This window comes from Streptomyces sp. NPDC088354, from assembly GCF_044753585.1.
GTDB lineage: Bacteria > Actinomycetota > Actinomycetes > Streptomycetales > Streptomycetaceae > Actinacidiphila.
The window spans coordinates 250,484-364,138 of the sequence record NZ_JBIVNJ010000003.1 but is presented as its reverse complement, the minus strand read 5'-3'; the positions used below and the strand labels follow the sequence as shown (position 1 = coordinate 364,138).

Below are 113,655 nucleotides of genomic sequence, written 5' to 3'. Positions count from 1 at the left end.
GCCCTCCTCGCGCAACGCCCGCGCGTACGGGCCGATCAGGTCGCGTCCCGCCGGGGTGCGGTGTGCCACCGAAAGGTCGCCCTCGGCCGTGTCCCACAGCGCGACGCCGTCGTGGTGGCGGGCGGTGAGGACGGCGTACCGGGCGCCCGCGCGGGCGAACAGCCGGGCCCAGGACCCCGGGTCGTAGCGGGCGGCGGTGAAGCCGTCGAGCTGGCGCATGTACTGCTCGTGACCGACCCGGCCGTCGTAGAAGGACCATGACTCGGCGACGCCGTCGACCGCGTAGATCCCGTAGTGGACGAAGATGCCGAGCTTGGCGTCGGGGAACCAGGGCTGCATGGGCATGGCGGCGGGTCCTTGCCGGTCGGGGACGCACGGGCGGGCCGGGACGGCGCGGACATCGGAGGGATCCGGCCTGCGGGGCCGACTCTAAGGTGGTATGGACCACCTGGCAAGCAAGTCCTCCGACGTCTGCGCCGCCCCGGCCCGACGGTCCGCCCCGGCGGTCGGCAGTCAGGGCGTCACTTCACCGAACCGGCCATGACCCCCTCCACGAAGTGCCGTTGGAAGGCGAAGAAGACCGCCAGCGGCACGATCAGCGACAGGAAGGCACCCGGCGCCAGCACGTCGATGTTGGCGCCGAACTGCCGCATCTGCGACTGCAGGGCGACGGTGAGCGGCTGCGACCCGGGGTCCGCGAAGATCAGCGCGACGAGCATGTCGTTCCAGACCCAGAGGAACTGGAAGATGGCCAGGCTCGCGATCGCCGGACGGCCCACCGGCAGCACGAGCTTACGGAAGATCGTCCACTCGGTGCCGCCGTCCATCCGCGCCGCCTCCAGCATCTCGCGCGGGATCTCGGCGAAGTAGTTGCGCAGCAGGAAGATCGCGAAGGGCAGTCCGTACGCGACGTGGAAGAGGACCACGCCGGCCGTCGTCCCGAACAGGCCGACCGCCCCGAAGAGCCGGGCGACCGGCAGCAGCCCGATCTGCACCGGCACCACCAGCATGCCGACCACGACCAGGAACACCCAGTCCCGGCCCGGGAACTCCAGCCAGGCGAAGGCGTATCCGGCGAGCGCGGCGAGCACCACGACCGCCGCGGTCGCGGGGACCGAGATCAGCACGGTGTTCCAGAAGGCCTGGGTGATGCTGCTGTCGGCCAGGATGGCCGAGTAGTTGCCGAAGCCGAGCGACCCGGGGTGCAGCAGCCCGTTCCACCAGCCGGACGTGGAGGTGTCGTCGGAGTTGCGCAGCGACGAGACGAACAGCCCGGCGGTCGGTGTGAGCCAGATCAGCGCGACGACGGTCAGCAGCGCCTGGACCAGCCCGCTGCGCAGCCAGGAGGCGATCCGCCGGGCGGCGGAGGGCCGGCCGGGGCCGCCGCCGGTCCGGGTGGCGGGTGTGCGGGGCGGTGCGGGCCGCGGCGCGGCGCTCTGCACGGTCATCGCGAACTCCTGCGGAAGCGTCGGATGTTGAGGGCCATCGCGGGGAGCACGAGCAGCAGCAGGACGACACCGATCGCGCTGCCCAGGCCCTGGTTGTTGCCGCCGCCGAAGGAGACCAGCCACATCTGCAGGGCCAGCACGTTGGCGTCCTCCTGCACCGGGCCCGGCGCGATGATGTAGACGAGGTCGAAGACCTTCATCACGTTGATCACGAGCGTCACGAAGACCACGCCGAGCACGGGCGCGAGCAGCGGCACCGTGATGCGGCGGAAGATCTGCCACTCGGTCGCGCCGTCCACCCGGGCGGCCTCCAGGGTCTCGCGGGGCAGCGAGGACAGCCCGGCGCCGATCAGCACCATCGCGAAACCGGTCCAGATCCACACGTAGGCACCGATGATCGCCGGGGTGATCAGTGTCGGGCCGAGCCAGGAGACGCCCCCGTACGGAGGCGCGAAGTTCTTCGCCGGGAGCCGGACCTCGCCGCCGCCCGCGGCGTCGGTGAAGCGGAACGAGCCGTCGTCCGCGGTGGTCGTCGTCGCGACGACCCCGCCGTCCTTCATCAGCTCGACCCTCATGTGCGGCAGGCCCTTCTCCTGCGGGTCGACCTGCCCCGGAGTGCCGCCGCCGCCCGGCACGAAGTCCAGGTAGACCACGCCGCTGACGGTGTCCTCACCGGTCGCGGGGGGTGCCGCTGGGCGGGCCGTCGCGGGGATCGAGGCGGGCGGAAGACCCACCAGGCCGAGCGTGACGGTCTGGCCGGGTTCCGCCGGCGTCACGGTCCGGAAGCCGCCGTCGGACGCGGTGAGCACGTCGTCGCCGCGCGGCCGGGCACCCGGGTAGGCCGAGGCGTCGGTGAAGGAGTCGTGGATCGCGACCGCGGCCGCGTTCAGCACGCCGCGCTGCGGGTCCTGGTCGTACACCAGGCGGAAGGTGATGCCCGCGGCGAGGAAGGAGACCGCCATCGGCATGAAGATGAGCAGCTTGAACGCGGTGGCCCAGCGGATCCGTTCGGTGAGCACGGCCAGGACCAGGCCGACGCCGGTGAGCAGCGCCGGGGTGACCACGACCCAGATCGCGGTGTTCCGGACGGCCTTCAAGGTGGCCGGATCGGCGAACATCTCCTGGTAGTTGTCCAGCCCCACGAAGCGGTCGCCGCTCGCGTCGAAGAGGCTGCGGCCGACCGAGAAGAGGATGGGGTAGCCGACGAGGGCGCCGAGCAGTGCCAGCGCCGGCAGCGCGAAGGCGACCGCGGTGACCTTGGCCCGGCGCGAGCGGCGCCGTACGGCCGGCGGGGCGGTGCCGCCCGCCGGGGCGGACGGCACCTTGCGGGTGAGAGCGGAGGACATGGCGGGGCCTCAGCCCTGGTAGGCCTTGGCGGCCGCGGCCTCGAGCTTCGCCGCGGTGGCCTTCGGGTCCTTCGGGTCGGCCAGGAAGTCCTGGAGGATCTTCCACTCGCCCTTGCCGGGCGTGCCGCCGAAGGCGGGCGGGGTCTGGTCGGACATGTCGAAGCGCACCGTGTCCCCGGCGCCGACCAGGGACTTGGCCGTCTCGCGCGTCGTGTCGTCCGCGTAGGCGGCCGGGTCGAGCTTCTGGTTCGGGGAGAGGTAGCCGCCCGCCTTGGCCCAGATCGCCGCGGCCTCGGGGGTCGCCAGGTACTCCAGCAGCTTCATTCCGGCCTTGGTGTTCTTGCCGGACTTCAGCGCCACCGCGGCGTCGCCGCCGCCGACCACCGGCGCGGGACCGCCGTCGACGGACGGGAACGGGAAGAACTTGGCGTCCTCGCCGACCGTGCGGCCCAGGTCGCCGGAGACGACGCCGCCGACGAAGTCGCCCTCGTAGACCATGCCGGCCTTCTGGGTCTTGCCGAAGACCTGCGCGACGGAGTCGGGGAAGCTGGTGGCCAGGGCGCCCTTGTGGCCGCCCGCGAGGAGGTCGTCCTTGCCGAACACCTTGGCCAGGGTGCCGAGCGCCTTCACGACGGTCGGGTCGGTCCAAGGGATCTGGTGCTGCGTCAGCTTGTCGTAGTTCTCCGGGCCGGCCTGCGAGAGGTAGACGTTCTCGAACCAGTCGGTGAGCGTCCAGCCGTCCGAGCCGCCGACGGCGAAGGCGGGCAGGCCCGAGTCGGAGATCGCGCCGGCGGCGTCCAGCAGTTCCTGGAAGGTCTTCGGCGGCTGCACGCCGGCGGTGTCCAGCGCCTGGGGGCTGTACCAGACCGTCGACTTGTCGGAGGCCTTGAAGTACAGGCCGTAGTAGGTGCCGTCGACGGTGCCGAACGTCTGCCAGACCTTGGCGAAGTTCTGCTCCGCGGCGCTCTTCACGGCGGGGGACAGCGGCAGGAGCCAGCCCTTGCCCGCGAACTGCTGGACCACGCCGGGCTGCGGGGCCATGGCCACGTCGGGCGAGTCGCCGCCCGCGATCTTGCTGCCGAGGACGGTGGCGAAGTTGTCGCCGGTGGACACGTAGCTCACCTTCGCCCCGGTCTTCGCGGTGAAGCCGTCCAGGACCTTCTGGAAGTTCTTCTGCTCCGTGCCGGTCCACACGGCGGCGACCGTCACCGTCTGGCCCTTGAGCTGCTGACCGCCGGAGCCGGTACCGGAGTCGGAGGCGGCCTTGGTGTCGCCGCCGCAGGCGGTGGTCGTGAGGGCCAGGCCGCACAGGGCGGTGGCCGCGACGAGCGTGCGCTTCATCGGGGAGGGTCCTTTCCTCGGTGGAGTGGTGCGGGAACGACACGGCACGCCGCGTCAACGGGCTCGTTATACATGCATGTTAGGTATGCATCTCGGCGCGATGTCAATGGAGTTGCCGACAGGAGGCGTCAGCTGGGGGTATTTGCGGCGATAGATGCCGGACGAGCGACAGGGCTCGCCCCAGCCGCATACCTAACATGTAACTATCGGAGGGGAGAGGGGGTCAGCCGCCCCGCACGATCTCCCGCAGCTCGCGGTCCAGCCGCGCCACCGCCTGCGCCGGCGTCGCGTGCTGCGCCAGCGCGTCCCGGCTCACCGCCGCGACCGCCAGGCTCACCTGCTCGTACCGTGCGCTCTTGGGGCGCGGCTTGGCCGCTCGCACGCTCTGCTCCAGCACCGGCAGGTACGGGTAGCGGCGCACCAGCACGGGGTCCCGGTACAGGTCCGCCCACACCGGCGGCAGCGAGCCCTCGGTGAGCACCTGCCGCTGCACGGACTCGCCCGTCATGTAGGCCATCAGATCCGCCGCCGTGCGCGGATGCCGGGTCTGCGCGTTGACCGCCAGGTTGGACCCGCCGAGCACACTGGAGCCCGGACCGTCCGGGCCGGGCAGCGGCACCACGCCGAACCGGCCCGCCACCTTCGAGTCCGGCCCGGAGGCCAGGTCGTACACATAGGGCCAGTTCCGCAGGAAGAGCAACTCGCCGTCCTGGAAGGCGCGCCGGGACTCCTCCTCCTTGAACCGCAGCGCCGCGCGCGGGATCCAGCCCTCGCGTACCCCGCGCACCAGGAAGCCCAGCCCCTCGCGCGCCGCAGCCGAGTCGACGGTGACCCGGCTGCCCTCGCCGCCGAGGATGCCGCCGCCGGCCGACTGCACGGCCTCGGTGACGTTCACCGTCAGTCCCTCGTACGGCAGGAACTGCCCGGCGTAGCCGCCGATCCGGTACGCCGGGGCGAGCGTCTTCGCCTGCTCCTCCAGCTGCGCCCAGGTGCGCGGCGGCGCCAGGTGCTCCCGGTCGAGGATGTCCTTGCGGTAGTACAGCAGCCCGGCGTTGGTCACGTACGGCACCGCGTACAGCCGCCCGTGGAAGGTCGCGGTGTCCACGACCGAGGGCAGCAGCCGGTCCAGCGGCAGCCCGCGCGGGTCGACCGGCGCGATCCAGCCCGCGCCCGCGAACTCCGAGGTCCACGCGACGTCGATATTGAGGACGTCGAACCGGTCGCTGCCGGACCGCAGGCTGTCCACCATCTGCGCGTGCACCTCGTCGGCCGCCTCCGGCAGCTCCACGAGCGTGGCCCGCTCCAGCGGGTGGGCGCGGTTCCAGCCGTCGAGGACGTGCTGCAGGTAGCCGGTCAGATCCCGGCCGGTGGCCAGCGTCACCGGCCCCCGGCCGCCCTCGCCGGGCGGCCCGTCGGCGGCGCGGGCGCCCGCGCCCCCGTACCCGGTCAGCAGCAGCGCAGCGACGAGCAGCGTCCTTCTCGCGGCCCGCCCCCAGCGCATGTCGTCCTCCAGGTCCCGCACCGGCTCGACGTCGTCGTCGTCCGAAGGGCCATGTATACCTGTTGGACATGCGCGATACTAGCCATTGCGGCAATATGACCTGCTCGACGACGGGCCGGGGCGACAGGAGCCCCTAACACGCAGGTAGCCGGGAGGAGGCGGGACGAGCGTGCGCCTTCCCCTGATGGCACTGCTCGCCAAGGGGGCCGCCCACGGCTACGAGCTCAAGACGGAGCTCGAGAAGCTCTTCGGCGCCGCCTATCCCCAGCCGAACATCGGCCAGATCTACGTGACACTGGCGCGCCTGGAGAAGTCGGGACTGATCCGGGGCGAGGACGTCACCCAGTCCGGCCGGCCCAACAAGCGGATCTACGAACTCACCGACGCCGGGCGGGAGGCCGTCTCCGCCTGGTTCGAGGAGCCCTCCAGCGAACCCCGGGTGCGCGACGAGTTCTTCATGAAGCTCGCCCTCGCCCCGGCCACGGGAATGGCCGACCAGGTCTCCCTGATCAACAAGCAGCGCCGCCACTACCTCAACCTGATGCGGGCCATGTCGCGGCTCGCCTCGGGGGAGGACCGGGACAACCGCATCGCGCAACTGCTCATCGAGGGCGCCACCCTGCATCTGCAGGCCGACCTCGACTGGCTGGAGCGCTGCCAGGAGGAGCTGGAATGAGACGGGCCGAACCGCCCCTCCCGCGGGCACCCCACATGCTCCGGGTCGAGGGACTGGTCAAGACGCACCGCGTGGACGGCGGCGAGGTCAGGGCGGTGCGCGGGGTCGACCTGGAGGTGCGGCCCGGCGAGTTCGTCGCCGTCACCGGGCCGTCGGGCGCCGGCAAGTCCACCCTCCTGCATCTGCTCGGCGGGCTGGAACGCCCCGACCGCGGCCGCATATGGCTGGACGGGCAGCGGGTCGACCAACTCAGCGAGGCCCGCTGGGCGGTGCTGCGGCGGCGCGGCGTCGGCATCGTCTTCCAGTTCTTCAACCTCGTCTCCACCCTCACCGTCGCCGACAACATCGAACTGCCCGCCCTGCTGGCCGGCCGCTCGCCGCGCCAGGTGCGCGCCGCCCGCCAGGAACTGCTGGCCGAACTGGGCCTGGAGGGCAAGGAGGACAGCACCCCCGCCGACCTCTCCGGCGGTGAGCAGCAGCGTGTGGCCCTGGCCAGGGCGCTGGTCAACCGCCCGGCCCTGCTGCTGGCCGACGAGCCCACCGGCAGCCTGGACAGCAGGGGCAGCCGGGAGGTGCTGCGGCTGCTCGCCCGCTGCCACGAACGCGGCCAGACCATCCTGCTGGTCACGCACGACGCCAAGGTGGCCAGCGCCGCGGACCGGGTGATCAGCCTCTTCGACGGCGAGATCGTCGACGACGTCGTCCTCGACGGTCCTTCGGCCGGCGCCCGGCCCTCCCGTGCCGCCGCCGACGTCGTGAAACTGCGGGGCTGACCGCCGTGCGCGCCACCGTCCGCTGGGCCCTCGCCGATCTGCGCACGCACCGCGGGCAGGCCCTGTCCATCGTCCTGGCCACCGCGGGGATCACCGTGGCGCTGCTGCTGTCGGTGGCGCTGCTGGTCTACGCCGCCAACCCCTGGCAGCGGATGTTCACCGCCACGGAGGGCGCGCACGTGTGGCTGCGCACCACCGGCTCCGGCACCGCCGAGGGCACCGCGGCGCTGTCCCGGCTGGACGGCGTCACCGCCGTCTCCGGCCCCTTCCGCACGGTCACCGTCACCGCCCAGCACGGCCGTGAGAAGGCCGCCCTCGACCTGCGCGCCTCCGGCGCCACCCCGCCGGAGGTGGGCCGGCCGCTGATGGACCGCGGCCGCTGGCTCGACGGCGGCGCCGGCGACGGTGTGGTGCTGGAACGGTCGGTGGCCACCGCGCTGTGGGCCGAGCCCGGCGACGAGATCACCGTCACCGGCGCCGGACGGCGCACCACCGTACGGGTGGTGGGCGTCGCCGCGACCGCCGAGCCGGGCTACGCCCCGGGCGACACACCCGGCGTCGGCTGGGCCTCCGCCACGCTGATCGGCGCTCTGGGCCCGGCAGCCGGACGCACGGGGGAGACGGTCGGGCTGCGGCTCGCGGACCCGGCCGACACCGCCTTCGCCGTGCAGCGGGCCGTCACCGCCGTGGGCTCGGACCGCGTGCTGACGGTCTCCACCTGGCGCGAGGCGCGGGCCGACGCCGAGGGCGACAACCACCTTCTCGGGCTGCTGCTCGGGCTGTTCGGGCTGGCCGCGCTGCTCGCCGCGGCGATCGCGGTGACCGGCGGCATCGGCACGCGGGTGCTGGCGTACGTGCGCGACATCGCGGTGCTCAAGGCCGTCGGCTTCACCCCGGCGCAGGTCGTGCGGATGTTCCTGGTGCAGCACGCCGTGCTGGCCACGGCCGGGGTGCTGCTCGGCGCGGTGGCCGCGGAGACCCTGGCGCCGGGGATCCCCGGCCCGATGGGCGAGGCCGTCGCGCTGTGGCAGGGGCTCCCGCAGCACACCTGGGCGCTGCCCGGCACGGCGGCCGCGACCGTGCTGGTCATCGCCCTGGCCACGGTGCTCGCCGCGTGGCGCGCCGGCCGGGTGCCGCCGATTCCCGCCGCGCGCGGGGCCGTTCCGGGGCGGCGGCGGATGTCGGGTGCGGCGCGGGCCGCCCTGCGGCTGCGCACCCCGCCCGCCCTCGTCCTGGGCTGCCGGGGAGTGCTGCACCGCCCGCTGCGGTCGGCGGTCGCGGTCGCCCGGCTGGCGCTCCCGGTACTGATGATCACCGTCGCGCTGGGGACCTGGGCCACCCTGGACCGCTTCGAGCACCATCCCGAACAGGTCGGCCAAGCCGGGGCGTTGACCGCGCGGCCCAACGGACTGACGGACGCGGCCGTGCACCGGCTGCTGGCCGCGGAGCCCGCCGTCACCGCCGTCCACCCGGGCGCCGAACTCACCGCGCTGGCACCCGGCCAGTCGCAGTCCGTCACGCTGCGCGGCATCGGCACCGTCGCCGACCCCTACCCGTTCGCCGTCGCCGAGGGCCGCCGTCCCACCGGTCCGGACGAGGCGGTGGCCGGGCAGGGCCTGCTCGACGCACTGCACGCCGGCGTCGGCCAGTGGGTCCGGGTGACGGTGGGCGGGACCCCGCACATCCTCCACATCGTCGGGCGCAGCATCGAGACCGGGCACGGCGGACGGGTGATCTCGGCGCCGCTGGACGTGCTCCGCGCCCAGGACGACTCGATCCGCCCCGCGTACTACAGCCTGGTGCTACGGCCGGACGCGGACCGGACGGCCGTGCGCACGCGGCTGTCGGAGGTCTCGGACGGCGGGCTGGAGGTGCGCGAGGTCGCCGGGCCCGGCGCCGAACTCTCCCCGGTGCGCGGGGTCGTCATCGGCCTGGTGACCGTGCTGGCGCTGATCGCGCTGGCCGAGCTCTCCACGGCCGTCGGCACCGGCATCCGCGACCACGCCCGCGACATGCGGGCCTACCGCGCGGTGGGCCTGACGCCGCAGCAGACGGTGGCGACGGTGGTGACGGGCATCGGCCTGACCGCGCTGACGGCCGCGGTCACCGGTGTCACGGCCGGGGTGTACGCCTCGGACTGGCTGATCGACCTGCAGGGGCGGTCCAGCGGTGTCGGCGCGGGCATCGCCCAGTCGCCGCCGTGGACGGCGCTCCTGCTGGTCGGCTTCGTGTGCGTGACGGTCGCCGTGACGGCCGCTCTGCTGCCGGCCGCGCGCGCGGCCGGCGACCGCGGCGCGCGCGTGCTGATGCACACCGCCTGACCGGCGGTCCTTGCCCTGCGGGGCCCGCCGCGGTGGAGCCGAGGCGGGCTCCCGGCAAAGGCGGGACGTGGCCGCGCGCCCCGGCGGACTCGTCCGGCGCGCCGATGCCCCCAGGTCTCTCCGCGTGCCGGCAGGACGGCGGCGGCGGGCTGTGCGGCGGCTGCGAGGGCGGCCGCGTACATCGCACCCGCACGCGCCGGAGGAGAACCTCGCGGCGCCGGAGGGCGGCCGGCGGGGCCCGGTCCGCGGCGCGGGGCCCGCCGGCAAGATCCCTGGTAAGAATGGACCGGGCCGGCCGGGCCGGGCCGCGCGGTCCTTGACCGCTCTGTCCGGAGTCGCCGATGCTTGCGTCGCGATATGCGCGTTGTGTGCCGCGACGGGAAACGTCCGTCCCAGGATTCGTACCAGCCGAGGAGTACCCCATGGCCCACCAGGTCCGTGCCGTCGTCGCCCGGGAGAAGGGTTCCCCCGTCAGCCTGGAAACGATCGTCGTGCCCGACCCGGGGCCGGGGGAGGCGCTGGTCAGGATCCAGGCGTGCGGGGTCTGCCACACCGACCTGCACTACCGCGAGGGCGGCATCAACGACGAGTTCCCCTTCCTCCTCGGTCATGAGGCGGCCGGCATCGTGGAGTCCGTCGGCGAGGGCGTGACCGACGTGGCCCCCGGGGACTTCGTCGTCCTCAACTGGCGCGCGGTGTGCGGCCAGTGCCGCGCCTGCCTGCGCGGCCGCCCCTGGTACTGCTTCAACACCCACAACGCGAAGCAGAAGATGACGCTGCTGGACGGGACCGAGCTGTCCCCGGCCCTGGGCATCGGCGCCTTCGCGGAGAAGACCCTCGTCCACGCGGGCCAGTGCACCAAGGTCGACCCCGCCGCCAGCCCGGCCGTCGCCGGGCTGCTCGGCTGCGGGATCATGGCCGGCCTCGGAGCCGCGCTCAACACCGGCAACGTCGGCCGCGGCGACAGCGTCGCCGTCATCGGCTGCGGCGGTGTCGGCGGTTCGGCCGTGATGGGTGCGCGGCTGGCCGGCGCCTCGAAGATCATCGCCATCGACGTCGATCCCCGGAAGCTGGAGACGGCCAGGAAGCTGGGCGCCACCCACACCGTCAACTCCAAGGAGACCGACCCGGTCGAGGCGGTGCGCGAGCTGACCGGCGGCTTCGGCGCCGACGTCGTGATCGAGGCGGTGGGCCGCCCCGAGACGTACAAGCAGGCCTTCTACGCGCGCGACCTGGCCGGTACCGTCGTCCTGGTCGGCGTGCCCACCCCGGAGATGAAGCTGGAGCTCCCGCTGCTGGACGTCTTCGGCCGCGGCGGCGCCCTGAAGTCCTCCTGGTACGGCGACTGCCTGCCCTCCCGCGACTTCCCCGTGCTCATCGACCTGTACCAGCAGGGCCGGCTCGACCTGGGCGCCTTCGTCACCGAGACCATCGCCCTGGACGAGGTGGAGAAGGCCTTCGAGCGGATGCACGGCGGCGACGTCCTGCGTTCGGTGGTGGTCTTCTGATGGCCGCCCGCGTGGACCACCTGGTCACCTCCGGCACCTTCTCCCTCGACGGCGGCACCTGGGACGTCGACAACAACGTCTGGCTCGTCGGCGACGACAGCGAGGCGATCGTCATCGACGCCGCCCACGACGCCGAGGCCATCGCCCGCGCGCTCGGCGGGCGGCGCCTGCTCGCCATCGTCAGCACCCACGCCCACAACGACCACATCGACGCGGCCCCGGCGCTCGCGTCGCTGACCGGCGCGCCGATCCTGCTGCACGGGGACGACCTGCCGCTGTGGAAGCACACGCACCCCGACCGCGCCCCCGACGGCGAATTGACGGACGGTCAGGAGATCGCGGTGGCCGGCACCGGCCTCACCGTCCTGCACACCCCGGGCCACGCCCCGGGCGCCGTCTGCCTGTACGCGCCCGGGCTCGGCACGGTCTTCACCGGTGACACCCTCTTCCAGGGCGGCCCGGGCGCCACGGGGCGGTCCTTCTCGGACTTCCCCACCATCGTCGACTCGATCCGCGAGCGCCTGCTGACCCTGCCGCCGGAGACGGTCGTCCGGACCGGCCACGGCGACAGCACCACCATCGGCGCCGAGGCACCGCACCTCGACGAGTGGATCGCCCGCGGCCATTGAGCCGGGAGACCGTCTGCCGGGGGAGGGCCGGCGGGTCCTCCCCCCGCCGGGGTCACGGCGACCGGACGGAGGTGTGGCCGGTCGCGGTGACCGTGGCCGGCACGATCAGGCCGGCCGCGCCGAACAGCCCCGGTACCGCCCGCCCTTGGCGCGTCTGTGCCGGGGCCGCGGCCACGGTCATAGCTCCCCGCGGTGCGCCAGACGCCCGCGGATCCCGTAGAGGGCCAGCCAGACGCCGATGGCGGCGGCCGCGACGAGGGTGATGTGCAGGGGCAGTTGTGCGACGGGTCCGAGCACCAGCCCGAACAGGGCCAGTGCGGCCACCAGGAACAGCATGCCGGTCCTTCCCGGTTGCTCCGCGATTTCAGTGAACAGTTGTACACCTGCCCTTCCGGGCCACCGCGAAACCCGCCCGCAGGGCTCAGGACGTCAGCACCCGCAGCGGCGTTCCGTCGCGGAACGCCGCGATGTCCTCGGCGGCCTGCCGGTAGAAGACGTCGTACGTGGCCTCCGTGACGTAGCCGAGGTGCGGGGTCAGCAGGGTGTTGGGCAGGGTGCGCAGCTCGTCCCGCGGGGGCAGCGGCTCGATGTCGTAGACGTCCAGCGCCGCGCCCGCGATCCGGCCCTCGCGCAGGGCGGCGACCAGGGCGGGCCTGTCGACAAGAGGGCCGCGGGAGGTGTTCACCAGCAGCGCGGTCGGCTTCATCCAGGCCAGTTCCCCGGCACCGACGAGGCCCGTGCTGCGCTCGCTGAGCTTGTAGTGCACGGAGACGACGTCGGACGTGGAGAACAGCTCCTCCTTGTCCACCGCCAGCGCCCCGTGCCCGGCCGCCCTGGCCGGGTCCAGGTGGGTGCTCCACGCCAGCACCCGCATCCCGAAGGCGGTGCCGATCGCTGCGACGCGCGCCCCGAGCCGTCCGAGGCCCACGATCCCGAGCGTCCGGCCCTCGAGGTCCCCGCCGATGCTGTGCTGCCACTCGCCGCGGCGCATCCCGGCCGCCTCCTGGTGGATGTGCCGGGTGAGCGACAGGATCAGCCCCCACGTCAGCTCCGCCGTGGCGTGCGCGGGGCTGTCGGTGCCGCAGACCGTCACCCCGTGACGCCGGGCCGCCTCCAGGTCGATGGACGCGTTGACCATGCCCGTCGTCACCAGCAGCCGCAGCGCGGGCAGCGCCGCGAAGCGCTCGGCGGTGAACGGGGTGCGCTCCCGCATGGCCACCACCACGTCGAACCCGTCCAGCGCCGCGACCAGCGCATCGGTGGTGTCGAGGTGGTCCTGGCGGAAGACGACCTCCGCCCCCAGGGCGTTCCAGTCGGCGAAGCGGTGGGCCGCCCTCTGGTAGTCGTCCAGCACTGCGATGCGCATCGCTCGGCTCCTTGGCTCGGGACCGGTGCTCCGCCGGTCGGTTCTTGATCGCTGCCGCCGAGGGTAATCCGCGGGCGCGCGCCGCCCGTGGACACCCCCGGCCGAGTGGGCGGCGGATCAGGGCCCCGGCCGTGCGTCCGGCTCCGGGATCGTCTGCTCGGTCCAGATGCTCTTCCCGTACGGCGTGTAGCGGGTGCCCCACCGCTGGCACAGCGCGGCGACCAACTGCAGTCCGCGGCCGCCCTCGTCGCTGGGGGCGGCGTGCCGGATGCGGGGAGTGGTGAGGCTGCCGTCCGACACCTCGCACACCAGACTGCGGCTGCGGATCAGCCGCAGGCCCACGGGGCCGCGTGCGTGCCGGACGACGTTGCCGACCAGCTCACTGGCGATCAGCTCCGTGGTCGTGACCAGGTCGTCCAGGCCCCACCGCTCCAGCTGCCGACGTACGTGGTCGCGGGCCTGGCCGGCGGCGACCGGCTCCTCGGGCAGCGACCACGAGGCCATGTCCTCGGGTGCCAGCGCGTGGGCGCAGGCGATCAGCAGCGCCGCGTCGTCGCCGGCGTGCCCCTTGCCGAGGCCGAGCGCGGTGCACACCTGCTCGCACAGCCGCTTCAGACGGCGCACTTCGAGCCGCCGGTCGTCGTGCCGCCCCCCGCTGCCGGGCGCGGCGGGCGTGAGCGTGAGGGCCCGGGTCAGCACCTCGGCGAGCTCGGCCATGCCGGTGTCGATGTCCCGCCGCGAGGACTCGACCAGGCCGTCGGAGTACAGGGCCAGCAGACTGCGGTCCGGCACCTCCAGTTCCACCAGCGCGAACGGCGGCGTGGCCGCTCCCAGCGGGGGGTCGGGCGGGCCGCCGACGAAGTGGACGGTCCCGTCGGGACGGACCAGCGCGGGCGGTGGATGGCCCGCCCGCGCCAGGGCGCAGCGCCCCGCCGCGGGGTCGTACACGGCGTACAGGCAGGTCGCGTAGAAGTCGTCGCCGAGATCGCTCACCAGGTCGTTGAGGTGCGCCATCAGCTCGTCGGGCGGCAGTTCCAGACCTGCCAGGGTGTGTACGGCGGTACGCAGCCTGCCCATCGTGACGGCCTCGGAGATGCCGTGGCCCATCACGTCGCCGATGACCAGCGCGGTGCGGTCGGCGGAGAGCGGGATGACGTCGTACCAGTCGCCGCCGGCCGTCGTGCCCTCGGTGGCCGGCAGGTAGCGCGCGGCGGCGGTGACCGCGGGCAGCACCGGCAGCGTGCGGGGGAGCAGCCCGCGCTGCAGCTCCTGGGCCCTGCCGTGCTCGGCGTCGTACAACCGGGCACGCTCCAGCGCCTGGGCGATCAGCCCGGCGAGCGCGGTGAGCAGGGTGCGCTCCTCCTCGGTGAACGGGCGCGGCTCGGAGAAGGAGACGACGCAGCAGCCGACCGGTTTGCCCGAGACGATCAGCGGCAGGAACGCCCAGGCATGCTTCTGCGCCCATTCGCGCAGCTCGGCGCGGTTCGGGTAGAGGGAGACGTACTCCCGGGCCGAGGTGATGTAGAGCGGCATCCGGTCGCGGAGCGCGTCGGCGCCCGGGGTGCCCGGGGTCAGCTGCTCCCGCCCGGTGCGCCGCATGAGGTCCGGGGGGTAGCCGACGAAGCCGACGGCGCGCAGGAAGTCGCCCTCCAGGGTCTGGATGATCAGACCGGTCGCGTCGAACAACGGCAGGACGCGCTCGGCCACGGCGTGCACGACGTCGTTCACCGTCACCGCCTCGGCCAGCGCCGTGGTCAGCCGCCCGATGTGCGCGGCGCGGTCCGCCGCGCCCTGAGCGGCCTTGGCCTGCGCCTCCTCCGCCCTGCGCCGCTCGGACACGTCGGTGAGGTAGACCGTCAGGCCGTCGGGCACGGGCATCACCCGGGCCCGGTACGTGCGCTGCCCGCCGTCCCAGGCGATGTCACCGCTGACCGGGGTCCCGGACCGGGCGGCCTCCCGGCAGCGGGCCTCCAGCGCCGAGGGGCCGACCCCGGGCAGGTCCCACAGGATCCGGCCGCCGGTCCTGCCGGGGGTGCCGAGCAGCCGATCGGCCTGGGCGTTGGCGAAGATGATCCGCCCGTCCGGGGCGAGCGCGAGGAAGCCGTCGCTCATGTGCCGCAGCGCGCGCCCCACCGTGTCCATGGCGACCCGGGTCTCGGTGCTGTCCCACAGCACCCCGCGCAGCAGCAAAGGCCTGCCGTCGTCGCCGTGGACGCTGCGCCCGCGCGCCTGGACCCAGCGGAAGCCGCCGTCGGGGCGCCGCACCCGGTACTCGGCGGCGTAGCCGCCGACCGCCCGGGCGGCGTCCTCCGCGTCGGCGATCACCCAGGGCAGGTCCTCGGGGTGCACGAGTTCCACCCAGGTCTCGATGCGCCCGTCGTACATGTCGGGGGGCATGCCGAAGACGTGCTGGGCGGCGTCGTCGAGGAAGGCCTCGCCGGTGCGGACGTTCCACTCCCAGGTGCCCACGCCGACGTCGGTGGCGGTGGTGGGGAGCCGGGTACCGGGCCTGCGCTCGGCCAGGCGCCAGCGCTGGCGCGGCTCGGCGGGCGCGGGCCGGCCGAGCCGGTCGGCCACCCAGGCCGCGATCCGTTCGAGCAGGTCCCACTGGCCGTCGGTGGGCGGCAGGTCGCCGGCCGTCACCACCGACAGCGCGCCGAGCGGGCCCTCGGAGCCGGGCAGCGGGACCGCCGCGACACCGGAGCCCGGCGGGAGGGGGCCCGGGGTGTCCGCGGTCGTGGGCAGCCACAGCCGGATGTTCTCCGCGGTGGCCCTGCCCGGGGCGGTGCGGTCGTGGTCGGCGAGGTAGACCCAGCCGCGGGTGAGGTTCCGGGGCAGCCCGATGCTGGTCGAGAGCCGCAGCGGAACCCCGCCGCGGGCCTGCCGTCCGCGCAGGTGCGCCAGCCCGCCCAGCCCTGCCAGGGCGCCCACCGCCTGCTGCAGCCCCAGCCGCAGCGCATCGCGTTCGCCCTGGTCGTCGCCCGTGGACAGGAGCAGCCGCAGCCTGTCCTCTCCGGGCTGCTCCGATGGCGCTCGCGGTTCCTGGGCGGAGGCTTCGTTCGGGATCATGCCCTCATTCCGTCGGATACTCCTCCCGAGGCCAACATAGCGCCGAGCGCGCGCGCCGTCAGTGCGAGCGGGTCGCGCTGCGCGGGTGGCGGTAGGCGGCGGGTCGTGGCGGTGACCGGCCCCCGCCACCGCGGGAGCCTGCGGCTCCGTGTCGGTCTGCGCGTCCGCTGCCGATGCGCCGGGGCGGGCCTGTCGTGCCCGGCGGACCCCGGGGGGTGGACGGCCGGCCGGTGCTGCTGTCCGTGGGGTGTTGCCCCTGGGTCGCGCGGCCCCAGTCGGGCCGGGCGTCCACCTTTCCTCCCACGCCGGGGCCCCGGGCGGCGCTGCCGTGCCCGGGGGCGAGCCTTCGTGCCTGGCAGAACGAGGGTCGTGGCGGTCCCGGTCCTGCAGTCGCGGGAGCCTGCGGCCCCGCACAGGGCCGGGCGTCCGCGACCGATGCCGGGGGCGCGACGACGCGCGCGAGGGGGCGGGGTGCGGGCGCCGCTGCCCTGCTGGGTGGGCCGTCGGCGGGGACCGTGAGGCCTCCGGTCAGGTGGGCCGCTGGGCGGCGCTGTTACCCAGGCGGCATTGCTCCTGGCCCGAGGGAGCCGCGCTTCTGTATCGGGCCGGGCGCCTGCTGCCCGTGTGAGGGGTGCGGGCGCCGCTGCCGTGCCGGGTGGTGGGTGTTGGCGGGGGGCTCGCGAGCCTTCGGGTGGGGGCGGAGCAGGCTCCGGCGGCAGGCGCATGGCTCCTGGCCGCGGGAGCGAGCGCCGTCGGTGTGAGCGGGTCCCGCTGCGCGGGGTTGTGGGGTACGGCGCGGGGCGTGGCGGTCTCAGTCCCGTAGTCGCAGGTGCCGAGGCTCTGCACAGGGCCGGGCGTCTGCGACCGATGCCCTGGATGCGCATTCGATGACGACCTGCGCGGGGAGGAGGGGTGCGGGCGCCGCTGCCGTGCCGGGTGGTGGGTGTTGGCGGGGGGCTCGCGAGCCTTCGGGTGGGGGCGGAGCAGGCTCCGGCGGCGGGCGGGCATGGCTCCTGGCCGCGGGAGCGAGCGCCGTCGGTGCGAGCGGGTTCCGCTGCGCGGGTTGTGGGGGCACGGCGCGGGGCGTCGATGCCCGCCCCGCCGCCGCGGGAGCCGCGCCTCCGTATCGGGCCGGGGGCCGCTGCCCCGCGTCGTGGCGGACGTCGGCGGGGGGACCGGGCGGCGCGGTGCGGGACCGGCCGGACGGTCCCGCACCGGGTGACCGGCCGTCAGGCGTCCTCGTGGCCCACGTCGACCGTGACGCCCATGACGTGGCTGTACAGTTCCGCCTCGGCGAGCAGCGACCGCGCGACGCTGGACGCCTTGCGGAAGCCGTGTCCCTCGCCCTCGAAGAGCAGATAGCGGTGCCACAGTCCGCGCGCCGCGACCGCCGCGACGATGACCTCCGCCTGGTCCGGGCGGCAGATGAAGTCGTCGGCGCCCTGCAGCATCACCAGCGGGCTGCTGATGCGTGCCGCGTTCGCCAGCGGTGAGACCCGCTCGTACCGCGCGCGGTCGCGGGGGAGTTCACCGATGAGGCCGTGGACGTAGCGGGACTCGAAGTCGTGCGTGTGGCCGCCGGACCAGGCCAGCGGATCGCTGATCGGGTAGTACACCGCACCGCAGGCGAACACGTCGGTCGAGCTGAGGCAGGCCAGCGACGTCCACCCCCCGGCCGAGCCGCCGCGGATCGCGGTGCGGGCGGGGTCCGCGAGCCCGAGAGCGGCCAGTTCGCGTGCCACGGTGACGCTGTCCTCGACGTCCACCACGCCCCAGGAGTGCCGGAGGCGGTCGCGGTACTCACGGCCGTATCCGGTGGAGCCGCCGTAGTCGACGCTCGCGACCGCGAAGCCCCGACTGCAGAAGAGCGAGAACTCCAGGTCGGGGGTGGCGCCGGTGCCGCTGGTCGGGCCGCCGTGGACGTGGATCAGCAGCGGCGGCGCCTCGCCGTCCGGTCCCTTGGCGTCCGGGTTGACCGGCGGGTAGTAGACGTAGTGCACCTCACGGCCGTCCGCCGCGTGGGCGGTGCGGCGCTCCGGAACCGAGTGCCAGGCGGCGTACGGGGTGCGGCCCGCCGGAGTGCAGTCGACGGGCGGGGCGGGGGGCGTCCCGGAGCCGGGCAGGGGTACCCGCAGCACGGTGCGGCCGCGATCGGCGGCGCCCGCGAGGAGCACGGCGTGCGTGTCGTCGGCCCACAGGTCGGAGCCGAACTCGGTCCATCCCGGGGCGAGATCGGTGAGTGTCCCGGTGTCCGGACGCCAGAGCGCGAGCTGCTGGTCGCCGAGGCCGTGGCGCAGGACGACGCCGGCGGTGGTGACCGCGAACCAGCTCTGGCCCACCCGCCACAGCGCGCCGGCGCACTCCCGTCGCATCGGCAGGACGCACTCGACGGCGGCGGCGCCGGCGGGGCCGGCGTCGCGCGGCCCCAGCGAGACGCGGTGCAGATTCCACCAGCCGTCCGGGTCCGCCATCGCGTACAGCGTGTCCGGGCCGGCCCACTCCGCCTGCGGCACCGACACCCCGTCACCGCCCAGTACGCGTACGGCGCCGACCGCGACGCCGTCCACCAGGTCGGCGACCATCAGGTCGGTGGCGTCCCACGGCATCAGCGGATGGTCCCAGCCGATCCAGGCCAGCCGGCGGCCGTCGGGGCAGACGCGGGCACCGGACAGGAAGTGGTGGGAGCGGGCGACCACTCTGATCGCTCCGGGGTCGTCGGCGGCCGCCCCGGACAGCGGCACGGCCACGATGTCGCGGCGGGTTCGGGGGGCCGGATCGTCGTCCCCGGGACCGGACGGCGCGACCGTCACCTCGCGGACGCACCAGACCTCCGTGCCGTCCTGACTGATCGTCATGTCGACGTAACAGGTGTCCGCTCCAGGTCCGTCCGGCGGGGTCAGCGGACGCGGCTCCGGCTCGGCCGGCGCGCCGGGCGCCGCGGCGTCGTCCTGGAGGGACGGGACGTCGGCGCGGTAGAGGCGCTGGTCGCGGTGGTCGGTGAAGACCAGCAGGTGGTGTGCGGCTCCCGGTCGCAGGACGTAGGGACGGCCGCCGTAGCCGAGCGCGCGGTTGCGCACGGACCAGCCCTCGCCCAGCACCGGTCGTGGATCCGGCGCGGCCGCGTGGGTGCGCAGCAGCCGCACGGTGGCGGTCCGCGGGTCCAGGGCGCACCACCAGGTCTCCGCCCCGGCGCCGGAGGGCCAGCTCCTGGATCCCGAACCGGCCGCGACCATGTCCGCGGTGATCGGCGAGGGCCACTCCCCGTGCGGCAGCGCCCGCTTGGGGCCGGGGTCCTGCCGCACCTGACTCCCCTGAAGTGCCTGACGCTCCGTCACGGCGCGCTCCCCTCGAGGTCGACGGCCTGTCCGGCCGCGTCGCGGGCCAGCAGATCGGCCGCGGTCTCCCGGCGCACCATCAGCCGGGCGCGGCCGTCGGCGACCGCGACCACGGCCGGGCGCGGCTGGAAGTTGTAGTTGCTGGCCATCACGTGGTGGTAGGCGCCGGTGGCGGGGACGGCGAGCAGATCGCCGACGGCGACGTCTCCGGGCAGGGCGATGTCGGGCACCACGACGTCACCGCTCTCGCAGTGCTTGCCGACGACGACCGAGTGCCTGGGCGGGCCGGTCACCGTGCGGTTGGCGGTCCAGGCCGTGTACTGGGCGGCGTACAGCGAGGGGCGCAGGGCGTCGCTCATGCCGCCGTCGACGGAGACGAAGCGCCGCCGCAGGCCGTCCTTGACCACGCCGATCCGGTACAGCGTCACCCCGGCCGTGCCGATCATCGACCGGCCGGGCTCCACGGCCAGACGGACCTCGCGGGGATCGAGCACCTCGGCGATCCCCGCCCGCAGCGCGGCGACCGCGTCGGCCGGACGCAGCCGCGGCCGGCCCGGCAGGTAGGGGATGCCGGCGCCGCCGCCGAGGTCGATCTCCGTGACGGTGATGCCGTGGCGCTCGGCGAGCGTCCGGACGAAGCCGGCGATCCGGGCCGCCGCGGTGCGCAGCCCCGCGGTGTCCACGATCTGCGAGCCGATGTGCGAGTGGACGCCCGCGAACCGCAGGCCCGGGGCGCGGTGGGCGGCCAGGGCGGCCCGCTCGGCGTGGCCGCCGGAGATCGGGAAGCCGAACTTGACGTCGTCGCTGCCGGTCGCCATGTAGTCGTGGGTGTCGGCCGCGACCCCGGGCGCGATCCGCAGATAGACGTCCTGGACCCGGCCGGCGGCGCGCGAGAGGGCGGCCAGCCGCTCGATCTCCTCCAGGCAGTCGACGACCACGACGCCGACCCCGTGCCGGACGGCGGCGGCCAGCTCGGCCGGGAGCTTGTTGTTGCCGTGCAGGACGATCCGGGCCGGGTCGAAGCCGGTGCCGACGGCGAGTTCGAGTTCGCCCTCGCTGCACACGTCCAGGTGCAGCCGCTCGGCGTCCACCCAGCGGACCATCTCGGCGCACAGGAAGGCCTTGGAGGCGTAGTGCACCCGGTCGGCCCCGGAGACCCGCCACTGGCGGGCCCGTTCCCTGAAGTCGGCCTCGTCGACGACGTACAGGGGTGTGCCGCACACCTCGGCCAGAGCGGGCAACGAGACCCCGCCGATGTGCAGTTCACCGCCGACGGTGCGGGCGGTCAGCGGCCAGACCTCGGGTGCCTCCTCCGGTCCGGCGGCCGGGGCCAGACCGTCGGCCGCCGCCTCGTGCGCGGCGGGCACGCTGCCGGCGGCGGACGCCTGGCGCGGGGCGGGCGGGGCCGCGTGGGCCGATGACATGGGCGCTACTCCTCGGTGAGGACGACCAGCAGCAGCAGGTCGTCGCTGGACTCGGTGATCTGGTGTTCGTCCGACGCCGCCAGGTGGCAGACGTCGGCGGGGCGCAGGGGGTGCACGAAGTCGCCGACCCGCACGGTGCATTCGCCGGCCAGCACGACGAGGACCTCCTCGCCCGGGTGGCGGACCGGCTCCGCGTGGTCGCCGGGGTCGCCGTGGACCAGCCGGACCTGCAGCCGGGACGCGCCGCTCGCGGTGCGGTCCCAGATGCCGGAGTGGCCGGGCACCTGGGCGAGCAGCGGGGCGGCCGCGAAGCGGGCCGGGAACGCGGGGGCGCTCCCGGCCTCGCCTCCCGCCGCGCCGAACAGTTCGGCCACGCCGCACCCGAGGCCCGCGGCCACCTGTGCCAGCGTGCGCGCGGTCGGGTTGGCCGAGCCCGATTCGATCTGGGAGATGTAGGCCGGGGAGAAGCCCGCCCGGCCGGCAACGGTCGACAGGGTCAGGCCGGATGCCCGTCTGACCTGGGCCACCGACCCGGCGAGTGTGGCGATCGCCCGGTTCGCGGCCTCGTCCAGTGCGGCACGGGGCGACCCGTCCGGTGGTGGTGATGCCTCGGGTGATTCAACCCTTGACGATGTCATCGGGCGACAGTAATACTCGCCGAGCACTTAGGGCAATCGATCCGTCAGATGTATTAACTCCCAGTAAATCGACCTCGCTTAACGGACCAGCTCACCGCGAAACGGACATGAGGGAGGGTCGCGGATGGCCACGGCATTCGCCCCGACGCCGGTGCTCACTCTGCTGAGGACGGCGGCCGCGCAGTGCGGCCCGGCCGGTGAGCGCCTGGTCGCGGTCATCGCGGCGGACTACCCCGCGGCGCTGGAACGCAGACCGGCGCAACTGCTCCGTGCGTCCGGGGCCAGGTCCGAGGACCTCGACCGGCTGCTGGCCATGGCCGGGTTCGCCGACACCGACGATCTGCGGCGTCAGGCCGGCCGGGAGGCGAACCGCCGGCTCACCCCGCCCGATCTGCGGTTCACCCGCCGGGACGGCGAGGCGCAGGATCGTTCCCCGCTGCGCCGCACGCTCGACCGGGAGCAGCAGAACCTCGCCGGCACGCTCAACTCGCTGCAGGCCAACGGTGCCCTGGAGCTGGCGGCCGAGGCGATCCTCGCGGGCCGCCGCCGGTGGATCTTCGGCGACCTCAAGTCGATCGGCTATGCGGCGCTGCTCGCCTCGGACCTGACCTCGTCGCTGCGCGACGTCACGCTGATCCAGCCGGGCAGCGGGGCGGCCGTCAACGCGATCAGTGACGCTCACCCCAGCGATGTACTTGTGGCATACAGCTTTCGCAGTTACAGTCAGCTCACCCTGGGCGTGGCCCGGCAGTTCCAGGCGCTCGGCGCGACGGTGATCGCCCTCACCGACAGCTACGACAGCCCGGTCTGCGCGACGGCGCACCACGTGCTCGCCATCAACACGAGAAGCGAGTCGCCTCGTCACTCGCCCACAGCGGTCACCGCGGTGGGCCACATCCTGGCCTCGCTGGCCGCCGCGGGCGCGAAGGGCGCCGGCCGCCGTGACCGGCGCCGGGCCGAACTCGCCCGGGCACTGCAGTGCTACGCCGACGACGCCGCGGCAGAAGCCCCGGCCGTCACCCGCCCGGTCACCGCCGCGCCGACCGACGTTGCCCTCCTCCCGCAGGCAGACCCCGAGAGAAGCACTTCGTGACCGCACAGCCCGCACCCGCGACGCCCGAGCACCACGCCATGGCGGCCGACACCGTCGACCTGTGCTCCCGTCTCATCACCTTCGACACCAGCAACTTCGGCGGCGGCGACTCCCGGGGCGAGCGTGCCGCGGCGGAGTGGGTCGCCGAGACCCTCACCGACGCGGGCTTCGCGCCGACCGTGCTGGAGTCCGCCCCCGGCCGGGCCAGCACCGTCGTGCGCATCCCGGGCACCGACCCCTCCGCCCCCGCCCTGCTGGTCCACGGGCACCTGGACGTGGTGCCGGCCGAGCCCGCCGACTGGAGCTTCGACCCCTTTTGCGGAGAGGTGCGGGACGGGGCCGTCTGGGGCCGGGGCGCCCTGGACATGAAGGACATGGACGCGATGATGCTGGCCGTGGCCCGGTCGTTCGGCCGCACCGGCTACCGGCCGCCGCGGGACATCGTCATGGCCTTCGTCGCGGACGAGGAGGACACCGGCGCGTACGGCGCGGGCTTCCTGACGGAGAAGCACCCCGACCTCTTCGAAGGCGTCACCACCGCGATCAGTGAATCCGGCGGCCACGCGGTGCACCTTCCGAACGGGACGCGGTTGTACCCGATCGCCGCGGGGGAGCGGGGCAGCGCCTGGATGACCCTCACCGCCCGCGGCACGGCGGGCCACGGCTCCCGCCGCAATCCGGACAACGCTGTCAGCACCCTCGCCCGCGTGCTCGCGGAACTGTCCGCCCACTCCTGGCCCGTACACATCACGCCCACCGTGGGCGCCCTCCTCGACGGGCTGGGCGCGCACCTCGGGATCGAGATCGACCCGGCGGACCCGGCCTCCCTGGCGCGGCTCGGCGAGGCCGCGCGGCTGGTCGAGGCGACCGTGTCCAACACCCTCAACCCGACCATGCTGCAGGCCGGCTACAAGCACAACGTCATCCCCAGCGAGGCCACCGCCGGTGTGGACGGCCGGATCCTGCCCGGCGCGGAGGACGCCTTCTTCGAGGTCGTCGACGCCATCCTGGGCTCCGCGGTGACCCGGGAGTTCGCCAGCTTCGCCGCCCCGGTCTCCGCCGACCACACCACCGCGGAGTTCGCCGCGATGGCGGCGGCGCTGCGGGCCCACGACCCCGAGGCGCTGGTACTGCCGTACTGCATGTCCGGGGGCACCGACGCCAAGGCGTTCGCACGGCTCGGCATCGCCGGCTACGGCTTCGCCCCCGGCACCACTCCACCGGGTTTCTCCCACTGGGACTTCGTGCACGGCGTCGACGAGCGGGTGCTCGTGGACAGCCTCGCCTTCGGAGTCCGGGTCCTCGACAGCTACCTGCGAACGGACCCTCGTACCGGCTCTGCCCGCTGAGCCGACGTCCCCCCCTGCCCTGGCACGACCACGGCACTGAAAAGGAGAAGGATTCCGTGACGATAGGCACTGCCACGCCCCCGAGAGCCCGCGGCCGCGGATTCGCACGCGCCGCGTCCGCTCTGGGCGCCACCCTGCTGCTCGGCGCCGCGACGATCGGCACCGCGCCGACGGCGTCCGCCGCGCAGGGCACCACCCTGCGGTCGGCGATGGCCGGCCAGGTGGACTCCCTGAATCCCTTCCTCGGGTACCTCAAGGGTTCGCTCGACGTCTACGCAGCTGTCTATCCGACCCTCAACACCCTGAAGGCCGACGGCACCCCGGGTCCGTACCTCGCGACCTCGTGGAGCACCTCGCCGGACAAGCTCACCTGGACGTTCAAGATCCGGGACGGCCTGAAGTGGAGCGACGGCAAGCCGCTCACCGCCGAGGACGCCGCCTGGACGCTCAACCTCATCATGACCGACGACATCGCCGGCACGGCCAACGGGTCGCTGGTCGAGAACTTCGCGTCGGTCACCGCCCCCGACCCCACCACCCTGGTCATCAAGACCAAGGCGCCGCAGGCGAACATGCTGTACGTCAGCATCCCCGTCAGCGGCATCCCGATCGTGCCGAAGCACATCTGGGAGTCGCACGTCGCCGGTCTCAAGGACTACACGAACGACAGCTTCCCGCTCGTCGGCTACGGCCCGTGGACGCTGACGCAGTACAAGACCGAGCAGTACGCCAAGTTCGACGCCAACAAGAAGTTCGTCCTGGGCGCCCCCAAGTTCGACCACCTGATCCAGCAGTCCTTCAAGACCTCCGACGCCGCGGTCGCCGCGCTGCGCAGTGGTCAGCTCGACTTCGTCAACAACGCCAGCCTCAACTCGACGCTGTACGAGTCGCTGAAGGGCCAGAAGTCGGTCCAGACCTTCCAGGAGGTCGGCAACCGCTGGACCGCCGTCGAGATCAACGCGGGCGCCAGGACCCGGACCGGCAAGAAGATCGGCACCGGCAACCCGGCGCTGGCCGACGCGACCCTGCGTACCGCGATCGCGCTGGCCACCGACAAGCAGACCCTGGTCGACAAGGTGCTCGGCGGTCTCGGCACGGTGAGCCACAGCTACCTCCCGCCGGCCTGGCCCCAGTGGTCCTGGAGCCCCGCCGCCGGGGAGAAGCTCGACCACGACCCGGCCAAGGCGAACCAGATGCTGGACGACGCCGGCTACACCAAGGGCGAGGACGGCATCCGGACCGACCCCAAGACCAAGAAGCCGCTGGTCCTGCGGCTGGGGATCCACTCCGACACCTCGCGTGACACCCAGGTATCGACCTACATGTCGGGCTGGCTGAAGCAGATCGGCATCAAGGTCGACATCCAGGCGCTGAGCTCCACCAAGCTCAACGACGACCTGGCCAAGGGCGACTGGGACATGCTCATGGACTCCTGGAGCACCGGCGCGGACCCGACCTACCTGCTCGGCATCCAGACCTGCGACGCCCGGCCCAACGACGACGGCTCGGCCGGCAGCACCGACGCCTTCTTCTGCGACCCGGAGTACGACCGGCTCTTCAAGCAGCAGGTCATCACCTTCGACCCGGCCGAGCGGGCGAAGATCATCGGCCGGATGCAGTCCATCCTCTACAAGGCCAACAGCGACCTGACCCTGTACTACGCCAACGGCCTGAACGCGGTGCGCACCGACACGGTGACCGGCCTCGCGGAGGGCAAGCCCGACGCGGCCGGCCTCTACCAGCCGCAGACCACCTTCTGGAACTACCTGAACGCCACCCCGGCGGCGGGAGGGAAGGCGGCCTCCTCCTCCGGCAACGGCACGCTCATCGGCGTGGGCGTCGCCCTCGTGGTCGTGATCCTCGGCGGCGCCGTGTTCGTGATCAGGCGCCGGGCCGGCGCGGACGAGCGTGAATAGCCGATGACCAGCACTACGGACACCGCCGGGCCGGCCGGCCCGGGCACCGTGGGGGAGGCGCCTTCGGGCGCCCCCCGCCCGGGGCCGGGCACGCCGCGCGACCCGCGACGACTCGGCCTGCTGCGCTACCTCGGCGGCAAACTCGCCGCCGCCGCGGTGAGCTTCGCCGTCACCCTCGTCATCTGCTTCGTGATGTTCAGCCTGATGCCGGCCGACCCGGTGCAGGCGCTCACCCGGGGCCGTCCGGTCAGCGACGCCCAGATGATCCAGTTGCGCCACCAGCTCGGGGTCGACCAGCCGCTGTGGCGGCAGTTCGTCTCGTTCGTGACCGACACCCTGCAGGGAAAGCTCGGTTACTCGTGGGGGCTCAAGGACTCGGTGGCCCACCTGATCGGTGAGCGCATCGGCCCCACACTGCTGCTGATGGGGACCGCCACCGTGATCTCCGTCGTGCTCGGCCTCTGGCTGGGCGTCCGCAGCGGCTGGCGGCACGGCAGCCTCCTGGACCGGATCACCTCGGGTGCCTCGCTGACGCTGTGGTCGGTGCCGACCTTCTGGCTCGGCATGATCCTCCTGATCGTCTTCAGCGTCGGCATCGGACCGATCCCCGGCCTGTTCCCGGCGGGCCAGATGAGCGACCCCTCCCTGGACGGCGGCGGGATCGAGCACGTCCTCGACGTGGCCCGGCACCTGGTGCTTCCCGCGACGACCCTGGTCCTGGTGGTCTTCGCGCAGTACGTGACCATCATGCGGTCCTCCATCATCGACGAGCTGGGCAGCCCGTACCTGCTGACCGCGCGCGCCAAGGGCCTGCGGGACGACGTCGTCCGGCGCCACCACGCGGTGCCCAACGCCCTGCTGCCCTCGGTGACCGTGATCTTCCTCCACCTCGGCACCATCGTCGGCGGGGCGATCACGGTGGAGACCGTCTACTCCTGGCCGGGCCTGGGCTATCTGACCTACCAGGCCCTCCAGGTCCCCGATCTCCCGCTGCTGCGGGGGACCTTCATCATCTTCAGCGCCTCGGTGATCATCATGAACCTCCTCGCCGACGTGGTGTACCGCTTCCTCGACCCGCGGGTGCGTGCCCAGTGACCCACCTCGACACCGCACTCGCGCCGCCGCGGTTCCACGCGCTGCGCCGCTTCGCCCGCGCCTACGCGCAGCGTCCGTCCGGCCTGGCGGGCCTCGGCATCCTGCTGGCCTTCGGCCTGCTGGCGCTGTGCGCCCCGCTGTTCATCGGCGACGACCAGCTCGACGTGGTCAAGGTGGACGGCCCGCTGCTCGCGGCGCCGAGCGGCGGTTATCTGCTGGGCACCGACCAGGCGGGCCGGTCGATCCTGCTGATGACGATCTGGGGCGCCCGCTCGTCGCTGGCCATCGGCATCATCGCCACCTTGCTGACCGTGCTGCTCGGCAGCGCGATCGGACTGCTGGCCGGCCACTACCAGGGCCGCGTCGGCAAGGCCCTGATGCACGTCACCGACTGGTTCATCGCGCTGCCCAGCCTGCCGCTGGCCATCTCGCTGTCCGCGGTGATCGGTCAGGGCTCGGCGTCCATCACCATCGCCATCGCGGTGACGAGCTGGACCGGCACGGCGCGCCTGATCCGGGCCCAGACGCTCGCCGTCGAGGCGCGGCCGTTCATCGAGCGGGCCAAGGCACTCGGCGCCAGCGACGTCCAGGTGATGCTGCGGCACGTACTGCCCAACGTGGCACCGCTGATCCTGGTCTCCAGCACGCTGACCGTGGCCTCGGCCATCCTGTCCCAGGCGACCCTGACCTTCCTCGGGCTCGGCGACCCGATCAGTGTGTCCTGGGGCTCGATGCTCAACGCGGCGCTCGCCCAGGGAGCGGTGAGCGCCGGCGACTGGTGGTGGCTGCTGCCGCCCGGCGTCGCGATCCTTGTCGTCGTCCTGGGCTTCACCCTCACCGGACGGGCCGTCGAGCACGTCCTCAACCCCCGGATGGTGAGCGGCTCATGAGCATGCTCGAGGTACGCGACCTCAAGGTCACCTACCGGAACGGCAAGAACGGCAGCGACGTACCCGCCGTACGCGGAGTGAGCTTCGACCTCGACGGCGGCCAGACCCTCGGCCTGGCCGGCGAGTCCGGCTCCGGCAAGTCGACCATGGCGCTGAGCCTGCTGCGGCTGCTGCCCGCGTCCGCCCGGATCAGTGGCGAGGTGCGCTTCCAGGGCGAGGACACCCTGACCGCGTCCTGGAGCAGACTCCGCGCGGTGCGCTGGGCACAGGCGTCGGTGGTGTTCCAGGGCGCGATGAGCGCGCTGAACCCGGTGCAGACCATCGGCGACCAGATCTGCGAGCCGATCGTGCTGCACGAGAAGGTGGGCCGGCGGGCGGCACGTGCCCGCGCGGCCGAACTCCTCGACAGCGTGGGCGTCCCCGCGCGCCGGCTGGGCAGCTACCCGCACGAGTTCTCCGGTGGCCAGCGGCAGCGCATCATGATCGCCATGGCGCTGGCCTGCCGCCCCGACCTGATCATCGCGGACGAGCCGACCACCGCCCTGGACGTGATGGTGCAGGCGCAGATCCTGCAGCTGCTCACGGACCTGGTCCAGGAGCGGAACATCGGCGTCATCATGATCAGCCACGACCTGTCCGTGCTCTCGCATATGTGCGACCGCCTCGCGGTGATGTACGCGGGGGAGATGGTGGAGACCGGGCCGTCCACCGAGCTGTTCGGGGATCCGCGCCACCCCTACACCCGGGCACTGGGCCGGGCCTTCCCGACCATCGGCGACCCGGCCTCGCGCCGCGCGCCCGCCGGGCTGCCGGGCGACCCGCCGAACCTGGCGCAGCTCGGCGAGGGCTGTGCGTTCGCCCCCCGCTGCCCCGAGGTGTCGGACGCGTGCCGGACCCGTGCGGTCGAGCTGTGGCCGAGCGGACCAGAGCGGCACGCGGCCTGCCTGCGCGTACTGCCCGAATTCCCCGGCGGGTCGGCAGACCGCACCGTCAGCAGAGGGAGTGAGAAGTGAGCACCACCGCAGAGCGAGCCGCCGCCGACGCCCGTACGGACGCGGAGGCGCCGGCGCTCGAGGTCCGCGACCTCCGCGTCACCTATCCGCCCCGGGGCGGCCGCGGCCCGGCCCACGCCGTGGACGGCGCGGACCTGCGGATCGGACAGGGCGAGATCGTGGCGCTGATCGGCGAGTCCGGCTGCGGCAAGAGCACCCTCGCCAGGGCGCTGGTGGGGCTCGTCAGGCCCACCGGCGGTGAGGTCCGGTACCGGGGCGACCGGCTGGGCCACTCCAACGCGGCGCTCAAGGAGCACCGGCGCCATGTGCAGCTCGTGCTGCAGGACCCCGGTGGCGCGCTGAACCCCCGGCAGACCGTCTACGACGCGGTCGCGGAGGGGCCGCGTCTGCACGGGATGACCGGCGATCTCAACGCCCGCGTCCACCACGCCCTGTCCCAGGCGGGGCTGCGGCCTCCCGAGGACTTCATGCGGCGCTATCCGCACGAGATGTCGGGCGGCCAGCAGCAGCGCGTGGTGATCGCCGGCGCGCTGGCGCTCGGCCCGTCGGTCGTCGTCGCCGACGAGCCGGTCGCCTCCCTGGACGCCTCGGTGCGCGGCGAGATCCTGAAGCTGCTCCTGGACCTCCGTGACGAACTGGGCCTGTCCGCCCTCGTGGTGAGCCACGATCTGGGCCTTGCCTGGAACATCGCGGACCGGGTGGCGGTGATGTACCTCGGGCGGATCGTCGAGGTCGGCACCGTGGAGGAGGTGCTGCTGCATCCGCGGCACCCCTACACCAAGGCGCTGTTGTCGGTGCTGCCGGACTCCGGCCGCGACCGGCGTCCCACCCTGCTGACCGGCGAGCCGCCGGACCCCACGGCGATCCCGGAAGGCTGCCGGTTCCACCCGCGCTGCCCGCTGTTCGCCGGGCTGGACGAGGAAGGGCGGCGCACGGCCCGGTGCACCACGGACGACCTTCCGGTGCTCTCCGCGGACCCGTCGCTCGGCGCCCAGGTCGCCTGCCACCTGGCCGGGGAGAACGGGGCCGCGGAGAGCCGGGACGAGGACAGCGGAGCCGCCCGATGACGGGCGGCGGCACCATCGTCCGGGGCTGCGCCCGGCCCGGCGCGTCCGGCGACGACATCGTGGTCGACGATGTCGACGGCCCCGAGGAGATGGCCTCCTGCATGGAGCTGTACGCCGACGTCATGGGCCTGCGCCCGGGTGACGGCGGTGTCAACCCCCGGCTGCTGACCGCCCTCCAGGCCAACAGCGGCCTGGTGGTGGACGCGCACCGGGGCCGGGAACTGGTCGGCTTCGCCTACAGCTTCCTGGCCCGCGAACCCCTCGAGGACGGGCCCGGCACGGCCGGTGGGCCCGCCTGGCGCTTCTACCAGTACTCCCAGCTCGCCGTGGTCGCCCGCGCCCACCAGGGCAAGGGGATCGGCCGGCGGCTCAAGCACGCCCAGCGGGACCGGTGTCTGGCCGAGGGGATCACGCTGATGCGGTGGACCTTCGACCCGGTCAAGACCCGCAACGCGCACTTCAACCTCGATGTCCTCGGCGGCCGGCTGACCGCCGTCAAACCCGCCATGTACGGCCCGGACGGCTTCGGTGACGACACCGGCGAGGTGACCGACCGGTTCCTCGTGGACTGGCACCTCACCGAGCCGCCCCGCGCCGCCCGGCCGCTGGTCCCCCGGGCCGGCTGGCGGCCCGGCACGGTCCACCGCGACGGGGAGGACGTCATCGTCGTCGTTCCCGCCCAGTGGCAGAAGCACCGGGCCGAGCACGGCGCCGGCGCCGCGGCCGACCTGCGCCGGCGGCTGTGCGAGACCTTCGGAACGGTCCTCACCGAGCACGAAGGGGTGTCCTGCCGGCGGCTGGACGAAGATCTCGCGGCCTACCGGTTCGTGCCCCGCCGGGCAGACTAGGAATGCACCACATGCCCATCACCATCACCGAGGTCGAGCTCTCGCTGACGCGGCTCGACCTCGTCCACGCGTTCGAGACCAGCTCGCACCGCAAGTCCCACCTGGACCACATCCTCATCCGGGCCACCGCGTCGGACGGCACCGTGGGGTGGGGCGAGTGTGCCTCGCCCAGCGATCCGTACTACTGCGGCGAGTCGACCTGGAGCTGCTGGCACATCCTCAGCGAGTACCTCGTCCCCCTCCTGCTGGGCAGGCCCTGGGAGACACCGCAGGACGCGGCACGCCACACCGCCGCCGTGAGCGGGAACAACTTCGCCCGCGCGGGCCTGGAGATGGCCTGCTGGGACCTGTACGGCAAGACCCGCGGCGCGCCGCTGGCCGACCTGCTCGGCGGGACGGCCGACCGGGTCGCCGCCGGAGTCAGCCTCGGTATCGAACCGACCGTCGACGAGCTGCTGGAGCAGGTGTCCCGCCACGTCGGCGACGGATACCGGCGGGTCAAGCTCAAGATCCGGCCGGGCTGGGACATCGAGCCGGTCAAGGCCGTTCGCGCCGCCTTCCCCGGCATCGCCCTCCAGGTGGACGCCAACACCGCCTACACCCCCGGCCAGTCCGAGCTGCTGACCGCGCTCGACGGCCTCGGCCTGCTGATGATCGAGCAGCCGTACGCGGAGGACGACCTGCTCTCGCACGCGGAACTGGCCGCCCGCCTCGACACCCCGGTCTGCCTCGACGAGAGCATCACCTCGGTGCCGGTGCTCAGGACCGCGCTGCGACTGGGGGCGGCGGACGTCGTGAACATCAAGGTCTCCCGGCTGGGCGGGCTGCACCCGGCCAGGGCCGTGCACGACGTGTGCGCCGGCGCCGGGGTCCCGGTCTGGTGCGGCGGCATGCACGAGTTCGGGATCGGCCGCGCCGCGAACCTCGCGCTGGCCGCCCTTCCGGGATTCACCCTGCCGTCCGACGTGTCGGGGTCCGACAAGTACTACCGCGAGGACATCGTGTCCCCGCCGATCCGGGCCGTCGACGGCCTGGTGGAGGTGCCGCGCGCCACGCCCGGGATCGGGGTCACCGTCGAGGAGCATGTCGTGGCCGAGCACACGCTGCGCACCTGGACCGGCGCGGTGGACCGTACGACCGAGGGGAGCCGGGCGTGAAGGTCCTGATCTCCGCCGACATGGAGGGCGCCACCGGCGTCACCTTCCCCGACGACGTCCGGCCGGGCCACGCCCGCTGGGAGTACCACCGGCAACTCCTCACCGCCGACGTCAACGCCGCGGTCGCCGGCTTCGCCGCGGCCGGGGCCACCGAGATCCTGGTCAACGAGGCGCACTCCGACCAGCGCAACCTGCTGCTCGACCGGCTCGACGAGCGGGCGCGGCTGCTCATCGGCACCCACAAGCCGCTGGGCATGATGGAGGGCATCGACCGTTCGCCGGACGCGGTGGCCCTCGTCGGCTACCACACCGGTGCCGGGCAGCCCGGCGTTCTCGCCCACACCTATCTGCCGAACACCATCACCGAGGTGCGCATCGACGGCCGCCCCGCCTCCGAGGGACGGATGAACGCCCTGCTCGCCGACGAGTACGGGGTCCCCGTCGTCCTGGTGACCGGCGACGACCTGTGCTGCCTGGACTCCGAGGACTGGGCCCCGCACGCCGCCCGCGCCGTGGTGAAGACCTGCGTCGACCGCTACGCGGCGGTCTGCCTGCCGCCCGTCCACAGCGCCGCCCGGATCGCCGAGGCCGCGCGCGAGGGGCTGCGGGCGCTGCCCGGGCCCGCGGGTCCCAAGACACCGCCGCCGGGCGGCTACACCTACGAGGTGGCCTTCGACGCCGCCCACCTCGCACCGGCCGCCACCTACATCCCGGGCGTCGAGCAGACCGACCCGCTGACGGTCCGCTTCACCCTGCCCACCATGTACGAGGCGATCCGCTGCTTCCGGGCCGTGACCCGGGTGGCCACATCCGCCATGGAGAGCTGCTATGGCTGAGTCGATGGACGAACTACTGGCCCGGGCCGCCCTGTTGAGGGACCAGGCGTTGCGCCGGCTGGAGACCCTGGTGAACACCGAGAGCCCGTCCGGCGACGCCGGACGCATCGACGTCGTCACCAGGGAACTGGAGGCCGCCTACACGGCCGTCGGCGCGCGCACCGAGCGCGTTCCCGGCGCGGACGGCGACCACCTGGTGTGCCACTGGGCCGGCGGCGGCCCCGACGACGGCCACATTCTGATGATCGGTCACTCCGACACCGTGTTCCCCGCGGGAACCACCGCGGAGCGGCCGTTCCGGCTGGAGCCCGACGGCGACACCGTCACCGGCCCCGGGGTCTTCGACATGAAGGGCTCCCTGGTCGAGGTCGAACTGGCCATGCGGCTGCTGGCCGGCACCGGGTCCCGGCCCTTCCGGCCGGTCCGGCTGGTCGTCGTCAACGACGAGGAGATCGGCAGCCCCGACGGCCGTCGTCTGGTGGCCCGGCACGCCGAGGGGGCCGTCGCCGTGCTCGGCCTCGAAGCGCCGCTGCCCGGCGGCGCGTTGAAGACCGGACGGCGTGGCGTGGCCCGGATCAGGATCGACGTGGAGGGCGTGAGCGCCCACGCGGGCCTCGACCCCGGCCTCGGCGTCCCGGCGATCGACGAGCTGGTCGACCAGCTGAGGGCCCTGCGTACCGCGGTCCCGGCCCCGCCGGCCGCCGAGCTCAACGTGGGCACGATCCAGGGCGGCACCCGGGCCAACGTGGTGTCCGGGCACGCCCGGGCGGAACTGGGCCTGCGCTTCGCCGACCAGGAGGCCGAGGACGCCGCCCTCGCCGCGGTGGAGTCGCTCGTGCCGTTCCGCGACGGCGCGCGGATCAGCACCACGCGGGTGTCCTACCGGCCCGCCTGGGCCGCCGACCCCGCCAACCCGCTCGCCGCGGATCTGATCCGGCTGGCCGGCGCCCTGGGACTGGAGCTGACCACCGGGACCTCCGGCGGCGCCGGGGACACCAATCACACCGGAGCGGCGGGGATCCCCACGGCGGACGGGCTCGGCCCCGAGGGCGGCGGCGCGCACAGTGCCGCCGAACACGCCTCGGTGCGCTCGCTGCTGCACCGGGCCGCGCTGCTGGCCGCCTATCTGGGCGGCCCCGCCGCCGTGGCGGAGGACAAGGAGAACACGTGAGCACCCAAACCGGATACGTCCGCCCCCGGGCACTGCGCGCGGGCGACCGCGTCGCGGTCATCGCCGCCAGCGGCCCACCGAACCAGGAACGGCTCGACCGCGGCGTGCGGGCGCTGCTCGACCTGGGGCTGCGGCCCGACGTCCTCGACTCGGCCCGTGCCCCGGGTGAGTACCTGGCGGGGGACGACGACCTGCGCGCGGCCGACCTCACCACCGCGCTCACCGACCCGGCCTACGCCGCCGTGCTGTGCGCCTGCGGCGGATACGGCGCCCAGCGCACCCTGGAACGGGTCGACTGGGAGAAGATCGGCACGCCCTCGCCCCGGGTCCTGGTGGGCTATTCCGACGTGACGTCCCTGCTGGAGGCGGTCGCCGTCAAGCTGGGCTGGGTCTCGCTGTTCGGGCCCATGGTCGCGGGCCGGGACTTCCACCAGGGCGAGTACGGCTTCGACACCCTCGCCCGTCTGCTGACCGACCCGGAGCCGGTCCGCGAGCTCGTCTTCCCCGGTGCCAGGACGCTGGTGCCGGGCGTCGCGGAGGGCACCACCCTGGGCGGTACCGCGAGCATGCTCGCCAGCTCGCTGGGCAGTGACACCTCGCTGCCCGCCCGGGGCGGCATCCTCTTCCTCGAGGACGTGGACGAGGAGCCGTACCGGCTGGACCGGATCCTCACCCAGCTGCGCCGCTCCGGGTACCTGGACGGCGTGGCGGGCATCCTCTGCGGCACCTGGACCGGCTGCGGCGAGCCGGAGCAGGTCGAGCGGCTGCTCCGCGACCGGCTCGGCGGCCTCGGCGTCCCGGTGCTCACGGGGGCCGACATCGGCCACGGCGTGCCGATGCAGACCTTCCCGGTCGGCGTACCGGCCCGACTCGACGCCACAGCGGGGGTCCTGCGGTTCCTGGAGCCCGTCCTGTCGGCGTCCTGAGCCGGGCGGTCCGCGACGGGGCCGCGGGGCGTCCGCGGCACACCTGTGACGTGCGCCGCAGACGCCCCGCCCTAACTTGAATCTCAGATGCGCATTATCTAGCCTCGGGGTATGCGCCTCACCAAGTCCACCGACCTCGCGCTCCGCGCGGTGATGGCCCTCGCCGTCAAGGGCGAGCCGTCCACCGCCAGGGACGTCGCCGACGCGGTACGGGTTCCGTACTCGCACCTGGCCAAGGTCGTGGCCCGGCTGCAGCACCTCGGGGTCGTCGAGACCCGGCGCGGCCGCGGCGGGGGCCTCACCCTCACCGAGGCCGGGCGCGCGGCCTCGATCGGTGCCCTGGTGCGGGAGCTGGAGGGGGTCGGGGACGTGGTGGACTGCGAGGGGGAGGTGCCCTGCCCGCTGGCCGGTGCCTGCAGGCTGCGCGGGGCGCTGCGCCGCGCGCAGGAGGCCTTCTACGTCTCCCTCGACCCGCTCACGGTCCAGGACCTGACGGCCGCGCCGACCGGGCCGGTCCTGGTGGGGCTGGTCGGGCGGGGCCCGTCCGGTCCCGGCGCCTGAGGGTCCGGCCCGCATCCCGTTTCCCGCCGTCCGGGGCGCCTTCCGTGCGCCTTTTAATGCGAATCTTGTATACCTATTAAGGAGCCGTCCATGCTCAGCGAGAAGTCCGCGGCGACCGTCCGCGCCACCCTGCCCGCCGTCGGCGCGGCGATCTCCGAGATCTCCGAGCGCTTGTACGACCGGCTCTTCGCCGCCCACCCCGAGCTGCTGCGCGATCTGTTCAACCGCGGCAACCAGGCGGACGGCACCCAGCGGCAGGCGCTCGCGGCAGCCATCGCCCACTTCGCGACCGCCCTCGTCGAGCACCCCGACCGGCGCCCGGACGCCATGCTGGCCCGCATCGCGCACAAGCACGCCTCCCTCGGCATCAGCCCCGGCCAGTACGAGGTCGTCCACACGCACCTGTTCGCCGGGATCGCCGAGGTCCTGGGCGACGCCGTCACCGAGGAGGTCGGCGCGGCCTGGAACGAGGTCTACTGGCTCATGGCGAACGCCCTCATCGCCATCGAGCAGCGCCTGTACGCCGAGAAGGGCGTCCTGCTCGGCGACACCTGGCGCCCGTGGGAGGTGGCCGAGCGCGTCCGTGAGACCGAGGACGTCGTCACCTTCCGGCTGCGCCCCGCCGACGGCGGCCCCCTGCCCGCCTTCGGCCCCGGTCAGTACGTCTCCGTACGCGTCGAACTCCCCGACGGCGCCCGCCAGATCCGCCAGTACAGCATGTCCGGCGCCCCGGGCGACGCCACCCGGCAGTTCAGCGTCAAGCGGGTGCACGGCGGCGCCGGGGACCCGGCGGGCGAGGTCTCCTGCCACCTCCACGACCACGTCGCCGAGGGCGCGCGGCTCGAACTGTCCGCCCCCTACGGCGATGTCGTCCTGCGCGACGAGGGCGCGCCGCTGCTGCTGGCGTCCGCCGGGATTGGCTGCACTCCGATGCTCGCGATGCTCCACCAGCTGGCCGGCTCCGGCTACGAGGCCCCCGTCGCCGTCGTCCACGGCGACCGCTCGCCGGCCGACCACGCCCACGCCGCGGACCACCGGGCCCTGACCGCGAAGCTTCCCCGGGGCAGCGCCCACTTCTGGTACGAGGACCCCCAGGGCGCCCTGTCCGGCGACCGGAGGGGCCGGGTGGACCTCGGCGACGTCCCGCTGCCCGAAGGGCTCCAGGCGTACCTCTGCGGCCCGCTGCCGTTCCTGCGCGCCGTCCGCACCCAGCTGCTGGAGCGCGGGGTGCCCGCCTCCGCCGTGCACTACGAGGTCTTCGGCCCCGATCTGTGGCTGGGCCGGGACTGACCGGCCACACTGGTCGGATGGCGGCAGTGGAGAAGGCCGGCGGCAAGGCGGTCAAGCGCAGCGCGGGAATCCTGCTCTTCCGCGGTACCCCGGGCGCGGCGCCCGAGGTGCTGCTGGGCCACATGGGCGGCCCCTTCTGGGCGTCGAAGGACGCCGGTGGATGGACCATCCCCAAGGGCGAGTACGAGCCGGACGAGACCGCGGAGGCCGCCGCCCGGCGCGAGTTCCTGGAGGAACTGGGCCTGCCGGTGCCGGACGGCGAGCTGCTGCCGCTGGGGGAGAACACCCAGTCCAACGGCAAGATCGTCACCATCTGGGCCCTGGAGGGCGATCTCGACACCGCTCTCGTCGTCCCCGGCACCTTCACCTTGGAGTGGCCGAGGGGATCGGGGAACATCCGTGAGTTCCCCGAGGTCGACCGCGCCGAGTGGTTCCCCCTCGACGCGGCCGGCGACAAGATCCTCACGGCCCAGCGCACCTTTCTCGACCGCCTCCGCCGCCTGCTCACCGCCGCGGGCTCGGTTGACGGATCTTGAGAAGGGTGAGGGTCTTCCGGCCTGGTGCGGAGTGCGACAGCTGCACCGGTGACCGGAAAGGCCCTCGTGCCGCACCGCAATGTGCACCCCTGACCGAGACCGGACGGCTGCCCGGCGCGAAGCCCCGGCCGCGGCCGTGATCGCCTACCAGCGACCGGCCCTGCCGTCCGCCGGCAACGGCACAGCCGAAGGCCTCGACCGCACCCTGCTCGAGGAGCCGGAGCTTGACGCGCTCCCCGGCCGGCCGCGCAGCCGCAACCACCACCGCTGACACACCCCCTGAAGCGGCGGAGGCCGACTGCTCCGGTGCCGCCGCGTACGCGTCCTGCGGATTCCCGGCCGGCCCGAGCTCCCGCTCCGGCACCGGTACCCGACGGCTCGCCGCCCGGCTCCCGTGTCTCCTCGGGCCGGAGCGGCGCGTGCGGGACGAGCATCGCGTGCCGCGGCGGGATCACCACCACGACCGTGCCGTTCCTCCCCGGCGCCACGGCGAACAGCCGTACTGCCGCTGCGCGGTTTCCCCGCGGGCCCGACCCGGTACGGCTTCGCGTGCGGCACGCGTCAACCGCGTGCCGTGTGAGCGGGGGAGCGCGCGTGACCTCCGGCTGCGGCACCTCGACGTCCTCGCGCCCGCGGACCCTCCGGTGCCGGTGGTGCGCCCCTTTGTCGGCATCGACCTGCTGGAAGCCGACGCCGTGCTCCTGACCCGCACGCCGCTCGGCCCGGACGCGTGTTCCGCCCGGGCAGCGTGCGGTACTCCGCGGCACGGTGTGCGATCCGGGCCCCTGGGTGCCGGGAATGTGCGTTACGTCATAGTTTTTGACCATCCGGTCCAGCATCGGGTTTCTTACCGTACAGTCCAGAACGGGACCCGCCACATGGGACGCGGGTCCGACGTGGAACAGCGACCGCGGAGGAAGACCTCCGCCGAACAGGAGCCTTGATCATGGGACAGCTCGACGGTAAGACAGCGATCGTCACCGGGGGCAACAGCGGTATCGGGCTGGCCACCGCCAAGCGATTCGCGGCCGAGGGCGCACACGTGTTCATCACGGGCCGCCGCCAGGAGGCGCTCGACGCCGCGCTGGCCGAGATCGGCCCGAACGCCACTGCCGTCCGGGGCGACGTCTCCGATCTTGCCGACATCGACCGCCTCTACGCGGCCGTCGCCGAGCAGGGCCGCCGCATCGATGTGCTGTTCGCCAACGCGGGCGGCGGCGAGTTCGCCACCTTGGAAGACGTCACCGAGAAGCACTTCGACTCGACCTTCGGCATCAACGTGCGGGGTACGCTCTTCACGGTCCAGAAGGCGCTTCCCTTGCTGAACGACGCCGCTTCGGTCATCCTCACCGGATCCACTGCGGCGACCTCCGGTGGCGAGGCCTTCGGCGTCTACGCCGCTTCCAAGGCCGCCATCCGGTCCTTCTCCCGCACCTGGGCAAACGAACTCAAGGTCCGGAACATCCGGGTGAACACGCTCGTTCCGGGTCCGATCGAGACGCCCGGCAACTCCGGACTGGCTCCCAACGCGGCAGAGGCCGCCAAGCTCTGGGACTTCTTCGCCGGCCAGATCCCCCTGGGGCGGATGGGCCGCCCCGAGGAGGCCGCCGCCGCGGCACTCTTCCTCGCCGGCGACCAGAGCAGCTTCATCACCGGCATCGAGCTCTTCGTCGACGGCGGCCTCAAGCAGGTCTGACCGCCGATTCGGCTCCGGAGGTATCCGCCCCCGCGGGCGCGGCGGCTTCGGCCCGCGGGCGGCACCCCCTCATTCCGGGAGCCACGGCAACTCGCCGTACCGGAGGCGTCATGGGCCCGCGCCCGCTCCACAGTGTCCGGCGAGTGCCTGCCTGATCTCGGTGGCTCGGCGGTGTGCCGACCGCTCGGACGAGGCCCATGCGATGTAGGCGTCCGGTCTGACCAGTACGGACGTGCTGGTCGGACCGGCTGGGCTGACGCACTCCACCGCGTCGGCCCACCCTTCGCCCACCGCGGCGAAAAGTGCCGCGTCTGCCGGAGTCACCAGTACGAACCGGCGGCCGCGCAGGACCTCGTACAGGCGTCGTCCATCGGTGAGGAGGGCATCCGGTGCCCTCTTGCCCGTGAGGGGGTGCGCGCCGGCCGGGGCTCTGTAGGCGATGTCGATTCCCGACATCGCCCGCCCCAGCCGCAGGGCCACCGGCGGGAAACGCAGGACGGTCCGGGCGGCGAAGTCCCGGACGCCGCGAAGGGCCCGCGGGGTGGTCAGCACACCACGCAGCAGCGTTCCACTCATGCGCAGCACTCTGCGTCCCACCGGGAGCCTTTCGGCCTCATAGGTGTCGAGCAGGGCTTCGGGGGCACGGTCGCGCAGAACGGCGGCGAGTTTCCAGCCCAAGTTCGCCGAGTCCTGGATGCTGGTGTTCATGCCCATGCCGCCGGCAGGGGAGTGCACGTGCGCCGCGTCACCGACGAGGAAGACCCTGCCTACGCGGTAGCGGGGCGACTGCCGCTCGTCGCTGTGGAACCGTGAGATCCAGCGCGGGTCGTGCATGCCGAAATCGCGGCCGAGCGCCCGGCGGGCGATGGCTCGAATCTCCTCCAGGTCGACCGGTGCGTTGTCGGGCATCTCATGGTGGCGATTCCACGCCATGATGCGGAACCATCCATCGCCGAACGGAACGAGGATCGCGAAGGCATCGCCCACCGCCCCCACGGTAGGGGGCTTCTTCGGGGGGTCGGCCAACCGGACATCGGCAAGCATCATCGACCGCACCGCGGAGCGGCCGGGGAAGGGCAGGCCGAGAGATCGGCGCACCGTGCTGCCTCTTCCGTCGGCGCCCACAACCCAGGCGGCGCGCAGGGTCCGAGTGGAGCCGTCCGGCGCCCGAACCCGAACGTCGACTCCGGTCGCATCCTGCGCGAGCCCGACGGCTTCCCAGCCTTCCCGGAAATCGGCGCCATGGGAAAGGGCCCGCGTCCGGAGTACGTGCTCGGTGTGGTACTGCGGAGTCACCAGCACATGCGGGAAACGGGTCGGCAACCGCGACAGATCGATCCCCAGGAACTGGAGAACCGGGTTACGGATGCCGGTCGCGAGCAGCTGGTCGGCAACACCGCGGGCGTCCAGCTGTTCCAACGTCCGCGCGTGGACCGCGAACGCCCGAGTGAGCGGTGATTCCTGCACTCGGCGCTCGACAACGGTACAGCTGACACCGGCCTCCGCCAGATCACCCGCCAGCAATAGCCCCGATGGACCTGCTCCCACGATCACTACCTGATGGTCGGAGCTCATTCTGATGCCCTCCAGGGGTCGACGGGGCCACCGTGGTGGGTCCGCCCCAGGACTGACTCCGGTACTCCTCGCCCGGCCGCCCGGCCGCCGAAAAACGAAGCCCCCGGGGCGCCGGTGCCGGCCGCGCGAGGGCTCTACAAACCGTACCGCCGGCTCGAGACCTTCGCGCGGCGTCCCGGCACGCCCGCTCGGCCTCGAAACACGGCAAGGCGGGGACGGGCCACCGCTGTCGCCGCTTTCTGCGAGGGCTCGGGCATCCGTTGTGCATCACACGAGAAGGAGTAACGCATCTGGTGAGCTGGGGCGGACTCCCGGGCCGACGTGCAGACTCGAAAGAACTGCGTGTGGGAGCCCGAAGCCACTGAGCCGACGCGACGTTGTCCATTCGGCCCCGTGAGCCCGGACTTCGGAGGGGTGCACGCCGCCGGCCTTTGCAGAAGTGGGTGCCGTCATGACCGTAGCGCGCATACCTGTCACCTTTTTCGGCATTTCCCTGGGAATCTCAGGTCTGGCGGGCGCCTGGCTGACAGCGGCCCAGCAAGGCCATGTGCCTCCTGAGGTCGGCCGGGCCCTGGTGGCGGTCGCCGCCGTCGTCTGGTGCGGGACGTTGTCGCTGTACCTGCGGTACGTCCTGTCCGTGCGGGGCGCGTTCAAGGCCGACATGCTCGACAGTGCGGCAAGCCCCTTCGCCTCACTGGCCGTCATCACCCCGATGCTGCTCGCCGCGCAGGGAATAGTGCCTTACGCCCCTGACGCCGGCCGGTTCGTCGTGGACGTCTTCCTCGTCCTCACCGTGCTGCTGGGCGGCTGGTACACCGGGCAATGGATATACGGCCCGCTCGGACTGGACCAACTCCACCCCGGCTACTTCCTGCCCACCGTCGGCGGTGGTCTCGTTGCCGCCTTCAGCGCCGCCCAGGTCGGACAGCGGCGGTTGGCGGAGGTCATGTTCGGCCTGGGCATCGTCTCGTGGCTCGTCCTGGGCTCGATGATCCTGGCCCGACTGTTCTTTCGGCCTCCCCTGCCCCCTGGCCTCTCGCCGACGCTTGCCATCGAGATCGTGCCCGCCTCGATGGCAAGCGTCGCCTGCTTCGCTCTCAACGACAACCGCGTCGACCGGCTCTCGGCGGTACTGGCGGGCTACTGCCTATTGATGATCCTGGCCCAGATCCGCCTCCTTCCCCTGTTCCTGAGCCTGAGGTTCACGCCGGGCTTCTGGGCCTTCACCTTTTCCTGGACGACAGTGGCCATCACCGCACTGCACTGGATCGACCGCGGTCGCCCTCCCGGCGGCCTCATCGCCTCCTACCTCGTCCTGGCCGCTGCCACCGTGCTCGTAGGAGCCATAGCGGTGCGGACCCTCATCGCCATGAAGGAGCATCAATTGCTGCCCCCGCCGAACGCACCACCGCCGTCAGCGGAGGGATACAGACGCTCCGGCACGGCCTGACAGGGGCGGCGCCGAACAAGCCGTCATCTGCCGGCGCACCCCGGAGGCAAGCGCTGCTCCGCCCCATCGTGGCTCGTCGGACCTCTCGTCCTTTCCGGCTCACTCGGCAAGCCCGATCACCAGCCACATCAGCAGAGCCCCCGTCACCGTGAACAACAAAGTGGCCTTGGAAGGGTGCGGACTGTGCGCCTCCGGCAATATGTCCGATGTCGCGAGGTACAGCAGGAAGCCGGCGAAGAATCCGAGGTACAGGCCCAGCAACCCCGTCGGGATCGTGAATCCCAAAGTAATCGCCGCCCCGACCACCGGGGCCACCGCGTCGGCCACCAGCAGCGTCTGAGCCCGGCGCCGGGCACTGCCGTAGAGCCTGGTGATCGTGTAGGTGTTGAACCCGTCGGCGAAGTCATGGGAGATCACGGCGATGGCGACGACGATGCCCAGCGTATTGCCGGCCTGATACGCGGCACCGATGGCGAATCCGTCGATCACACTGTGTCCCACCAGTGCTGAGGCCGCGGCCAGGCCGACTCCCTCCGCCGGCTGCTGCGCATGCCCCAAAGCGTGGGTGTGCGGTGCGTACTCGCTCTCGTGACCGCGATGAATGGCGACCCCTCGCTCCACCACGTGCAGAGTGAGGAATCCCGCAACGAACATGAGCAATGCCGCGGGAACACCGAAAACGTGCCGTGGCTGAGCGATCAGCGCATCGGGAAGCAGATCGAAGCCGATGACGCCGAGCATGAGGCCGGCGGCAAGACCGAGCACCAGATGACGGCGGTCACCGACCCGCTGCGCCACGACTCCACCGACAAGGGTCATGGCCATGGCGCACGCGGCTATCAGAACCGGCATAGGGCAATCTTGCGCGACGTCGTGAAGGGTTGCTACTCCGCCTGCCGCCGGGCCGTCACAGTGAGCCGCGCGCCTTCATGCCGTCATCAGGCCCGACCGCGCCCGTCCCCGGGGAGACGGCTTTCACCCGGGGCCTCGGCCGCGCAGGTCGGGAAATGGACGGAACGCCGAGGTGCGGCCTGCCCGGCCGAGACCGGCAGGGTCCAGTGCCCTGTCGAGTACCGGGTACGTAACCCGCGCGGGGGCGGCCACGCGGCGGGGCCGTGTCGCACGAGTGGCTCCGCGGCCACCGCGCGGCGAGCGCGTGGCTAGGAGGCCCCGGCGGGGCCGCTGTTGGCGCGTTCGGAGGAGGAGTAGATCGACTCGATCTGCGCCGCGTACTCGCGCAGGATCGCGTCCCGGCGCAGCTTGAGGGACGGCGTCAGCAGCCCGTTGGCCACGGAGAACTCGTGCGGCAGCACGCGGAACGCGCGGATGGACTCGGCGCGCGAGACAGCGGCGTTGGCGACCGACACCGCCCGCTGGAGTTCGGCCCGCAGGTCGCGCTCCGCCATGCCCGCCCCCATCTGCACGGCTTCCGGGTCGAGCGTGATCAGGGCGGCGATGAACGGGCGGTTGTCGCCGATGACGACGCACTGCGAGACGAACGGGTGCGCCCGCAGCCGCTCCTCCAGCACCAGCGGGGCGACGCTCTTGCCGCTGCTGGTGATGATGATGTCCTTCTTCCGCCCGGTGATCGTGAGATATCCGTCCGGGTCGAGCCGCCCCACGTCGCCGGTGGCCATCCAGCCGCCGAGCCGCCAGACGGCCTGGTTGGCCGCGGGGTTGGCGTGGTAGCCGGCGAAGACGGTGCTTCCGCGCACCAGCACCTCGCCGTCCGGGGCGATGCGCACCGCGCAGCCCGGCAGCGCGCGGCCCACCGTGCCGAAGCGCACTTTGCCTCGCGGCTGGGCGGTGATGGCCGCCGTCGTCTCGGTCAGCCCGTAGCCGTCGTAGATCGTCAGCCCCGCGCCGGCGAACAGCAGGGACAGGTCGCGGCTGAGCGGGGAGCCGCCGGAGACGGTGTAGTGCACCCTGCCGCCCAGGATGTCGCGGATGCGGCCGTACACCATGCGCTCGAAGGCCGAATGCGCCGCCCTCAGCAGCGGACCGGGGCCCGGCCCGCCCTCCACCGTGTGCCGTTCCGCGGCCTCGGCCCAGCGCACGGCGACGTCGGCGGCCCGGTCGAACAGCTGGCGCTTGCCGGCCCGCTCGGCGGCCCGGCGGGCGCCTTCGATGATCTTCTCGTAGATGTACGGGACGGCCAGGACGATCGTCGGCCGGAAGGTCGCGAACGCCGGCAGCAGCGCGGCGGGGGACAGGTCCGGCTGATGCCCCAGCAGCACACCGCCGCGCAGTGCGCAGACCGAGATCATCAATCCGTATATGTGGGACATCGGCAGGAACGCCAGGACCGACGCCCGCTGCCCGGGCGGCGCGAACAGGGGGCCGTAGCCGGCCAGCAGGGTGTCGCACTCGGCGGCCAGGTTGGCGTGCGTGATCAGGCAGCCCTTGGGCGGCCCCGTGGTGCCCGAGGTGTACGCCACGACCGCGACCGACTGCGGCTCCACCTCCCAGCGCCGCTGCTCCACCAGCACCGCGGGAACCGCCCGGCCGAGCGCGCCGAGCCACCGCACGCAGTCCGCGTCGAGCTGCCAGATGCGGCGCAGCGCGGGCAGGGTGTCGCAGACGGCGCCCACCGTCATGGCGTGGTCCTCGTGCTCCACCACGATCGCCACGGCCCCGGAGTCGCCGAGGATCCAGCGGACCTGCTCGGCCGAGGACGTCGGGTAGACCGGCACGACCCGTGCGCCCACCGACCAGAGGGCGTAGGCGAACAACGTCCACTCGTAGCGGGTCCTGGCCATCACCGCGACCGGGTCGCCGAAGCCGATCCCCTCGGCGACGAGCCCCTTCGCGAGTTCGACCACCTCGTCGCGGAACCCGGCCGCCGACACCTCCTGCCAGACCTCGCCGTCCGGTTCGACCCTGCGGGCGAGGGCGGGCGTGCCCGGCCGCTTCCAGGCCGCCTCGTACACCGATTCCGCGAGTCCCCCCGACCGCAGCGGCTCGGCCAGGGGCGGAAGGCCGAATTCGCGCAAGGTGCCCCCTTCCCCGAGCCAGTGCCACGCCGCACCCGGATCCGGCGTGGACGGAAGATATCCGGCCAATGGGCCACCTGCCTAGAGGTGGGGCGGAAGCGGCGGTCCCGGTGCGAACGGGAAGCTCCGGCCCTGCGGGGCGTCCGGCCGGGGCCGGGATGCCCCGGCAGTGCGCCCCGACGCCGTCTCAGGCGGGCAGCCCGGCCAGCCAGTCGGCCAGGATCCGGTTGACCTCGTCCGGCCGTTCCTGCTGGACCCAGTGGCCGCAGTCGTCGAGGAGGCGGGAGGAGACCAGCCCGGGAAGGGTGTCGGGGAAGGCGCCGATGGCGTCGGCCATCCACGCGACGGAGGCGTCCAGGGCGCCGGCGACGAACAGCGACGGCTGGCGGACCGGAGCGCCGTCGAACGCGGCGAGGTCCTCCCAGTCGCGGTCCATGTTCCGGTAGCGGTTGAGCGCCCCGGTCGTCCCGGTCCGCTCGAACTCCCCGGCGCAGGCGTCCAGTCCGTCCTCACCGAGCCACGCGGGCGGCGGTCCGACGGGGAAGCGGTCGCGTAGCCTGCCGCCCGCGCCGACGAAGTACGGGCTCGCGGCGCCCGGCGGCGGCATGGTGCCGGCCGACAGGGCCGCGTAGAAGCCCGCCAGCCAGCCCCGCACATCGGGCTCGATCTCGGCCTCCGCGCGGCCCGGCTCCTGGAAGTAGGACACGTAGAACTCGTCCTCCCCGGCGCCCCCGCCCATCCGTGCGAAGACCTCACCGGGCCGCGGGCCGCCGCGTGGGGCGTAGGGGACGCCGAGCATCCCCACCGCGCGGAAGACGTCCGGTTCGGTCAGGGCGGAGGTGGCGGCGATGGCCGAGCCCCAGTCGTGGCCGACCACCACGGCCGTCTCCTCACCCAGGGCGCGTACCACCGCGACGTTGTCCGCCACCAGGTCGAGCATCCGGTACGCCTCCACGGCGCCCGGCCGGGAGGACCGGCCGTAGCCGCGGACGTCGACGGCGACCGCGCGGTACCCGGCCGCCGCGAGCGCCGGCACCTGGTGGCGCCAGGAGTACCAGCCCTCCGGGAAGCCGTGCACGAGAAGCACCAGCGGCCCCTCGCCCTGTTCCACCAGGTGGATCCGGCCCGCCGGTGACGGGACCAGGCGATGCCTTGCCCGACCGCCCTGTTGCGTCATGCATCCCTCCACAACCACTGATTCGTCATGTCGTGGCACGGCGCCCTGCGCCCGTTCCGTGCCCACGGCCCGATCATGCGGGGGACCCGTGCGGCGGGCGAGTTTCCTTGCCGTTCCGGCAAACGACGCCAGGCGGGGGCGCCCGTAGCCCGCCTCACCCACCGGCGTATGATGGGAGATCGCCCTTGACCTGCAATAACGCGGGCAGGGAGCCGAGTCCGGGAGTTTCGCGATGCTGCGCACCATGTTCAAGTCCAAGATCCACCGTGCCACGGTGACCGAGGCCGATCTCCACTATGTCGGATCCGTGACCATCGACGCCGAGTTGATGGAGGCGGCCGACCTCCTCCCCGGCGAACTGGTCCACATCGTCGATGTCACCAACGGTGCACGGCTGGAGACCTACGTCATCGAGGGCCGGCGCGGTTCCGGGGTCATCGGCATCAACGGTGCCGCGGCCCATCTGGTGCATCCCGGGGACCTCGTGATCCTCATCAGCTATGCCCAGGTGGACGACTCCGAGGCCCGTGACCTGCGGCCGAAGGTCGTTCATGTCGACGCGGCCAACGGCATCGTGGCCCTGGGCGACGACCTCGCGGAGCCCGTGCCGGGAAGCGGCACCACGGCGAGCCCACAGGCGGCGTATGGGGCCTGAGGGGGTCCTGTGAAGGCTGTGCTATTGTCCGCTCAACTTCGAGGTATCCGCCCTGGTACACACCGTGACCACGGACGGAACACCGGTGGGGGAGCGGCCGGCGGCCGTACCCGCACAGCACGCCTCGGGCCTGACGTACCAGCAGCTCTCCGTGCCCCGGTGGATCGGCTGGGCGGCCACGGGAACCCTCGTGCCCGGGCCCGGACACCGGCGTCCGCGTGAGCGGACGGCGGAGCACCGTTTTGTTCGGCCCGAAAGGAACTGAGTCCATGCACGCTGGCAGAGCTGCCAGACTGCGCACCGCGATATTCGTGGTCCTCACTCTCACCGCGTCGACCGCCGCCGCAGGCTGCGGCGGCCAGTCGGGGAGCGACGGGGGCGCTGTCAGGGTGGGCATCGCGCTCCCTACCAGGGCCCAGACGCGGTGGATCGCCGACGGCCAGAATATGGTCAAGCAGTTCAAGGCGAAGGGGTACGAGACCGACCTCCAATTCGCCGGAGACAACGTTGACACGCAGGTCGACCAGGTTCAGAAGATGATCGACGAGGGCGACAAGGTCCTGGTCATCGGCGCGGTCGACGGCTTCGAGCTGGGTGAGGTGCTCCAGCAGGCGCACCGGGCCGGCATCAAGGTCATCGCGTACGACCGCCTGCTGCTCGGCACCAGCAACGTCGACTACTACGCCAGCTTCAACAACGACAAGGTCGGCCAGCTGCAGGCCGACTACATCGTCGACAAGCTCGGCCTCAAGCAGCACCCGGACAGCACGTTCACCCTGGAAATCTTCGCCGGCGACACCGACGACAACAACGCGCAGTTCTTCTTCAACGGCGCGATGAACGTCCTCCAGCCGTACATCAAGAGCGGCCGGCTGGTCATCAAGAGTGGCCAGTCCCGGCTCAGCCAGGTGGCCACGCTCAAGTGGGACGCCGCGATCGCCACCGAGACGATGACGACCCGGCTGAAGAACTACTACCGTTCGGCCACCGTCGACGCCGTCCTCGCCCCCAACGACGGCATCGCGCGCGGTGTCATCGACGCCCTGAAGAAGGACGGGTACGGGAAGGACGGCAAGCCGATGCCGGTCATCACCGGCCAGGACGCCGAAGTGGACTCCGTCAAGGAGATCATCAAGGGCGATCAGTCGATGACCGTGTACAAGGACACCCGCAAGCTCGCGGCCCGTGCCGTCGAGATGGCCGGCGCGGTCCTCTCCGGCGCGAAGCCGGAGATCAACAACGACACGGACTACGACAACGGCAACAAGGTCGTGCCCGCGTACCTGCTCACCCCGGTCAGCGTCGACAAGGGCAACTACAAGAAGCTGCTCGTCGACAGCGGTTACATCAAGACCTCCGACTTGAAGTGACCCACGACGAGGGGCCGGGCGGAACACAATGTTCCGCCCGGCCCTCGTTGTTTTCCGTTGTGGGCGAGTGTCAGAAGATCACGTTGAGCAGACCGAAGTTCGAGAAGCCGCGGCCGTAGCCGAAGCCACCGCCGAAGCCACCGCCGTAGCCGCCACCGTGGCCGCCGAACTTGTGGCCCTTGCCGCCGCCGTGGCCGCCGTGGCCACCGCGACCGCCCTCGCCGAAGCCGCCGCCGCCGAAGCCGCGGCCACCCTCGCCGAAGCCGCCGAAGCCGAAGCCACGACCGAGGCCCAGACCGCCGAAGCCGAAGCCGCGGCCGAGGCCGAGGCCGCCGAAGCCGAAGCCACGGTTCAGGCCGAGACCGCCGAAGCCGAAGCCGCCGCGACCGCCGAAGCCACCGAAGCCGAACCCGCGGCCGAAGCCGTTGCCAAAGCCATAGTCGTCAATGCGGATCACGCTGTACCCGAAGCCGTTGTTCCTGCCGTGACCACCACCCTTGCCGCCGAAGCCGCCACGGCCGCCTTCGCCGAAGCCGCCGCCGAAGCCGCCGAAGCCGCCGAAGTTGCCGCTGCCGATGTTCCCGCGGCCGAAGTTGCCGCTGCCGATGTTCCCGCGGCCGAAGTTGCCGGCACCCAGGTTGCCGCCGCCGAAGTTGCCGGCGCCGATGTTCCCGCCGCCGAAGCCGCCACGGCCGCCCTCGCCGAAGCCGCCGCCGAAGCCGCCGCCGAAGCCGCCGCCGAAGCCGCCGCCGAAGCCGCCGCCGCCGAAGCCGCCGCCGCCGTTACCGCCGCCGAAGCCCTCGCCGCCGCCGCCGAAGCCGCCGCCGTTGCCGCCGCCGAAGCCGCCGCCGTTGCCGCCGCCGAAGCCGCCGCTGAAGCCCTCGCCGCCGCCGTTGCCGCCGCCGAAGCCCTCGCCGCCGAGGTCGCCGCCGTCACGGGCGCCGAGGTCGTCGCCGCCGTTGTCGACCCCGTTGTCGGCGGGGTCGTCGCCGGCGAGGGTGTTGTCGGCCGGGTCCAGGTTGCCGCCGTTGTCGGCGGGGTCGAGGTTGCTGCCGTTGTCGGCCGGGTCCGCGGCCGGGTCGGCGGCCGGGTCCGCGGCGTCGAGGTTGCCGCCGTTGTCGACCGAGTTGTCGGCGGGGTCGACGTTCCCGCCGTTGTCCACCGCGTTGTCGGCCGGGCCGTCGCCGGCGAGGGTGCCGCTGTTGTCGGCCGGGTCGACATTGCCGCCGTTGTCCACCGAGTTGTCGGCGGCGTCGTCGTTCCCGCCGTTGTCGTCATCCTCGTCGAGCAGCCGCGTCTGGCTGCTGCTGTCGCGGAGCACCGTGTGGCCGGCGGCGGCGGCCGAGCCGGCGCTCGCGGCGATCAGGCCGGTGGCCAGGAGTCCGGTGGCGACACCGAGAGCGGTGCGGCGCGTCAGACTGGTTCGCATGAGGGTCCTCTCCTCGGACGCGTGGTCGGCGGCGGTCGCCGCCTCTGCGATCAGTCGTACGTCCCCCCGCCGGAGCCCGCCCGTCGAGCGGAGCGTCCGGGCGACAACGTGGCCAAGGAAGTGACGCACTGCCACGAGACGGAAGGAGCCTTCCTGACTCGGTGACAGCCTGGCACCGGCGCGGCTTGCCGCCCCGGCTCTCGGGGTCAACTGCCCTTCGTGCGAGGCGTACTGGACCTGCGGAACCGGCGTCAGGTCCGACGGCCGCCTCCCCCGTCCGGCGGCATGAGGGACCGTCTGTGCGATCAGCGGCCGCGCGCCGCGCCCCGCCGCAGCCGGCCGGTGATGGCACGGGCCCGTCGGTGGACCCGGGCGGACATCCCCTTCGAGGAGGGGGCGGCGGCGACCAACTGCTCCGACAGCCACCGGGAGCGCTGCTCTAGGTCCAGCTCGTTCAGCAGCCGGTCGATGTTGGCCAGCAGCGCCCCGTGCAGATCCCAGTTCTCCCAGCGCCGTTCGGTCTCCGCCCACAGCAGTGCCGCGATCCGGTCGCGCTCCTCCCGGCCGCGTCGCAAGGCGTCCTCCAGCCGTGCTTCCGCCTGCTCGGCGCCCGCGGTCACCTGGGCCGCGATCAGCCGGCCGTAGCTGTCGACGGCATCGGCCATGTCGGCGAAGAGTTCGTCCATCCCGTCGGCGAGTTCCTGGGAGAACAGCGGCTCCCGCGGCCCGCGCTCCCGCTCCATCTCGGTCAGGGAGCGGCACAGCGTCCGCATCAGGACCGTCGAGACCTCCAGGGTGTCCAGGCCGCTGCGCAGGATCAGCCGGGCCATCGCGCCCTCCGCCGGCCTGACCCGGGGGTTGAGCCGGGTGCCTTCCTCCGCCCGGCGCAGCGACGCGTCGAAGCGGGCGATCTCGTTGTCCAGCCGCCGGGCCTCCATCAGCCATGTACGGGCCCGTTCGGCGGTCGCGCCGGCGCGCAGCTCGCCACCCATACGGACCATCAGCAGCCGCATGTGCTCGGCCAGCTCGCGCACCGCCTCACCGGCCGGCTCGACGAACGCCGGCGGGGGCACGACCACGTTCAGCAGCACGCCCACGGCCGCCCCGACCAGCGTCTCCATGACACGGTCCACGGCTTCCCCGGACGGGGCCGGCACCGCCAGGATCAGCATCGCGCTGATCGCCACCTCGGCCACGAACTCGTCCACCCGGATGAAGTGCCCGGTCACCAGCGAGGCCAGGATGATCAGCCCGAGGCTCCACCACGTGAGCCCGATGAGCTCGCTGAAGCCCACCGCGATCAGCACGCCCGCCACCACGCTGAGCACCCGGCGGATGCCCGTCGTCACAGTCGTGTAGAGAGTGACCTGGACGACCAGCAACGCCGTCAGCGGGGCCGTCAGCGGCGCCGGGTTGGGCAGCACCCAGACGGCCACGGCGTACGACAGGACCGCGGCCACCGTGGAGCGCACCGTCTGCACGGCGATCGGGTCGCTGTTGAGCCGCACGAGGTCGGCGGCGCGTGGGGGGAGGCCGGCGGGCACACAGCCACTATCCCCGGCCGCACGGCCCGGGCAGCGGAGCGCGGACGGTGCGCCAGCGCGTGTTTCGAAAGTGCCGCCGCGAAGGGCGGCGGCGGCCGGGGCGGTCCGGCGTGGGCGCGTCCTCGGCCTTGTCGTCACCTTCCCTCCCCTGGCTGCCGCTGGGAGGTGCCCCCACCCCGCTGCGCCTGGCACGGCACTGCCCCGGCCGCCGGCCCGGGGGAGTTGCCGCACCGTCCGAGCGGCCCACGACGAGGGCGACTCTCCGCCGTGCGATGCACCGCACCCGGGGGCACCTCCCGGGGGTGGCCGGGAGACCCGCGGGGCCCGCCCTCCGGGCAGCCGGCGCCCATGTGACGACCGGGCCTAGCCCGCCGGTGTGAATCCCGTCCCCGACACGCCTTGGGAGCCGGGTCCCCGCCCCGGCACGGAGCTTCATGGTGCGGCGCGGAAGTTGTCCGATCCCGGCGAGCGAGGTGCAGGTGCCCATGGCGCGAGCGGTACGGCCGGTGCGCGGGAGCGGAGTTCTCGCCGCGGCGCGGGAGTTGTGCGCCGCGGGGGCCGGGTGCGGGGCCAAGACGGCCGTCCGTGCCGCCGTGCGGTGAAGGCGGGCGTCCCGCCTCCGCTGCCCGGGCCGCTGGCCGATCTGGCGCCGCTGCTGGACGACTACGGCTACCTGGCGGTCGGCGTGCTCGTGCTCCTCGACAACTGCGGCGTCCCCGTGCCGGGCCAGACGATCCTGGTGGTCGCCGCCGCCTACGCGGGCACCGGGCGGATGGACCTCGCGGGCGTCGTCGCGGTCGCCGCGGCCGCCGCCGTGCTGGGCGACTGCCTGGGCTACCTGATCGGACGCAGCGGCGGGCGGGCCTTCGTGCACCGTTGGGGCCGCTACGTGCTGCTGACGCCGGCACGCTTCGCGCGCGGGGAGGCGTTCTTCGCCCGCCGCGCCGACCTTGTGATCGTCTTCGCGCGCTTCTTGGACGTCCTGCGGCAGACGAAGGGCATCATCGCCGGCACCGCGGGCATGCCCTGGTGGCGGTTCCTCGGCTGCACGACGCTGGGGGCCCTGCTGTGGGTCGGCGCCTGGGCGGGCATCGGCTTCGCGGCGGGCACCCGGCTCGGGTCGGTCTACTCCTGGGTCACCCGTTCGCAGGTGTACCTGCTGATCGCCCTGGGCGTGCTGCTCGCCGCCCTCGTGGCCCGCCGGCTCTGGCGCCGCCGTCGCGACGGCGGCCGGTGAACTCACCCCACGGCCGGGGGGAATTGCCCGGGGGCGGCTCAGACGACGCAGAACTCGTTGCCCTCGGGGTCCCGCAGCACCACCCCGTAGTGGTCCATCCCCGGCGTGGACAGCAGCCGCAGCCGGGAGGCACCCGCCGCGAGCAGCCGCTCCACCTCGGCGTCGACGCGCTCCTTGCGGGTCGCCAAGGGGACGTCCTCCCGGCGCCCGCCCACCTTCACGTCCAGATGCAGCCGGTTCTTCCCGGACTTGCCCTCGGGCACCTGCTGGAACCAGATCCGCGGGCCGGCCCCCTCCGGATCCACGATCGAGTCGCAGCAGTCGGAGTCGCCCAGCTCCTCCTCGGGGACGCCGATGCTCAGCCAGTACTCCCGCCAGGTGGGGAAGCCGGCGGGAGCGTCCTCCGGCTTGTACCGCAGCGCCGCGGCCCAGAAGCGCACCTGTGCCGCGGGGTCGGCGCAGTCGATCGTGAGCTGGAACGCGACCATGAACGGTCCCTCCCTGGAAGGCGACCGGCCCGAGCTGGTACCGGCACCCGCCATGTTGCCCCAGGGGACTGACAACGGCCGCCGGCGCCGGCGGGTCAGCCGGCGGACTCCAGGCGGAAACCGACCTTCAGCCCGACCTGGAAGTGGCCGACCTGCCCGTTCTCGAAGTGGCCGCGGATCTGGGTGACCTCGAACCAGTCCAGATTGCGCAGCGTCTCCGATGCCCGGGCGAGCCCGTTGCGAATGGCCGCGTCGACGCTCACGTCCGACGAGCCGACGATCTCGGTCACCCGGTAGGTGTGGTCGGTCATGACGGTCTCCCTGGGCCGTGGGCGGATGGTTCCGGCTTCCTCCACCGTGCCTCACGGCCCGTCCCGCCGCGAGGGGAAGGACAGTGCCCGCGGGTTAGCCCGCGGCGGCGGCCGGGAAGGCGCCCTGCATGGCCAGGGCCAACGACGAGGTCCAAGCCCTGCTCCAGGAGTACGCCGACCTCGTCAGGATCACCGGTGGCGACGCCTTCAAGGCACGCGCCTACGAGAAGGCCGCCCGCGCCATCGGCGGCCACCACGAGGACGTCTCCCGGCTCGACGGCAAGGCGCTGCGCGAGATCCCCGGTGTCGGCAGGTCCGTCGCCGACAAGGTCGCCGAGTACCTGGGCACCGGCAAGGTCGCGGCCGTGGAGGAACTGCGCGCCAGGATCCCGGCGGGCGTCCGGGAGATGACCGCGATCCCGATGCTCGGCCCCAAGCGCGCGATGACCCTCTACAAGGAGCTGCACATCGCCTCCGTACCCGAACTGGCCGAGGCCATCGAGCAGGAGCGGCTGCGCGGCCTGCCCGGCTTCGGCCCCCGGACCGAGGAGAACATCCTGCACGGCATCGGCCTGATGCGGTCCTCCGGCGGCCGGGTGTCCCTGAACGTCGCCACCGGGCTCGCCGAGGAGGTCGTCGCGGCCCTGTCGGAGGTCCCCGGGTGCCGGCGCTGTGCCTACGCGGGCTCCTTGCGCCGTATGCGCGAGACGATCGGCGACGTGGACGTCCTCGTCGCCGCCGAGCGGTCCGCCCCCTTCATGGAGGCGTTCACCCGTCTGCCGTACGCCGCCGGGACCATCGCGCGCGGGGAGAAGAAGACCTCGATCCGTACGACCCGAGGCCTGCAGGTGGACCTGCGGGTGGTGCCGCCGGACTCCTGGGGCGCCGCGATGCAGTACTTCACCGGCTCCAAGGCGCACAACATCCGCACCCGTGCGCTCGCCGTGCACCACCGGCTCAAGCTCTCCGAGTACGGGCTCTTCGACGCGGGGACCGGCGAGCTGATCGTCTCCCGCACCGAGGAGGAGGTCTACGCGCGGCTCGGCCTGCCCTGGATACCGCCCACCCTGCGCGAGGACCGCGGGGAGATCGAGGAGGGGCTGGCGGGCGGGCTCCCCGAGCCGGTCGCCGAGCGGGACATCCGCGGCGACCTGCACACCCACACCGACCTCACCGACGGAGTGTCCGGCCTGGAGGAGATGGTCGAGGCCGCCGCGCGCCGCGGCTACGCGTACTACGCCGTCACCGACCACGCGCCCGACCTGTACATGCAGCGGATGACGGACGAGAAGATCCTCGCCCAGCGCGAACGCGTCCGGGCCCTGGACCGCGCCCACCGCGGCATGCGCGTCCTGCACGGCACCGAGCTCAACATCGGCCCGGACGGCGGCCTGGACTGGCCCGACGCCTTCCTTTCGGGCTTCGACCTGTGCGTCGCCTCGATCCACTCGCACTTCCACCAGGACCGCGCCGCGCTCACCCGGCGGCTGGTGCGGGCCGCGGAGAACCCCCACGTCCACATCATCGGCCACCCCACCACCCGGATGCTGGGCAGGCGCCCGGCCGTCGACGCGGACTTCGACGAGGTCTTCGCCGCCTGCGCGCGAACCGGCACCGCGCTGGAGGTCAACGCCCAGCCCGACCGGCTGGACCTCGGTGACGAGCTCATCCTGCGTGCCCGCCGGCACGGTGTGCGGTTCGCCGTGGACAGCGACGCCCACTCCACCCTCCACCTGGACTTCATGCGCTACGGCGTCGGCACCGCCCAGCGCGGCCGCCTCACCAAGGACGACGTGATCAACACCTGGCCCCTCACCCGGCTGCGCCGTTTCCTGCGCAAGAACGGCGATAGGCATCCGTGACCCCGCTCGGGGTAGGCGACGGACAACGGACCAGAACCACGGCCAGGACATCGAGGAGAGCACGATGCTGCTGCTGGGACTTCTGCTGATGGGCGCGACAGCCGCCTTCACCGGGCTCCTGATCTCGGACAACCTTTCCGGAGGGCCCGACTACACCGTGACGATGTTCGGAACCGACATCGCCACCCTGAACACCCTCGGCGTCTTCCTCGCCGGTATCGCCCTCGGCCTGGTGTTCTGCGTGGCCGCGGGCATGGCGATGGCGGGCGCCGGACGCTCGCGCAGCCGCCGTGCCGAGCTGCGCGCCCTGCGCCGGCGCGCGCGGGCGCACGAGGCCGCCGCGGCGACCCCGGCCGGCACCACGGACGCCGGGACCGCCGACACCACCACGACCACCACCGGGAAGACCACCACCGCTGTGCCCTCGCGCCGCAGTCGAATGCACCTGTTCGGGCACTGAGCCCGGCGCGCCGTCCGCGCGGCAGCCTCCGTGCGGCGGGCCCGTCGAAGATGCCCACCTGACCCGCTGCCCCCATCCTTGGAACGGGCGACGATCAAGGAGGCCAGGACGTGTCCACCACGAAGATCTGCTGCGTGGCCGGCGCACCCTGCTGGGTCAGTCTGATGGCGCGCGACCTGGACGTGGCGAAGGCGTTCTACGGGCCGCTGCTCGGGTGGACCTTCGAACCGGGCCCGTCGCGCTGGGGACCGTACGAACGGGCGATGATCGACGGCACCGAGGTCGCGGGCATCGGGGCCATCGCCCGCGACTGGGAGACCTCGGTCGCGTGGACGACCTACTTCGGCGTGGAGAGCGCGGACGCCACCGCCTCCGACATCCGCGATCGCGGCGGCACGGTCGCCGTCGGCCCGCTGGACTTCGACGCCGGGCGCCTGGCGCTCGTCGCCGACTCCATGGGCGCGGCGTTCGGCATCTGGGAGGGCGAGCAGGGCCCGCCGCGCAAGCTGCGCATGCACGGGGCGCCCACCTGGATCGAGCTGCGCACCCGCGACGCCTTTGCGGCCGCCCTCTTCTACGGCGAGGTCTTCCACTGGGACCGGCGCGGCCCTCGCTACATGGTGGAGTGGGAGAACGACCGCGTCGTGCTGTACGTGGACGGCCACAGCGTGGCGGGCATCCGCGGCGGCGGGGTCGAGGCGGCGGCCGACCCGAAGGTGCGGCCGCGCTGGCACGTCTTCTTCGCCGTCGACGACGTCGACGCGGCCGTCACCCGCGCCAAGGAACTGGGCGCCGAGATCACCGGCGAGCCCATCGACAGCGCCTACGGGCGCGTCGCCGGCATCCGCGATCCCGAGGGCGGGCTGCTGTCGCTGATCAGCGATCACCCCTGACCGGCCGGGAGCGCCATGGAGTGGTTCACGGCTCCCGAGTACTGGCTGAGCCGCGTCGTCATCCAGCGCGGCCTGGCCGTGCTGTACTTCGTCGCCTTCGCGGGCGCCGCGCACCAGTTCCGCGCCCTCATCGGTGAGCACGGCCTGCTGCCCGTGCCCCGGTTCACCGCCCGGGTCCCCTTCTCCCACGCGCCGAGCCTGTTCCACTGGCGGTACTCCGACCGCCTCTTCGCGACCGTCGCCTGGGGCGGTGCCGCGCTGTCCGCCGCCGTCGCCGCCGGGGCGGCCGACCTCGTGCCGCTCTGGGCGGCCATGCTGATGTGGACCGCGCTGTGGCTGCTCTACCTGTCCATCGTCAACGTCGGACAGACCTGGTACGCGTTCGGCTGGGAGTCCCTGCTGCTGGAGGCCGGCTTCCTCGCCGTCTTCCTCGGCAACGACGACACCGGCCCCCCGGTGCTCGTCCTGTGGCTGATGCGCTGGCTGCTCTTCCGCGTCGAGTTCGGCGCGGGCCTGATCAAGATGCGCGGCGACGCCTGCTGGCGCGACCTGACCTGCCTGGACTACCACCACGAGACGCAGCCGATGCCCGGCCCGCTCAGCTGGTTCTTCCACCGGCTGCCCCGGCCGGTGCACCGCGTGGAGACGGCGGCCAACCACTTCGCGCAACTCGTCGTCCCGGTCGCGCTGTTCACACCGCAACCGGTGGCGAGCATCGCCGCCGCGATCGTGATCGGCACCCAGCTCTGGCTGGTCGTGTCCGGCAACTTCGCCTGGCTGAACTGGCTCACCATCGTGCTCGCCGTCTCCGCCGTCGACGGCTCCCTGCTCGCCGCGCCCCCCGCGCGCGCCGCCGCCCCCGCGCCCGGCTGGTACGAGGGCCTGGTGCTGGCCGCCACGGCGCTGGTCGTCCTGCTCAGCTGGTGGCCCGCACGCAACCTGGTCTCGCGCGGCCAGATGATGAACGTGTCCTTCAACCGGCTGCACCTGGTGAACTCCTACGGCGCCTTCGGCAGCGTCAACCGCGTCCGCATGGAGGTCGTCGTCGAGGGCACCGACGCCGCGGAGCTCGGACCCGGCACCGTCTGGAAGGAGTACGGCTTCAAGGGCAAGCCCACCGATCCCCGCCGGATGCCCCGCCAGTTCGCCCCGTTCCACCTGCGCCTGGACTGGCTCATGTGGTTCGCCGGGATCTCCTCGGCCTACGCCTGGCCCTGGTTCCTGCCGTTCGTCGGCAAGCTGCTCGACAACGACCCCGGCACCCTGCGGCTGCTGCGCAGCAACCCGTTCCCGCACGCCCCGCCCACCCACGTGCGGGCCCGGCTCTACCACTACCGCTTCACCGACTGGCACACCCTGCGCACCACGGGCGCCTGGTGGGACCGCACCCTGGTGCGCGACTACCTCCCGCCGGTCGACCGCGACAGCCTCGGCCGCCACGGGTAGCGGCGCAGCCGTCAGCGGATCCGGACGCCCGCGCGGAAGACGGCGCGCACGTCGCGGAGCGCGGCGAGTCCGGCGAGGGGGTCGCCGCCGACGGCGAGGAAGTCGGCGTCGCTACCGGCCCGGATGCGGCCCTTGCGGCCGCCGACCCCGCACAGGGCCGCCGCCCGGCTGGTGACGGCCTTGAGGGCTTCCAGCGGGGACGCGCCGAGCGCGGTCAGTTCCAGCGGCGCGTACGGCAGGCTGTCGTGCGGCCGGTTGCACGCCGTGCCCGCGTCCGAGCCCACGGCGATCCGGGCGCCGAGCCGGATCAGGGCACGGTAGGCCGCGTGGACGGTGTCGGCGTACGCCCCCGGCTCCCTGACCGGCGTCATGCTGACGAAGGTCCCGCTCCCCGCGACGAGGGCCTGCAGCCGCAGTTCCTCGACCGCCCCGTGGCCGCCGAGGAACGACGCGTGCTCCAGGCTGTCCACTCCCGCGGCCAGCGCGTCCTCGATCGCCACCACGCCGTGGGCGTGCGCCGCCACCGGGAGGCCGAGGCGATGGGCCTCGTCGGCCACGGTCCGCAGTTCGTCGCGCGTGTACTGTGCACGACGCGGGTCCGAGCCCGGCGTGCGGACGTCCCCGCTCGCGACGATCGTCACCAGGGAGCACCCCCGGGCATGGCGCTCCCGCACGGCCTCGACCAGCGCGCGCGTGCCCACCGCCGCGCCGCCCAGGGCATGACCGTGGCCCCCGGGTGTGGTGATCGGCGGCCCCGCGGCGAGGATCTCGGGCCCCAGGCCGGGATCGGCGGCGGTCCGCTCCGCCAGGGCCGAGGCGAGGAAGCCGCGGTCCCCGACGTCCCTGACCGTGGTGACCCCCGCGTGCAGCGCCGTGCGGGCCGCGACGCGCATGCGCGCCAGCAGCCGCTCGTCGTCCGCCGCGACGAGCGAGCCCACCGGGTCCGGCCCCGCGTCCAACGCCAGGTGGGCGCGCACGTCGACCAGTCCGGGCAGGAGGCACACGTCGTCGCCCAGGTCGACCAGCGGCACGCCGGGCGGGATCGAACCCGTCCGGTCCACGGCGAGGACCCGGTCGCGCCGGACCCGCACGGTCACCGGGCCGGACAGCGTGAAGCCGTCGAACATCCTTCCCGCGCGGAGGGCGTACGTGGCGGCCGGGGCGTCGGCACCGGTCCGGGGCCGTGCCGGGGAGGCCGGGGACAGGGGCAGGGTCATGTCGCCCCCTGCGTGCGGTGGTTCATGGAGTGGGGGGCCTCGCTTGCCTCGCGCACGAGGGCTGCCCCGCGCGGATTCGGATCCTGTTCGCCTGCCCTGTCGATGCTGACAGGAGCCGGGGCCCGCGGGCATCGGGAGGATGACCCATATTTTCCCGGCCCAGGAAGCCCGGGGCCGGGCCGCGGCTGAGGAGAAGTACCGACGTCCCACGGGCCGCGCGCCCGCCCCGCGATCCACCGCGCGGAAATCCCCTGGAACGCGCCGCCCCGATCACCGAGGATGACAGCGACGGCCGGACGACCAGGGAGGGCGCGGTGACGACGGTTCCCGTCCTGGAGATCGCCTGCGACGAATCCGGGTCGGACGGCGAGAACCTCATCGGCGGCAACACCGACGTGTTCGCCCACGCGGGCGTACGGCTGGACCCCGCGGAGGCACACGCCTGCCTGCGCGTGATGCGCGACCGGATCCGCTCCCCGGCTGTGGAGTACAAGGCCAACCACCTGCTGCGCGAGAAGCACCGGCCCGTCCTGGAGTGGTTCCTCGGCCCGTCCGGACCGCTCCCGCCCGACGCCCGGGTCCACCTCACCGACAAGGCGTTCTTCGTCGTCCGCCGCGTCGCCGACGTACTGCTCGACGACCGGGACCAGGCCGCGCCGCTCTACGTCGAGGGCCGCCGCGCGCTCCCGGCCGCGCGCTGGCGCGCGTTCCTGGAGTCGGCCAACGACCTCGTCCGCACCCGCAACCGGGACGCCGGGCCGGCGCCCGTCGACGCCTTCTTCCGCACCCTCGACACCCTGCCCGGCACCGCCCTGGCCGCGCGGCTGCGGCACACCCGCCCCCGCGCCGAGGCGTTCCGGGCCCGCGTCCTGGAGGGGTCGCCGTCGGTGCCGGAACTGGACCCGCTGCTCCCGTCCCTGGCCCGTACCGTCGCGCACTTCGGCCGGTACGGACACCCCGTGTCCGTCGTCCACGACCGCCAGAACACGCTCACCGCCGAACGCGTCCGCCGGCTGGTGGCGATCCTGCCGCCGCCGTCCCGGCTCGCGTCGCTCACCCTCGTAGAGTCCCGGTCCGACCCGCGGGTGCAGCTCGCCGACTTCCTCGCCGGAGTGGCGCGCAAGATCGCCTCGGACGCCCTCAACGACCGCGCCGACGGCCCGCTCACCGATCTGCTCCGCCCGCACGTGGACCCGCACTCCCTCTGGGCCGACGAGCCCAGCCGGTCGCTGCTGCTCAGTCGCGCCACGGAGTCGGGCGGATCTCGAAACCCGTGAGGCCCTCGGGTTCCTCCTCGTGGACGCGGACCCGGTCGACGATCGCCAGGGGAGACCCTTCGTGGGCCCACTCCACCATCCGCCCGACCGCCTCGGCGGAGCCCTCGAAGACCGATTCCACCGAGCCGTCGGGCAGGTTGCGCACCCAGCCGCTCACCCCCTCCTCCAGCGCGGTGCGCCGGCAGGTATCGCGGAAGAACACGCCCTGCACGTCGCCGGAGACGATTACACTGCGCCGGATCACGACGGCTCCACCCCGGAGACCGCCGCGGTGAAGGCGTCGGCGTCCAGGACCGCCGCGCCGCCCGGATCGTTGTTGAAGTAGACGAACACGTCGGAGTCCTTCGGCCAGGTGTCCGCGATGCGGTGGGCCCAGGTGGTGAGGGCCCGCGCCCCGTATCGCGGCCAGGGACGGGCGATGCCCTCATGGAACCGCACGTAGCCCCAGTCCGCCGTGCGCCACAGTGGCGTCGCCGGACGGGCCCGCCAGTCGGCCCAGCACAGGGCGACGCCGTGCCGCTCCAGCAGGGCCCGGATCTCCGGCATCCACCACGAGGGATGCCGCGGTTCGAGTGCCACCCGCACCTCCCGCGGGAAGCACCGCAGGCACCCGTCGAGCACCCGCCCGTCCGCGCGCAGGTTCGGCGGCAGCTGGAGCAGTACGGGCCCCAGCCGGTCGCCGAGCCCCTCGGCGTGCGTCAGCAGCCGGCGCACCGGCTCCTCGGGATCGCGCAGCCGCTTCATGTGGGTCAGGTACCGGCTGGCCTTGACCGCCATGACGAACCCGTCGGGGGTGTGCTCGCGCCAGGCGGCGAAGGTCTCCCGGGACGGCAGCCGGTAGAAGGCGTTGTTGCTCTCCACCGTCGGGAAGTGCCGGGCGTACTCCTCCAGCCACAGCCGCTGCGGGACCTCCGGCGGGTACAGGACCTCTCGCCAGTCCTTGTACTGCCACCCGGACGTTCCGACGAGCACGGGCATCGCGCGGTCCCTGCCGTTTGCTTGCTGGACACTATTCAGGGTAGGCCGTAAGGAGTCCCGCATGTCCCGCTCGCGGGGGTGAACCATGCACTTCACAGATCGCGCGGATGCCGGACGGCAGCTGGCCGGGCGGCTGCGGCATCTGGAGGACGACAACCCCGTCGTGCTCGGCCTGCCACGCGGTGGCGTCGTCGTCGCCTACGAGGTGGCGCAGGTCCTGCACGCCCCCCTGGACGTCATCGTCGTCCGCAAACTCGGCGTCCCCTACCACCGGGAGCTCGGCTTCGGCGCCATCGGCGAGGACGGCGCCCGGGTGCTCAGCGACGACATCGTGCAGATGAGCCATGTCTCCCCGGACGACATCGACACCGTCGAGCGGCACGAGGAGGCCGAGCTGTCCCGGCAGGCGCACCGCTTCCGCGACGGGCGGCCGCGCACCGAGCTGGCCGGCCGCACGGTCGTCCTCGTGGACGACGGCGTCGCGACGGGCGCCACCGCGCTGGCCGCCTGCGAGGTGGCGCGCGCCCGGGGCGCCGCCCGTGTCGTGCTGGCCGTGCCGGTGGCCGCGCCGCAAGCGATGCCCGCGCTGCGGGCCGCCGCCGACGACGTGGTGTGCCTGTCGGTGCCGGCCGTGTTCTTCGCGGTGGGGGAGTGGTACCACGACTTCTCGCAGACCGCCGACGACGAGGTCTCCGGGCTGCTGAAGCAGGCCGTGGCCAGAGGTCCGCGGACCACTGACGTCGAGGTGGAGACCGCCGGGGTCCGGCTGGCCGGCACCCTCACCATGCCCGCCGACGCCCGCGCGGTGGTGGTCTTCGCCCACGGCACGGGCAGCGGCCGCCACAGCCCCCGCAACCGCGCGGTGGCCGCCGCCCTGAACCAGGCCGGGCTCGGCACGCTGCTGTTCGACCTGCTGACCCCTGCGGAGGAGACCGACCGCGCCAACGTCTTCGACGTGGAACTGCTGGCCGACCGTCTCGCCGGGGTCACCCGCTGGGCCCGCCGGGAGAACCTGCCCGTCGCCTACTTCGGCGCGAGCACCGGCGCCGCCGCCGCGCTGCGGGCGGCCGCCCGGCCGGGGGCGGAGGTCTCCTCGGTGGTCTCCCGCGGCGGCCGGCCGGATCTGGCCGGCCCCGACCTCCGCACGGTGCGCGCACCCACCCTGCTGATCGTGGGCGGACGCGACGACGTGGTCCTGGAGCTGAACCGGCGCGCCCAGGCGGAGCTGACCTGCCCCAGCCTGCTGCACGTGGTGCCGGGCGCCACGCACCTGTTCGAGGAACCAGGCGCACTCGACGAGGTCGCACACCTGGCGCGCGACTGGTTCTCCGGTCACCTGCCTGCGACGCCGGGCCCGTGACCGTAGTCTGATGTGCAGGACTCGGGACGGCACGGGAGGACGCCCATGAGCAGTACGGTCACGATGCTGGACTCACTGCCGATCCACCACCGCCGAGTCTTCCTGGAGCACGCCAAGCGGGTGAGCTTCCCGCAGAGCTGGCGGATCTTCGACGAGGGCAGGTTCGCGGACCGCTTCTGGGTGGTGGAGTCCGGCGCCGTCTCCCTCGACATGGAGGTTCCCGGTCGCGGCCCGGTCTCCGTGGACACCCTCGGCCCCGGTGAACTGGTCGGCTGGTCATGGCTGTTCCCGCCCTACCGCTGGCAGCTCGCCGCGCACGCGCTGGGCACGGTCGGCGCCTACGAGTTCGTCGCGGCCGAGGTCCGGGAGCTGTTCAAGGACGACCCGGTGCTCGGCCAGGCCGTCGTGCTCGCCGCCGCCCAGACCATCGCGCAACGGCTGGGCGCGGCGCGCGCCCGGATGGTCGACCTGTACGGGCCCCGGCTGCAGGAGCACTCCTGAGCGCGTACCCGCGGTTCCCGCCGGAGCCCTGAGGGTACCGGAGGATCCGGGTCGTCCCGGACGCTCCGGCACGGGGGCGGACGTCCGGGTTCCGTATCGGCGCGCCCCGTGCGGTGCGGACGGCGCGGACGCGGGCCCGGCCCCTGGAGGGGCGGTCCCGCCGAGTCGCGATCCGGGGCGTTCCGGACGGGCGGGGCGTGCCGCGGCTGCATAGCCTGGCAGCGTGAGCCGCCATGAAGTCCCCGCCTCCCGCCCCGTCCTCGGGCCGGCGCGGGGCTGGCTGCACGCGCTCGGCGTCGTCGTCGCCGGCTTCGCGGTCATGCTGGTCGTCGCCGCGCTCGGGCTGTGGCTCGCCGGGGCCTCGGAGTTGCCGCAGGGCGCCTTCGTCCCGGTCATAGCGGCGACCGTGGTCATGGCGGTCGGCGGCCGGGTCGCCCTGGACGGCGGCGCGGGCTTCATCGCCGAGACACAGGCGGCCGTCGTCGTGGTCCCGCTGTCCGTGGCGCTGGCGGGGGCCCTGGTCACGGCCTACGCGTTCCTGCGGCCCCTGCGGTCCCACGCCGTGCTGTCCGGCGGGCATCTGCTGCGCATCGTCCTGCGGACGGCCCTGTTGTGGGTCCTCGCCCTCCTGCTGATCGTCTACGGCGCCCGGCACAGCTTCACCCTCAGCGCGGGCAACGCGTACCTCGACGAGATCGCCCAGTTGCTGGGCACCACCCCGACCGTCGGCTTCCACGCCCTGGTCGGTACCACCGTGGGCCTCGGGCTGCTGTGGCTGCTGGTCGTCCTCCTGATCGCGCTGGCCGTCTCCCGGCGGGTCCCGCTGCCGCCGCGGCTCGCGCCGGCGCACGCCACGGTGCGGCCCGCCGTCCGCGCCATGGTCGCCGTGCTCCTGGTGTACGTCATCGCGGCGGCGATCGTCGCCCTCGTCACGGCCGACACCCGGATGGACGCCGGGGACACCCTCGCCGTCGTCTTCCTCGGGCTGCCGAACCTCGCCTGGCTCGCCTTCGGACTGGGCCTGGGCGCCAGTTGGCACGGCCATGTGAAGGGCGCCGTCGGACTGCCGATGCCGGAGCCGCTCGCGCGGGTCCTGCGCACCGGCGGCGACGGCGACGTCACCCTCGACCTCGCCTCCCTCACCCGGCAGGACGGCCGTGCCTGGTGGCTCCTCGTGGCCGCGGCCGTCGCCATGCTCGCTGCCGGATGGGCCGCGGCCCGCCGCGCCCCGCCGGGTGCCGGGCATCTCCGCAACGCGGTCCGCCTGGCGCTGACGGCCGCGGCCGCCATGCTGCTGATCGGCCTCCTCACCTGGATCGACGCCCACTACGGCCTGTCCCTCTTCGGTATCGGCGACCCCTCGGACACCGGCGGCCTCGGCGGCTCCGTCGTCCTCGTCCCGGACCTGGCCGCCGCCGTCGGCCTCGCCGCGGGCTGGGGCGCCGTCACGGGTCTCCTCGGCAGTCTCGTGGCCCGGCCGCGCCGTCGACGGGTCGGGTCGAACGGGGTCGGCGTGGCGCCTGGCCCGCCCGGCGGGCGGTCTTCGTGAGGCGGCTCACCGTCGCATGACGACCGGTTCCTGCTGCCGCAGCAGTCGTACGACGATGTACGCCATGACCGCGGACAGGGCGGCCATCGCGCCCATGTCCAGCGCCCACACCCAGGGCTCGGGCCGGAACAGCGGGTCGGAGGTGATGCGTCCCGGCACCAGGGCGCCCAGATCGAGCGTGGCCGCCATCGCGGCCAGCCCCCAGCGCGCCGGCACCAGCCAGGAGAACTGCTCCAGTCCCGGTACCCCGTGCAGCTTCAGCAGCGCGCCGCAGAAGACGACCTGCACCAGGGCGACGAGCACCAGCAGCGGCATGGTCACCTCCTCCTTGCGCACCAGCGCCGAGACCACCAGCCCGAGCATCATCGAGGTGAAGGCCAGCAGCGCCGCGGCCAGGGTGAGCTCCAGCAGCGGGCTGGTGAACACCCCGCTGCCGCCGCCGGGTCTCAGCCGGACCCCGACGAGCGCGACCATCGTCAGGACGACCCCCTGGACGACCGTGATCGCGCCCAACACCGCGATCTTGGAGCAGAGATAGGCCGACCGGGACAGTCCGACGGCACGCTCGCGACGGTAGATCACCCGCTCCTTGACCAGTTCGCGCACCGCGTTGGCGGCACCCGTCAGCACCGAGCCGACGCACAGGATCAGCAGCACGTTGAGCGTGTTCTGCTGCGTCAGCGCGCCGCCGGCCAGGGCGCGCGCCATGCCGCCCATGACGAACGGCAGCGCGACCATGATCGCCAGGAAGGTGCGGTCGGCCGCGAGCGACGCCGTGTAGCGGCGCACCAGCGTCCACCACTGGCCGCGCCAGTGCTGGGGTTTGGGCGGCACCAGGGCCGGGCGCGGGGCGGGACCCGGCGGTTCCAGCTGGTCCATCGCGTCGGTGACGTACTCGTCGTGCAGCGCGGAGGACTCGTACTGGCCCGCCCAGTCCCGGCGCCGCTCGTTCTCGAACGCCTCGAAGGCCTCCGGCCACTGCCGGAAGCCGAAGAACGGCAGGGTCTCGTCCGGCGGTCCGTAGTACGCCATGCGCCCGCCCGGCGCCATGACCAGCAGCCGGTCGCAGACCTCCAGGCTGAGCACGCTGTGGGTCACCACGACGACCGTGCGGCCGTCGTCGGCGAGGCCGCGCAGCATCGTCATCACCGAGCGGTCCATGCCCGGGTCCAGGCCCGAGGTCGGTTCGTCGAGGAAGAGCAGGGACGGCTTGGTCAGCAGTTCCAGCGCCACGCTCACGCGCTTGCGCTGGCCGCCGGAGAGGGTGTGGACGGGCTGGCCCGCGCGGGCCTGCAGCCCGAGTTCCGCGATCACCTCGTCGACCCGGGCCTCCCGCTCCCGCTGCGCGGTGTCACTGGGGAAGCGCAGTTCGGCGGCGTACAACAGGGCCCGGCGAACGGGTAGTTGGAGGTGAAGGATGTCGTCCTGCGGCACGAGGCCGATGCGCTGCCGCAGGTCCGCGTACTCGCGGTAGAGGTCACGGCCGTCGTAGAGCACCGTGCCCTGGTCCGCGGGGCGCAGCCCGGTCAGCGCGTTGAGCAGCGTCGACTTGCCGGAGCCGCTCGGGCCCACCACGGCCAGCAGGCTCTTCTCGCCGACGGGGAAGGAGATGTCGTCCAGCAGCGTCTTGCCGCCGTCCTCCACCGTCACCGACAGATCGCGGACGCACAGCGCCACTTCACCGGTGTCGGTGAACAGCTGCAGCTTGTCGCCGACCAGCCGGAAGACCGTGTGGCCGACGTCGATGATGTCGCCCTGGTGCACCGTCGCCCGCTCCACCGGCTGGCCGTCCAGGTAGGTGCCGTTGTGGCTGTGCAGGTCGACGATCTCGTAGCCGCCGCCGGCCAGCGCCCGCAGTTCGGCGTGGTGCTGGGAGACCAGCAGGTCCTCGACGACCAGGTCGTTGTCGGCCGCGCGCCCGATGTGGATCGTGTGGTCGGGCAGCGGCCGCACCGACGTCGGCCGGCGGAAGGTCCCGGTGGCCAGCGGCGAGGCGATCGGCGGCGGCCGGTAGACCGGTGCGGCCGAGGCCCGGGTCAGCCGGGCCCAGGGGCCGGTCAGCGGATGCCCGAAGCGGACCACGCTGCCCGCACCCACGCCCCACTGGCGGACGTTCCTGCCGTCCGCGAAGGTGCCGTTGGTGCTCCCGGCGTCCTCCAGGACCCACTGCCCGGCGACCGTACGGAGGACGGCGTGATGCCACGAGACCCGGGGGTCGTCGAGGACGATCTCGCCGTCCGGGTCACGGCCGACGCGGTACATCCTGCCCGGGACCAGGACCAGGCTGTCCCCGGCGGTCTCCAGCACGAGTTCGGGCGCGGAGGGCGCGAGTCGGCGCTCAGCCACACCGTCGATCGTAGTCGCGCCCGGCCCGTCGCGCCCGGCCGTACGGCCTCACCAGTCGGTCGGCGCGTAGTCCTTGAGGAAGACGCCGTGCAGGTCCTCGCCCAGTTCGCCGCGGACGATGGGGTCGTAGACCCGGGCCGCGCCGTCGATGAGGTCGAGCGGGGCGTGGAAGCCCTCGTCGGCGAGCCGGGACTTCTCCGGGTGCGGACGTTCGTCGGTGATCCACCCGGTGTCGACGCTGGTCATCAGGATGCCGTCGGTCTCCAGCATCTCCCGCGCGCTGGTACGGGTCAGCATGTTGAGGGCGGCCTTGGCCATGTTGGTGTGCGGGTGGCCGGGGCCCTTGTAGCCGCGGCTGAACTTGCCCTCCATGGCGGAGACGTTCACCACGTAGGTGCGGCGCGCGGGGGAGGCGGCCATGGCCGGGCGCAACCTGCTGACCAGGATGAACGGGGCGGTCTCGTTGCACAGCTGCACTTCGAGCATCTCGACCGGGTCGACCTCGCCGATCCCGCGGCTCCAGCTGTTCTCCGGGTCCAGGTCGGGCACCAGGCCGCCGGCGTCGATCGCGGTGCCCGCCTCGATCCGGGCGAGCGAGGCCGAACCGCTGACCAGTGCCAGTTCGGTCACCTCCTGGGCGCGCGCCGCGCTCTCCTGGCGCGGGCCGGGCAGGGCCGGCTGGGCGCCGCTCCCGAAGGTGCCGAAGACCTCGGAGGCGGGCAGCTCGCCGGCCGGCAGCGGCGCGGACTCCGCGGCCACCAGCTCGGCGTACGCCTGCGGCGAGCGGCGCACGGTCTGCGCAGCGTTGTTGATCAGGACGTCGAGCGGGCCCTCGGCGGCGACCGCGTCGGCCAGCGCCACGACCTGGGCCGGGTCCCGCAGGTCGATGCCGACGATCTTGAGCCGGTGGATCCACTCGTCGCTGTCGGGCATCGCCTTGAAGCGGCGGATCGCGTCGGCGGGGAAGCGGGTGGTGATCGTCGTGTGCGCGCCGTCGCGCAGCAGGCGCAGCGCGATGTACATGCCGATCTTGGCCCGGCCGCCGGTCAGCAGCGCGCGCCGCCCGGTCAGGTCGGTGCGGGCGTCGCGCCGGGCGCGGTTGAAGGCGGCGCACGACTGGCACAGCTGGTGGTAGAAGGCGTCCACCTCGACGTAGCGCTGCTTGCACACGTAGCAGGAGCGCGGCCGCTGCAGGACGCCGGCGATCTCGCCGAGCACCGACGAGGAGGGCAGCAGGCCCTGCGTCTCGTCGTCGATCCGCTCCGCGGAGCCGGTCGCGGTGGCCTCGGTGACGAACTTGTCGTGGGCCGTCTTGGACGCCCGCCGCTCCTGGCGGCGGCGCTGCTTCACGGTCCGGTAGATGCCCGCCGTGGCCTTGCGGACGGTGATCGCGTCCGGGTGGTCCACGGGCAGCTCGTCCAGCTCCCGGAGGACGCTGAGGCACAGCTCCAGGCGTGCCGGGTCGATGCCCGGGACGCCCTCCCACGCCGTTGCCGTGCCTTGCTCGTTCTCGGTCGCCGTCATGCCCGCCGTCGTTCCCTGGTTCGTGTGTTCCCGCTGCTTCCTGGGGAACTGTACGAAACCTGGCGGCGCACGGCCAAAAAGGCGGCGGAACCGAGGACCTTGGTCCCGGGCTCCCGTCCCGTGCGGTCGCTGCGCGTGACCGCGCGCGGCCGGTGCGCGGCGGTCACTCCAGGGGCGCGGTGGCCTCGCTCTCGTACGCGTAGTCCCAGGGCTCGTCGGCCATGTGCTCCAGGCGCTTGTAGTACGCCGCGCTGTCCGGCCACGCCTGGTGCAGTCCCGCGTCCTGCACGGTGATCGCCATCGGGTCGTACAGGATGCCCTCGGGGGGCTGCCCCCCGGCTACCAGGGCGATGCCGAGTGTCAGACCGTCCCCGGGGCCGCCGTGGAGTCGGATCCTGGTGGTCATGGAGGTCACCTCCTCATCCCATGATCTCTCGTGATCGGCCGGCGGGGGAGGTTTGGTGAAGAAGCCCCGTCCCGACCGGCTGCGGGCGGACAGTGCGTGAAAGATCCGTTACGTTACGCTCCGGCCCGCTCCAACCCCCACGAGGAGCTCGCGTGCGCGCCTTCAGTCTGCCCGCGCTGGTGCCCGCGACCCATGTCGGCGGGCTCGCCGACGTGCTGTTCGAGGACGCGGCGCGGACGCCGGACGCGGTGCGGCTGGGCCGCAAGGCGGACGGGCGGTGGGTGGATGTGACAGCCGCCACGTTCCGTGACGAGGTGATGGCGCTGGCGCGGGGGCTGCTGGCGCACGGCGTGCGGTTCGGGGACCGGATCGCGATCATGTCGCGGACCCGGTACGAGTGGACCCTCTTCGATTTCGCCCTGTGGACCATCGGGGCGCAGCCGGTCCCGGTCTACCCGACCTCCTCGGCCGAGCAGCTGCGCTGGATCCTGCACGACACGGGGGCGGTCGGCTGCGTGCTGGAGCACGAGGACCACGCGATGACCCTCGGCTCGGTGATCGAGCACCTGCCGGCCGTGACCCGGGTCTGGCAACTGGACGACGGCGCCGTCAAGCAGCTCATGGCGGACGGCGAGCGGGTCGCCGAGGACGTGGTGCACCGGCACCGCCTGGCGGTCACCCCGGACGCGGTCGCCACGGTGATCTACACCTCCGGGACGACCGGCCGCCCGCGCGGCTGCGTTCTCACCCACGGCAACTTCATGGCCGAGTGCGACAACGTGATCGCCCAGTGGCGGCCGATCTTCGAGACCGGCACCGCGGAGCCGCCGTCGGTGCTGCTCTTCCTGCCGCTGTCGCACGTGTTCGGCCGCATGATCCAGGTCTGCGCGGTCCGGGCCGGGGCGCGGCTGGGCCACCAGCCGGACATGTCGGCCGCGGCGCTGCTGCCGGATCTCGCCGAGTTCCGGCCGACCTTCCTGCTGGCCGTCCCGTACGTCTTCGAGAAGGTCTTCGACGCCGCGCGGGGCAAAGCCGAGGAGGGCGGCAACCTCGGTGCCTTCGACCGGGCCGTCGACGTCGCCGTGCGCTTCGCCGAGGCCCGCGAACGGCGCGCCCTGGGCACCGGTCCCGGGCCGAGCGCGGCACTGCGTGTGCTGCACCGGCTCTACGACCGGCTGGTGTACGCCAAGGTGCGCGAGGCGCTGGGCGGCCGGGTCCGCAACGCGGTCAGCGGCGGCTCGACGATGGGGCGGCGGCTGGGACTGTTCTACGAGGGCGCCGGCGTGACGGTCTACGAGGGGTACGGCCTCACCGAGTCCACCTCCGCCGCCACCGCGAACCCGCCCGGGAAGGTGCGTTACGGCACCGTCGGGCATCCGGTGCCCGGCACCTCGGTGCTGATCTCCGAGGAGGGCGAGATCCTGCTGCAGGGCCCGACCGTGTTCTCGGGCTACCTCGGCGACCCGCAGGGCACCGACGAGGCGTTGCGCGAGGGCTGGCTCGCCACCGGCGACCTCGGTTTTCTGGACGAGCACGGCTATCTGACCATCACCGGCCGCAAGAAGGAGATCATCGTCACGACCAGCGGCAAGAACCTCTCGCCCGCCGTCCTGGAGGAGCGCGTCCGCGAGCACCCGCTGATCGAGCACTGCCTGGTCATAGGCAACGACCGCCCCTTCGTCACCGCCCTGGTGACGCTCGACGGCGATGCGGCGGCGCGCTGGCTGCGGTTGCGCGGCAGGCCCCCGGCCGGGCTGCGGGAGCTGGTGCGCGACCCGGAGGTGGAGGCGGAGGTGCGGCGCGCGGTGTCGGCGGCCAACACGCGGGTGTCGAAGGCGGAGTCGATCCGCGCCTTCCGCGTGCTGGCCGCCTGTTTCACCGAGGAGGAGGGGCTGGTCACCCCGTCGCGCAAGCTCGTCCGCCGGGCCGTCGAGGAGGCTTACGCGGCCGAGATCGACGCGATGTACCAGCGTTGAGCGGCGCCCGGCATCACGGTTTGGGGAGCGTGCACCCCGCGAGGCCGAGGTCGAACTGGTTCCCGGTGGTCACGCACGCGCCGATGCCGTACGTCTCCTCGGCGTAGTTGATGCCCTGACGGACCGTCACGGTGCCGTTCTGGTCGACCTCGCAGGGGTTGTTGAGGGTGCACCGCGCACCGTCCTCGTTGCCCGTGTTGTTGATCGCCACGACCTTGCCGGTCGAGGTGTCGATCACGGGCGAACCGGAGGTGCCGCCGATGGTGTTGCACGCGGAGGTGTAGCGGACCGAGTCCTTCCAGGTCCAGTCGCCCTCCTTGAGCCGGTACACGAAGCCGTCGATGGCGCAGGTGTAGATGGTCTTCCAGTAGCCGGAGACCACCTTGATCGCGGCGCCCTGCACGGGATGGGCGGCGGAGAGCTCCAGTGCGGAGATCCCGTACGAGGACTGGATCTGCGCGTAGGTGCGGTTGAGCTGGTAGACCGATATGTCGGTGTCGGTCATCGTCGCGTAGGCGAGCTTGGTGGCCCGCAGCGTGGCGACGTTGCGGCCCGAGGCGTTGAGCAGTCCGAAGGTGCGGGTCGAGGACTGGTTGAGCAGCACCTCGCCGGGGTCCAGGAAGCCGCTGGTGAGGCAGTGACCGTTGGACAGCACCAGCGCGGGGTCGCTGGAGGCCGAGGCCGGGAAGCGGATGAGCGAGCCGGAGCAGTTGCTGAGCGACACCGTGCCGGCGAAGTTCACGGTGACCGCGGCGGGGGCCGCGGTCCGCACACCGGTGGCGTCCCGGCTCGTGGCCGAGGCGGGCGCGGTGGACAACCCGAGGCCGGCGACTGCCGCGAGAGCGGTCAGGACAGCCGCCAAGGCACCTCTGAGAGGTCGTTTCATGTGGGGGGTCCTCTCGAGACCGAAGTTCTTTCGGTTTTGGCATGCACATTGTCATGACTCGAGAGGGCCCGTACAAGAGGGCATGGCACGGCGGCGCCGCGGCGACGGACCTGCCGTCGCCGCGGCCCGGCAGCGCGGTCAGCGGCAGGTGTCGGCGTGGCCGAAGTCGACGACGAACCGCTCGGGGCCGTGCAGCCGCTTCGTGGTCCAGGACGGCTTCGAGGTGAACGAGGTGCCGAACGTGACGACGCCCTCGAAGTCACCTGTCAGGGCGAGGCCCTTGAGCTTCGGCAGCCTCAGGGCCGTCAGCCGGGGCCCCTTGTAGGTGTTCCCGCCCGCCGCGTTGTGGGCGGCGGCCGGCGACAGCTTGATCTCGACGAAGTACGTGCCCGCGAGCGGCACTTTCCTCCCCGAGCCGTCGTAGCGCAGTCGCGTGACGCGCTTGACGGTGGTGGGCGGCAGGGCGCCCTTGGCGTCGATCACGAGCCGGTCGTACGTGCAGTGCGTGGCCGTCCGGGCGTTCGTGATCCGGGTCGTGGCCTTCGTGGCGTTCGTGGCCTTCACGGCCGTGGTGCCGGAAGCGGCCGGGGCCGCCCCCGCCGAGGCGGAGGCGGGCACCGCGGCCACGGCACCGGTGAGCAGAGCCAGACCCGCGGCGGCTGCCGCGAGTCGGTGGTGTCGGCGCATGGCGTCCCCCATGGGAGCGACGGTTCCGGGAACCGGATGTCGCTAGGGAAGACTCGCGGCCGGCTCGCTCGGTTGCACGACGGGGGAGGGGATGACGACCGGGGCCGTCACCTCGACCAGTTCGATCACCTCGACGGGTTGGGCCGGTGCGACCGGTGCGGGCTGCCGCGCGGCGGGCACCTCGGCCCGGTGCGCCGCGCCGTGCGCCGCCCGGGCGAGCGCACGCCGGTCGTGCCAGGTGCCCGCGGTGATCGGCGCGAGCACCGCCACCTCCGCGGTCAGGCCGCGGCCCGACACGACCCGGCGCACCGAGTCCATCAGCGTGTCCGCCCCGACGAACGCCGGGGCGGTGCTGCGCGTGCCGTCCGCCAGCCGGTAGTCGATCCGCAGGGGCTGCACGTCGGCACCCGCGTTCAGCGCGGCCTGGAACAGCGCCCCGCGGAAGCGGCCCTCCTCGCGGCCGCACCAGGTGCTCCCCTCGGGGAAGGCGACGACCGTCGCCCCGCCGCGCAGCGCCTCCGCCACCTCGGCGACGGTGTCCGGCAGGGTCCGGAACCGCTCGCGGTCGATGAAGATGGTCCGGCCGAGCACGCACAGCGGGCCGATGACCGGCCAGCCCCGGATCTCCGCCTTGGCGACGTTGCGTCCCGGGATGACGGCGGCGATCAGCAGGATGTCCATCCAGGACACATGGTTGGCGACCACCAGCAGCCCCCGGCCGGGCTCGCGCGCCGCCGGCGGGGCCGGCACCCGGATCCGCATGCCGAACGCGGCCGCCACCGACCGCATCCAGGCGCGGACCAGGGAGTCACGCAGTGCCGGGGGGCACAGCGCGGCCACCGGAACGGCCAGGACGACACCGATCAGCAGCACCACGAGCGCGGCGGCGTAGCGCACCAGCCGGCTCAGCCGGCCCACCAGGGGAGCCTCACCGGTCACGCACTCCTGCGGGGTGCAGGGGGAGACCGGCGACCACCACGTGGCGGCCATCACGAGGACCCGAGGGAGCCGAGCGAGCCGAAGTGGCGCAGGTAACGCTCGTCCGTGCGCTCCAGCGAGAGCAGGATGAACAGGTCGGCGACACCGAACTCCGGGTCGTGGGCGGGCTCGCCGCAGACCCAGGCGCCCAGGCGCAGGTAGCCGCGGAGCAGGGCGGGCAGCGCGGCGCGGGCCGGGCGGGCCAGGCCCGTCGGGTCCCAGGGGCGGTGCGGCGTGACCCGGTACTCCTCGGGGGCCATGTACTTGGCCGAGACCCGGTCCCAGACGCCGGCCGCCGTCGAGCCGCCGTCGGCGAGCGGCACCGAGCAGCAGCCGGCCAGCCAGTTGTGGCCGGTGGTCGCCATGTAGCGGGTGATGCCGCCCCACATCAGCGCGACGACGGCACCGTCGCGGTGGTCGGGGTGCACGCAGGAGCGTCCGACCTCGACGAGGTCGTGCTGGATGGGGGCGAGCCGGCCGAGGTCGAACTCGGTCTCGGAGTAGGTGCGCCCCGCGCGGCGGGCGTTGGCGGGGGTCAGCAGCCGGTAGGTGCCGACGACGTCGCCGGTGTGGTCGTCCTTCACCAGCAGGTGGTCGCAGAAGGCGTCGAGGGCGTCGATGTCCAGGCCCGGTTCGGGCGTGTCCAGCACGGCTCCCATTTCCCCGGCGAACACCAGGTGCCGCAGACGCTGCGCGGCCCGCACCTCGGCCTCGTCCTGGGCGAGGCTCACCGAATAGCGGGGACGGTCGCCTACGTTGTCGACAACGGGCGCGAGTTCGTACGAAGCGGTCATGGCGCGATTCCCTGGTCAGGGGGACGGGGACACCCCTATCTGTCCCGTCGGCGCCTTGCCTTGGCATGTCCTCTGCGGAGCGTGGAGATGTGCGCTCGCTGAATCACTGGGGGTGCGGTGCCGGTCGGTGCCCGCTTCACCCGGAAAGCGCGCCCAAGCGGCCTTCGAGCAGCAGCAGGAGTTCGCCGAGGGTTTCGGCCAGCCCCTGGCGCGGGCCGTCCGGCAGGCCGGACAGCAATCCCTCTTCGTACGCGAGCTGTTCGGGCAGCAGGCGGTCCACGAGCGCCAGGCCGGCGGGGGTCAGCCGCAGGTGCGAGACCCGGCGGTCCCGGTCGTCCGGGCGGCGGCCGATGAGGCCGCGCTCCTCCAGCAGCTTGATCCGCTTGGTGATCGCCGCTCCCGAAGCGAAAGTTTCACGTGCCAGACGTCCGGGCGTCAATTCACCGCCGACGCGGCGCAGCGCGCAGAGGATGTCGTACTCCGGGCGGGTGAGGCCCTCGCGGTTCAGTGGCGCGTCGACGGCGAGCTGCAGGAGCGCGGTGCACCGGTTCAGGCGCCCGATCACGGCGACGGGCGCGAAGTCCAGCTCCGGGTGCACGTCCTGCCATTGGCGCAGCACCGTCGCGACGGCGTCCTCCACGCGCGATGTCCTTCCTCGGTCCGCCGGCGGCTCCGGCGGCGTCCGCATGATCGTACGCGTCGTCAAGCCGGGGTGACGGACCGGCCCGCGCCGCGGCAGCCGGCGAGAGCCAGGTGGCCGCGCCGTTCCGCGTCGGTGATCCGTTCCTCGGGCAGGGGGCCGCTCCACCACTCGCCGGAGGCGGTGTCGACGGCCTCGCGCAGTTCCAGCAGCGCCGCGGTGAGCCGGGGCTCCCGGGGCAGCCGGGCGGCGAGCTCGCCCTCCAGTCGGTCCAGGGCGGCGCCGACCCGCCGGCCGGCGTGCCGATTGGGCACCGCGAAGCACACCGCGAGCCCGGCCACCGCCCCGACGAGGGTGTCCACCCAGCGGTCGGTGACCAGCGGGCCCGCGGGGCGGGCGCCCGCGAACTCGGTCATGACCATGGCCATCGGCGTCACGAACGCACTGGCCAGCCAGTAGTTGCGGGCGATGGTGGCCTCAGCGGCGACATTGCAGGCCAGCGCGGTCGCGATCAGGGCCACCGCGCCGGTGGTCGTGAACGGCACGAGCAGGGTGAACAGCAGCACCCCGAGTAGATTGCCCACGACGCGCTGCAGCGCCCGCTGCCAGGACAGTGTGGTGTTGGCGGCGAGGACCGCGGCGGCGGTCACGACGGCCCAGTACGGACGGTCCACGCCGAGCGCCATCGAGGCCCAGCCCGCCACCGCGCTGCCGAGGCCGACCCGCAGGCCGATCGGCAGCAGGTGCCGCGCGGTCGGGCCGTGGGCGGGCGCCGGCCTCACGGGGACGTCCGTGCCGCCGGCGGCGCCCGGGTCCGGCAGGGTCCGTGTCGTGCGCAGTTCCCGGGCCCAGGCGGTCAGCCGGGGGGCGCCGTCGGGTCCGGTGGCCCCGGCGCGTGCCAGCAGGCGCTCCAGCCGCGCGCGGTGGGCGCTCGCCCCGGCGGCCCGCAGTGTGTGCCACGCGGCGTTCCCGGCGGCGGTCGCCGCGTGCCGGGCCCGTGCCGGGCTCCCGTCGCCCGCCAGGACGTGCGCCCGGGCCTCCAGCGCACGCGCCACGGCGGCGCGCTCGGGCCCGTACGGGCGCACCAGGGCGGGCGCCATGCCCACCAGCCAGGCGACCGCCCCGCCCAGTACCATCAGCCCCACGTGTTCCGGTACCTGCGCCGGGGTCTGCGGCGCGAACGCGGCGCTCGCCGCGACGAAGGTGAAGATCACGTTTCCCGGCGGCCCGACCCGCGTCGCGTCGCACACCACCTTGTGCGCCGCGGCGAGCGCGGCGGCGACGGCGACCCGCACCGCCGTCGCGTCGGTCAGCGCGGCCGTCGTCATGGCGACCGCGCCCCCGGCCGCCATGCCCAGCACGACCAGCGCGAGTGTCCGTGCCCGTGCCGCGTACGGCAGCCCGTGCGCGTACAGCGCGCACAGCCCGCCACCCGCCGCGTAGAGCACCAGATCGAGCCGTCCCAGGGCCAGCAGGACCCCCTCCACGATTCCCACGGCGACGACCACGCTGACGGCCCGGTGGTGCCAGAGGTCCTTGTCGGCACGGAGGCGGAGGGCGTCACGGAGGGGGTGGAGGACGGGAGGCATGACGATAAGTTTAGCAGGTGTTTTACTCGTGAAAGATATGCAGGGCGATGTGCGGCTGCCGCTGCTGCCGCAGAGCCGGCGCACGCACGAGGCGGCGGTCAGGTGCCAGGGCACTCGACCGCCGCCTCGGCTGCGGGATCAGGCCGGGAAGGCCAGCGAGAGCGCGAAGCGCGACTCGCTGTCGGTCCACCAGTGCTGGAGGGCGAGGCCCGCGGCGGCCAGCTCCGCGCGAACGCCTTCCTCGCGGAACTTGGCGGAGATCTCGGTGCGCATCTCCTCGCCGCGCGAGAAGTCGACCGTGAGGTCGAGCGCCGGCACCTTCACCGTGACGTTCCCGCGGGCCCGCAGCCGCATCTCGATCCACTCGTGCTCGCGGTCCCAGACGGCCACGTGCTCGAAGTCGGCCGGGTCGAAATCGGCGCCGAGCTCCCGGTCGATCACGGACAGCACGTTCTTGTTGAACGCGGCCGTGACGCCCTGCGCGTCGTCGTATGCGGCCACGAGGGTCGCCTCGTCCTTGACCAGGTCCGTGCCGAGCAGCAGCGCGTCGCCGCGGGAGAGCAGGGCGCGGACGGAGCCGAGGAAACGGGCGCGCTCGTCCGGCAGGAGGTTGCCGATGGTTCCGCCGAGGAACGCCACCAGGCGCGGCCCCGGGGTCTGCGGCAGCGCGAGGCCGTGCTGGAAGTCGGCGACCAGGGCGTGGACGCTCAGTTCCTGGTGGTCGGCGAGCAGGGCCTCCCCGGCGCCGCGGAGCGCCGACTCGCTGACGTCGACGGGCACGTAGGTCAGGGGGGTGCCCAGGGCGTCGATGAGCAGGCGGGTCTTCTCCGACGAGCCGGAACCGAGTTCGACCAGGGTGCGGGCCCCGGTCGCCCGGGCGATCTCGGCCGCTCTGGCGGTCAGGATCTCCCGTTCGGCGCGGGTCGGGTAGTACTCGGACAGCCGGGTGATCTCCTCGAACAGCTCGCTGCCGTGGGCGTCGTAGAACCACTTGGGCGGGAGCTGCTTGGGGCTGCGGTTCAGCCCGTACGCCACGTCGGAGCGCAGGGCGGCCGCCGTGGCGTCCGCGGGCAGGGTGCGAGTGAGAGTGAAGGGGCTCACAGGTGCGGCTCCTTGAGCGGGATCAGCAGGACCTCGGTGGGATCGCCGTACAGCAGATGGCGGTCGGGCACCTCGGTCCAGCGGGGACTGTCGTCGTACGGCTCGGAGGCCACGACGACGCTGCGGCCGGGTTCCGCCAGATACCAGAGGGTGTCCCCCCAGGCAGTGGCGGCGATGGAACGGCCGTCGCTGAGAAGGAAGTTGAGCCGGGATTCGGGGGTCAGGGCGGCGAGCCGGCCGACGGTGTCGGCCAGCGCCTCGTCGGGGGGCGCCCCGGCTCGCAGCCGTTGCAGTGTGAGGGCCCAGGCCAGCGCGGAGTCGCAGCGTGCCTCCAGGGTCAGCAACTCCTCGGCCGGCAGCGAGCGGGCGGCCTCGGCCACCGAGTGCGGCCAGCCGCGCAGGGCGCCGTTGTGGCTGAACAGCCACGGGCCCGCCGTGTACGGGGCGGCGGCGGACTCGTCGGCGGCCGATCCCTCCGTGATGTCGCGGACCGCGCCGAGCAGCGCGCCGGACCGCGTCACCCGGCACACGTCCGCGAACGAGGGGTCGTCCCAGATCGGCCCGGACCGCCGGTAGCGCGCCGGGACCGGGTCGCCCGGCGCGTACCAGCCGAGCCCGAAGCCGTCGGCGTTGACCGTGCCGTACTTCTGGCGGCGCGGCGCCCACGACTGGCGGTACAGCGAGTGCGGGGGGTCGATCACGACGTCCCGCAACGCCACCGGCGGCCCGATGTAGGCGATGTGACGGCACATCAGGGGGCCGTCCCGTCCCCGGGGGCCGTCACGCCGTCTCCGGACGCGCGTCGCGGGCCGTGCGGAAGCCGGAGAAGATCTGCCGCCTGATCGGGTAGTCCCAGTTGCGGAAGGTGCCCCGGACGGCGACCGCGTCGGCGGCGAACGAACCGCCGCGCAGCACCTTGTGGTCGGAGCCGAAGAACACCTCCGAGTACTCCTTGTACGGGAACGGGGCGAAGCCCGGGTACGGCAGGAAGTCGCTCGCCGTCCACTCCCACACGTCGCCGATCATCTGCCGGACGCCGAGCGGCGAGGCACCGGCCGGGTAGCTGCCCACGGGGGCGGGCTGCAGATGGCGCTGGCCCAGGTTGGCCAGTTCCGGCGCCGGCTCCGCGTCGCCCCAGGGGTAGCGGCGCGAGCGGCCGGTCGCGGGGTCGTGCCGGGCGGCCTTCTCCCACTCGGTCTCCGTCGGCAGCCGGCGCCCCGCCCAGCGGGCGTAGGCGTCCGCCTCGTACCAGGACACATGCAGTACGGGCTCCGCGGCCGGCACCGGCTCCGTCACCCCGAAGCGCCTGCGCAGCCACGCCCCGCCCTCACGGCGCCAGAACAGCGGCGCGAACAGGCCGTGTTCCCGCACGTGCGCCCAGCCGGCCGGGGTCCACCAGCGCTCGTCCTCGTAGCCGCCGTCCTCGATGAAGGCGGTGTACGCGCCGTTGCTCACCGGCACCGTGTCGATGAAGAACGGCGGCACGTCCCGGCTGTGCGCGGGGCGCTCGTTGTCCAGCGCCCACGGCTCCGCGGAGGTGCCCATGGTGAACGGGCCGCCGGGCACGAGGACTTCGGCGGGCAGCAGGGCCGCGTCCGCGGGAGCGGGGGCGGGTGCGGGCGAGGTCAGCGCGGCGGGGCCGCGGCGCAGCTGGTGGGTGATGAGCATCGTCTCGTCGTGCTGCTGCTCGTGCTGCGCGATCATCCCGAAGGCGAACGCGGCGTCGGTCAGCCGGTTGCCGTGCAGCGGCGCGCGCTCCAGGATCTCCAGCACCCGCCCGCGCACGTCCGAGGCGTACGCGTGCGCCTCGGCGGGCGGCAGCAGCGGCAGCGTGGGCCGCTCGGAGCGCGGGTGCTCGAAGGCGTCGTAGATCGGGTCGATGTCGGGCCGCAGCGCCTCACGGCCGCCGACGGTCCGCAGCAGCCACTGCTCCTCCTGGTTGCCGATGTGGGCCAGGTCCCACACGAGCGGCGACATCAGGGGGGAGTGCTGCGCCGTGAGCTCGTGCTCGTCGACGCAGGTGGTCAGCCCGTGGGTGCGCTCACGGGCGGTGACGAGCGCGTCAAGCGCCCGCCGTCGCAGCGCCTCGGGGTCGAGAGCGGGTGCGGTCACGAGTGGCTCTCCTTGCGTTGGAAGGCATCGAGCAGGTCGTCGGCGGGACAGCGGCCGCGCAGGACGAAACGCTCGGTGAAGTCGGCCACCGCGGCCTGCACGGCGTCGCTCGCCCCGAGCCGGGGCAGGGCCTCGCGGGCCGCGGCGAAGCAGGTGACGGCGGTGGCGTGGAGTTCCGGGTCGGCCAGGGCGTGGCGGGCGGCACGCCGCCACAGGGGGTTGCGCGGCGCGGGGCCGGGGCCGGCCGCGTCGGCGAGGGGCTTGACCGCGCGATAGGCGATCTCCGAGGCGGCGGCGTCGTCGAAGAGCGCTGTGGCGACGGCCAGCGGCACGATCCAGCCGTCCCGGCCGGACTGCGCGTCGATCATGCGCAGCTCCAGGTAGCCGCGCGGCCGCACGGGCGGGAACAGCGTGGACAGGTGGTAGTCCAGGTCGGCGGTGGTGGGCGGCCGGTGCACCCCGCTGCGGATCCACTGCCGGAAGGTGAGCCCCTCCGGCACCGTCCACGGCCCCTCGTCACCGCGGATGCACAGCACCGGCGCGTCGAGGGCGTACGCGGTCCAGGCGGCCCGCGGATCGGGGCCGGTCGTCTCCGGTGCCAGGGTGCGGCCGGGGTCGAGCGCGGCCCACACCGCCTGCCGGGTGGACTTCCAGCCCGTGGGACGGCCGCCGCTGAGCGGCGAATTGGCGAAGGCGGCGACGAGGACGGCGCCCAGCAGATGGGCCAGCAGCCAGCGTCTGCCGAGCCCGAAGGGGCCCGGCTCCGCGGTGCCGGAGTCCAGGCAGACCTGCACCGAGGCCGTCGAGCACATCATGGACCGTCCGGCGGGTCCGGACCGGTCGAAGTACGTCTCCATGGCCGCGTACCGCGGCTCGTCGAGCAGCCGGCGCGGCCGCCGCCACGGGTCGTGGCCGTGCCCGGCCAGCGCCAGGCCGTCCTGGCGGAGCCGGTGGCGTACGGAGTCGAGGTCCGCCGCCGCGGCATTCACGCACGCGGTCAGCGAGGTGGCGGGCAGCGAGCTGAGCTCCAGCTGTCCGCCGGGCTCTGAGGTGAGCCGGGAACGGAGGAACAGGGTCCGCAGGCCGTCCACGGCGGCGGTGAGCCGAGCGGGGCCGACCGGGCGGGCCGGGTCGTGCGGGTCGTGAAGGAACCATTCCAGTTCCACACCTATGTGGCGCGGCGGGCCGGTCTTGAAACAGATGCCCTGGATGTGGTCCTCCGCCGTTGTCTCGGTGATCGGTTCGGATGTCCCCATGTGGTGACTGGTGGCGGGCATGGCCTGTACCTCCCGTCGAAGGTGGTGGTGTGTACCTCGCGTCTACCGCGTGTCCGTACCACCTAAGCCGTTCGGCGCACACCGCTCAAGAGCGCCCCGACGAACGTCCGAGATACGTAAGGTCCGCCCGCGCCGGTGGGCGTTCCTGCGTTCCGGTCATCATCAAGGGTGGACCGGGCCCCCGATCCGCGCATCCGGAGCGGGTGTATGGGCAGGTCAGAGCCTTGGGGGCGGGATCTCGGCGATGGTCGCCCGTTTTCGGCCCCGGCGGACCGGGATCGGGGCGTCCGGCGTGGTCACCCCTCTCCGCGAGGGGCGGCACGGGCTCCGGCGCTCCGGGGGGACCCGGGATCCCCGCTGTCACGGGGGCGGCTTCCCCGGCGAACGAGGGGCGAGATCCAGCCATGCGATCAGACCGGGCGCGGACAGTGCGCCCACGCGGCCGGGCCGGCGACCGCCGAGGCGGCCGCCGGCCCACGGGGCCACGACGGTAGCGGCCATGGCGCACCCCCTGTGGGGACCGTGCCATGGCTGACGCTGTGTCAGATGTCAGATGTCAGATGTCAGGTGTCAGGACTTCGGGGCGGACTCGCCCTCGGCGATGGACTTCCGGACCTCGTCCATGTCCAGTGCACGGGCCTGCTTGATCAGGTCCTCCAGAGCCGGCGCCGGCAGCGCTCCCGGCTGGGCGAAGACCGCGACCTTGTCGCGGATGATCATCAGGGTCGGGATCGACTGGATCTGGAACGCGGCGGCCAGTTCCTGCTGGGCCTCCGTGTCGACCTTGCCGAAGACGAGGTCGGTGTTCTCCTTCGCCGCGGCCTCGTAGACCGGGGCGAACATCCGGCACGGGCCGCACCAGGACGCCCAGAAGTCGATCAGCACGAAGTCGTTGGCGGAGACGACCTCGTCGAAGTTGTCCTTGGTCAGCTCAACAGTGGCCATGCTTCCCTTACCTGCTTCCGGGGCACCGTCGGTCGGAACCCACTGACCCTAACCGAAGGCATGAGGCCGCTATTCCGTACGACGCGCCCGCCCACCGCCCGCGGGGGATGCCGGGTGCGAGAGGGGTCCGGGCCCGCGCCGCGGCAGGCCAGGGTGCCCGCGCATGCCGTGCCGGTCACCGGGGCCCGACGGCCTCGCCCACTCCCTGGCGGCCGGGGCCGAGGCCGGGGCGGGAGGGGGCCGCGCGGCGTCCTCCTCGTTCCCGAGCCCGACCGGGCAAGGCCGGGCAGGGCCGGCGAGGGCCGGCGGAGGTCACGCGGACCCCGCGCCGCGGACGGCGCACCGTCGCGACAGGCCTCAGGGCACGACCGTCACCGGCCAGCGGCCCGCCTTGACCAGGCGCACCGCCACCGATCCGACGATCCGGTGCCCGGCCTTCTCCGAGGCGCCGACGACGACCGCGTCGGCCTTGAGGTCGTCCGCCGCCTTCGACAGCCCGCTGAAGGCGTCGCCCTGGAAGGTGTGGAATTCCCAGCGCACGGCGAAGGCTCCGCGCAGCCTCTGCACGGCCTTCTCTATCTCCGCCTTGAGCTCGTCGGCGATCTCGGCGGTGGCCTCCGCGACCGGCGCGCCGAACGCCGCGCCGGTGGCCAGGACCGGCTGCACGTACACGATCGCCAGCAGTGACCCCTGCCTCCGCGCGAGCCCGGCGGCGTACGCGGCCGCCCGCCACGACGACTCGCTCCCGTCCACCCCGGCCACGATCACTTTCGGGCCGTCGGTGCCCCGTTCGAAGGGCCCTTTGTCGCTCACGGTCCGAGCCTACTGGCGCGACTGCCGCGCGCGGCGCACAGGGCGCGGGGAGTCCTGGGTCGTGGCCAAATGTCCGTCCGTCAGGCGCTGCAACGCGGTGACGAACACCGTCCGCTCGGCGTCCGGAAGGGCTTCGAGGACCTCCCCGTGCACCCGGGCGGTGATCTGCTGCCCGCGGGCGACCAGCGCGCGGCCTGCGTCGGTGACCGTGATGATCCGGGCCCGGCGGTCGGTGGGGGAGGGGTGCCGTTCGGCGAGCCCGGCCCGCTCCAGCTCGTCGACGGTGACGACCATCGTGGTCTTGTCCTGCTGGGAGACCTCCGCGAGCTGAGCCTGCGTCATCATGCCCGGCTGCGCGTGCAGGAGCACGCAGTAACCGCGCGGGCTGAGACCGATCTCGCCGAGGGCGTTGGCCAGGCGGTTGGTGAGCGCGTGGCTGGTGTGCTGCAGCAGGCCGGTGAGGTCTGGCACGGCGGATACGGCGGGTACGGCGGGCTCGGAGGCCGGGGAGGTCATGATCCCCAGTCTAGTCAACAGCTCCCCAACGGGATGGTTCGTAGCGCGGATGATTCGGCCCTTTAATCGTTCGGCACGGAGGCGATCCGTCCCTACGATGAGCGGGCATGACGCACTCGCCCCGTCGGCATCACGACGTCCCGGACAAGCCTTCCCTCGAAGGGCTCGAAGCGACCTGGTCGCGGCGCTGGGACGAGACGGGCGTACACCGCTTCGACCGTTCGCGGCCCCGCGAGGAGATCTTCTCGATCGACACGCCGCCGCCCACCGCCAGCGGCACCCTGCACATCGGCCATGTCTTCTCGTACACCCACACCGACACCGTCGCGCGCTACCACCGCATGCGCGGGAAGTCCGTCTTCTACCCGATGGGTTGGGACGACAACGGACTGCCGACCGAGCGCCGGGTGCAGAACGTCTACGGCGTCACCTGCGACGCGTCCCTCCCCTACGACCCGGACTTCACCCCGCCGGAACACCCCGGCGCGCGCCAGGTCCCCGTCTCCCGGCGGAACTTCATCGAGCTGTGCGAACGGCTCACCGCCGAGGACGAGCGGGCCTTCGAGGACCTGTGGCGCAGGCTCGGCCTGTCCGTCGACTGGACGCTGACCTACCGCACCGTCGGCGACCGTTCGCGCGCCGCCTCCCAGCGCGCCTTCCTGCGCAACCTCGCGCGCGGCGAGGCGTACACCGCGGAGGCGCCCACGCTGTGGGACACCACCTTCCGCACCGCCGTCGCCCAGGCGGAGCTGGAGGACCGCGAACGACCCGGCGCCTACCACCGGCTGGCCTTCCACCGCCCGGACGGCGAGCGGGTCGTCGTCGCCACCACCCGGCCCGAACTGCTGCCGGCCTGCGTCGCTCTGGTCGCCCACCCCGACGACCCGCGCTACCAGGCGCTGTTCGGCACGACGGTCCGCACCCCGGTCCTCGGCGTCGAGGTCCCCGTCCACGCCCACCGGCTGGCGGACCCGGACAAGGGCACCGGCATCGCCATGGTCTGCACCTTCGGTGACACCACGGACGTCACCTGGTGGCGCGAACTGCGGCTGCCCACCCGACCGGTGCTCGGCAGAGGCGGACGCTTCCTGCCCGACCCCCCGTCCGGACTGGACTCGGAGCAGGCCCGCACGGCGTACGCGCACCTGGCGGGCGCCACCGCCTTCACCGCGCGGGAACGCCTGCTGGGGCTGCTGCGCGCGAGCGGCGACCTCGAGGGCGAGCCCGAACCGGTCCTCCACGCCGTCAAGTTCTACGAGAAGGGCGACCGCCCGCTGGAGATCGTCACGACCCGGCAGTGGTACCTGCGCAACGGCGGCCGCGACGAGGCCCTGCGCGCCCGGCTCCTGGAGCGCGGCCGTGAGCTGCGCTGGCACCCGGAGCACATGCGCGTCCGGTACGAGAGCTGGGTCGGGGGACTCAACGGCGACTGGCTGATCAGCCGTCAGCGCTGGTTCGGTGTCCCGGTCCCCGTCTGGTATCCGCTGGACGCGGCGGGTGAGCCCGTCCACGACCGGCCCCTCGTCCCCGACGAGTCGGCGCTGCCCGTCGACCCCGGCAGCGACGTGCCCCCCGGCTACCGCGAGGAGCAGCGCGGCAGGCCGGGCGGTTTCACCGGTGACCCGGACGTCATGGACACCTGGGCGACCTCCTCGCTCACCCCGCAGATCGCGGGAGGCTGGGGTACGGACGACGAGCTGTTCGCCAAGGTCTTCCCGATGGACCTGCGCCCGCAGGCCCACGAGATCATCCGCACCTGGCTGTTCTCCACCGTGCTGCGCGCCGACACCGAGCACGGCACGCTGCCCTGGCGGCACGCCGCGATCTCCGGATGGATCCTGGACCCGGACCGCAAGAAGATGTCCAAGTCCCGGGGCAAGGCGATCACTCCGGGCGATCTGCTGGAGCAGCACGGCTCCGACGCCGTCCGCTATTGGGCGGCGAGTGCCCGGCCCGGCACGGACACCGCCTTCGACACCGGGCAGATGAGGATCGGCCGCCGGCTCGCCATCAAGATCCTCAACGCCAGCCGCTTCGTGCTCACGTCCGGCGCCGGCGCCGGCGCCGGCACCGCCACCGGGGGCGCGGCCGACCGGGCCGGTGGGGCCGAGGCGGTGACCACGCCGCTGGACCGGGCCCTGCTGGCCACGCTCGCGGACACCGTCCGTGCGGTGACGGACGCCATGGAGGAGTTCGACCACGCCCGCGCGCTGGAGCGCGCCGAGACCTTCTTCTGGCAGTTCTGCGACGACTACGTCGAACTCGTCAAGTCCCGCGCCTACGCAGGCGACGCCTCCGCCCTCGCCACGCTCTCCTTCGCCCTCTCCGTCCAACTGCGGCTCTTCGCGCCCTTCCTGCCCTTCGTCGCCGAGGAGGTCTGGTCCTGGTGGCAGGAGGGCTCCGTCCACCGGGCCCCCTGGCCCGACGCCGATGCCTTCGGCGCGGCTGCCGCCGACGGCGACCCGCTCGTCCTGGACACCGCGCGTGCGGCCGTCACCGCCGTTCGCAGGGCCAAGTCCGAGGCCCGGCTGTCCATGCGCACCGATGTCGCGGGGCTCGTCGTGACCGGCCCGGCGGCCGCCCTCGCCCGCTTCGCGCTCGTCGCCGACGAGGTCCGCGCGGCCGGCCGCGCCGGGTCGGTGGAACTCGCCCCGCCGTCCGGGGACGCGCTCGGGGTGGAAGTGCGCTTCTAGACGCCGCCGTGCTCCGTCCGTCCCCCCGTCCCGCCCTGCCCGCTACGGCACCGGGCGGGGCGGCCGCGGGCCCACGTAGTGGCCGCTGGGGCGCATGCGCAGGGGGCGTTCCCCGTACTCCTCCAGGGCATGGGCGATCCAGCCCGCCGTGCGGGCGACGGAGAACACCGTCTCGCCCGCCTCGGGAGGCATGCCGCAGGAGACCGAGAGCACGGCCAGCGCGAGATCGACGTTGGCGTGCAGCGGGGTGTCGCGGGACGCGGTCGTGACGACCTCGCGGGCGGCAGCGAGGGCCGGGCCGGCCTGGGGCACGTCCTGGAGCAGGCGGAAGAGCATGACCGCGCGCGGGTCCTCGCGGGGGTAGAGGCGGTGCCCCAGCCCCGGCACGTCCCGTCCGGCACGCAGGTGGTCGGCGACGACGGCGGCCGCGCTGCCCCGTTCCAGCACCTCCGCGAGCATGCGGTGGGCCAGTCCGCTCGCGGCGCCGTGCAGTGGGCCGTCGAGCGCGCCGAGGCCCGCCGAGACCACCGCGTACGGGTGTGCGCGGGCGGAGGCGGCGATGCGCGCGGCCAGCGTGGAGGCGGCCAGATCGTGGTCGATCAGCAGGACGAGGGCCGCGTCGAGCACCCGCAGTGACGCCTCGTCGGCCGGCCGCGCGGTCAGCCGCGACCACAGCCGCCACGCCGCCCGCCCCTCGCCGCGATGCTCCTGCCCGGCCGCGGGCAGCGCGTCGAGCAGCACGGGGATCAGCGTGCGCCCGACCCCCACCACCGCCTCGGGGGCGAGGTCGAAGCGCAGCGGGTCGGCGGCCGCCATGGCGATCACTGCCACCCGCAGCCGGTCCGTCGCGCCGCTGTGGCCGGGCAGCGCGGCCACCGCACGGCGGGCGGCGCTGAGGGCCTCCGGCGGCGAGGCGAAGCGTGTGCCGGGGGACATCACCCCGGTCCACAGCCACTCCGCGGCCTCCTCGAAGCGGTGCCGTTCGGCGAGCGCGGTGGCGTCGACCCCGCGGTAGTAGTAGCGGTCGCCGTCGATGAGCGTGATGCCGGTCCGTACGACGCCCACGCCGCTCCCGGCCCCGTCCTCGGAGGGGTGTTGCGCGGGGCGACGCGTGCGGCGGACCAGTGCGTCGACCTCCCGGGCGTCGAAGGTGCTGCACCGCCCGTCCGGCGCGCGGCGGCTGCCGAGCAGGCCGCGGCTGACGTAGGCGTACACCGTCTCGGGCTTCACGCCGAGCCGTTCGGCGGCCTGCCGGGTGGTGAGCCGTTCGTCGGTCGTCATGACTCCATCCCATCACACATTGATTCAATCAATATTGACGTGCATTGAATCAATGATGGATGGTCGAGTCACGTTCGAAGGAGGACACCACCGTGACCGTCATGCCCGTCACCCCCGACGTGCCCCGCGTACCCCGCGGACTCAAGGGCGTCGTCGTCACCGAGACCGCGCTCGGGGACGTCCGCGGCGCCGAGGGCTTCTACCACTACCGCCAGTACTCGGCCGTGGAACTCGCCCGGAGCCGGACCTTCGAGGACGTCTGGCACCTGATGCTGCTGGGCACGCTCCCCGACGCCGCCGGGCGGGCCGCCTTCGCCGCCCGCGTCGCGCCGCTGCGCCGGCTGCCGCGCGACATCCGGGACGCGCTGCCCGCCATCGCCCGCTCCGGCGCGCTCAGCGGACCGCTCGCCGGGCTGCGCACCGCGCTCTCGCTGCTGGGCGCGGCCGCGGGCTTCCGCCCGCTGTACGACATCGACGCCGAACGGCGGCTGGCCGACGCGCTGGCCGCGAGCGCGGCCGTGCCGACCCTGCTCACCGCCCTGTACCGGCTCGGGCAGGGACGGGAGCCGGTCGAGCCCCGTGACGACCTGCCCTTCGCGGCCAACTACCTGTACATGCTCACCGGAGAGGAACCCGACCCGGTGCGCGCGCGGGCGATCGAGAGGTACCTGATCTCCACGGTCGACCACGGCTTCAACGCGTCCACCTTCACCGGCCGCGTCATCGCCTCCACCGGCGCCGACCTCGCCGCGTGTCTCGCCGGCGCCGTGGGGGCGCTGTCCGGTCCGCTGCACGGCGGTGCGCCGAGCCGCGCGCTGGACACGCTCGACGCGATCGGCACCCCCGACCGCATCGACCCCTGGATCCGCGAACGCGTCCTGGCCGGCGACCGCATCATGGGCTTCGGCCACCCCGTCTACCGCACCGAGGACCCCCGCTCCCGGATGCTCCAGGAGATCGCCCGCGACTTCGGCGGCCCCCTGGTCGACTTCGCGCTCCAGGTCGAGGCCCGTGTCGAGGCGATCCTCGCCGAGCTCAAGCCGGGCCGCGAGCTGCACACCAATGTCGAGTTCTACGCGGGCGTGGTCATGGAACTGTGCGGGCTGCCTCGGGAGATGTTCACCCCGACCTTCGCCTGCGCCCGTGTCGTCGGCTGGTCGGCGAACATCCTGGAACAGGCGGAGGACAGCAAGATCATCCGACCGGCGGCGCGCTACGTCGGCCCGGTGCCGCCGCAGCCCGTGCCCGCGGTGTAGCGCCCGCGACGGCGCGGGGCCCCGCACGCCCCGGGCACCCCGGGTACACCGCCGCCCGGGTCGTGCGCGCGGGTCGTTCCCCGCGCCGCGCGCCGGGCGGGCTTACGGTGCGGCACATGGCTCTGAGCATCCGCAACCAGATCGCCGGGAAGGCCGAGTCGGTGGTGACCGGCGAGGTCATGGCCGTGGTCACCGTGCATCTCGACGGCGGCGGCCCCGCCTTCACCGCCGCCGTGACCGCCGAGGCCGTCCGTGAACTCGGCATCATCCCCGGCGGCGGGGTGACCGTCCTGATCAAGGCGACCGAGATCTCGCTGGCCACGCCGCCGCTCCCCGGCGGCCTGACCATCCGCAACCGCGTCCCGGGCACGGTGACCGCGGTGACCCAGGGACAGGCGATGGCGACGGTGCGGATGGCGTTCGCGGGCGGCCGTGAACTCACCGCGGTGATCACCCGCGAGGCCCTCGAAGAACTCCGCCTGGCCGAGGGCTCCGAGGTCGTCGCCCTGGTGAAGTCGACCGACGTCGCCCTGTCGACCTAGTGCCGCATCGGGCAACGTTCGCCGAAGCGGGCGCAGGCCGCACGGCCGGGCGGTCTGCGCCCGCGCGGAACGACCACCCTCAGTACGCGGTGGCCACAGACCCGCCGCGGAGCGGGCCCCCCGCTTTCCGGGCCACTCGTTTTCCGGAACCGCCTCAGCCTGTCGCGCGCCCGCCGGGGAGCGGCCTAGCTCGCGCCCCGGCCCCGGCCGGCCGGCCTCCGGTCGACCGGCGTGATCGGCATCACCGTCTCCTCCAGGGTGCGGCGCGGACCGGACCAGGGCGCCGGGACCGCGTCCAAGAGGTACGCGAAGCGGTAGGCGAGATCCTCGTAGTTGACCCGCCATCCCCGGAAGTGCGGCCAGGCCTCCTCGGGGGTGCGCTCCAGCGGGTAGCCGTTCGCGGCGGCGTGCGCGACGGCCGCCGCGAAGTCCTCGTACGTCAGCCGGATCGACGTCTCGGGGGAGGGGTCCTGCTCGTACGGGATCCGCCAGATGTCGGCGATGTCGCGCAGGCACACGAAGCCCGCCCGCAGGGCGAGCCGTGCCTCGGCCTGGGGGCGGCCGGGGTTGAGGGCGAGCTGCAAGGCGGCGGCGTCCATCACCGCGAGGAGCGCGACCAGCCAGTTGCGGTTCGGCTGCGGCGAGCGGAAGCGGCTCAGCACTATGTAACTGGTGTGGCTCTCGCTGACCTCGGCCGCCCAGCGCTCCCAGTTGCGGAACATGTCCGCCAGGCTGTCGGTGACGCCGATCTGGGCGTAGCGCGCCAGGATCTCCGGCCCCCAGGGCGGGCTGCCGGCCCGGGCCTGCAGCAGGGTCACCTCGGCCTCGCGCCGGGAGTAGGCGGCGTACAGCGTCGGCAGGTAACCGATCTGCAGACCGATGGTGATGGGCCCGGTCGCCGCGGCGCAGAAGTCGATGACCGTCAGGTCCACGTGGTGACTGCTGGCGAAGCCCAGGGTGAACAGCGAGGACCCGGCCTCCCGCAGCGCGTCCAGGGCGTCGAGGTCGCTGGTGGAGGCCTGCAGCAGGGCGTATCCGGCCCAGAACGCGATCAGCCAGCTGACCAGGTTGAACAAGATGGACACCGCCGCCACCGGGGCGAGCACGCGGTCCTTGGCCTCGGGGGTGCGGCAGCGGTCGGCGACGAACTGGAACGGGAAGTGCACCACTGCGTGCACCGTCCGGGTGAAGCCGGATCTGGTCGGCCGGGGAATGACCAGGGTGCGCAGGACGGAGGAGAACGTCCCCCCGACGATCAGCGCACCGAGCAGGCCGTACAGGACACGCACTGGTCTTCCTTCCGGGGACGGGTCACAGCACCCGCCGGCGGACGAGGGCCGCGAGCACCAGCACGCCGGGCAGCAACGGCAACCATACGGTGACGATCCGGTACGCGAGCACCGCGGAGGTCGCCGCCACTCCGGTCGCCCCGGCGGTGACCAGCGCGAGGGCCAGCGCCACGTCCAGCGAACCGAGCCCGCCGGGCGTCGGCAGCAGCGAAGCGGCCGCGCTCCCGGCGAGGTACGCCAGGGCGACGTGCCCGGCCGGCACCGGCGCGTGCAGGGCACGGACGACCGCCATGAGCACCGCCGCGTGCATCACGGGGAAGGCCAGCGAACCGGTCCACAGTGCTGCCGCGCGCGAGGAACTGCCGTGCACGGCGCGGACGTCGGAGACCACCGTGCCGAGGAAGGAGGAGACCGTTCGGCGGACCTGGCGGACCGACAGCAGCGCCACGAGTACCGCGAACAGCGCGGCGCCGGCCGCCACGGCGAGCGCGGGGTGGGCCCGCAGGGGGACCACCTTGTGCAGGTCGAGCGCGTGCGGGAACACCGCCAGCAGGGCCGCGAGCAACGCCACCCGCACCACACAGGCCGCCAGCGCCCGTACCGCGAGCGCCGCCGCCGAACGGCTGGGGGACAGGCCGCAGCGCAGCAGGAACCGGAGGTTGACGGCGTTGCCGCCGAAGCCGGCCGGAAGGATGTGGTTGGCCGCCGAGGCCGCGAACTGCGTGGCCAGCAGCCGTCCCGCCGGGAGCTGTTCGAGGACCGCGCCCTGCTGGGCTGCGGCCGAGCAGACCCAGGCCAGGAGGGTCGCCGCACCCGCGGCGAGCAGCCACTCGCGGTCCGCGGAACCCAGCCGGTCGGTGCCCGCGTCGACGGTCGGCCACTGGCGCAGCACGACGACGGCGACCAGCAGCAGTGGCACCACGGCGAGGATCTGACGCACTGGGATGCGCCGCACCATGCTCATCGCCCTTCCGGTTGGCGCGGTCTCCCGCGTCGCCGTGAGGCGCCCCCTCGCCCTGCACCGGCCGTACCTGTGCCCGACCATACGTGTCCGGGACCCGCACCGCTCATCCGCCGGGCCGACGACTGCCGCAGCGGCGGCGCGCCCGCGGCAACGTCCCCGCGGCAACGTCCCCGCGGCAACGTCCCCGCGCTACCTTGCGCGCTCGTCCACGACGCGGCGTATCTTCCCGACCGAACGCTCCAGGGTCCCGGGATCGATGATCTCCACGGCCACCGTGACACCGACGGCCTCCTTCACTCCGCGCCCGATGGCCTCGGCCGCCGTCGCGCGCGCCTGCGGGTCGGCATCGGGCCGGGCCTCGGCGCGGACGGTGAGTTCGTCGAGCCGTCCGGTGCGGGTCAGGCGCAGCTGGAAGTGCGGTGCGACGCCCGCGGTGCGCAGCACGATCTCCTCGACCTGGGTGGGGAAGAGGTTGACGCCGCGAAGGATGATCATGTCGTCGCAGCGGCCGGTGATCTTCTCCATGCGCCGGAAGGCGGGCCGGGCGGTGCCCGGCAGCAGCCGGGTGAGGTCCCGGGTGCGGTAGCGGATGACCGGCATGGCCTCCTTGGTGAGCGAGGTGAAGACCAGTTCGCCGCTGTCGCCGGCGGGCATGACCTCGTCGGTGACCGGGTCCACGATCTCGGGGAGGAAGTGGTCCTCCCAGATGTGCAGGCCGTCCTTGGACTCCACGCACTCCTGCGCCACGCCGGGGCCGATCACTTCCGACAGCCCGTAGATGTCGACCGCGTCGATGCCGGCCCGCTCCTCGATCTCCTCGCGCATCGCCTCCGTCCACGGCTCGGCGCCGAAGACGCCGACACGCAGCGAGGTGGAGCGCGGGTCGACGCCCTGGTGCTCGAACTCGTCCAGCAGGGTGAGCATGTAGGACGGCGTCACCATGATGATCTCGGGGCGGAGGTCCTGGATGAGCCGCACCTGCCGCGCGGACATGCCGCCGGAGGCCGGGACGACGGTGCAGCCGAGGCGCTCCGCGCCGTAGTGCGCCCCCAGGCCGCCGGTGAACAGGCCGTACCCGTAGGCGATGTGCACCTTGTCGCCCGGCCGGGCGCCGGCGGCCCGCAGGGACCGGGCCACCACGTCGGACCAGGTCTCCACATCCCGCTCGGTGTAGCCGACGACGGTCGGCAGGCCGGTGGTGCCGCTGGACGCGTGGATCCGGCGAATGCGCGACTCCGGGACGGCGAACATGCCGTACGGGTACTGGTCCCGCAGGTCGGCCTTGGTGGTGAAGGGGAAACGGGCCAGGTCCGCCAGGGTGCGGCAGTCCTCCGGGCGGACGCCCGCCTTGTCGAAGGACGACCGGTAGAACGCCACGTTGTCGTACGCGTGCCGCAGCGTGCCCTGCAGGCGCCGCAGCTGCACGGCCTCCAGCTCCTGCCGGGACATCCGTTCGGCAGCGTCCAGAAACCCTTCGCCCGTGGCGCCCATGGCCCCCACCCTTCCCAACCGATCGTTCGGTAGCCCTTGGCGGGACCAGTAATCCATCATCCGACCTGCACGTCAAGACACCCGCCGGACGCCTGTGGACAACCGGCTCGACAGGCCGTGGGGCTTCTGCTCCGGCGGGCCGCCACGGTCCCCGCCGCGCACCGGCCGCCGTCACATACCGACTGGTCGGTGTTCCGGGTTTTCGGGGATATCGTGATCCCGGACGACACGACGGACGTACCCAAGCGGAGGGAGTCGCGGTGCGCGCGATCCAGATCACCGAGTTCGGCGGGCCGGAGGTGCTGCGGCAGGTGGAGCTGCCCGACCCCGTGCCGGGGCCCGGGCAGCTCCTGGTCGAGGTCACCTCGGCGGGCGTCAACTACGCCGACACCCACATGGTCGAGAACTCCTACCTCTCCAAGGCCACCCTGCCGCTGGTCCCCGGGGCCGAGGTCGCGGGCCGCACTCCGGACGGCCGTCGTGTGGTCGCCCTGACCGACAACGGCGGCTACGCCGAGAAGGCCGTCGTCGAGGAGTACCTCGCCCACGACATCCCCGAGGGCGTCAGCGACGGGCAGGCGCTCGCCCTGGTCGTCCAGGGGCTCACCGCGTGGCACCTGCTCCGCACCTCCGCCCGGATGGCCGAGGGCGAGTCCGTCGTCGTGCACGCCGCCGCGGGCGGCACCGGCTCGCTCGCCGTCCAGCTCGCCAAGGCGTTCGGCGCGGGACGGGTCATCGCCACCGCCTCCTCGAAGGAGAAGCGAGACCTGGCCCTGGAACTGGGCGCTGACGTCGCGCTGGACGGAGCCCCGGAGGGCCTGAAGGAGCGCCTGACCGAGGCCAACGGCGGCAAGAAGGTCGACATCGTCCTGGAGATGACCGGCGGCCCGGTCTTCGACGCCTCCCTCGCCGCGCTGGCGCCCTTCGGCCGCCTGGTCGCCTACGGCCTCGCCTCCCGGGTCCCGCCCACGCCCGTGCAGGCCGCCCAGCTCATGGGCCGGTCGCGCGCCGTCGTCGGTTTCTGGCTGATGCACTGCCTGGGCCGCCCCGGCATGTACCGCGAGCCCATGGCCGAGCTGCTGGCGATGACCGCCGAGGGCCGGCTGCGGCCGCAGGCGGGCGGCGTCTACCCGCTCTCCGAGGTGGCCCGGGCGCACGAGGACCTCCGGGCCCGGCGCACTTACGGCAAGCTGACGCTGGACGCGGCACGCTGATCCCGTACTCCGGCCGCGCCGTCGCGACCCGCCCATCGGCGCCTCCGCGGAGGCACAATCGAAGCGGAGCACGACGCCGCGGCCGGCGGCCCGAGGACACGGGAGGGGCCATGGACAGGACCCGATTCGCCCCCGACAAGGGGCTGACCACGCGCATGGTGGTCACCATGTTCATGATCGGGCTGCTGTACGTCGTGTTCGTCGGCGCGCTCCTGGCCCTGCTGCGCGGCGCCTGGCCGCTGATCCTGATCGTGGCCGGGGGTCTGTTCATCGCCCAGTTCTGGTTCAGCGACCGGATCGCCGCCTTCAGCATGGGCGCCCGCGAGGTGACCCCCGAGCAGGCACCCGAGCTGCACGGCGTCGTGGACCGGATCTGCGCCCTGGCGGACATGCCCAAGCCGCGGGTCGCCATCGCCGACAGCGACGTGCCCAACGCCTTCGCCACCGGCCGGAACGAGAAGGCCGCCCTGGTGTGCGCCACGACCGGCCTGCTGCGCAGACTGGAGCCCGACGAGCTGGAGGGCGTCATCGCCCACGAGCTCTCCCACGTCGCCCATCGCGACGTCGCGGTGATGACCATCGCGTCGTTCCTGGGCGTGCTCGCCGGCATGATCACCCGGATCGGGCTGTGGGGCGGCCTCGGCCGCAGCAGCCGCGACCCCGGCACGACCATCATCGTCATCCTGATACCGCTGGTCAGCGCCATAGTGTACGCGGTGAGCTTCCTGCTCACCCGGATGCTGTCGCGCTACCGCGAGCTGTCCGCCGACCGCTCCGCCGCGATGCTCACCGGACGCCCCTCCTCGCTCGCGTCCGCCCTCACCAAGGTCACCGGCCAGATGGCGCGCATTCCGACGGAGGATCTGCGCAAGGCGGAGCCGTTCAACGCCTTCTACTTCGCGCCCGCCCTCGCCGGCGGTCAGAGCCTGGCGCAGCTGCTGTCGACGCACCCCACCCTGGAACAGCGGCTGGCGCAGCTCGGCCGGATCTCCGCCGAACTGGGGCGGCGCTGATGGGGCTGTTCGACGCGCTCCTCGGCCGCAGCAAGCCCGTCAAGCCCGACCTGGACCAGCTCTTCGGGCTGCCGTCGGCCGCCGTGACCCTGGAGGCCGGTGCCGGATTCCGGCCGACCGGGGTCGGCTCCGTGTGCTTCGCCGCCGTGGAGGGCGGCGCCTTCGCGGAGGTCCAGCAGGACGTCCGCGCCCTGCTCGACCTCGACACCGGGCAGGGCGGCGTCCCCGTCGAGTCCACGCGGGACGCGTACGGCTACACCTGGCTCGTGGCACGCCACCCCGCGGACGACATGCCGACGCTGGTGGGCGACCTGCACGCGGTCAACTCGGCCCTGGAGAGCCATGGCTTCGGTCCGCAACTCCTCTGCTCGCTGGCCGGCTTCCGCGACGACTCCGGCCGCTCGCTGGCACTGGTCTACCTCTACAAACGAGGCACCTTCTACCCGCTGAGCGTCCGCCCCGGCGAGCAGAAACGCGACAACGCCCTGGAGTTGCAGGTGGCCGGGCTGCTCAAGAACGACCTGCGCGTCGAGGAGGACCTCAGCCGCTGGTTCCCCCTGTGGGGCGCGCCCGGCATGGGGGACTGACGGCCCGGCCGTCCCTCGCGGCCGCACGCCTGCGACACTGGGGTGGCCGCGTTCCTTCGCCCGCGAGGTGATTGCTTGACCACGGTGGCACTGCGTTCCCACGCACTGTTGCCTCGTCAGTACGACGACCGGAAAGTCCTGGTCACCACGGTGGATGCCTGGGGGAGAGCCCTTTGGCTGCTGTGCCCCACCGCGGACCTGGAACCGAACCCCTACGGACGGCCTCGCCCCCGGCCCCGGGGGTACCCGTACGAGGCCGTGCTCGTCATCAGCGAGGGAAAGGACGTGCGGGAGCGCGTCCTGCGCGACGTGACCCTGTTGCCCTCGGAAGTGGACGCCCTGCCCAATGGGCGGTTCGTCCTGCAAGGCCTCGATCCCCAGGGGGAGCGCAACGCCCGCATATACGGCCGTGACGGCCGTATGCGCCACAGCTTCGCCATGGGTGCCGTGGTGGAGTTCATGATGGCCGACCGCCGGAACAACCTCTGGAGTGCCTACGGCGACGAGGGGGTGTACAGCGATCCGATCAGTGCCGCGGGTCTCGTCCGCTGGGACAGCGGCGGCAATCGGCAGTGGGCCTATACGGCGCCACGGGGCGTCGAGTACATCGACAGCGTCTACGCCCTCAACGTCACCGACACGGTCGCCTGGGCGACTTACTACCCGACCTTCCCGCTGCTCGAGGTGCGGGCCAATGGGCGCTTCCACCTGCGGAAGAACCCGGTGGGCCATTTCTGGGGCATGGCCGTACGGGGCGACCGGATCCTGACCCTCGGCGGAGGCCCACGCGAACGTACGGACACGCTGCACCACCTCCTACTCACCGAGCGGCAGGCCGTTGTGGTGGGCGAGGCCCGGCTCACCATGCCCAACGGGGCGCCGTTCCGTCGGTACGCACGTCCCGTCGGCCGGGGAGAGCGCCTGTATCTGCGGGGCAGGTCCGCCCGGCAGTGGTACGTGGTGGAGGTGTGAACCGGGTCAGCGGCGGGTCGTGAACACGCCGATGCCGTTGGCGACCGCGCGTTCGACCCCGCCGGTGGGGTGGTTGCGCACGGTGACGCGGGGCGCGCCGGGGGATCGGGTGACCAGGGTGGACGAGCCGCCGCCGTCGAGGTTGACGGCCGCGTCGGTGCCCAGCGCGTACATCAGGCCCGCCAGTTCACGGACCGTCAGTCCCGCGCCGCTCTCGGCGTTGCCGTCCAGGGCCATCAGGTACAGCGTCCGCCCGTCGTTGCCGAAGCCCGCGGCCGTGCGGGTCGCCGCCGTGCCGTTCTCCAGTCCCGCGAGCGGGGTGCGGTCGCGCAGGATGGGGTAGCCCCCCACGGCGAAGCGGAGGTCGCCCTGGCGGGAGACGGGCAGCAGCCGGCTCCGCACGACCACGGGTCGGCCCGGAACGAGCCCGCGCAGGGCGCGCGCCCCGTCCTCGCGACCGAGCAGGACGACCGTGCCCGGGGGGATCGCGCCGCGGCCCGGGGTGGTGGCCGTCCTCGTGACCCGGCCGTTCCTGACGGTGACTTCGTAGGTGTTCCTGCCGCACGGGTCGGCCCGGCGGACGTCGCTGCCGCAGACCGCCCGCCGCCGTGAGGCGGCGCCCCAGTCGGCGGTGTACGCGCCCACGCCGTTCTGCGGCAGCGCGTACTGGTTGAAGCCGCGCAGCGGGAGCGTGCTCCGGCCGGAGCGCACCGTGCCGACCAGGCGGAGCCGGTCGAGGCGGGCCTTGCGGTCGAAGCCGATACCGAGGACGTTCTCGGTCGTGGTGCCCGGTGGCAGCGAGGGGCCGAACCGCTGGCTCGACGGCACCGCGGACTTGAGCTGCCGGCCGTGGGCGACCGCGGGGCCCACGGGGGCACCCGTCGCCGGGACGCCCGGGTGCTGGGTCTCGCTCATGTGGAAGAAGTCCGCGTTGATCCCGGCCACGGCGTGCGCGGCGTCGGCCAGCCGGGACACCGTGCCGCGCCCCGCGACGGTACCCGGGTACAGCAGGTCCACGGACACGTCCCTCCGGCGCAGATCCACCGTCAGCAGGTGCCCGTGAGCGGTGCCGTGGGATCCCGCGTAGTCGAACCTGCGGTAGTCCACGCCCGGTGCCAGTGTCGTACGGGGCGCGTAGCGCACGCCCTTGCCGGTCGCCGCGACCGCGCCGCCGGCGCCCGCGAGGAGCGTGCCCAGCGCCAGGACCACGGTGATCGCCGGGCGTACCCGGCCCCAACGTCGGTTCATCGTCACCCCAGCTGGACGCCGTTCATCTGATGTCTGATGGAAGGTCAATCGTTTCCCGCGAGCGGCACGGTGGAGGTGCACCACGCCGCGCGAGCGCGAGATCGCGGCTGCGCACGGGGAGGACGGGTGACGAACCGCCCCGTCACCGCCCCCCGCGCGCGACGGCCGGCGGGTCAGCCGGGGAAGGCGTACACCGTGGTCGCGTGGGCCGCGGGCTCATCGGCGCCCACCGGGGTCATCTCGACGTCGATGAAGCCCAGTCGCCGGCCCAGCTTGGTGACGCGGGCGGTGACGAGGACGTCGGCGCCGATCACGGCGCGCTGGAAGGTCGTCGACTGCTGGACCGTCGTCATGGGACCGAAGCCGCCGCGCGCGGCGGACACGGCGATCACGGTCGCGGTGTCGGCGGCGGCCATCAGCGCCTGGCCGGACAGGCCGCCGCCCTCGCGGGCCAGCCGGTCCGACCACGGCAGCCGCAGGATCGCGTGGCGTTCACCGGTCTCCTCTACCGTCAGACCCAGATCCCGAACCCAGGGGGCGAAGTTGTCGGCCAGTACCTTGTCCGCCTCTGCGGTGGTGATCGTCACGCGCGACATTCTCCCGTTCACAACACGTCACCACCAGGGCGCGTACGGTCGCTTTCCGCGCCCTGCGTGCCCGCCCGTGCGCATCGGGACGGAGGTTTGGCCTCCCCGGTACATGTCGTTGCGCGTATATAGCCAACGAAGTATGTTCGAAGGGTGCCCCTTCCCTTCGACGTGCTCGCGGAACCGACCCGGCGGCGGATCCTGGACCTTCTGCTGGAGCGTCCCCGGCTGGTCGGCGAACTCACCGAGCAGCTGGGGCTGAGCCAGCCCGGCACCTCCAAGCACCTGAGAGTGCTGCGCGAGGCAGGCCTGGTGCGGGTGCGCGCCGAGGCCCAGCGCAGGTGGTACGAGCTGTGTCCCGAGCCGCTGCGCGAGGTCGACGCCTGGCTCACCCCCTACCGCAGCCTGTGGGGCGCCGGACTCGACGCGCTGGAGCGGCACTTGGACGCGATGCCCGACGAGACGGAGGAACCCCGATGACCGGTGAGGCCCCCGAGACCCCCGAGACCCTGACCACCGCGGCGGACGGCCGCACCGCCCTGCGGATGGTGCGCCGGCTCGCCCACCCGCCGGAGAAGGTCTGGCGTGCCCTGACCGAACCCGGACATCTCGCCCGCTGGTTCCCCTCCGACGTGGAGATGGAGCTGCGGCCCGGCGGCAAGGTGCGTTTCGCCTTCCGGCACGGCGAGATGCCCGATCTCGACGGCGAGGTCACCGAGGTGGACCCGCCCCGCGTGCTCGCCTACACCTGGGGCGGCGATCTGCTGCGCTGGGAGGTGGAGCCCGCGGCCTCCGGGTCCGTGCTCACCCTCACCCACACCTTCGCCGACCGCCCCGGTGCCGCGAGCTTCGCTTCCGGCTGGGACACCTGCATCGCGGGCATCGACCCGGCCCTGGACGGCCGCCCCACGCCCCCGCCCGGCGACATCAACGCCAAGCACGAGCGCTTCGTGGCGGTGTTCGGGCTGGACCAGGGGACCGTTGAGGCGCTTGAGGCCGGTGTGCCCGCCGCGGACGGCGAGGAGGGCTGGCGGGTGCGCTTCGAACGGCAACTCACCCAGCCCGCCGCGACGGTCTGGCGCACCCTGCTCGGCAAGGTCGTCGCCCCCGAGGTCGGCGGCACCGTGCCCAGCGGCTTCGCGACCGGGGAATTCGGCCACGGCCCGGTGTCCGAGGTGCGGGCGCCGGTCCTGCTGGCCTACGCCTGGGACCAGGACGGCCGGTACGGGGGCACGGTGCGCTGGGAACTGACCGAGGGCACCGGCCACGGGGCCCGGCTGATCCTCACGCACACCGGCTCCGCGGAATTCGCCGGCCGGCGCTCCGCCGCCCTCGACGCCTGGCACGACCATGTCGAGGATCTCGCCAGGAGGCTGGCGGAGATGCCACGCTGACGCCATGGTGGCGACGACGCACGGCAACACGGTCGACGGAGTCCTGCGGCGCAGCGCGCGCCGCGTGCCGGAGCGGACGGCGGTGCGCTTCGCCGACCGGGCCTGGACGTACCGCGAACTGGACGACGCGGTCTCCGCGGCCGCGGCCGTGCTCCTGGCCGAGGGACTGCGGCCGGGCGACCGCGTCGCCGCCTACGGCCACAACTCGGACGCCTACCTGATCGGCTTCCTCGGCTGCGCGCGGGCCGGGCTGGTGCACGTACCCGTCAACCACCACCTGGCGGGCGAGGACCTGCGCTACCTCGTCGAGCAGTCCGGCAGCGCCCTCGTCCTCACCGACCCCGCGCTCGCCGGGCGGCTGCCGGCGGGCGTGCGCACCCTCGCGCTGCGCGACACGGAGCAGAGCCTGCTCGCCCGGCTCGCGACTGCCGCGCCGGCCGGCGACCTGATGCCGCCCGGCAGCGAGGAGCTGGCCCAACTGCTCTACACCTCGGGCACCACGGCCCTCCCCAAGGGCGCGATGATGACGCACCGCGCCCTGGTGCACGCATACGTCAGCGCCATCGTCGCGCTGGACCTGAAGGAGACCGACCGGCCGCTGCACTCGCTGCCGCTGTACCACTCGGCGCAGCTGCACGTCTTCCTGCTGCCCTATCTGGCGGTCGGCGCGGAGAACACCATCGTCGCGGCACCCGACCCCGTCACGGTCTTCGACGCGGTCGAGGCCGGCCGCGCCGACAGCCTCTTCGCGCCGCCGACGGTGTGGATCGCGCTCGCCAACCACCCGCAGTTCGCCACCCGCGACCTGCGGGCGCTGCGCAAGGCGTACTACGGAGCGTCGATCATGCCGGTCCCGGTGCTGGAGCGGCTGCGCGGACGGCTGCCGGACCTGGCCTTCTACAACTGCTTCGGGCAGAGCGAGATCGGGCCCCTCGCCACCGTGCTCGGACCGGACGAGCACGAGGGCCGGATGGACTCCTGCGGCCGGCCGGTGCTGTTCGTGGAGGCCAAGGTCGTCGACGACTCCGGCAAGGACGTCCCCGACGGCACCCCCGGCGAGGTCGTCTACCGCTCGCCGCAGTTGTGCGAGGGCTACTGGGACAAGCCCGAGGAGACTGCGGAGGCCTTCCGCGACGGCTGGTTCCACTCGGGGGACCTGGCGGTGCGGGACGCGCAGGGCTTCTTCACCGTCGTGGACCGGGTGAAGGACGTCATCAACTCCGGGGGCGTGCTGGTGGCGTCGCGGCAGGTGGAGGACGCCCTGTACGGCCACCCCGCGGTCGCCGAGGTCGCGGTCGTCGGTCTGCCCGACGAGCGGTGGATCGAGGCGATCACCGCCGTCGTCGTCGTGCGCGAGCAGGTGGTCGTCACCGAGCAGGAGCTGATCGCCTTCGCCCGGGAGCGGCTGGCCGGCTTCAAGACGCCCAAGCGCGTGGTGCTGGTGGACGGCCTGCCGCGCAACGCCAGCGGCAAGATCCTCAAGCGGGAGCTGCGGGACCGCTACGCGGCCGAACCGGCCGGCGAGGCGTAGAGCGCCGCCGGGGCCTCCGCGGCGGCGCGGGCGGGCTCCTCGCGGACCTCGGGCGGCGACGGCACCTGCGCCGTCGCCCTGGAGGCCGGCAGGGGGCGGGCAGGTCGCCGCCGGTCCGTCCGGTCCGCCGTCCGTCCGGCCTGTCCGGCCCGTTCGGCCCGCTCCGCGCCGTGGCCGGCGCCCCCGCGACGTACGCTCGACGTGCCGCCCGGCCGGGACACGAGCCCGGCCCGCGGCAGGCGGTCCGAGCCTGTGGAGGTGCCGGATGACGGAAGCGATCGAGGTCCGGGGGTTGCGGAAGGACTACGACGGGGTCCAGGCGGTCCGGGGCATCGACTTCGCGGTCGCCCGCGGCGAGACCTTCGGATTCCTCGGCCCCAACGGCGCCGGCAAGTCCACCACGATCGGGATGCTGTGCACCCTGGTCACCCCCACCGGCGGATCGGCCCGCGTCGCCGGGCACGACGTCGTGCGCGAGCGGGCGGAGGTGCGGCGCAGCATCGGGCTGGTCTTCCAGGACACCACCTTGGACGGTTACCTCAGCGCCGAGCAGAATCTCCGCTTCCACGCCGAGCTCTACGGCGTGCCGCGCTCTGCGCTCGGTCCGCGCATGGACCGGGTCCTGGACATGGTGAACCTGACCGAGCGCCGCCGGGGCAAGGTGATGACCTTCTCCGGCGGGATGAAACGGCGCCTGGAGATCGCACGGGGGCTGCTGCACTCGCCCCGCGTGCTCTTCCTGGACGAGCCGACCGTCGGGCTGGACCCGCAGACGCGCAGCTCCATATGGGACTACATAGGCGAGCTGAAACGCACCGAGGACGTCACGATCTTCATGACCACGCACTACATGGACGAGGCCGAGTACTGCGACCGGATCGCGATCATCGACCACGGCGCCGTCGTCGCCATCGACACCCCCGCCGCGCTGAAGGCCGCCGTGGGAGAGGACCGAGTCCGCTTCACCGCGGACGACGACCGCGTGGCGCTCACCGCGCTGCGCGACCGCTTCGGCCTGGAGGGCACCGTCAGCGAAGGGCAGCTGACCTTCAGCGTGCCCGCGGGCGAGGAGTTCGTGCCCAAGCTGTTCGACGGGCTCGGAGTGCCGATCCGTTCCGTGAGCGTGTCCCGGCCCAGCCTGGACGACGTCTTCATGGCGTACACCGGCAAGACCATCCGCGACGCGGAGGCCGGGGGCCGCGGCGCCGACCGGATGCGGGCCATGGCGGCGCGAGGGAGGCACCGGTGAAGACCCCACCACCGGGCACCCCCGCACCCGTGCCCGCCCCGTCCACCGCCGTGGCGGCCGTCGCCGTCCCGCGCGGCGGGTTCGCCGCCGGGGTGCGCGCCGTGCGCGTGGTGTGGCACCGCGAGTTGCTGCGCTTCTCCAGCGACCGGCTGCGCGTCCTCACGGCGCTGATCCAGCCGCTGCTGTTCGTCTTCGTCCTCGGCACCGGCCTGGGCTCGCTCACCCGGGGCGTGCCGGGCGTGGACTTCAAGACCTTCGTCTACCCGGGCGCGCTCGCCATGTCCGTGCTGTTCACCGCGGTGTTCTCGGCGGGATCCATCGTCTGGGACCGGGAGTTCGGCTTCCTGCGCGAGATGCTGGTGGCCCCGGTCAGCCGGACCGCGCTGGTGATCGGCAAATGCCTCGGCGGCGCGACGACGGCCACCGCGCAGGGGGTGATCGTGCTGGCACTGGCGGGACTGGTGGGGGTCCCGTACGACCCGCTGCTGCTGCTCACGCTGCTCGGCGAGATGGCGCTGCTCGCCTTCACCCTGACCTGCTTCGGCGTGATGATGGCGGCCCGCATCACCACCTTCCAGGCCTTCATGGGCCTGACGCAGATGCTGCTGATGCCGCTGTTCTTCACCTCCGGCGCGTTGTTCCCGCTGTCGGGACTGCCGGGCTGGCTGGCCTTCGTCACCCGGGTCAATCCGCTGACGTACGCCGTGGACCCGATCCGGCGCGCGGTCTTCGCCCACCTGGACATCGGTGCCCGGGCGCGCGCCGCGTACGCGCCCGGCGTGACCTGGGGGAGCCACCACGTGCCGGTCTGGCTGGAGGTGTCGATCGTGGCGGTCTGCGGGGTGGTCATGCTGGTCGTGGCGAGCTGGGAGTTCCGGCAGGCGGACTGAGGCCCGGGGACGCTCAGAGCCGGTCGCGGACGTCCTGGAGGAAGTCGCGGGTAGGCTCGGCGGGCAGGGCCTGGGCGCTCATGCGGTCCAGTGCCTCGCGGAACTGGGAGACGTCCTCGCGGTCGTCGAGGTAGACGGCGCCGATCAGGCTCTCCACGTACGCGATGTCCGGCAGTTCGGGCAGCGGGAAACGGAAGATGTGGAACGGCCCGTACATCGCCGGGTGCGGGCCCGAGGCGAACGGCATGACCTGGAGCCGGACCTGGGGCATGCCGCAGGCCTCGATCAGCCGGTCGACCTGGCCGCGCATCACCTCGGCGCCGCCGATGGGGCGGCGCAGCACGGTCTCGTCGATGACGACCCACAGCAGTGGCGGCCGGTCGCGGACCAGCAGCGCCTGCCGCTCCATCCGCAGCGCCACCCCGCGCTCGATGTCGTCCTGGGAGGCGTGCGGGCGCCCGGCCCGCAGCACCGCCTCCGCGTACTGCGGTGTCTGCAGGAGTCCGGGCACATAGTGCGGTTCGTAGGCGCGGATGAGCTCGGCCTCGCCCTCCAGGCTGACGAAGGCGCTGAACCACTCCGGCAGCACGTCCCGGAACCGGTGCCACCATCCGGGGCGGTTGGCCTCCCGCGCCAGATCCAGGAAGTTCTCGATCTCGGCCGGGTCGGTGACGCCGTAGGTCTGGAGCAGCTTCTCGACGTACGGGATGCGCAGACCGACTTCGGCCTTCTCGATGCGGCGGATCGTGGCGTGGGTGACGTCGAGGGCGCGGGCGGCGTCCTCGTAGGAGACGCCGGCCTTCTCCCGGAGGTCCTGGAGGCGCTTGCCGAGTACGACACGCAGCACGGTGGGTGCACTCGACGGTCGCGCTTCGCTCACGAGAAATCCTCCAACCCCACTGATCCACGGGAAGTTTGGCATGGTGTCAGTGCGTTGCAAAGCATGTCGGCACCGCTTTGCACATTGCAGATTGCACCTTGCCATGCATTCGGGCAGGCGCGCATAGTAGCGGAGTGGCATCCTCCCATGACGCGTTCCTCTTGGCCGCGCAAGGCGCCGCGGTCGCCGAGGCGCGACGGCGCGTCAGGGCGCGGCTGCGCGAGTGGGGGATCGCCGAGGAGATCTGTGACGATGTGAGCCTGGTGGTGTCCGAACTCTTCACCAACGCCGTGCGTCATTCCGGCGGGGAGAAGGTGGCCTGCGCCGTCCGGGTCGAACGCGGCGTCGTGCGCGTGGAGGTGGCGGACCAGGGCATCGGTCTGACGGTTCCTCAGGTGCGGGTCGCTGACGTCGGCGAGGAGTGCGGACGGGGCCTGCTGCTGGTCGGCGCGGTGTCCCGGGCCTGGGGTGTGGTGACCGGCCAGGACGGCATGGCACGTGTGGTCTGGGCCGAGTTGGGGGCCACGACGGATCTTCCATAGGATCCGCCAATGATCATACGCAAACGGCTGGCGGCGGGACTGTGCGGTCTCGCGGCCACGCTGGCCACCGTGCTCTTCCCCGCAGCGGCACCGGCCGCCGCGGACGACGGGCCGGAGACGCCACGCGAGGCCCCCAAGGTCGAGCTCGTCCTCGACGTGAGCGGTTCCATGCGCGCCAACGACATCGACGGCAGATCCCGCATGTCGGCTGCCAAGCAGGCCTTCAACGAGGTCATCGACGCGGTCCCGGAGGAGGTGCAGCTCGGCATCCGCACCCTCGGGGCCAACTACCCCGGCAAGGACAAGAAGGTCGGCTGCAGGGACACCGCCGCCCTCTATCCGGTCGGCTCCGTCGACCGCACGGAGGCCAAGACCGCGGTCGCCACCCTCGTGCCCACCGGCTGGACACCCATCGGCCCCGCCCTGCAGGCCGCGGGCAAGGACCTCGCGGGCGGCAACGCCACCCGCCGGATCGTCCTCATCACCGACGGCGAGGACACCTGCCAGCCCCTCGACCCCTGCGAGGTGGCGCGGCAACTCGCCGCCGACGGAACCCACCTGGTGGTCGACACCCTCGGCCTGGTCCCCACCACCAAGATCCGTGAACAGCTGAGCTGCATCGCCGAGGCCACCGGCGGCACCTACACCGCCGTCGACCACGCGGACCAGCTCACCGACCGCATCAAGCAGCTCGTCGACCGCGCCGCGGACAACAACGTCGTCGTCACCCCGACCGCCACCGAGGGCGCCGGCTCCTGCACGGACGCCCCGCTGCTCGGCGCCGGCATCTACACCGACCGCGAGGAGTTCGCGGAGCACCGCTGGTACCGGGTGAGCGTCACCGACGGCCAGGAACTGCGCACGTCCGTCAGCGTCGGCGCCGACCGGGCCGTCAACCGCGACTACGGCGTGCTCGTCCGGGCCGTCACCCCCGGCGGCCGCGAACTCGTCCGCGGCACCGACGCCGGCAGCGGCCGCACCGACGTCATCTCCGCGGGCCTGCGCTACGCGTGGCCCGAGCGCGACGACGCGGACGCCGCCACCGCGCGCACCGTCTGCCTGGAGGTCAGCAACTCCTTCTCCGCGCCCGACGCCGTCAAGCGCACTCCGGGCCTGCCCGTGGAGCTGAGCATCGACCTGGTGTCCTCGCCCGACCAGCCCTCCGACGTCGCCTCCTTCGGCCTCGGCCGCGGCTGGTGGCTGCTGGGCCTGCTCGTCGTGACCGGCCTGGTCGCCGGCATCCTGTGGGGCTGGATCTCGCGCTGGCGCGTCGCCGTCTGGAGGACCAACTGATGCGTAGCACGCGTACGATCCGCGCGGCCGCGGCCGGACTCCTGCTCGGCGGGGCGCTGCTGGCGACCGGAGCGGGAACGGCCGTCGCCGACGACGCCACTCCCAGCCCGAGCTCGTCCGAGTCGTCGGGGACGGCGGAGACCGCCGCCGCGCCGGGAACGGGCTTCCGTACCGCCGGGCACATCGGGCAGGGCGTGACCTCCACCCCCGCCGGCGCCTCGACCGGCGACTACCTGTACTGGGTCACCCCCGCCAAGGCCGGGCAGATCCTGACGGTCTCCGCGACCGTGCAGCTCCCCGAGTCCGCCACCCGGCACGGCGGCCAGACCTGGCAGCTCGACCTGTACGACGGGCTCCGCCGCCACCAGGCGTGCACCGCGGGCAAGCCGACCGTCACCGCGGCCGCGGACGCATCCTCGGTGGAGCTCAGCTGCCGGCTGCGCACCGTCCGCGCGTGGTCGGAGGCCTGGGCCAACGACCCGCTGCCGGGCGCCTACTACATCCGGCTGACCGTGGTCCGCCTCGCCGACCAGGACCTCGGCCTGCCGGTGGAGGTCCAGCTCGGCACCGCCTCCAAGGACGCGGGCGGCTCGCAGGCCGTGGACGGCGAACTGGCCGCCCCGCTCACCCCGGTGGCCAAGGCAGGCGCCACCCTCGACCCCAACGCACAGCCCTCACCGGCCGTGACCGCGGAGAGCGACGAGAGCGCGGAGGACGCCGACCCCAGCGCCTCACCCGTGGCGGCCGGCCTCACCGAGCCCGACGGCGGCTGGGGCGGCGGCTGGTGGTCCGACCGCTGGATCTGGACCGCCGGCGGCGGTGTGCTGGGCGCGCTCGCGGGCGTGGCCGGGTACAACCTCACCCGCGGCCGGGGGCGCCGCCCGGTCGCGTAGCCGGCGACCCGGCCGACCCCGACCCCGACCCCGCCCCCGACGACGTCGACGACGCGCCGGTCCGGGACCGCGTGCAGCGGGTCCCGGACCGGCGCGTTCTCCTGTGCCGGCCGCGGAGCAGCGGCCGGACGGGAGGACACCGCCGCGGCGAGCAGGAGCGCGGCCCCCGGACGCGGGCCCCGCACCGCGCGAGGACCACGGCACGGGGCGCGCGAGGCGGGTGCCGGCGCCGTGGGCGAGGAGCAGACGCACCGTCCCGGTGCGCCCTCAGCGGGCGGCGGCGCACCGTGGTGTGTCCTCGTCATCATGACCGCTCCCGGTGTCGGGCGGCGTCCCCCCGCGGCCGGTCGCAGTGCCGCGACGTCCGTCGCGCCCTGGACCGACGCGGGGCACAGGGCCGTCGTACCGTCCGCGTCGGGGAGTTCCGGCGAGGCCCCGCGCTTCAGGAGCCGGCGGGCGCTCCCGGCGTCATTCGGCATCGCGGCCGGGACGAGGGCAGGGCTCGGCCTCCTACCGCGTCCGCCGTCGGCGGACGCGGATCACGAGCCGCCGCCCGCACCGGGGGAGCCGATCGGGAAGCCGATCCCCAGGCGGGCCACCCGGCCCTTCTCGCCCGCGGCCCAGCAGCCCAGGTCCGCCGCGCAGTCGACGGTGTCGAAGGACCCGGCGTCGAACGTGCGCCATGTCCTGCCGCCGTCCAGGCTCAGATCACTGCCCGTCGGCCCGACCGCGATCGCGGCGCGCGAGGAGTACGGCAGCCACGTCACGCCCGACCGGTAGGCGGCGGGCGGCCGTTCCGACTCCGTCCACGACGCCCCGCCGTCGCCCGTCACCGCGGAGGCGTCCGGGGACGCCTGGTCCGCGCGGTAGTCCCCGCCGACCGCCAGCCCGTGCCGCGCGTCGCGGAAGGCCAGGGCGAAGACGCCCTTGGCCGGATCGCCGGCCGGCAGCGTGGACGCGGCCACCGTCCAGGTCAGCCCCCGGTCGCGGGAGTGCAGGACGCGCGCCGCGGAGGCCCCGCCCGTCGCCAGCCACACATCGTGCGGGCCACGGCTCACCAGGCACTGGCCGCTCGCCGCGAACGACGCCTCACCCGCGAGCGCGGGCGGCATGCCCGCGGACGGCAGTACGCGCCAACTGCGGCCGCCGTCAGCGGTGGACAGGAGGCGGTACCGGCCGTCGACCGGGTCGCTGACCGCGAGCCCGTGCCGGGTGTCGAAGAAGGTGACGCAGTCGTAGAAGGCCCGCGGATCGGTGTTGCGGAAGGCCTCCGACCAGGTCCGGCCGCCGTCCTCGGTGCGCAGTACCCGGGACGCCTCGCCCTCGCCGATGGCCAGTACGACCGCCCGGCGCGCGTCGAACGCCTCGACGTCCCGGAACTCCAGGTCCCGCGCGCCCGGCGGGGACACGTCCGCCCAGTGGCGTCCGCCGTCGACGGTCCGCAGCACCGTCCCCGCCGAGCCCGCGGCCCACGCCGTGCTCCGGCTCACCGCCGCCAGCCCGCGGAAGCGGGCCGTGCTCCCGGTCTCCTTGACCTCCCAGCGCGGGCCCGGCCCCGCCGTCGCCCGCGCCGGCACGGCACTGATTGCCGCCACCGTCGCTCCGCACACCAGAGCCGCCAGCACCCGCCTCGTCGTTCCCGTCCGCTTCATGGCGCGGGACCGTAGTCCACACCGTCCCCGGGGTCCAGACCGCCTTCCACGGCCGGCTGCCCCGCGGCCGACGTCGCGGCCAGGGCCCGTTCGGCGGCCTCCGTGGCACGGGGCGAGAGGCAGGTGCGGGCCAGGCCGGCGGCGCGGGCGGCGAGCCGGCGGGCGCCGTCGAGGTCGCCGGACAGGGCACGCGCGAGGGCGGCGTGCGCGGTGTGGAGGGCGAGGTCGCGGCGGTGGGACGGGGGCAGGAGGGGCAGGGCCTTGTCCAGGGTACGGGCGGCCTCGCCGGGATGACCGAGGTCGAGCAGCACCAGGCCGCTGTGGGCGAGGAGTTCGGCCTCGGCGTCGTCGCGGGCCGGGTCCAGCAGGCCGGCGGCCTCCTCCAGCGCCCGGCGGGCGGCCGGTTCCCCGCCCAGCCCCGCGTGCGCCCGGGCGCGGCACATGGCGAGCGTCGCGCGGACCGCGGGCGGAAGGGCGGGGAGTGCGTCCTCGGCGGCGGCCACGCCCGCGAGCGCGTCGTCATGTCGTCCGTTGAGCACTGCCTGCAGGCTCAGTTCGGCCCACAGCCGGGCCGCCTGCGGCGCGTCGCCGGCGGCGTGCGCGAGCCGGAGCCCGGTGAGGAAGTACCGCTGGGCGGCGCCGTGCCGGCCGGTGTCGACGGCTGCGCGGCCGCCCAGCCGGGTCAGCGCGGCGGCCGTCCGCAGGAGCCGGACGTCGTCGGCGGCCGCGAACGGCCCCTGGCGGACGAGTTCCAGAGCGATACGCAGATCGGCCTCGACGCGGTGCCGCACGGCGCCCCCACCGAGCCGCCCGTCGAGCCGGCACAGCCCGTGCAGGCCCCACTCCAGCCAGGCCGTGGTCTCCACGTCGAAGTCGGCCCCGGACGCGGCCGGTTCGGGCACGGCGTCCGCGAGCACCGCCCGGTTCCACTCCCCGATCGCGACGCGGAACTCCGGACCTTGCACGACCGGGCAGCCCCGCGGGTCACGCCCGCCGCTGTCGAGCAGGACCTCCAGTGCGCCGAGGGCGCCCGCACGGTCCCAGCCCAGTCCTTCCGGCAGGCCCGCCAGTGCCGGCAACCAGCCGGGCCACGGCCGCGCGTCCACGTCCCGCAGGGGCACGCCGAGCGCCCTGGCCAGGGCGCGCTGGCTGTCCCGTTCGGGCACCACGCCCCAGTGCTCCCAGCGCCAGACCTTCTCCCGCCGTGCCGCCATGGGCACGCCGAGGGCGCGCGCGTTCTCCGCGACGACCCTGGCGAGGTCCTGGTAGCTCCAGCCATGGCTCCGCCTGACGTACGCCAGGGGGTGCGACGGCGCGGGCGCGGTCTCGTCCGCCACCGAATGACTCCTTCGTTCCCGCTTCGTACGTTCGAATATCAGGCGTACGCCATCTTGCGCAGCCGTTCCCGACGAACCTGTCCGTTCCGTGCCCTGATGCACCGTTGACTGTGGTCGCGGCCGGTGGGCGGGGGAGCGTGGGACTACATCGAGACAACGGGGCCGCTCTTGAAGCGGACCTGCCTGTACCGGTTGGCTGTGCGTGATCAGCTGATCACCGGACGCCGAAGGGGAAGCCCCGACCCGGGCCGGACGTGTCGTGCGCGCCGTGGAGGCACCCCGAGGATGACTCCTCCACCCCCGTTCGGATTCTCCCGTTCCCGGGACGAACTGCGGTTCGATCCCGCGCTGGACGACGAACCGCTGGCCACCGCCCGTGCCGCCTTCGCCCAGGGCCGCTGGACCGAGGCCCGCACCCTGCTCGCCGAGACCGGGGACGCCTGGGACCGGCGCGGCCACCGCCTCGTCGTGCTCGGCGAGGGCCGTGCGAGCAGTACCTGGGCCCGCGAGTGGCAACTCGCCGAACCGGGCAGCCCCGACGCGGCCGCCCTGCTCGGCTGCGCCCTGGTCTTCCGCGCCGTCGACGGCAAGGAACGGCCGGAGACCGCGCGCGAGGCCTGCCTCGCCGCCGCGGCGCTGGCCCCCGCCGATCCGACGCCCTGGCTGTGCCTGCTCATCCTGGCCCGCCACACCGGCACCGACGACGACCGGATGCGCGCCTTCGACCAGGTGCGCGGCCGCCACCGCGACCACCACCACGGCCACCAGCTGATGGCCGCCTGCCTGGCCGAGCGTCCCCAGTCCCCGGCCGACGGAAGCCAGTTCCACGAGGTGTACGAGTTCGCCGAGTGGGCCGCCGGGGACGCCCCAGAAGGCTCCCCGCTGGCCGTCCTGCCGGTCGTCGCCCACGCCGAGCTCTACCGGGTGCTGGCCGCCGCCGGCACCGAGCCCGCCGACCCGGCGGAGTCGGAGCACTGGCGCGGCTGGCGCGCCCGGCAGGCCCTCAAGCGGGCCTTCGACTGGTGGCTGGAATGGGACGACCGCGACCATCCGCGGCTCTACCTGGACCTCAACTTCCTCGTCCACGCCCAGTACTTGCAGGGCCGCAACGCCGAGGCGGCGGCCCTGTTCAACCGGATCGGCGGCTATGCCACCCGCATCCCGTGGTCGTACCCCGACCGCGACCCCAAGAAGGCCTTCCGCGCCGCGCGCGAGGCCGTGCTCGGCCCCGGATCCCCTTAGGGACCGCCCATCGACGCACAGCACACCCAGTCACCCACGAGGAAAGGATCTGCCATGCTGACGGGCAATACCGGGATCAGCACGTTCAAGGGCGAGGAGAGAGCCCTGCGGGCCGACCGGCTCGGCCTGCCCGGCCTGCTGCTGTCGGTGGTCGCGGCCAATGCCCCGCTGATGGTCGTCGCGGGCGTCATGCCCACCGCCTACGGAGTGATGGGCATCGTCGGGCAGCCGCTGCTCTTCGTGATCCTCGGCGTGGTGCTCATCCTCTTCAGCGTCGGATACGCCGAGATGAGCCGCCACGTCCACAACGCGGGTGCCTTCTACGCCTACATCGCGCGCGGCCTCGGCGGCACCGCCGGCGCCGGTGCGTCGCTGGTGGCGCTCGTGTCGTACAGCGCCCTGCAGTTCGGCGTCTACGGCCTGTTCGGCTTCGAGATCTCCGGGCTGTGCGAGACCTACCTCGACCTCACGATCGCCTGGTGGATCCCGGCGCTCCTCGGTGTCCTCGTGGTCGGCGCGCTCGGCTGGCTGAAGATCGACCTCAACGCCAAGGTCCTCGGCGTCCTGCTGCTGATCGAGATCACGCTCGTCGTCGTCTTCGACGTCGCCGCCATCGGCCACCCCTCCGCCAAGGAGGGCCTGTCGCTGCACGCCTTCGACCCGTCGACGCTCAGCGGCGCGGGGCTCGGCACCGCGCTGTGCCTGTGCATCGCCGCGTTCGTCGGCTTCGAGCAGCCCCCCGTCTACGCGGAGGAGACCAGCCGGCCGCACGTGCTCGTCGCCCGGGTGACCTTCCTCGCCGTCACCTTCGTCGCGGTCTTCTTCGCCATCAGCTCCTGGGCGCTGAGCGTGGCCACCGGCCCGTCGCAGATCGTCGGCCAGTCGCAGAAGCAGGGTCCCGGGCTGCTGTTCGGCCTCAGTGAGTCGATCATCGGCGCCACCTTCACCGACGTCCTCCACGTCCTGTACGTGACCGGCATGTTCGCCTGCCTGCTCAGCTTCCACAACGTCGTCGCCCGCTACGCCTTCGCCATGGGCCGCGAGGGCCTGCTGCCCGCCGCGTTCGGCCGCACCAACCCCAAGAGCGGTGCCCCCGCCCACGGTTCGCTGCTCCAGACCGTCATCTCCCTGGTCGCCGTCGTCGCCTTCGCCGTCACCGACGGCAGCGCCGCCGCCGACCACGACCCGACCGCACCCGTGCTCAAGCTCTTCACCTGGGGCGGCAACGTCGGCGCCCTGGGCATCATCGTGCTGCTGGCCACCACGGCTTTCGCGGTCATCGGGTACTTCGTCCGGCGCGGCGCGCTGCGCACCCAGGCGCCGAGGATCGCCGCCTCCGCTGTGGCGGGTGTCGCGCTGATCGTCATCGCGGTCTACGCCGTCAAGGACTTCGACGTCCTGGTCGCCGGCGCGGGCTCCGCGGTCTCGTGGATCCTGCCCGGCGTCATCGGCGTCACCGTCGTCGGCGGCCTGGTCTACGGCCTGGTGCTGCGCTCCACGCGTCCCGAGCTGCACGCCCGCATCGGCCTCGGCAACGAGGCGTTCCGGATCGAGCAGGCCCGCGAGAACGCGGCCGACGCCGGCCAGGCGGAGCCCGCCGCCTCCTGACCCCGCCCGGCCCGTCGCACCCCGGCAGGGGAGCGGCGGGCCGGACGCGTGTCCGCATCCTGTCCCGTAGCGCAACGACTCACGCACACCGGAGAGTTGTCCCATGTCCTCCTGCTGCCACACCGACGCCGACACCTCCCCCGCCGCGCCGCACCCCCTCGACCCGCTGACCGCGGACGAGATCGCCGCGGCCCGCCGGATCCTCACCGAGGAGGGCAGGGTCACCGACGCGACCCGGTTCCCCCTGGTGCTGCTCGACGAGCCCGACCGGCACACCGCGGACGCCCACCGCGACGGCGACCCCGTCGTCCGCCGGCTGCGGGTCACCCTGCTGGACTCCCTGACCGGCGCCGCCGCCGAGGCCCTGGTGGACGTCACCGCGGGCGTCGTGGTCGCCCATCGCGCGCTCGACACCGATCAGGAGGGCCAGCCGCCGGTCACCTTCGAGGAGTACGAGATCGTCGAGGAGATCGTCAAGGCCGACCCGGGCTGGCGCAAGGCCATGGCGGAGCGCGGCGTCACCGACCTCGACCTGGCGATCGCCGCCCCGCTCGGCGCGGGCCCGCTGCGCTTCGAGGACCGTCCCGGCGCCCGCCTCATGCGCTCGCTGACCTGGCTGCGGTGCGATGCCGCCGACAGCCCCTGGGCACACCCGGTGGCCGGGCTGGTCGCCGACGTCGACGTCATCGGGCGCAAGGTCGTCCGCCTCATCGACACCGGCGCCGTCCCGATCCCGGCCGAATGCGGGCGCTACGAGGCCGAGTTCAACGGGCCGGCGCGCACGGACCTGCGCCCGCTGGAGATCTCCCAGCCCGAGGGACCGTCC

At 73.3% G+C, this 113,655-nt stretch carries 101 protein-coding genes (2 of these 101 only partly in view); 53 read left to right on the top strand and 48 right to left on the bottom strand.

Annotated features, from left to right (window positions below; translation table 11 throughout):
• The 5 genes from ACIP98_RS07855 to ACIP98_RS07835 form a co-directional block, all read right to left on the bottom strand.
• A protein-coding gene (locus ACIP98_RS07855; RefSeq protein ID WP_319658012.1) for an alpha-L-fucosidase crosses the window boundary here: on the bottom strand, window positions 1–345 show its 5' end (the start). It extends 927 nt beyond the left edge of the window; 345 of the gene's 1,272 nt are visible here — the first part of the coding sequence; it begins with the start codon at window positions 343–345; its stop codon lies off the left edge, out of view.
• Between the two features lie 176 nt (window positions 346–521).
• On the bottom strand, window positions 522–1,448 hold the full coding sequence (locus tag ACIP98_RS07850) for a carbohydrate ABC transporter permease (protein WP_401974301.1): 927 nt from the start codon (window positions 1,446–1,448) through the stop codon (window positions 522–524).
• Entirely contained in the window at window positions 1,445–2,794 is a 1,350-nt protein-coding gene (locus tag ACIP98_RS07845; protein WP_319658014.1) for a sugar ABC transporter permease, read from the bottom strand. Before ACIP98_RS07845 ends, ACIP98_RS07850 begins: the two co-directional genes overlap by 4 nt.
• Before the next feature lie 9 nt (window positions 2,795–2,803).
• On the bottom strand, window positions 2,804–4,135 hold the full coding sequence (locus ACIP98_RS07840) for an ABC transporter substrate-binding protein (protein WP_401974299.1): 1,332 nt from the start codon (window positions 4,133–4,135) through the stop codon (window positions 2,804–2,806).
• 223 nt (window positions 4,136–4,358) lie between these two features.
• Window positions 4,359–5,636 (bottom strand): ABC transporter substrate-binding protein, encoded by a 1,278-nt coding sequence (locus ACIP98_RS07835; protein WP_319658345.1) that lies wholly within the window; start codon window positions 5,634–5,636, stop codon window positions 4,359–4,361.
• A gap of 169 nt (window positions 5,637–5,805) precedes the next feature.
• Here ACIP98_RS07835 and ACIP98_RS07830 point away from each other — a divergent pair, with 169 nt between their 5' ends.
• The 5 genes from ACIP98_RS07830 to ACIP98_RS07810 all read left to right on the top strand — a co-directional run bounded on the left by ACIP98_RS07830 (window position 5,806) and on the right by ACIP98_RS07810 (window position 11,543).
• Window positions 5,806–6,312 carry a PadR family transcriptional regulator gene (locus ACIP98_RS07830; protein ID WP_319658016.1) on the top strand — a complete coding sequence of 169 codons (507 nt, stop codon included), beginning with the start codon at window positions 5,806–5,808 and terminating at the stop codon, window positions 6,310–6,312.
• Window positions 6,309–7,085 carry an ABC transporter ATP-binding protein gene (locus ACIP98_RS07825; RefSeq protein ID WP_319658017.1) on the top strand — a complete coding sequence of 259 codons (777 nt, stop codon included), beginning with the start codon at window positions 6,309–6,311 and terminating at the stop codon, window positions 7,083–7,085. Before ACIP98_RS07830 ends, ACIP98_RS07825 begins: the two co-directional genes overlap by 4 nt.
• A gap of 5 nt (window positions 7,086–7,090) precedes the next feature.
• The gene (locus ACIP98_RS07820; RefSeq protein WP_401974297.1) at window positions 7,091–9,406 is read left to right on the top strand and encodes an FtsX-like permease family protein; all 2,316 of its coding nucleotides are present in this window, start codon (window positions 7,091–7,093) and stop codon (window positions 9,404–9,406) included.
• A gap of 422 nt (window positions 9,407–9,828) precedes the next feature.
• Entirely contained in the window at window positions 9,829–10,914 is a 1,086-nt protein-coding gene (locus ACIP98_RS07815) for an S-(hydroxymethyl)mycothiol dehydrogenase (RefSeq protein ID WP_319658019.1), read from the top strand.
• Window positions 10,914–11,543, top strand: a complete 630-nt coding sequence (locus ACIP98_RS07810) for an MBL fold metallo-hydrolase (protein WP_319658020.1) — start codon at window positions 10,914–10,916, stop codon at window positions 11,541–11,543. Before ACIP98_RS07815 ends, ACIP98_RS07810 begins: the two co-directional genes overlap by 1 nt.
• 52 nt (window positions 11,544–11,595) lie before the next feature.
• Here ACIP98_RS07810 and ACIP98_RS07805 read toward each other — a convergent pair whose 3' ends face one another.
• The 7 genes from ACIP98_RS07805 to ACIP98_RS07775 form a co-directional block, all read right to left on the bottom strand.
• On the bottom strand, window positions 11,596–11,724 hold the full coding sequence (locus ACIP98_RS07805) for a hypothetical protein (RefSeq protein ID WP_319658021.1): 129 nt from the start codon (window positions 11,722–11,724) through the stop codon (window positions 11,596–11,598).
• Window positions 11,721–11,879, bottom strand: coding sequence for a hypothetical protein (locus ACIP98_RS07800; protein WP_401974295.1), 159 nt, complete (start codon window positions 11,877–11,879; stop codon window positions 11,721–11,723). The genes ACIP98_RS07805 and ACIP98_RS07800 overlap by 4 nt, the downstream gene beginning before the upstream one ends.
• 85 nt (window positions 11,880–11,964) lie before the next feature.
• Window positions 11,965–12,909: a D-2-hydroxyacid dehydrogenase family protein gene (locus ACIP98_RS07795; protein ID WP_401974293.1), complete on the bottom strand. Its 945-nt coding sequence runs from the start codon at window positions 12,907–12,909 to the stop codon at window positions 11,965–11,967.
• A gap of 117 nt (window positions 12,910–13,026) precedes the next feature.
• Window positions 13,027–15,978 carry a SpoIIE family protein phosphatase gene (locus ACIP98_RS07790; protein WP_401974291.1) on the bottom strand — a complete coding sequence of 984 codons (2,952 nt, stop codon included), beginning with the start codon at window positions 15,976–15,978 and terminating at the stop codon, window positions 13,027–13,029.
• Between the two features lie 1,229 nt (window positions 15,979–17,207).
• On the bottom strand, window positions 17,208–19,313 hold the full coding sequence (locus tag ACIP98_RS07785) for a prolyl oligopeptidase family serine peptidase (protein ID WP_401974289.1): 2,106 nt from the start codon (window positions 19,311–19,313) through the stop codon (window positions 17,208–17,210).
• Entirely contained in the window at window positions 19,310–20,737 is a 1,428-nt protein-coding gene (gene lysA, locus ACIP98_RS07780) for a diaminopimelate decarboxylase (protein WP_401974288.1), read from the bottom strand. Before lysA ends, ACIP98_RS07785 begins: the two co-directional genes overlap by 4 nt.
• Window positions 20,738–20,742: 5 nt before the next feature.
• Window positions 20,743–21,375 carry a helix-turn-helix domain-containing protein gene (locus ACIP98_RS07775; RefSeq protein WP_319658027.1) on the bottom strand — a complete coding sequence of 211 codons (633 nt, stop codon included), beginning with the start codon at window positions 21,373–21,375 and terminating at the stop codon, window positions 20,743–20,745.
• Window positions 21,376–21,499: 124 nt separating this feature from the next.
• Here ACIP98_RS07775 and ACIP98_RS07770 point away from each other — a divergent pair, with 124 nt between their 5' ends.
• The 17 genes from ACIP98_RS07770 to ACIP98_RS07690 all read left to right on the top strand — a co-directional run bounded on the left by ACIP98_RS07770 (window position 21,500) and on the right by ACIP98_RS07690 (window position 38,819).
• Complete coding sequence (locus ACIP98_RS07770; RefSeq protein ID WP_401974285.1) at window positions 21,500–22,468, top strand: MurR/RpiR family transcriptional regulator; 969 nt, start codon at window positions 21,500–21,502, stop codon at window positions 22,466–22,468.
• Window positions 22,465–23,817 carry a M20/M25/M40 family metallo-hydrolase gene (locus tag ACIP98_RS07765; RefSeq protein ID WP_319658029.1) on the top strand — a complete coding sequence of 451 codons (1,353 nt, stop codon included), beginning with the start codon at window positions 22,465–22,467 and terminating at the stop codon, window positions 23,815–23,817. Before ACIP98_RS07770 ends, ACIP98_RS07765 begins: the two co-directional genes overlap by 4 nt.
• Before the next feature lie 56 nt (window positions 23,818–23,873).
• A complete protein-coding gene (locus ACIP98_RS07760; RefSeq protein WP_319658030.1) occupies window positions 23,874–25,733 on the top strand; it encodes an ABC transporter substrate-binding protein in 1,860 nt (619 codons plus the stop codon).
• A gap of 3 nt (window positions 25,734–25,736) precedes the next feature.
• On the top strand, window positions 25,737–26,828 hold the full coding sequence (locus ACIP98_RS07755; protein ID WP_319658031.1) for an ABC transporter permease: 1,092 nt from the start codon (window positions 25,737–25,739) through the stop codon (window positions 26,826–26,828).
• Window positions 26,825–27,718: an ABC transporter permease gene (locus ACIP98_RS07750; protein WP_319658032.1), complete on the top strand. Its 894-nt coding sequence runs from the start codon at window positions 26,825–26,827 to the stop codon at window positions 27,716–27,718. The genes ACIP98_RS07755 and ACIP98_RS07750 overlap by 4 nt, the downstream gene beginning before the upstream one ends.
• Window positions 27,715–28,731 carry an ABC transporter ATP-binding protein gene (locus ACIP98_RS07745; protein WP_319658034.1) on the top strand — a complete coding sequence of 339 codons (1,017 nt, stop codon included), beginning with the start codon at window positions 27,715–27,717 and terminating at the stop codon, window positions 28,729–28,731. The genes ACIP98_RS07750 and ACIP98_RS07745 overlap by 4 nt, the downstream gene beginning before the upstream one ends.
• A complete protein-coding gene (locus ACIP98_RS07740) occupies window positions 28,728–29,798 on the top strand; it encodes an ABC transporter ATP-binding protein (protein WP_319658035.1) in 1,071 nt (356 codons plus the stop codon). The genes ACIP98_RS07745 and ACIP98_RS07740 overlap by 4 nt, the downstream gene beginning before the upstream one ends.
• Window positions 29,795–30,646, top strand: coding sequence for a hypothetical protein (locus ACIP98_RS07735; protein ID WP_319658036.1), 852 nt, complete (start codon window positions 29,795–29,797; stop codon window positions 30,644–30,646). Before ACIP98_RS07740 ends, ACIP98_RS07735 begins: the two co-directional genes overlap by 4 nt.
• Before the next feature lie 11 nt (window positions 30,647–30,657).
• On the top strand, window positions 30,658–31,803 hold the full coding sequence (gene menC / locus ACIP98_RS07730) for an o-succinylbenzoate synthase (RefSeq protein ID WP_319658037.1): 1,146 nt from the start codon (window positions 30,658–30,660) through the stop codon (window positions 31,801–31,803).
• Window positions 31,800–32,639 (top strand): M55 family metallopeptidase, encoded by an 840-nt coding sequence (locus tag ACIP98_RS07725; RefSeq protein ID WP_401974282.1) that lies wholly within the window; start codon window positions 31,800–31,802, stop codon window positions 32,637–32,639. Before menC ends, ACIP98_RS07725 begins: the two co-directional genes overlap by 4 nt.
• Window positions 32,632–33,810 (top strand): M20/M25/M40 family metallo-hydrolase, encoded by a 1,179-nt coding sequence (locus ACIP98_RS07720; RefSeq protein ID WP_401974280.1) that lies wholly within the window; start codon window positions 32,632–32,634, stop codon window positions 33,808–33,810. Before ACIP98_RS07725 ends, ACIP98_RS07720 begins: the two co-directional genes overlap by 8 nt.
• Complete coding sequence (locus ACIP98_RS07715; RefSeq protein ID WP_401974278.1) at window positions 33,807–34,736, top strand: LD-carboxypeptidase; 930 nt, start codon at window positions 33,807–33,809, stop codon at window positions 34,734–34,736. The genes ACIP98_RS07720 and ACIP98_RS07715 overlap by 4 nt, the downstream gene beginning before the upstream one ends.
• Before the next feature lie 111 nt (window positions 34,737–34,847).
• Complete coding sequence (locus ACIP98_RS07710) at window positions 34,848–35,297, top strand: RrF2 family transcriptional regulator (RefSeq protein ID WP_401974277.1); 450 nt, start codon at window positions 34,848–34,850, stop codon at window positions 35,295–35,297.
• Window positions 35,298–35,387: 90 nt separating this feature from the next.
• Entirely contained in the window at window positions 35,388–36,587 is a 1,200-nt protein-coding gene (locus ACIP98_RS07705; protein ID WP_401974275.1) for a globin domain-containing protein, read from the top strand.
• A 17-nt stretch (window positions 36,588–36,604) separates the two neighbouring features.
• Entirely contained in the window at window positions 36,605–37,123 is a 519-nt protein-coding gene (locus ACIP98_RS07700) for an NUDIX domain-containing protein (protein ID WP_319658045.1), read from the top strand.
• 79 nt (window positions 37,124–37,202) lie between these two features.
• Window positions 37,203–37,394, top strand: coding sequence for a hypothetical protein (locus ACIP98_RS07695; protein WP_401974273.1), 192 nt, complete (start codon window positions 37,203–37,205; stop codon window positions 37,392–37,394).
• 675 nt (window positions 37,395–38,069) lie between these two features.
• Window positions 38,070–38,819 (top strand): SDR family oxidoreductase, encoded by a 750-nt coding sequence (locus ACIP98_RS07690; protein ID WP_319658047.1) that lies wholly within the window; start codon window positions 38,070–38,072, stop codon window positions 38,817–38,819.
• A 108-nt stretch (window positions 38,820–38,927) separates the two neighbouring features.
• Here the strand turns inward: ACIP98_RS07690 and ACIP98_RS07685 are convergent, their stop codons facing one another.
• The gene (locus tag ACIP98_RS07685; protein ID WP_319658048.1) at window positions 38,928–40,394 is read right to left on the bottom strand and encodes an FAD-dependent monooxygenase; all 1,467 of its coding nucleotides are present in this window, start codon (window positions 40,392–40,394) and stop codon (window positions 38,928–38,930) included.
• Window positions 40,395–40,845: 451 nt separating this feature from the next.
• Here ACIP98_RS07685 and ACIP98_RS07680 point away from each other — a divergent pair, with 451 nt between their 5' ends.
• Complete coding sequence (locus tag ACIP98_RS07680; protein WP_401974270.1) at window positions 40,846–41,844, top strand: TDT family transporter; 999 nt, start codon at window positions 40,846–40,848, stop codon at window positions 41,842–41,844.
• A 99-nt stretch (window positions 41,845–41,943) separates the two neighbouring features.
• Here ACIP98_RS07680 and ACIP98_RS07675 read toward each other — a convergent pair whose 3' ends face one another.
• The 3 genes from ACIP98_RS07675 to ACIP98_RS07665 form a co-directional block, all read right to left on the bottom strand.
• A complete protein-coding gene (locus ACIP98_RS07675; RefSeq protein WP_319658050.1) occupies window positions 41,944–42,696 on the bottom strand; it encodes a ZIP family metal transporter in 753 nt (250 codons plus the stop codon).
• A gap of 308 nt (window positions 42,697–43,004) precedes the next feature.
• On the bottom strand, window positions 43,005–44,837 hold the full coding sequence (locus ACIP98_RS07670) for an AMP-dependent synthetase/ligase (protein ID WP_401974268.1): 1,833 nt from the start codon (window positions 44,835–44,837) through the stop codon (window positions 43,005–43,007).
• A gap of 187 nt (window positions 44,838–45,024) precedes the next feature.
• Entirely contained in the window at window positions 45,025–46,014 is a 990-nt protein-coding gene (locus tag ACIP98_RS07665) for an alpha/beta fold hydrolase (protein WP_401974266.1), read from the bottom strand.
• A 232-nt stretch (window positions 46,015–46,246) separates the two neighbouring features.
• Here ACIP98_RS07665 and panD point away from each other — a divergent pair, with 232 nt between their 5' ends.
• Both panD and chvE read left to right on the top strand, forming a co-directional pair.
• Window positions 46,247–46,669, top strand: coding sequence for an aspartate 1-decarboxylase (panD, locus tag ACIP98_RS07660; RefSeq protein ID WP_319658053.1), 423 nt, complete (start codon window positions 46,247–46,249; stop codon window positions 46,667–46,669).
• Between the two features lie 269 nt (window positions 46,670–46,938).
• Entirely contained in the window at window positions 46,939–48,039 is a 1,101-nt protein-coding gene (gene chvE, locus ACIP98_RS07655; protein WP_319658054.1) for a multiple monosaccharide ABC transporter substrate-binding protein, read from the top strand.
• Window positions 48,040–48,109: 70 nt separating this feature from the next.
• On the opposite strand, the gene ACIP98_RS07650 is transcribed toward chvE, so the two are convergent.
• Together ACIP98_RS07650 and ACIP98_RS07645 are read right to left on the bottom strand one after the other, a co-directional pair.
• Window positions 48,110–49,468, bottom strand: a complete 1,359-nt coding sequence (locus tag ACIP98_RS07650; RefSeq protein WP_401974263.1) for a hypothetical protein — start codon at window positions 49,466–49,468, stop codon at window positions 48,110–48,112.
• Between the two features lie 305 nt (window positions 49,469–49,773).
• On the bottom strand, window positions 49,774–51,012 hold the full coding sequence (locus ACIP98_RS07645) for an aromatic acid exporter family protein (protein WP_319658056.1): 1,239 nt from the start codon (window positions 51,010–51,012) through the stop codon (window positions 49,774–49,776).
• Between the two features lie 598 nt (window positions 51,013–51,610).
• Here ACIP98_RS07645 and ACIP98_RS07640 point away from each other — a divergent pair.
• Entirely contained in the window at window positions 51,611–52,249 is a 639-nt protein-coding gene (locus tag ACIP98_RS07640; RefSeq protein ID WP_401974261.1) for a DedA family protein, read from the top strand.
• A 38-nt stretch (window positions 52,250–52,287) separates the two neighbouring features.
• On the opposite strand, the gene ACIP98_RS07635 is transcribed toward ACIP98_RS07640, so the two are convergent.
• Window positions 52,288–52,737, bottom strand: a complete 450-nt coding sequence (locus ACIP98_RS07635; RefSeq protein ID WP_401974260.1) for a VOC family protein — start codon at window positions 52,735–52,737, stop codon at window positions 52,288–52,290.
• Window positions 52,738–52,832: 95 nt separating this feature from the next.
• The gene (locus ACIP98_RS07630; protein WP_401974258.1) at window positions 52,833–53,048 is read right to left on the bottom strand and encodes a dodecin; all 216 of its coding nucleotides are present in this window, start codon (window positions 53,046–53,048) and stop codon (window positions 52,833–52,835) included.
• Window positions 53,049–53,176: 128 nt separating this feature from the next.
• On the opposite strand from ACIP98_RS07630, the gene polX reads away from it, so the two are divergent.
• From polX to ACIP98_RS07610, 4 genes are all read left to right on the top strand, one after another.
• The gene (gene polX, locus ACIP98_RS07625; protein WP_401974256.1) at window positions 53,177–54,910 is read left to right on the top strand and encodes a DNA polymerase/3'-5' exonuclease PolX; all 1,734 of its coding nucleotides are present in this window, start codon (window positions 53,177–53,179) and stop codon (window positions 54,908–54,910) included.
• Between the two features lie 64 nt (window positions 54,911–54,974).
• The gene (locus ACIP98_RS07620) at window positions 54,975–55,370 is read left to right on the top strand and encodes a hypothetical protein (RefSeq protein WP_319658062.1); all 396 of its coding nucleotides are present in this window, start codon (window positions 54,975–54,977) and stop codon (window positions 55,368–55,370) included.
• Between the two features lie 110 nt (window positions 55,371–55,480).
• Entirely contained in the window at window positions 55,481–56,263 is a 783-nt protein-coding gene (locus ACIP98_RS07615; RefSeq protein WP_319658063.1) for a VOC family protein, read from the top strand.
• Window positions 56,264–56,278: 15 nt separating this feature from the next.
• A complete protein-coding gene (locus ACIP98_RS07610; protein WP_319658064.1) occupies window positions 56,279–57,709 on the top strand; it encodes a lipase maturation factor family protein in 1,431 nt (476 codons plus the stop codon).
• Window positions 57,710–57,720: 11 nt separating this feature from the next.
• Here the strand turns inward: ACIP98_RS07610 and ACIP98_RS07605 are convergent, their stop codons facing one another.
• A complete protein-coding gene (locus tag ACIP98_RS07605) occupies window positions 57,721–58,926 on the bottom strand; it encodes an amidohydrolase family protein (protein ID WP_401974253.1) in 1,206 nt (401 codons plus the stop codon).
• A 314-nt stretch (window positions 58,927–59,240) separates the two neighbouring features.
• Between ACIP98_RS07605 and ACIP98_RS07600 the strand changes: the two genes are divergently transcribed.
• Window positions 59,241–60,203 carry a DUF3800 domain-containing protein gene (locus ACIP98_RS07600; RefSeq protein WP_319658066.1) on the top strand — a complete coding sequence of 321 codons (963 nt, stop codon included), beginning with the start codon at window positions 59,241–59,243 and terminating at the stop codon, window positions 60,201–60,203.
• On the opposite strand, the gene ACIP98_RS07595 is transcribed toward ACIP98_RS07600, so the two are convergent.
• Window positions 60,163–60,447 (bottom strand): acylphosphatase, encoded by a 285-nt coding sequence (locus tag ACIP98_RS07595; protein ID WP_319658067.1) that lies wholly within the window; start codon window positions 60,445–60,447, stop codon window positions 60,163–60,165. The two genes, ACIP98_RS07600 and ACIP98_RS07595, sit on opposite strands and share 41 nt — an antisense overlap.
• Entirely contained in the window at window positions 60,444–61,181 is a 738-nt protein-coding gene (locus ACIP98_RS07590) for a DUF72 domain-containing protein (protein WP_401974250.1), read from the bottom strand. The genes ACIP98_RS07595 and ACIP98_RS07590 overlap by 4 nt, the downstream gene beginning before the upstream one ends.
• A gap of 85 nt (window positions 61,182–61,266) precedes the next feature.
• Between ACIP98_RS07590 and ACIP98_RS07585 the strand changes: the two genes are divergently transcribed.
• From ACIP98_RS07585 to ACIP98_RS07575, 3 genes are all read left to right on the top strand, one after another.
• Window positions 61,267–62,541, top strand: a complete 1,275-nt coding sequence (locus ACIP98_RS07585) for a phosphoribosyltransferase (RefSeq protein WP_319658069.1) — start codon at window positions 61,267–61,269, stop codon at window positions 62,539–62,541.
• A gap of 45 nt (window positions 62,542–62,586) precedes the next feature.
• Complete coding sequence (locus tag ACIP98_RS07580) at window positions 62,587–63,042, top strand: cyclic nucleotide-binding domain-containing protein (protein ID WP_319658070.1); 456 nt, start codon at window positions 62,587–62,589, stop codon at window positions 63,040–63,042.
• A gap of 223 nt (window positions 63,043–63,265) precedes the next feature.
• Window positions 63,266–64,591: a streptophobe family protein gene (locus ACIP98_RS07575; protein ID WP_401974248.1), complete on the top strand. Its 1,326-nt coding sequence runs from the start codon at window positions 63,266–63,268 to the stop codon at window positions 64,589–64,591.
• A 6-nt stretch (window positions 64,592–64,597) separates the two neighbouring features.
• Here the strand turns inward: ACIP98_RS07575 and ACIP98_RS07570 are convergent, their stop codons facing one another.
• From ACIP98_RS07570 to ACIP98_RS07560, 3 genes are all read right to left on the bottom strand, one after another.
• Window positions 64,598–66,937: an FHA domain-containing protein gene (locus ACIP98_RS07570; protein ID WP_401974247.1), complete on the bottom strand. Its 2,340-nt coding sequence runs from the start codon at window positions 66,935–66,937 to the stop codon at window positions 64,598–64,600.
• Between the two features lie 48 nt (window positions 66,938–66,985).
• Window positions 66,986–68,461 (bottom strand): SDR family NAD(P)-dependent oxidoreductase, encoded by a 1,476-nt coding sequence (locus ACIP98_RS07565; protein ID WP_401974245.1) that lies wholly within the window; start codon window positions 68,459–68,461, stop codon window positions 66,986–66,988.
• 163 nt (window positions 68,462–68,624) lie between these two features.
• On the bottom strand, window positions 68,625–68,867 hold the full coding sequence (locus tag ACIP98_RS07560) for a hypothetical protein (protein ID WP_319658074.1): 243 nt from the start codon (window positions 68,865–68,867) through the stop codon (window positions 68,625–68,627).
• 152 nt (window positions 68,868–69,019) lie between these two features.
• Between ACIP98_RS07560 and ACIP98_RS07555 the strand changes: the two genes are divergently transcribed.
• Window positions 69,020–70,843 carry an AMP-dependent synthetase/ligase gene (locus ACIP98_RS07555; RefSeq protein WP_319658075.1) on the top strand — a complete coding sequence of 608 codons (1,824 nt, stop codon included), beginning with the start codon at window positions 69,020–69,022 and terminating at the stop codon, window positions 70,841–70,843.
• A gap of 13 nt (window positions 70,844–70,856) precedes the next feature.
• On the opposite strand, the gene ACIP98_RS07550 is transcribed toward ACIP98_RS07555, so the two are convergent.
• From ACIP98_RS07550 to ACIP98_RS07490, 13 genes are all read right to left on the bottom strand, one after another.
• Window positions 70,857–71,729 carry a serine protease gene (locus ACIP98_RS07550; protein ID WP_319658076.1) on the bottom strand — a complete coding sequence of 291 codons (873 nt, stop codon included), beginning with the start codon at window positions 71,727–71,729 and terminating at the stop codon, window positions 70,857–70,859.
• Between the two features lie 138 nt (window positions 71,730–71,867).
• Window positions 71,868–72,428: a hypothetical protein gene (locus ACIP98_RS07545; protein WP_401974242.1), complete on the bottom strand. Its 561-nt coding sequence runs from the start codon at window positions 72,426–72,428 to the stop codon at window positions 71,868–71,870.
• Between the two features lie 30 nt (window positions 72,429–72,458).
• Window positions 72,459–73,406, bottom strand: a complete 948-nt coding sequence (locus ACIP98_RS07540; RefSeq protein WP_401974241.1) for a lysophospholipid acyltransferase family protein — start codon at window positions 73,404–73,406, stop codon at window positions 72,459–72,461.
• Window positions 73,406–74,188 carry a GNAT family N-acyltransferase gene (locus ACIP98_RS07535; protein ID WP_319658079.1) on the bottom strand — a complete coding sequence of 261 codons (783 nt, stop codon included), beginning with the start codon at window positions 74,186–74,188 and terminating at the stop codon, window positions 73,406–73,408. Before ACIP98_RS07535 ends, ACIP98_RS07540 begins: the two co-directional genes overlap by 1 nt.
• 136 nt (window positions 74,189–74,324) lie before the next feature.
• A complete protein-coding gene (locus ACIP98_RS07530) occupies window positions 74,325–74,876 on the bottom strand; it encodes a MarR family transcriptional regulator (RefSeq protein ID WP_319658080.1) in 552 nt (183 codons plus the stop codon).
• Between the two features lie 14 nt (window positions 74,877–74,890).
• Complete coding sequence (locus ACIP98_RS07525; protein ID WP_401974238.1) at window positions 74,891–76,417, bottom strand: FUSC family protein; 1,527 nt, start codon at window positions 76,415–76,417, stop codon at window positions 74,891–74,893.
• Window positions 76,418–76,555: 138 nt separating this feature from the next.
• Window positions 76,556–77,518, bottom strand: a complete 963-nt coding sequence (gene egtD, locus ACIP98_RS07520; RefSeq protein ID WP_401974237.1) for an L-histidine N(alpha)-methyltransferase — start codon at window positions 77,516–77,518, stop codon at window positions 76,556–76,558.
• The gene (egtC, locus tag ACIP98_RS07515; protein ID WP_401974235.1) at window positions 77,515–78,270 is read right to left on the bottom strand and encodes an ergothioneine biosynthesis protein EgtC; all 756 of its coding nucleotides are present in this window, start codon (window positions 78,268–78,270) and stop codon (window positions 77,515–77,517) included. Before egtC ends, egtD begins: the two co-directional genes overlap by 4 nt.
• 28 nt (window positions 78,271–78,298) lie before the next feature.
• Window positions 78,299–79,630, bottom strand: coding sequence for an ergothioneine biosynthesis protein EgtB (gene egtB / locus ACIP98_RS07510; RefSeq protein ID WP_319658084.1), 1,332 nt, complete (start codon window positions 79,628–79,630; stop codon window positions 78,299–78,301).
• Entirely contained in the window at window positions 79,627–80,907 is a 1,281-nt protein-coding gene (gene egtA / locus ACIP98_RS07505) for an ergothioneine biosynthesis glutamate--cysteine ligase EgtA (RefSeq protein ID WP_401974233.1), read from the bottom strand. The genes egtB and egtA overlap by 4 nt, the downstream gene beginning before the upstream one ends.
• Before the next feature lie 570 nt (window positions 80,908–81,477).
• On the bottom strand, window positions 81,478–81,852 hold the full coding sequence (trxA, locus tag ACIP98_RS07500) for a thioredoxin (protein ID WP_319658086.1): 375 nt from the start codon (window positions 81,850–81,852) through the stop codon (window positions 81,478–81,480).
• Window positions 81,853–82,209: 357 nt separating this feature from the next.
• Window positions 82,210–82,665 (bottom strand): universal stress protein, encoded by a 456-nt coding sequence (locus ACIP98_RS07495; RefSeq protein WP_319658087.1) that lies wholly within the window; start codon window positions 82,663–82,665, stop codon window positions 82,210–82,212.
• Window positions 82,666–82,674: 9 nt separating this feature from the next.
• Window positions 82,675–83,181 (bottom strand): MarR family winged helix-turn-helix transcriptional regulator, encoded by a 507-nt coding sequence (locus ACIP98_RS07490; RefSeq protein WP_401974231.1) that lies wholly within the window; start codon window positions 83,179–83,181, stop codon window positions 82,675–82,677.
• A 107-nt stretch (window positions 83,182–83,288) separates the two neighbouring features.
• On the opposite strand from ACIP98_RS07490, the gene valS reads away from it, so the two are divergent.
• A complete protein-coding gene (gene valS / locus ACIP98_RS07485) occupies window positions 83,289–85,874 on the top strand; it encodes a valine--tRNA ligase (RefSeq protein WP_401974229.1) in 2,586 nt (861 codons plus the stop codon).
• Between the two features lie 42 nt (window positions 85,875–85,916).
• On the opposite strand, the gene ACIP98_RS07480 is transcribed toward valS, so the two are convergent.
• Window positions 85,917–87,155 (bottom strand): citrate/2-methylcitrate synthase, encoded by a 1,239-nt coding sequence (locus ACIP98_RS07480; RefSeq protein ID WP_401974227.1) that lies wholly within the window; start codon window positions 87,153–87,155, stop codon window positions 85,917–85,919.
• A 101-nt stretch (window positions 87,156–87,256) separates the two neighbouring features.
• On the opposite strand from ACIP98_RS07480, the gene ACIP98_RS07475 reads away from it, so the two are divergent.
• Both ACIP98_RS07475 and ACIP98_RS07470 read left to right on the top strand, forming a co-directional pair.
• Window positions 87,257–88,411: a citrate synthase gene (locus ACIP98_RS07475; protein WP_401974422.1), complete on the top strand. Its 1,155-nt coding sequence runs from the start codon at window positions 87,257–87,259 to the stop codon at window positions 88,409–88,411.
• A 116-nt stretch (window positions 88,412–88,527) separates the two neighbouring features.
• Window positions 88,528–88,953 carry a molybdopterin-binding protein gene (locus tag ACIP98_RS07470; protein ID WP_401974225.1) on the top strand — a complete coding sequence of 142 codons (426 nt, stop codon included), beginning with the start codon at window positions 88,528–88,530 and terminating at the stop codon, window positions 88,951–88,953.
• A gap of 185 nt (window positions 88,954–89,138) precedes the next feature.
• Here ACIP98_RS07470 and ACIP98_RS07465 read toward each other — a convergent pair whose 3' ends face one another.
• The 3 genes from ACIP98_RS07465 to paaK form a co-directional block, all read right to left on the bottom strand.
• Window positions 89,139–90,242 (bottom strand): hypothetical protein, encoded by a 1,104-nt coding sequence (locus tag ACIP98_RS07465; RefSeq protein ID WP_319658094.1) that lies wholly within the window; start codon window positions 90,240–90,242, stop codon window positions 89,139–89,141.
• 22 nt (window positions 90,243–90,264) lie between these two features.
• Window positions 90,265–91,200 (bottom strand): YbhN family protein, encoded by a 936-nt coding sequence (locus ACIP98_RS07460; protein WP_401974223.1) that lies wholly within the window; start codon window positions 91,198–91,200, stop codon window positions 90,265–90,267.
• Between the two features lie 195 nt (window positions 91,201–91,395).
• Window positions 91,396–92,697, bottom strand: a complete 1,302-nt coding sequence (gene paaK, locus ACIP98_RS07455; RefSeq protein ID WP_319658096.1) for a phenylacetate--CoA ligase PaaK — start codon at window positions 92,695–92,697, stop codon at window positions 91,396–91,398.
• Between the two features lie 260 nt (window positions 92,698–92,957).
• On the opposite strand from paaK, the gene ACIP98_RS07450 reads away from it, so the two are divergent.
• The 4 genes from ACIP98_RS07450 to ACIP98_RS07435 all read left to right on the top strand — a co-directional run bounded on the left by ACIP98_RS07450 (window position 92,958) and on the right by ACIP98_RS07435 (window position 96,483).
• Window positions 92,958–93,911: an NADPH:quinone oxidoreductase family protein gene (locus ACIP98_RS07450; RefSeq protein WP_319658097.1), complete on the top strand. Its 954-nt coding sequence runs from the start codon at window positions 92,958–92,960 to the stop codon at window positions 93,909–93,911.
• A 110-nt stretch (window positions 93,912–94,021) separates the two neighbouring features.
• Window positions 94,022–94,924, top strand: a complete 903-nt coding sequence (gene htpX, locus ACIP98_RS07445) for a zinc metalloprotease HtpX (RefSeq protein ID WP_319658099.1) — start codon at window positions 94,022–94,024, stop codon at window positions 94,922–94,924.
• Complete coding sequence (locus tag ACIP98_RS07440) at window positions 94,924–95,511, top strand: hypothetical protein (RefSeq protein ID WP_319658100.1); 588 nt, start codon at window positions 94,924–94,926, stop codon at window positions 95,509–95,511. The genes htpX and ACIP98_RS07440 overlap by 1 nt, the downstream gene beginning before the upstream one ends.
• A gap of 84 nt (window positions 95,512–95,595) precedes the next feature.
• Window positions 95,596–96,483, top strand: coding sequence for a hypothetical protein (locus ACIP98_RS07435; protein WP_319658348.1), 888 nt, complete (start codon window positions 95,596–95,598; stop codon window positions 96,481–96,483).
• Between the two features lie 6 nt (window positions 96,484–96,489).
• Here the strand turns inward: ACIP98_RS07435 and ACIP98_RS07430 are convergent, their stop codons facing one another.
• On the bottom strand, window positions 96,490–97,731 hold the full coding sequence (locus tag ACIP98_RS07430) for a phosphodiester glycosidase family protein (RefSeq protein WP_401974220.1): 1,242 nt from the start codon (window positions 97,729–97,731) through the stop codon (window positions 96,490–96,492).
• 173 nt (window positions 97,732–97,904) lie between these two features.
• Window positions 97,905–98,318, bottom strand: coding sequence for a PaaI family thioesterase (locus ACIP98_RS07425; RefSeq protein ID WP_319658102.1), 414 nt, complete (start codon window positions 98,316–98,318; stop codon window positions 97,905–97,907).
• A 153-nt stretch (window positions 98,319–98,471) separates the two neighbouring features.
• Here ACIP98_RS07425 and ACIP98_RS07420 point away from each other — a divergent pair, with 153 nt between their 5' ends.
• The 5 genes from ACIP98_RS07420 (at window position 98,472) to ACIP98_RS07400 (ending at window position 103,382) form a co-directional block, all read left to right on the top strand.
• A complete protein-coding gene (locus tag ACIP98_RS07420) occupies window positions 98,472–98,798 on the top strand; it encodes an ArsR/SmtB family transcription factor (protein WP_401974217.1) in 327 nt (108 codons plus the stop codon).
• Window positions 98,795–99,712, top strand: coding sequence for an SRPBCC family protein (locus ACIP98_RS07415; RefSeq protein WP_401974216.1), 918 nt, complete (start codon window positions 98,795–98,797; stop codon window positions 99,710–99,712). The genes ACIP98_RS07420 and ACIP98_RS07415 overlap by 4 nt, the downstream gene beginning before the upstream one ends.
• A gap of 4 nt (window positions 99,713–99,716) precedes the next feature.
• Window positions 99,717–101,243, top strand: coding sequence for a fatty acyl-CoA synthetase (locus tag ACIP98_RS07410; protein ID WP_319658105.1), 1,527 nt, complete (start codon window positions 99,717–99,719; stop codon window positions 101,241–101,243).
• A gap of 265 nt (window positions 101,244–101,508) precedes the next feature.
• On the top strand, window positions 101,509–102,492 hold the full coding sequence (locus tag ACIP98_RS07405) for an ATP-binding cassette domain-containing protein (protein WP_319658106.1): 984 nt from the start codon (window positions 101,509–101,511) through the stop codon (window positions 102,490–102,492).
• Entirely contained in the window at window positions 102,489–103,382 is an 894-nt protein-coding gene (locus tag ACIP98_RS07400; protein ID WP_401974214.1) for an ABC transporter permease, read from the top strand. Before ACIP98_RS07405 ends, ACIP98_RS07400 begins: the two co-directional genes overlap by 4 nt.
• 13 nt (window positions 103,383–103,395) lie before the next feature.
• Here the strand turns inward: ACIP98_RS07400 and ACIP98_RS07395 are convergent, their stop codons facing one another.
• On the bottom strand, window positions 103,396–104,304 hold the full coding sequence (locus ACIP98_RS07395) for a helix-turn-helix domain-containing protein (protein ID WP_401974212.1): 909 nt from the start codon (window positions 104,302–104,304) through the stop codon (window positions 103,396–103,398).
• A gap of 92 nt (window positions 104,305–104,396) precedes the next feature.
• Between ACIP98_RS07395 and ACIP98_RS07390 the strand changes: the two genes are divergently transcribed.
• From ACIP98_RS07390 to ACIP98_RS07380, 3 genes are read left to right on the top strand one after another with little or no spacing between them, the layout of a single operon-like run.
• Complete coding sequence (locus ACIP98_RS07390; RefSeq protein ID WP_319658109.1) at window positions 104,397–104,804, top strand: ATP-binding protein; 408 nt, start codon at window positions 104,397–104,399, stop codon at window positions 104,802–104,804.
• 9 nt (window positions 104,805–104,813) lie between these two features.
• A complete protein-coding gene (locus ACIP98_RS07385; protein WP_319658110.1) occupies window positions 104,814–106,097 on the top strand; it encodes a VWA domain-containing protein in 1,284 nt (427 codons plus the stop codon).
• The gene (locus ACIP98_RS07380) at window positions 106,097–106,990 is read left to right on the top strand and encodes a hypothetical protein (RefSeq protein ID WP_401974210.1); all 894 of its coding nucleotides are present in this window, start codon (window positions 106,097–106,099) and stop codon (window positions 106,988–106,990) included. The genes ACIP98_RS07385 and ACIP98_RS07380 overlap by 1 nt, the downstream gene beginning before the upstream one ends.
• A 539-nt stretch (window positions 106,991–107,529) precedes the next feature.
• On the opposite strand, the gene ACIP98_RS07375 is transcribed toward ACIP98_RS07380, so the two are convergent.
• Entirely contained in the window at window positions 107,530–108,642 is a 1,113-nt protein-coding gene (locus ACIP98_RS07375; RefSeq protein ID WP_401974209.1) for a WD40/YVTN/BNR-like repeat-containing protein, read from the bottom strand.
• On the bottom strand, window positions 108,639–109,979 hold the full coding sequence (locus ACIP98_RS07370) for a hypothetical protein (protein ID WP_401974207.1): 1,341 nt from the start codon (window positions 109,977–109,979) through the stop codon (window positions 108,639–108,641). The genes ACIP98_RS07375 and ACIP98_RS07370 overlap by 4 nt, the downstream gene beginning before the upstream one ends.
• Window positions 109,980–110,264: 285 nt before the next feature.
• On the opposite strand from ACIP98_RS07370, the gene ACIP98_RS07365 reads away from it, so the two are divergent.
• The 3 genes from ACIP98_RS07365 to ACIP98_RS07355 form a co-directional block, all read left to right on the top strand.
• Window positions 110,265–111,221 carry a hypothetical protein gene (locus ACIP98_RS07365; protein ID WP_319658114.1) on the top strand — a complete coding sequence of 319 codons (957 nt, stop codon included), beginning with the start codon at window positions 110,265–110,267 and terminating at the stop codon, window positions 111,219–111,221.
• Between the two features lie 54 nt (window positions 111,222–111,275).
• Window positions 111,276–112,829: an APC family permease gene (locus tag ACIP98_RS07360; protein WP_319658115.1), complete on the top strand. Its 1,554-nt coding sequence runs from the start codon at window positions 111,276–111,278 to the stop codon at window positions 112,827–112,829.
• 103 nt (window positions 112,830–112,932) lie between these two features.
• A protein-coding gene (locus ACIP98_RS07355) for a primary-amine oxidase (RefSeq protein WP_319658116.1) crosses the window boundary here: on the top strand, window positions 112,933–113,655 show its beginning. 1,239 nt of this gene lie beyond the right edge of the window; only the first 723 of its 1,962 coding nucleotides appear in the window; it begins with the start codon at window positions 112,933–112,935; its stop codon lies beyond the right edge, outside the window.

What these genes read in the sequence shown, in the direction of transcription:
- ACIP98_RS07850 (WP_401974301.1), bottom strand. Translation starts at nt 1,448, where the DNA reads ATGACCGTGCAGAGCGCCGCGCCGCGGCCCGCACCGCCCCGCACACCC.
- ACIP98_RS07845 (WP_319658014.1), bottom strand. Translation starts at nt 2,794, where the DNA reads ATGTCCTCCGCTCTCACCCGCAAGGTGCCGTCCGCCCCGGCGGGCGGC.
- ACIP98_RS07840 (WP_401974299.1), bottom strand. Translation starts at nt 4,135, where the DNA reads ATGAAGCGCACGCTCGTCGCGGCCACCGCCCTGTGCGGCCTGGCCCTC.
- ACIP98_RS07835 (WP_319658345.1), bottom strand. Translation starts at nt 5,636, where the DNA reads ATGCGCTGGGGGCGGGCCGCGAGAAGGACGCTGCTCGTCGCTGCGCTG.
- ACIP98_RS07825 (WP_319658017.1), top strand. Translation starts at nt 6,309, where the DNA reads ATGAGACGGGCCGAACCGCCCCTCCCGCGGGCACCCCACATGCTCCGG.
- ACIP98_RS07815 (WP_319658019.1), top strand. Translation starts at nt 9,829, where the DNA reads ATGGCCCACCAGGTCCGTGCCGTCGTCGCCCGGGAGAAGGGTTCCCCC.
- ACIP98_RS07810 (WP_319658020.1), top strand. Translation starts at nt 10,914, where the DNA reads ATGGCCGCCCGCGTGGACCACCTGGTCACCTCCGGCACCTTCTCCCTC.
- ACIP98_RS07805 (WP_319658021.1), bottom strand. Translation starts at nt 11,724, where the DNA reads ATGACCGTGGCCGCGGCCCCGGCACAGACGCGCCAAGGGCGGGCGGTA.
- ACIP98_RS07800 (WP_401974295.1), bottom strand. Translation starts at nt 11,879, where the DNA reads ATGCTGTTCCTGGTGGCCGCACTGGCCCTGTTCGGGCTGGTGCTCGGA.
- ACIP98_RS07795 (WP_401974293.1), bottom strand. Translation starts at nt 12,909, where the DNA reads ATGCGCATCGCAGTGCTGGACGACTACCAGAGGGCGGCCCACCGCTTC.
- ACIP98_RS07790 (WP_401974291.1), bottom strand. Translation starts at nt 15,978, where the DNA reads ATGATCCCGAACGAAGCCTCCGCCCAGGAACCGCGAGCGCCATCGGAG.
- lysA (WP_401974288.1), bottom strand. Translation starts at nt 20,737, where the DNA reads ATGTCATCGGCCCACGCGGCCCCGCCCGCCCCGCGCCAGGCGTCCGCC.
- ACIP98_RS07775 (WP_319658027.1), bottom strand. Translation starts at nt 21,375, where the DNA reads ATGACATCGTCAAGGGTTGAATCACCCGAGGCATCACCACCACCGGAC.
- ACIP98_RS07770 (WP_401974285.1), top strand. Translation starts at nt 21,500, where the DNA reads ATGGCCACGGCATTCGCCCCGACGCCGGTGCTCACTCTGCTGAGGACG.
- ACIP98_RS07755 (WP_319658031.1), top strand. Translation starts at nt 25,737, where the DNA reads ATGACCAGCACTACGGACACCGCCGGGCCGGCCGGCCCGGGCACCGTG.
- ACIP98_RS07745 (WP_319658034.1), top strand. Translation starts at nt 27,715, where the DNA reads ATGAGCATGCTCGAGGTACGCGACCTCAAGGTCACCTACCGGAACGGC.
- ACIP98_RS07735 (WP_319658036.1), top strand. Translation starts at nt 29,795, where the DNA reads ATGACGGGCGGCGGCACCATCGTCCGGGGCTGCGCCCGGCCCGGCGCG.
- menC (WP_319658037.1), top strand. Translation starts at nt 30,658, where the DNA reads ATGCCCATCACCATCACCGAGGTCGAGCTCTCGCTGACGCGGCTCGAC.
- ACIP98_RS07720 (WP_401974280.1), top strand. Translation starts at nt 32,632, where the DNA reads ATGGCTGAGTCGATGGACGAACTACTGGCCCGGGCCGCCCTGTTGAGG.
- ACIP98_RS07710 (WP_401974277.1), top strand. Translation starts at nt 34,848, where the DNA reads ATGCGCCTCACCAAGTCCACCGACCTCGCGCTCCGCGCGGTGATGGCC.
- ACIP98_RS07705 (WP_401974275.1), top strand. Translation starts at nt 35,388, where the DNA reads ATGCTCAGCGAGAAGTCCGCGGCGACCGTCCGCGCCACCCTGCCCGCC.
- ACIP98_RS07700 (WP_319658045.1), top strand. Translation starts at nt 36,605, where the DNA reads ATGGCGGCAGTGGAGAAGGCCGGCGGCAAGGCGGTCAAGCGCAGCGCG.
- ACIP98_RS07695 (WP_401974273.1), top strand. Translation starts at nt 37,203, where the DNA reads ATGTGCACCCCTGACCGAGACCGGACGGCTGCCCGGCGCGAAGCCCCG.
- ACIP98_RS07690 (WP_319658047.1), top strand. Translation starts at nt 38,070, where the DNA reads ATGGGACAGCTCGACGGTAAGACAGCGATCGTCACCGGGGGCAACAGC.
- ACIP98_RS07685 (WP_319658048.1), bottom strand. Translation starts at nt 40,394, where the DNA reads ATGAGCTCCGACCATCAGGTAGTGATCGTGGGAGCAGGTCCATCGGGG.
- ACIP98_RS07680 (WP_401974270.1), top strand. Translation starts at nt 40,846, where the DNA reads ATGACCGTAGCGCGCATACCTGTCACCTTTTTCGGCATTTCCCTGGGA.
- ACIP98_RS07675 (WP_319658050.1), bottom strand. Translation starts at nt 42,696, where the DNA reads ATGCCGGTTCTGATAGCCGCGTGCGCCATGGCCATGACCCTTGTCGGT.
- ACIP98_RS07665 (WP_401974266.1), bottom strand. Translation starts at nt 46,014, where the DNA reads ATGACGCAACAGGGCGGTCGGGCAAGGCATCGCCTGGTCCCGTCACCG.
- panD (WP_319658053.1), top strand. Translation starts at nt 46,247, where the DNA reads ATGCTGCGCACCATGTTCAAGTCCAAGATCCACCGTGCCACGGTGACC.
- chvE (WP_319658054.1), top strand. Translation starts at nt 46,939, where the DNA reads ATGCACGCTGGCAGAGCTGCCAGACTGCGCACCGCGATATTCGTGGTC.
- ACIP98_RS07650 (WP_401974263.1), bottom strand. Translation starts at nt 49,468, where the DNA reads ATGCGAACCAGTCTGACGCGCCGCACCGCTCTCGGTGTCGCCACCGGA.
- ACIP98_RS07635 (WP_401974260.1), bottom strand. Translation starts at nt 52,737, where the DNA reads ATGGTCGCGTTCCAGCTCACGATCGACTGCGCCGACCCCGCGGCACAG.
- ACIP98_RS07630 (WP_401974258.1), bottom strand. Translation starts at nt 53,048, where the DNA reads ATGACCGACCACACCTACCGGGTGACCGAGATCGTCGGCTCGTCGGAC.
- polX (WP_401974256.1), top strand. Translation starts at nt 53,177, where the DNA reads ATGGCCAGGGCCAACGACGAGGTCCAAGCCCTGCTCCAGGAGTACGCC.
- ACIP98_RS07620 (WP_319658062.1), top strand. Translation starts at nt 54,975, where the DNA reads ATGCTGCTGCTGGGACTTCTGCTGATGGGCGCGACAGCCGCCTTCACC.
- ACIP98_RS07610 (WP_319658064.1), top strand. Translation starts at nt 56,279, where the DNA reads ATGGAGTGGTTCACGGCTCCCGAGTACTGGCTGAGCCGCGTCGTCATC.
- ACIP98_RS07605 (WP_401974253.1), bottom strand. Translation starts at nt 58,926, where the DNA reads ATGACCCTGCCCCTGTCCCCGGCCTCCCCGGCACGGCCCCGGACCGGT.
- ACIP98_RS07590 (WP_401974250.1), bottom strand. Translation starts at nt 61,181, where the DNA reads ATGCCCGTGCTCGTCGGAACGTCCGGGTGGCAGTACAAGGACTGGCGA.
- ACIP98_RS07585 (WP_319658069.1), top strand. Translation starts at nt 61,267, where the DNA reads ATGCACTTCACAGATCGCGCGGATGCCGGACGGCAGCTGGCCGGGCGG.
- ACIP98_RS07580 (WP_319658070.1), top strand. Translation starts at nt 62,587, where the DNA reads ATGAGCAGTACGGTCACGATGCTGGACTCACTGCCGATCCACCACCGC.
- ACIP98_RS07565 (WP_401974245.1), bottom strand. Translation starts at nt 68,461, where the DNA reads ATGACGGCGACCGAGAACGAGCAAGGCACGGCAACGGCGTGGGAGGGC.
- ACIP98_RS07560 (WP_319658074.1), bottom strand. Translation starts at nt 68,867, where the DNA reads ATGACCACCAGGATCCGACTCCACGGCGGCCCCGGGGACGGTCTGACA.
- ACIP98_RS07550 (WP_319658076.1), bottom strand. Translation starts at nt 71,729, where the DNA reads ATGAAACGACCTCTCAGAGGTGCCTTGGCGGCTGTCCTGACCGCTCTC.
- ACIP98_RS07545 (WP_401974242.1), bottom strand. Translation starts at nt 72,428, where the DNA reads ATGGGGGACGCCATGCGCCGACACCACCGACTCGCGGCAGCCGCCGCG.
- ACIP98_RS07540 (WP_401974241.1), bottom strand. Translation starts at nt 73,406, where the DNA reads ATGGCCGCCACGTGGTGGTCGCCGGTCTCCCCCTGCACCCCGCAGGAG.
- ACIP98_RS07535 (WP_319658079.1), bottom strand. Translation starts at nt 74,188, where the DNA reads ATGACCGCTTCGTACGAACTCGCGCCCGTTGTCGACAACGTAGGCGAC.
- ACIP98_RS07530 (WP_319658080.1), bottom strand. Translation starts at nt 74,876, where the DNA reads ATGCGGACGCCGCCGGAGCCGCCGGCGGACCGAGGAAGGACATCGCGC.
- ACIP98_RS07525 (WP_401974238.1), bottom strand. Translation starts at nt 76,417, where the DNA reads ATGCCTCCCGTCCTCCACCCCCTCCGTGACGCCCTCCGCCTCCGTGCC.
- egtC (WP_401974235.1), bottom strand. Translation starts at nt 78,270, where the DNA reads ATGTGCCGTCACATCGCCTACATCGGGCCGCCGGTGGCGTTGCGGGAC.
- egtA (WP_401974233.1), bottom strand. Translation starts at nt 80,907, where the DNA reads ATGCCCGCCACCAGTCACCACATGGGGACATCCGAACCGATCACCGAG.
- trxA (WP_319658086.1), bottom strand. Translation starts at nt 81,852, where the DNA reads ATGGCCACTGTTGAGCTGACCAAGGACAACTTCGACGAGGTCGTCTCC.
- ACIP98_RS07490 (WP_401974231.1), bottom strand. Translation starts at nt 83,181, where the DNA reads ATGACCTCCCCGGCCTCCGAGCCCGCCGTACCCGCCGTATCCGCCGTG.
- valS (WP_401974229.1), top strand. Translation starts at nt 83,289, where the DNA reads ATGACGCACTCGCCCCGTCGGCATCACGACGTCCCGGACAAGCCTTCC.
- ACIP98_RS07480 (WP_401974227.1), bottom strand. Translation starts at nt 87,155, where the DNA reads ATGACGACCGACGAACGGCTCACCACCCGGCAGGCCGCCGAACGGCTC.
- ACIP98_RS07475 (WP_401974422.1), top strand. Translation starts at nt 87,257, where the DNA reads ATGCCCGTCACCCCCGACGTGCCCCGCGTACCCCGCGGACTCAAGGGC.
- ACIP98_RS07470 (WP_401974225.1), top strand. Translation starts at nt 88,528, where the DNA reads ATGGCTCTGAGCATCCGCAACCAGATCGCCGGGAAGGCCGAGTCGGTG.
- ACIP98_RS07460 (WP_401974223.1), bottom strand. Translation starts at nt 91,200, where the DNA reads ATGGTGCGGCGCATCCCAGTGCGTCAGATCCTCGCCGTGGTGCCACTG.
- paaK (WP_319658096.1), bottom strand. Translation starts at nt 92,697, where the DNA reads ATGGGCGCCACGGGCGAAGGGTTTCTGGACGCTGCCGAACGGATGTCC.
- htpX (WP_319658099.1), top strand. Translation starts at nt 94,022, where the DNA reads ATGGACAGGACCCGATTCGCCCCCGACAAGGGGCTGACCACGCGCATG.
- ACIP98_RS07440 (WP_319658100.1), top strand. Translation starts at nt 94,924, where the DNA reads ATGGGGCTGTTCGACGCGCTCCTCGGCCGCAGCAAGCCCGTCAAGCCC.
- ACIP98_RS07430 (WP_401974220.1), bottom strand. Translation starts at nt 97,731, where the DNA reads ATGAACCGACGTTGGGGCCGGGTACGCCCGGCGATCACCGTGGTCCTG.
- ACIP98_RS07415 (WP_401974216.1), top strand. Translation starts at nt 98,795, where the DNA reads ATGACCGGTGAGGCCCCCGAGACCCCCGAGACCCTGACCACCGCGGCG.
- ACIP98_RS07410 (WP_319658105.1), top strand. Translation starts at nt 99,717, where the DNA reads ATGGTGGCGACGACGCACGGCAACACGGTCGACGGAGTCCTGCGGCGC.
- ACIP98_RS07405 (WP_319658106.1), top strand. Translation starts at nt 101,509, where the DNA reads ATGACGGAAGCGATCGAGGTCCGGGGGTTGCGGAAGGACTACGACGGG.
- ACIP98_RS07395 (WP_401974212.1), bottom strand. Translation starts at nt 104,304, where the DNA reads ATGCCAAACTTCCCGTGGATCAGTGGGGTTGGAGGATTTCTCGTGAGC.
- ACIP98_RS07385 (WP_319658110.1), top strand. Translation starts at nt 104,814, where the DNA reads ATGATCATACGCAAACGGCTGGCGGCGGGACTGTGCGGTCTCGCGGCC.
- ACIP98_RS07380 (WP_401974210.1), top strand. Translation starts at nt 106,097, where the DNA reads ATGCGTAGCACGCGTACGATCCGCGCGGCCGCGGCCGGACTCCTGCTC.
- ACIP98_RS07375 (WP_401974209.1), bottom strand. Translation starts at nt 108,642, where the DNA reads ATGAAGCGGACGGGAACGACGAGGCGGGTGCTGGCGGCTCTGGTGTGC.
- ACIP98_RS07365 (WP_319658114.1), top strand. Translation starts at nt 110,265, where the DNA reads ATGACTCCTCCACCCCCGTTCGGATTCTCCCGTTCCCGGGACGAACTG.
- ACIP98_RS07360 (WP_319658115.1), top strand. Translation starts at nt 111,276, where the DNA reads ATGCTGACGGGCAATACCGGGATCAGCACGTTCAAGGGCGAGGAGAGA.